Source organism: Enterococcus spodopteracolus, assembly GCF_030441955.1.
In the GTDB taxonomy this organism is placed as follows: Bacteria; Bacillota; Bacilli; order Lactobacillales; family Enterococcaceae; genus Enterococcus_B; species Enterococcus_B spodopteracolus.
This window is the reverse complement of sequence record NZ_JARJHD010000004.1, coordinates 173014-261644: the sequence shown is the minus strand read 5'-3', so window position 1 is coordinate 261644 and position 88631 is coordinate 173014. Positions and strand designations below refer to the sequence as shown.

Annotated in this window: 83 protein-coding genes, 4 tRNA genes, 1 rRNA gene, 2 pseudogenes and 2 other annotated features; of the genes and pseudogenes, 72 read left to right on the top strand and 18 right to left on the bottom strand. The window is 38.9% G+C overall.

All coding sequences use genetic code 11. The features are described 5' to 3' along the window. The first annotated feature begins 11 nt into the window (after positions 1–11). Both rrf and P3R27_RS07945 read left to right on the top strand, forming a co-directional pair. Positions 12–127, top strand: a 5S ribosomal RNA gene (rrf, locus tag P3R27_RS07950). Between the two features lie 12 nt (positions 128–139). Then, positions 140–213: transfer RNA gene (locus tag P3R27_RS07945), tRNA-Asn, on the top strand. 40 nt (positions 214–253) lie between these two features. Here the strand turns inward: P3R27_RS07945 and P3R27_RS07940 are convergent. Both P3R27_RS07940 and P3R27_RS07935 read right to left on the bottom strand, forming a co-directional pair. Next, positions 254–1301 (bottom strand): annotated as a pseudogene (locus tag P3R27_RS07940) (ISL3 family transposase); the annotation flags it as partial. A 161-nt stretch (positions 1302–1462) separates the two neighbouring features. Further along, a tRNA-Thr gene (locus P3R27_RS07935) sits at positions 1463–1535 on the bottom strand. A 199-nt stretch (positions 1536–1734) separates the two neighbouring features. On the opposite strand from P3R27_RS07935, the gene P3R27_RS07930 reads away from it, so the two are divergent. From P3R27_RS07930 to P3R27_RS07915, 4 genes are all read left to right on the top strand, one after another. Further along, positions 1735–1808 (top strand) — tRNA-Asn (locus tag P3R27_RS07930). Positions 1809–1972: 164 nt separating this feature from the next. Further along, positions 1973–3301: a C1 family peptidase gene (locus P3R27_RS07925; protein WP_023519252.1), complete on the top strand. Its 1329-nt coding sequence runs from the start codon at positions 1973–1975 to the stop codon at positions 3299–3301. A gap of 181 nt (positions 3302–3482) precedes the next feature. Beyond that, positions 3483–4316 carry a fructosamine kinase family protein gene (locus P3R27_RS07920; protein WP_034689123.1) on the top strand — a complete coding sequence of 278 codons (834 nt, stop codon included), beginning with the start codon at positions 3483–3485 and terminating at the stop codon, positions 4314–4316. A 14-nt stretch (positions 4317–4330) separates the two neighbouring features. Further along, positions 4331–5080, top strand: coding sequence for an acyl-ACP thioesterase domain-containing protein (locus P3R27_RS07915; RefSeq protein ID WP_010736089.1), 750 nt, complete (start codon positions 4331–4333; stop codon positions 5078–5080). Between the two features lie 202 nt (positions 5081–5282). Here the strand turns inward: P3R27_RS07915 and P3R27_RS07910 are convergent, their stop codons facing one another. Next, complete coding sequence (locus P3R27_RS07910) at positions 5283–6251, bottom strand: asparaginase (protein WP_010736088.1); 969 nt, start codon at positions 6249–6251, stop codon at positions 5283–5285. A gap of 143 nt (positions 6252–6394) precedes the next feature. Between P3R27_RS07910 and P3R27_RS07905 the strand changes: the two genes are divergently transcribed. The 12 genes from P3R27_RS07905 to P3R27_RS07850 all read left to right on the top strand — a co-directional run bounded on the left by P3R27_RS07905 (position 6395) and on the right by P3R27_RS07850 (position 20378). Continuing rightward, entirely contained in the window at positions 6395–7228 is an 834-nt protein-coding gene (locus P3R27_RS07905; protein WP_301357062.1) for a DUF72 domain-containing protein, read from the top strand. 120 nt (positions 7229–7348) lie between these two features. Next, positions 7349–8188 (top strand): Cof-type HAD-IIB family hydrolase, encoded by an 840-nt coding sequence (locus tag P3R27_RS07900; RefSeq protein ID WP_034689119.1) that lies wholly within the window; start codon positions 7349–7351, stop codon positions 8186–8188. 31 nt (positions 8189–8219) lie between these two features. Further along, a complete protein-coding gene (locus tag P3R27_RS07895) occupies positions 8220–8774 on the top strand; it encodes a pyrophosphohydrolase domain-containing protein (RefSeq protein WP_126133963.1) in 555 nt (184 codons plus the stop codon). Positions 8775–8977: 203 nt separating this feature from the next. Beyond that, the gene (locus tag P3R27_RS07890) at positions 8978–10699 is read left to right on the top strand and encodes a septation ring formation regulator EzrA (protein WP_034689117.1); all 1722 of its coding nucleotides are present in this window, start codon (positions 8978–8980) and stop codon (positions 10697–10699) included. A 199-nt stretch (positions 10700–10898) separates the two neighbouring features. Beyond that, the gene (locus P3R27_RS07885) at positions 10899–12041 is read left to right on the top strand and encodes a cysteine desulfurase family protein (RefSeq protein WP_301357063.1); all 1143 of its coding nucleotides are present in this window, start codon (positions 10899–10901) and stop codon (positions 12039–12041) included. Between the two features lie 19 nt (positions 12042–12060). Next, a complete protein-coding gene (thiI, locus tag P3R27_RS07880) occupies positions 12061–13272 on the top strand; it encodes a tRNA uracil 4-sulfurtransferase ThiI (protein WP_301357064.1) in 1212 nt (403 codons plus the stop codon). A 259-nt stretch (positions 13273–13531) separates the two neighbouring features. Beyond that, positions 13532–14185: a redox-sensing transcriptional repressor Rex gene (locus P3R27_RS07875; protein WP_010736081.1), complete on the top strand. Its 654-nt coding sequence runs from the start codon at positions 13532–13534 to the stop codon at positions 14183–14185. Between the two features lie 103 nt (positions 14186–14288). Next, positions 14289–14501, top strand: a binding site (T-box leader). 47 nt (positions 14502–14548) lie between these two features. Next, positions 14549–17194, top strand: coding sequence for a valine--tRNA ligase (locus P3R27_RS07870; RefSeq protein ID WP_301357065.1), 2646 nt, complete (start codon positions 14549–14551; stop codon positions 17192–17194). 121 nt (positions 17195–17315) lie between these two features. Then, the gene (locus P3R27_RS07865) at positions 17316–18629 is read left to right on the top strand and encodes a bifunctional folylpolyglutamate synthase/dihydrofolate synthase (RefSeq protein ID WP_301357066.1); all 1314 of its coding nucleotides are present in this window, start codon (positions 17316–17318) and stop codon (positions 18627–18629) included. Beyond that, the gene (locus tag P3R27_RS07860; protein ID WP_034689107.1) at positions 18619–19272 is read left to right on the top strand and encodes an HAD family hydrolase; all 654 of its coding nucleotides are present in this window, start codon (positions 18619–18621) and stop codon (positions 19270–19272) included. Before P3R27_RS07865 ends, P3R27_RS07860 begins: the two co-directional genes overlap by 11 nt. A gap of 63 nt (positions 19273–19335) precedes the next feature. Further along, a complete protein-coding gene (radC, locus tag P3R27_RS07855; protein ID WP_010736077.1) occupies positions 19336–20028 on the top strand; it encodes a RadC family protein in 693 nt (230 codons plus the stop codon). Between the two features lie 149 nt (positions 20029–20177). Beyond that, on the top strand, positions 20178–20378 hold the full coding sequence (locus P3R27_RS07850; protein ID WP_010736076.1) for a cold-shock protein: 201 nt from the start codon (positions 20178–20180) through the stop codon (positions 20376–20378). Between the two features lie 329 nt (positions 20379–20707). Here P3R27_RS07850 and rnjA read toward each other — a convergent pair whose 3' ends face one another. Continuing rightward, positions 20708–22387 carry a ribonuclease J1 gene (rnjA, locus tag P3R27_RS07845; protein WP_010736075.1) on the bottom strand — a complete coding sequence of 560 codons (1680 nt, stop codon included), beginning with the start codon at positions 22385–22387 and terminating at the stop codon, positions 20708–20710. A 1-nt stretch (position 22388) separates the two neighbouring features. Further along, a complete protein-coding gene (locus tag P3R27_RS07840) occupies positions 22389–22601 on the bottom strand; it encodes a DNA-directed RNA polymerase subunit epsilon (protein ID WP_010736074.1) in 213 nt (70 codons plus the stop codon). Positions 22602–22985: 384 nt separating this feature from the next. Here P3R27_RS07840 and efrA point away from each other — a divergent pair, with 384 nt between their 5' ends. The 3 genes from efrA to P3R27_RS07825 all read left to right on the top strand — a co-directional run bounded on the left by efrA (position 22986) and on the right by P3R27_RS07825 (position 27035). Beyond that, complete coding sequence (efrA, locus tag P3R27_RS07835) at positions 22986–24716, top strand: multidrug efflux ABC transporter subunit EfrA (protein ID WP_034689105.1); 1731 nt, start codon at positions 22986–22988, stop codon at positions 24714–24716. Next, entirely contained in the window at positions 24713–26473 is a 1761-nt protein-coding gene (gene efrB / locus P3R27_RS07830) for a multidrug efflux ABC transporter subunit EfrB (protein ID WP_301356580.1), read from the top strand. The genes efrA and efrB overlap by 4 nt, the downstream gene beginning before the upstream one ends. 73 nt (positions 26474–26546) lie before the next feature. Beyond that, on the top strand, positions 26547–27035 hold the full coding sequence (locus P3R27_RS07825; protein WP_301356578.1) for a gamma carbonic anhydrase family protein: 489 nt from the start codon (positions 26547–26549) through the stop codon (positions 27033–27035). A gap of 81 nt (positions 27036–27116) precedes the next feature. Here the strand turns inward: P3R27_RS07825 and clpP are convergent, their stop codons facing one another. After that, entirely contained in the window at positions 27117–27710 is a 594-nt protein-coding gene (clpP, locus tag P3R27_RS07820; RefSeq protein WP_010736070.1) for an ATP-dependent Clp endopeptidase proteolytic subunit ClpP, read from the bottom strand. 243 nt (positions 27711–27953) lie between these two features. Between clpP and P3R27_RS07815 the strand changes: the two genes are divergently transcribed. The 11 genes from P3R27_RS07815 to P3R27_RS07765 all read left to right on the top strand — a co-directional run bounded on the left by P3R27_RS07815 (position 27954) and on the right by P3R27_RS07765 (position 39892). Continuing rightward, a complete protein-coding gene (locus P3R27_RS07815) occupies positions 27954–28418 on the top strand; it encodes a hypothetical protein (RefSeq protein WP_404830921.1) in 465 nt (154 codons plus the stop codon). A 134-nt stretch (positions 28419–28552) separates the two neighbouring features. Then, positions 28553–29287, top strand: coding sequence for a glycerophosphodiester phosphodiesterase (locus P3R27_RS07810; protein ID WP_034689101.1), 735 nt, complete (start codon positions 28553–28555; stop codon positions 29285–29287). Between the two features lie 7 nt (positions 29288–29294). Further along, the gene (miaA, locus tag P3R27_RS07805; RefSeq protein WP_301356577.1) at positions 29295–30218 is read left to right on the top strand and encodes a tRNA (adenosine(37)-N6)-dimethylallyltransferase MiaA; all 924 of its coding nucleotides are present in this window, start codon (positions 29295–29297) and stop codon (positions 30216–30218) included. Further along, complete coding sequence (hflX, locus tag P3R27_RS07800; RefSeq protein ID WP_284592285.1) at positions 30215–31459, top strand: GTPase HflX; 1245 nt, start codon at positions 30215–30217, stop codon at positions 31457–31459. The genes miaA and hflX overlap by 4 nt, the downstream gene beginning before the upstream one ends. 169 nt (positions 31460–31628) lie before the next feature. Continuing rightward, complete coding sequence (locus tag P3R27_RS07795) at positions 31629–32024, top strand: MerR family transcriptional regulator (protein ID WP_010736065.1); 396 nt, start codon at positions 31629–31631, stop codon at positions 32022–32024. 29 nt (positions 32025–32053) lie between these two features. Then, the gene (glnA, locus tag P3R27_RS07790; RefSeq protein WP_010736064.1) at positions 32054–33394 is read left to right on the top strand and encodes a type I glutamate--ammonia ligase; all 1341 of its coding nucleotides are present in this window, start codon (positions 32054–32056) and stop codon (positions 33392–33394) included. Positions 33395–34051: 657 nt separating this feature from the next. Next, complete coding sequence (gene pyrG, locus P3R27_RS07785) at positions 34052–35662, top strand: CTP synthase (protein ID WP_301356574.1); 1611 nt, start codon at positions 34052–34054, stop codon at positions 35660–35662. A 263-nt stretch (positions 35663–35925) separates the two neighbouring features. After that, positions 35926–36795 carry a class II fructose-bisphosphate aldolase gene (locus tag P3R27_RS07780; protein ID WP_034689093.1) on the top strand — a complete coding sequence of 290 codons (870 nt, stop codon included), beginning with the start codon at positions 35926–35928 and terminating at the stop codon, positions 36793–36795. Between the two features lie 173 nt (positions 36796–36968). After that, positions 36969–38240 (top strand): UDP-N-acetylglucosamine 1-carboxyvinyltransferase, encoded by a 1272-nt coding sequence (gene murA / locus P3R27_RS07775; RefSeq protein ID WP_034689092.1) that lies wholly within the window; start codon positions 36969–36971, stop codon positions 38238–38240. Further along, a complete protein-coding gene (rho, locus tag P3R27_RS07770; protein WP_034689091.1) occupies positions 38237–39532 on the top strand; it encodes a transcription termination factor Rho in 1296 nt (431 codons plus the stop codon). Before murA ends, rho begins: the two co-directional genes overlap by 4 nt. A 96-nt stretch (positions 39533–39628) precedes the next feature. Then, positions 39629–39892, top strand: coding sequence for a type B 50S ribosomal protein L31 (locus P3R27_RS07765; RefSeq protein WP_034689088.1), 264 nt, complete (start codon positions 39629–39631; stop codon positions 39890–39892). Between the two features lie 505 nt (positions 39893–40397). On the opposite strand, the gene P3R27_RS07760 is transcribed toward P3R27_RS07765, so the two are convergent. The 5 genes from P3R27_RS07760 to P3R27_RS07740 all read right to left on the bottom strand — a co-directional run bounded on the left by P3R27_RS07760 (position 40398) and on the right by P3R27_RS07740 (position 45540). Next, positions 40398–41720: a PTS sugar transporter subunit IIC gene (locus tag P3R27_RS07760; RefSeq protein WP_284592286.1), complete on the bottom strand. Its 1323-nt coding sequence runs from the start codon at positions 41718–41720 to the stop codon at positions 40398–40400. A gap of 27 nt (positions 41721–41747) precedes the next feature. Next, positions 41748–42053 carry a hypothetical protein gene (locus P3R27_RS07755; protein ID WP_034689086.1) on the bottom strand — a complete coding sequence of 102 codons (306 nt, stop codon included), beginning with the start codon at positions 42051–42053 and terminating at the stop codon, positions 41748–41750. A gap of 225 nt (positions 42054–42278) precedes the next feature. After that, positions 42279–43085, bottom strand: coding sequence for a TPM domain-containing protein (locus P3R27_RS07750; protein ID WP_034689085.1), 807 nt, complete (start codon positions 43083–43085; stop codon positions 42279–42281). Beyond that, entirely contained in the window at positions 43082–44275 is a 1194-nt protein-coding gene (locus P3R27_RS07745; RefSeq protein WP_034689083.1) for a TFIIB-type zinc ribbon-containing protein, read from the bottom strand. The genes P3R27_RS07750 and P3R27_RS07745 overlap by 4 nt, the downstream gene beginning before the upstream one ends. Positions 44276–44292: 17 nt before the next feature. Continuing rightward, positions 44293–45540: an SPFH domain-containing protein gene (locus tag P3R27_RS07740; protein ID WP_034689082.1), complete on the bottom strand. Its 1248-nt coding sequence runs from the start codon at positions 45538–45540 to the stop codon at positions 44293–44295. 464 nt (positions 45541–46004) lie between these two features. Here P3R27_RS07740 and dnaX point away from each other — a divergent pair, with 464 nt between their 5' ends. The 10 genes from dnaX to dinB all read left to right on the top strand — a co-directional run bounded on the left by dnaX (position 46005) and on the right by dinB (position 54224). Next, on the top strand, positions 46005–47741 hold the full coding sequence (dnaX, locus tag P3R27_RS07735; RefSeq protein WP_034689081.1) for a DNA polymerase III subunit gamma/tau: 1737 nt from the start codon (positions 46005–46007) through the stop codon (positions 47739–47741). Positions 47742–47759: 18 nt separating this feature from the next. After that, the gene (locus tag P3R27_RS07730) at positions 47760–48071 is read left to right on the top strand and encodes a YbaB/EbfC family nucleoid-associated protein (RefSeq protein ID WP_034689080.1); all 312 of its coding nucleotides are present in this window, start codon (positions 47760–47762) and stop codon (positions 48069–48071) included. Between the two features lie 23 nt (positions 48072–48094). Continuing rightward, positions 48095–48691, top strand: a complete 597-nt coding sequence (gene recR, locus P3R27_RS07725) for a recombination mediator RecR (RefSeq protein ID WP_019722633.1) — start codon at positions 48095–48097, stop codon at positions 48689–48691. Between the two features lie 89 nt (positions 48692–48780). After that, a complete protein-coding gene (tmk, locus tag P3R27_RS07720) occupies positions 48781–49443 on the top strand; it encodes a dTMP kinase (protein ID WP_034689079.1) in 663 nt (220 codons plus the stop codon). Further along, entirely contained in the window at positions 49440–49769 is a 330-nt protein-coding gene (darA, locus tag P3R27_RS07715) for a cyclic di-AMP receptor DarA (protein WP_010736048.1), read from the top strand. The genes tmk and darA overlap by 4 nt, the downstream gene beginning before the upstream one ends. An 8-nt stretch (positions 49770–49777) precedes the next feature. Further along, complete coding sequence (holB, locus tag P3R27_RS07710; RefSeq protein ID WP_034689078.1) at positions 49778–50716, top strand: DNA polymerase III subunit delta'; 939 nt, start codon at positions 49778–49780, stop codon at positions 50714–50716. A gap of 39 nt (positions 50717–50755) precedes the next feature. Then, a complete protein-coding gene (locus tag P3R27_RS07705) occupies positions 50756–51580 on the top strand; it encodes a PSP1 domain-containing protein (protein ID WP_034689076.1) in 825 nt (274 codons plus the stop codon). Then, positions 51573–51920 (top strand): DNA replication initiation control protein YabA, encoded by a 348-nt coding sequence (locus P3R27_RS07700; RefSeq protein WP_010736045.1) that lies wholly within the window; start codon positions 51573–51575, stop codon positions 51918–51920. Before P3R27_RS07705 ends, P3R27_RS07700 begins: the two co-directional genes overlap by 8 nt. A 139-nt stretch (positions 51921–52059) precedes the next feature. Continuing rightward, positions 52060–52929, top strand: a complete 870-nt coding sequence (gene rsmI, locus P3R27_RS07695) for a 16S rRNA (cytidine(1402)-2'-O)-methyltransferase (protein ID WP_034689075.1) — start codon at positions 52060–52062, stop codon at positions 52927–52929. A 158-nt stretch (positions 52930–53087) separates the two neighbouring features. Then, positions 53088–54224 (top strand): DNA polymerase IV, encoded by a 1137-nt coding sequence (gene dinB, locus P3R27_RS07690; protein ID WP_200868965.1) that lies wholly within the window; start codon positions 53088–53090, stop codon positions 54222–54224. 102 nt (positions 54225–54326) lie between these two features. On the opposite strand, the gene nrdG is transcribed toward dinB, so the two are convergent. Both nrdG and nrdD read right to left on the bottom strand, forming a co-directional pair. Continuing rightward, positions 54327–54929 carry an anaerobic ribonucleoside-triphosphate reductase activating protein gene (gene nrdG, locus P3R27_RS07685; protein ID WP_034689073.1) on the bottom strand — a complete coding sequence of 201 codons (603 nt, stop codon included), beginning with the start codon at positions 54927–54929 and terminating at the stop codon, positions 54327–54329. Positions 54930–55179: 250 nt separating this feature from the next. Continuing rightward, complete coding sequence (gene nrdD, locus P3R27_RS07680) at positions 55180–57369, bottom strand: anaerobic ribonucleoside-triphosphate reductase (protein ID WP_034689072.1); 2190 nt, start codon at positions 57367–57369, stop codon at positions 55180–55182. Between the two features lie 321 nt (positions 57370–57690). On the opposite strand from nrdD, the gene P3R27_RS07675 reads away from it, so the two are divergent. The 11 genes from P3R27_RS07675 (at position 57691) to lplA (ending at position 69084) form a co-directional block, all read left to right on the top strand. Continuing rightward, positions 57691–58458 (top strand): ABC transporter ATP-binding protein, encoded by a 768-nt coding sequence (locus tag P3R27_RS07675; RefSeq protein ID WP_019723768.1) that lies wholly within the window; start codon positions 57691–57693, stop codon positions 58456–58458. Then, a complete protein-coding gene (locus P3R27_RS07670) occupies positions 58448–60562 on the top strand; it encodes an ABC transporter permease (RefSeq protein ID WP_034689071.1) in 2115 nt (704 codons plus the stop codon). Before P3R27_RS07675 ends, P3R27_RS07670 begins: the two co-directional genes overlap by 11 nt. Before the next feature lie 210 nt (positions 60563–60772). Beyond that, the gene (locus P3R27_RS07665; RefSeq protein ID WP_010736035.1) at positions 60773–60922 is read left to right on the top strand and encodes a teichoic acid D-Ala incorporation-associated protein DltX; all 150 of its coding nucleotides are present in this window, start codon (positions 60773–60775) and stop codon (positions 60920–60922) included. Between the two features lie 10 nt (positions 60923–60932). After that, positions 60933–62432, top strand: coding sequence for a D-alanine--poly(phosphoribitol) ligase subunit DltA (gene dltA / locus P3R27_RS07660; protein WP_301356567.1), 1500 nt, complete (start codon positions 60933–60935; stop codon positions 62430–62432). Continuing rightward, on the top strand, positions 62432–63637 hold the full coding sequence (gene dltB, locus P3R27_RS07655) for a D-alanyl-lipoteichoic acid biosynthesis protein DltB (RefSeq protein ID WP_284592288.1): 1206 nt from the start codon (positions 62432–62434) through the stop codon (positions 63635–63637). Before dltA ends, dltB begins: the two co-directional genes overlap by 1 nt. Positions 63638–63664: 27 nt before the next feature. Next, on the top strand, positions 63665–63898 hold the full coding sequence (gene dltC / locus P3R27_RS07650) for a D-alanine--poly(phosphoribitol) ligase subunit DltC (protein WP_034689068.1): 234 nt from the start codon (positions 63665–63667) through the stop codon (positions 63896–63898). Positions 63899–63900: 2 nt separating this feature from the next. After that, positions 63901–65166: a D-alanyl-lipoteichoic acid biosynthesis protein DltD gene (dltD, locus tag P3R27_RS07645; RefSeq protein ID WP_284592289.1), complete on the top strand. Its 1266-nt coding sequence runs from the start codon at positions 63901–63903 to the stop codon at positions 65164–65166. 221 nt (positions 65167–65387) lie between these two features. Further along, positions 65388–66470, top strand: a complete 1083-nt coding sequence (locus tag P3R27_RS07640; protein WP_034689064.1) for a M42 family metallopeptidase — start codon at positions 65388–65390, stop codon at positions 66468–66470. Further along, positions 66470–67264 carry a DUF975 family protein gene (locus tag P3R27_RS07635; RefSeq protein ID WP_034689063.1) on the top strand — a complete coding sequence of 265 codons (795 nt, stop codon included), beginning with the start codon at positions 66470–66472 and terminating at the stop codon, positions 67262–67264. Before P3R27_RS07640 ends, P3R27_RS07635 begins: the two co-directional genes overlap by 1 nt. 61 nt (positions 67265–67325) lie before the next feature. After that, on the top strand, positions 67326–68066 hold the full coding sequence (locus tag P3R27_RS07630) for an MBL fold metallo-hydrolase (protein ID WP_034689062.1): 741 nt from the start codon (positions 67326–67328) through the stop codon (positions 68064–68066). 13 nt (positions 68067–68079) lie between these two features. Next, entirely contained in the window at positions 68080–69084 is a 1005-nt protein-coding gene (gene lplA, locus P3R27_RS07625) for a lipoate--protein ligase (RefSeq protein ID WP_034689061.1), read from the top strand. 303 nt (positions 69085–69387) lie between these two features. Here lplA and P3R27_RS07620 read toward each other — a convergent pair whose 3' ends face one another. Together P3R27_RS07620 and P3R27_RS07615 are read right to left on the bottom strand one after the other, a co-directional pair. Beyond that, on the bottom strand, positions 69388–69534 hold the full coding sequence (locus tag P3R27_RS07620) for a hypothetical protein (RefSeq protein WP_161633740.1): 147 nt from the start codon (positions 69532–69534) through the stop codon (positions 69388–69390). 406 nt (positions 69535–69940) lie between these two features. Beyond that, on the bottom strand, positions 69941–70366 hold the full coding sequence (locus P3R27_RS07615) for a hypothetical protein (protein WP_051536203.1): 426 nt from the start codon (positions 70364–70366) through the stop codon (positions 69941–69943). Positions 70367–70793: 427 nt separating this feature from the next. On the opposite strand from P3R27_RS07615, the pseudogene P3R27_RS07610 reads away from it, so the two are divergent. From P3R27_RS07610 to P3R27_RS07600, 3 genes and pseudogenes are all read left to right on the top strand, one after another. Next, a pseudogene (locus P3R27_RS07610) lies at positions 70794–71323 on the top strand (S24/S26 family peptidase). Between the two features lie 79 nt (positions 71324–71402). Further along, positions 71403–72086: an O-methyltransferase gene (locus tag P3R27_RS07605; protein WP_034689058.1), complete on the top strand. Its 684-nt coding sequence runs from the start codon at positions 71403–71405 to the stop codon at positions 72084–72086. Positions 72087–72414: 328 nt separating this feature from the next. After that, positions 72415–72488 (top strand) — tRNA-Arg (locus tag P3R27_RS07600). Between the two features lie 114 nt (positions 72489–72602). Here the strand turns inward: P3R27_RS07600 and P3R27_RS15195 are convergent. Continuing rightward, positions 72603–72893 (bottom strand): CPBP family glutamic-type intramembrane protease, encoded by a 291-nt coding sequence (locus P3R27_RS15195; protein ID WP_126133978.1) that lies wholly within the window; start codon positions 72891–72893, stop codon positions 72603–72605. 211 nt (positions 72894–73104) lie between these two features. Here P3R27_RS15195 and P3R27_RS07595 point away from each other — a divergent pair, with 211 nt between their 5' ends. Further along, on the top strand, positions 73105–73455 hold the full coding sequence (locus tag P3R27_RS07595) for a hypothetical protein (RefSeq protein ID WP_034690675.1): 351 nt from the start codon (positions 73105–73107) through the stop codon (positions 73453–73455). Between the two features lie 70 nt (positions 73456–73525). On the opposite strand, the gene P3R27_RS07590 is transcribed toward P3R27_RS07595, so the two are convergent. Further along, positions 73526–74062, bottom strand: coding sequence for a TetR/AcrR family transcriptional regulator (locus P3R27_RS07590; RefSeq protein WP_034690678.1), 537 nt, complete (start codon positions 74060–74062; stop codon positions 73526–73528). A gap of 146 nt (positions 74063–74208) precedes the next feature. On the opposite strand from P3R27_RS07590, the gene P3R27_RS07585 reads away from it, so the two are divergent. The 4 genes from P3R27_RS07585 to P3R27_RS07570 all read left to right on the top strand — a co-directional run bounded on the left by P3R27_RS07585 (position 74209) and on the right by P3R27_RS07570 (position 77609). Then, positions 74209–74814, top strand: coding sequence for a GNAT family N-acetyltransferase (locus P3R27_RS07585; protein ID WP_034690680.1), 606 nt, complete (start codon positions 74209–74211; stop codon positions 74812–74814). Positions 74815–75033: 219 nt separating this feature from the next. Then, a complete protein-coding gene (locus tag P3R27_RS07580) occupies positions 75034–75393 on the top strand; it encodes a DUF1304 domain-containing protein (RefSeq protein WP_034690682.1) in 360 nt (119 codons plus the stop codon). 123 nt (positions 75394–75516) lie between these two features. Next, positions 75517–77151, top strand: a complete 1635-nt coding sequence (locus P3R27_RS07575) for a SulP family inorganic anion transporter (RefSeq protein ID WP_034690683.1) — start codon at positions 75517–75519, stop codon at positions 77149–77151. 83 nt (positions 77152–77234) lie between these two features. Continuing rightward, positions 77235–77609 (top strand): MerR family transcriptional regulator, encoded by a 375-nt coding sequence (locus tag P3R27_RS07570; RefSeq protein WP_010736015.1) that lies wholly within the window; start codon positions 77235–77237, stop codon positions 77607–77609. A gap of 74 nt (positions 77610–77683) precedes the next feature. On the opposite strand, the gene P3R27_RS07565 is transcribed toward P3R27_RS07570, so the two are convergent. Continuing rightward, positions 77684–78328 (bottom strand): uracil-DNA glycosylase, encoded by a 645-nt coding sequence (locus P3R27_RS07565; protein ID WP_034690686.1) that lies wholly within the window; start codon positions 78326–78328, stop codon positions 77684–77686. Positions 78329–78455: 127 nt separating this feature from the next. Further along, positions 78456–78535 (top strand) — a sequence feature (ribosomal protein L21 leader region). 20 nt (positions 78536–78555) lie between these two features. On the opposite strand from P3R27_RS07565, the gene rplU reads away from it, so the two are divergent. The 11 genes from rplU (at position 78556) to P3R27_RS07510 (ending at position 88500) form a co-directional block, all read left to right on the top strand. After that, a complete protein-coding gene (gene rplU / locus P3R27_RS07560) occupies positions 78556–78864 on the top strand; it encodes a 50S ribosomal protein L21 (protein WP_019723824.1) in 309 nt (102 codons plus the stop codon). Positions 78865–78892: 28 nt separating this feature from the next. Next, a complete protein-coding gene (locus P3R27_RS07555; protein WP_010736012.1) occupies positions 78893–79237 on the top strand; it encodes a ribosomal-processing cysteine protease Prp in 345 nt (114 codons plus the stop codon). Positions 79238–79249: 12 nt separating this feature from the next. Then, positions 79250–79543 (top strand): 50S ribosomal protein L27, encoded by a 294-nt coding sequence (gene rpmA / locus P3R27_RS07550; RefSeq protein ID WP_010736011.1) that lies wholly within the window; start codon positions 79250–79252, stop codon positions 79541–79543. A gap of 380 nt (positions 79544–79923) precedes the next feature. Then, entirely contained in the window at positions 79924–82779 is a 2856-nt protein-coding gene (locus tag P3R27_RS07545; RefSeq protein WP_301356554.1) for a sigma-54-dependent transcriptional regulator, read from the top strand. A gap of 163 nt (positions 82780–82942) precedes the next feature. Then, a complete protein-coding gene (locus P3R27_RS07540; protein WP_034689886.1) occupies positions 82943–83434 on the top strand; it encodes a mannose/fructose/sorbose PTS transporter subunit IIB in 492 nt (163 codons plus the stop codon). A gap of 100 nt (positions 83435–83534) precedes the next feature. Beyond that, positions 83535–84506 carry a mannose/fructose/sorbose PTS transporter subunit IIA gene (locus tag P3R27_RS07535; RefSeq protein ID WP_010736008.1) on the top strand — a complete coding sequence of 324 codons (972 nt, stop codon included), beginning with the start codon at positions 83535–83537 and terminating at the stop codon, positions 84504–84506. Positions 84507–84538: 32 nt separating this feature from the next. Then, entirely contained in the window at positions 84539–85345 is an 807-nt protein-coding gene (locus P3R27_RS07530) for a PTS mannose/fructose/sorbose transporter subunit IIC (RefSeq protein WP_034689884.1), read from the top strand. Positions 85346–85361: 16 nt separating this feature from the next. Beyond that, the gene (locus tag P3R27_RS07525) at positions 85362–86276 is read left to right on the top strand and encodes a PTS system mannose/fructose/sorbose family transporter subunit IID (protein WP_019724014.1); all 915 of its coding nucleotides are present in this window, start codon (positions 85362–85364) and stop codon (positions 86274–86276) included. 310 nt (positions 86277–86586) lie between these two features. Next, a complete protein-coding gene (locus tag P3R27_RS07520) occupies positions 86587–86961 on the top strand; it encodes a DUF956 family protein (RefSeq protein WP_034689882.1) in 375 nt (124 codons plus the stop codon). 77 nt (positions 86962–87038) lie between these two features. Continuing rightward, a complete protein-coding gene (locus P3R27_RS07515; protein WP_010736004.1) occupies positions 87039–87284 on the top strand; it encodes a GlsB/YeaQ/YmgE family stress response membrane protein in 246 nt (81 codons plus the stop codon). A 151-nt stretch (positions 87285–87435) separates the two neighbouring features. Continuing rightward, positions 87436–88500 (top strand): M24 family metallopeptidase, encoded by a 1065-nt coding sequence (locus tag P3R27_RS07510; protein WP_126133981.1) that lies wholly within the window; start codon positions 87436–87438, stop codon positions 88498–88500. Positions 88501–88631 lie beyond the last annotated feature (131 nt).

The following is an 88631-nucleotide window of genomic DNA, read 5'->3' as shown; positions in this document are numbered from 1 at the left end:
ATAACACCAAGTGTGGTGGCGATGGCGAGAAGGATACACCTGTAACCATGCCGAACACAGAAGTTAAGCTTCTTAGCGCCGATTGTAGTGAGGGGTTGCCCCTTGTGAGAGTAGGACGCCGCCACGCTGGTATTATTATTCCGGCATAGCTCAGTTGGTAGTAGCGCATGACTGTTAATCATGATGTCGTAGGTTCGAGTCCTACTGCCGGAGTTCTTGAAACACAACAGATCCTGTTGTGTTTTTTTGTTGTTTTTGAAAGAAATGGTTCTTTGTTAATATGGAAAACGGGATATGCCTCCTTTAGGGGCGTGGAAAAGCTAAGCAATCGATCAATCATCATTGCTTCAGTAAGAAATGGGTATTTAGGTGCTCGGAAACTTTTCCATTTTTTATATCCATAGTGGTTAATGTTTGTACGATTTTTTTTAGCAGAAAGCGCCAGTTCTTTTTCAGTTTTCTGCATGGCTTTACTGTCCTGCTTTACGCAGTTCATTCATTTCACGGATACGCAACTCATTGAAAGCTTGATTCACGTGTTTGCTAATATGAAACCGATCAATCACTACTTTCGCATTTGGCAGAACGCGTTTAGTGAGCTGGAAGTAGGCGGCGTTCCTGTCTGTGACTAAGAATTTTACTTCTTTTGGATTGGTGCAGCCTAAGAAATAGTTTGTTAATCGAGGTAATTTACGCGTAGGTAAGATATCAATTAAGTTACCTGTTTCTCCATCCGCGCAAATAAAGATCATTTTATCTTTTATGGAAGTGTGGGAACGAAATTCATCAACCAATCAACCATCCATACTTTGGGGAGAATCCTCTTAGTGGGCTTTGGTAAATAGCTTTTAAACTCTTTCAATATACGAATAACGACAGTCAAAGATGCCTGACAACTTTTCACATTAAAAGATAAAGAGACTTTTTCAGTCAGTAAAGAAGCAATTTTATATCTACAGGATCCGCAATTGAATGTCTTGGGCGGACAAAATAGCTTTGAGCAGTCCAATGGGGACGACAGTTTTACAGGTATAGCGTTGCTTTTTTAAGCGTATAATCATTGGCATAGGATCGTATTGTTCAAAGCGGACAATGATTTCCTTCTTTCCATTTTTCAACACAATTGCTTTCCCATTTCCATCTACCACAGTAGAACCACAACTTCTACAGGCACGAGGATCAGGTGAGAGAATAGCATGAATGATCAATGTCTTTTCTTTATGAAAAATCTCGTAAGAGAACTCAGTAATCATCAAATTTTTATCTATTAATCTCAGCATTTTTTTGATAGAATCATTCATATAGCATATCGTCCTCTCAGTTGTTTATTTTGTGGTGATTTAATCATACTAGAGAACGATATGCTTTTTTAACATAAATTGTAGAGCCAAAGAAATCAATAAGCTCAAACATCCTGGAGAAATAAAAAAAGACAACGTTGAAGTAACGCTGTCTTACAAAAAGCCACTTGACGGGCTTGAACCGTCGACCTCTTCCTTACCATGGAAGCGCTCTACCAGCTGAGCTAAAGCGGCATTTTTACTACCTAAATAGGATAACTAATTTATGGTCATTTGTCAATAACTTTTCTCTTTGAATAGACAACATTTAAAAGAAATTGAGTTGTTTTTCACAAATATAAAATAACGATGGTTAATTAGTAATTATTTAAAAATTCGAAAAAAAGTATTGCGTTATATGATGAAAATTGATATTATATTTATGTAATTTGATTCCGGCATAGCTCAGTTGGTAGTAGCGCATGACTGTTAATCATGATGTCGTAGGTTCGAGTCCTACTGCCGGAGTAATACAAAAAGTCTAGGAGAGTTCTCTTAGACTTTTTTTGTTTTCCAACGGAAATACGCAAATTGAATCGCATGATTGTTCTGAATTTTCAGAATAGAACGTTGTAATTCAAAGGGTTAAAGAGTAAAATGGAGATATATTTTCAATCGGGAAGGATGATTAAATGAACGCGATTACACCAGATATGACAAAAAAATTTGCCGATCAATTTCAAACGAATAAAAAGCAACAAGCCTTACAAAATGCTGTTGTAAAAAATGGGATCACAGCTTCAGCAGAAAATATTGCTTCACATACAAAAAACACACCGGTATTTTCTGTAGATCTAGCGACTGGGAAAGTCTCAAACCAAAAACAATCTGGCCGTTGCTGGATGTTTGCGGCGTTGAATACATTCCGTCACAAATTGTTGAATCAATTCCACTTGAAAGAATTTGAATTATCCCAAAATTATACTTTCTTTTGGGATAAATACGAGAAAGCAAACTATTTTTATGAAAATATTCTTGCAACTGGTAATGAAGCATTAGACAGTCGTAAAGTCGCTTTTTTACTAGCTGTTCCCCAACAAGATGGTGGACAATGGGATATGATCGTATCATTATTCCAAAAATATGGTGTCGTACCAAAATCAGTGATGCCAGAAAGCGCGAATAGCTCAAATTCTCGTGATTTGAATAACTATTTAAACAAATTATTGCGTAAAGACGCCGTTAAACTACGTCAATTAGTGGCAGAAGGAAAAACAAATGAAGAGATCCAAGTAGAAAAAGAAAAGATGTTAGCTGGGATCTATCAATTTCTAACAACTTCTTTAGGTACTCCACCAACTGAATTTGATTTTGAGTATCGAGACGAAGAAAAAAATTACCATATCGATCAACAATTGACTCCGCAAATGTTTTACGATAAATATATTGGTGTAAATTTGGATGATTATGTAAGTATCATCAATGCACCGACGGCAGACAAGCCTTACGATCGCTCTTATACGGTTGAAATGTTAGGGAATGTTGTGGGAGGAAAAGAAGTCAAATATCTTAATGTCGATATGACAACGTTCAAAAATTTAGCGATTGCTCAATTGGAACAAGGAGAATCTGTGTGGTTTGGGTGTGATGTTGGTCAATCTTCTACAAGAGATAGTGGCATCATGGCAACAGACGTTTATGAGATGGATGAATTATTTGATTTAGATTTTTCTATGACGAAAGCGGAGCGTTTGGATCATGGAGAAAGCTTGATGACTCACGCGATGGTCTTGACTGGTGTCGATTTAGTTGATGGAAAATCAACGAAATGGAAAGTCGAAAACAGCTGGGGAGAAAAAGTCGGAGATAAAGGGTTTTTTGTGATGAGTGACGAGTGGATGGATGAATATACGTATCAAATCGTTGTCCGCAAAGATTTATTGACGGAAGAACAGCTAGCCGCATTTAATGCTGAACCAATTTTATTAGCTCCTTGGGACCCAATGGGGGCATTAGCTTAATTTCAATATCAATCAAAACAGATACAGAGACTTGATAGTTTTCTGTATCTGTTTTTTGTTAATTTCTTGATTTCAGGATTTTATAAATACCTGTGTTATACTTTAAAATGATATAGGAGTTGTTGCGGGCGTGCTTGATCGATGAATCATCGATCTTGTGAAATAGCAAGGAGGAGTGAAAATGGATATCCAAGAAGTGTTAACAGAGATTCGTTTGAGTGGTAAGGTGATACCGATTACTGGGGGAGATGTGAATCAAAACTATCGAATTGAAGAACAGCAAAAATCCTATTTTCTAAAAATCCATCCTCATGTGACCAAACGTTTTTTTGAAGCAGAAGTGGATGGTCTGAAAGAGCTTGCACCACATGTACGAGTACCTGAAACTTATATGTTAGGCGAAACAAATGAAGGTGCCTATCTATTGATGGAATGGATTGAACCAGGGAAAGGTGATCCTCGAGAACTGGCAAAAGACTTAGTAAAAATCCATCGTTCAACTGCACCACAGTTTGGTTTTCGCAAGGACAATTATCTAGGGAGTTTACCACAGCTCAATACATTTGAAGAAGATTGGTGGACCTTCTTTTTCAAAAATCGCTTGGAGGCTCAAATCGACATAGCGGAGAAAAACAATCGATGGAATGAAACACGTGAAAAAGAGTATCAGCGGTTAAAAAAAGAACTACTAAATCGTGGCGATCATCGGAAGATTACGCCTAGCCTCTTGCATGGAGATTTATGGAGTGGTAATGTTTTCTATGACAGGCAAGGAAGACCAGTGTTTATCGATCCAGCAGTTTCTTATGGGAATCGCGAACAAGATATTGCGATGAGTCAGTTGTTCGGTGGCTTTCGTCCTGAATTCCTGGAAGCTTACCAAGAAAGCTGGCCATTGGAAGAGGGCTGGGAGAGTCGTTTACCACTCTATCAACTCTATTACTTGTTGGCGCATCTCAATATGTTTGGAGAGAGTTATGGGACACAGGTTGATCATATATTAATGAAGAAGTAATTGGAGGTTTTCTTTTGGCACAAAAATATACAAAAAAACATGAAGTATCTTATTATGAATGTGATATCAACAAAACAATGACTTTTCCGTCCATGCTGGGTGTGGTCATCAAGACTTCGGAAGAACAAAGTGATCATTTAGGCCGAGGAACAGACTTTGTCAGTAGCTTTGGCTTGACTTGGGTAATCACGAACTATTCGATGAACATCAATCGTTTGCCTCATGTCGGTGAAAAAATCGATGTTACCACACAAGCGATGCAGTATAATAAATTCTTTTGTTATCGTAATTTTTGGATTCATGATGAGGAAGGAAATGAATTAGTTGAAATCGAATCAGTATTTGTTTTGATGGATCTAGTGAACCGTAAGATGAGTAGTGTGAATGAAGAAATCATTGCACCTTTTGAAAGTGAAAAAATCAAGAAAATCAAACGACAAGAAAAAATCGAGCCAATCGAATCGGGCTTGATGTTGCCATATCGTGTGCGATTTTATGATATTGACAGCAATCAACATGTGAACAATGCGATGTACTTCAACTGGATCATTGATGTTTTAGGTTACGATTTTTTGACAACACATACACCTAAACATGTGTTGATCCGTTTTGATAAAGAAGTTGAATATGGCAATGAGATCGAGAGTCATTATGAACAAACGGTATCTGGAACAGAGGTAAAAACGAGACATGAGATCAGAATGCAAGAGCAACTTTATTGTGCAGCAAATATCTTATGGGAGAAAAATGAAGAAACAAAATAAATCGAGTGAGATAAGATTGTAAGGTATTTACTTCGATAAATAAGCGCGAAAAACCGAAAATTGTTCTTCCAATTTTTGGTTTTTCGCGCTTATTTCTGAAGGAGTTTCATTTGGAACTCCGTTTAACAATGATGTGTTTGTAGCTTCTATTGAGTTTTCAATATGATGAGACGTACAAGCTCTGTATTACTCAATTTGATTTCTATTGTGTCATAAATTTGATCAACTGTTCTTCTGACAAGCCACCGTTAATGGCAATCAAAAGTTTTATTCTAGCTTTTTGGCTATTGATACTATTACAAAAAATAACGCCCATACTTGCGAGTTCTTTTCCGCCACCCTCGTAATCATAGACGGGTTCAGCGATTCCGTTGAAACAACGAGAAACCAAGACTACTGGTATTTTTTGGATCAAGAGTTTCTTTAATGCTGTTAATGCCTGCGGAGGCAGGTTCCCAGCGCCTAAAGCTTCAATGACCAGACCGTCGACTTTCGAATGGGCAAGTGCTTCTAATAAATCACCTTGCATACCCGCATAGGCTTTGACGATTGGGATCGTTCCTTTGACTGATGCGATATCTAGTCTTTGCGCTTCAAGTAATTCTTGCATAAACAATATACGATTTTTAGTGATCAAACCGATTGGTCCTAACGTAGGAGTACGAAAAGTAGCAACATTAGTCGTGTGGGTTTTAGTGACATAGCGTGCTGAGTGGATCTCATCGTTCATCACCACCAAAACACCTTTGTCTTTTGCTTCATCACAACTTGCTACCCGGATCGCACTTTCAAAATTATATAGACCATCGCTACCTAACTCATTACTTGAACGCATCGCTCCTGTTAAGACGATCGGTAATTTATCACCAATCGTTGAGTCTAGAAAAAATGCTGTTTCTTCCAACGTATCTGTCCCATGGGTGATCACGACACCTTGGATGTCAGAAAGAACGGCTTGATTGATTCTTTCTTTAAGTTGTAACATATGTTTAGGCATGATGTGCGGGGAAGGAAGATTAAAGATATCTTCCATGATCAAATCAACATTTTCTGGAATCGTTACTTCTGCATCTAATAGTGGGTTAGCCACATCTGGACTTACGCCACCTGTTAAAGAATTTTCTTTCATGGCAATCGTGCCGCCTGTGTGTAAGATAAGAATTTTTTTCATTTTCAGAACTTCCTCACGAATAATTTTGCATAGGGTTTCTAGCTTATTGTATACTATATAAAAGAGTTTTGCTATGAATGAATCAAACGGAACAACTTGGGAACAAAGATAAAATGAATTTAAACGAATGGAAGTGATTCGTCGTGATCAAAATTGGCTTGACTTCATTTAAAGAACATGACAAATTAACAGGAAAAAAAAATAATACTCTTTACGATTATGCGAGTGTCCTTTCATTCGTCGAATTAGATACCGCCTATTATGGTATCCCAAGAAAGTCCTCTGTGGAGAAGTGGGTGAGTGAAGTACCAGCATCTTTTCGCTTCGTGATGAAAGCTTACCAAGGAATCAGTGGTCAAGGCGACTGGCAGAAGTATTATCAATCCGAAGAAGAGATGATTGAACGCTTTTTAGATGTGATGGCACCGATGAGCGAGTCAGGAAAACTCTTTTGTTTTTTAGTTCAATTCCCTGCTTCATTTAAATGCACCAAAGAAAATGTTGCCTATTTAAGAAAACTAAGAAAATGGTTCAATGGCTATTCGGTAGCTATTGAGTTACGTGACTATTCTTGGTACAGCGACCAATTTCTGTCACGCACGAGACAGTTTATGACTCGTGCGATGTTTTCCTTAGCAATCATTGATGAGCCACAATTACTGAATACGACGATTCCTTTCGATCCTTATGTGACAAATACGGATTTTACCCTTTTCCGTTTTCATGGAAGAAATGAGCAAGGTTGGCAAGCAAATGATCAGGATTGGCGAAAAAAAAGAACGTTGTATCGCTATTCTGAAGAAGAATTACAGGAATTAGCAGCAGCCATCAAAAAAGTAGACGGTGTAACAAAACATGTTGGGGTGATCTTCAATAATAACTCTGGTGGAGATGCGGCTGAAAATGCTTTGGCATTACAAAAAATCTTAGGGATCGAACCAGATGAGCTTAACCCAAAACAAATCGATTTGTTTTGAAGATCTGGCTTTTGTAACCACTCTATATAAAAAGTAGCAAGCACGCCTTACCAATAAGAAATGAAACTGTTCAACTAGGAATTTTTACTAAATAATAATCGGAAGAGGTGATGGAACGACATGATCAAAGCAGTTTTTTTTGATATCGATGGCACATTAGTCAACAACCAGGCAAAAGCGTTGGCTTCAACTAAATATGCGATTGATCAACTACAAAAAAAAGGCATATTATGCGGTGTTGCCACTGGGCGCAGCCCTGTAAGAATGAAAGAAGTGATCGATGAACTTGAACTAGACATGTTCGTCGTCTACAATGGTCAATTAGTCTTTGACCGTAATCAAACGATCGTCGACCATCCTTTTGATAAAACAGTATTAGCGGATATCGTTCACTTTTCGGATGCCCATCACCGACAAATCATTTTTGGTGGGCGAGATCAACTAGATGGTTCAACGACAATGATGCTAGGACAATCGATCATCATCAAAAAAATCGTCAATCACTTACCCAAAAAATTCCCTGTACGTCTGTTAAAAAAAATCTTGCAAGTGTTCAGTCCTCATCGACAACGAAAACGATATGAAACATTAGCGATCTTGAACGAGCCAATTTATCAATGTATTTTATTGAGCCAAACATCTGAGCAAGAAAAGCTTGACCAACGATTCCCAGAGTGTTCGTTCCAACGTTCCAATCCTTATACGGTCGATATTATTCCTAAAGGGGGGTCAAAATTGTTAGGAATCCAACAATTTGCGACAAATAAAGGAATTGCATTGTCCGAAATCATGGCGTTTGGCGATCATTACAATGATGTTGAAATGCTAAAAGGAGTTGGAATTGGTGTTGCAATGGGCAATGCGCCAACTGGTGTGAAGCAGCAAGCTGATTTTGTCACGGCTTCGAATGAAGAGGATGGTATTTATAAAGGTTTGAAGCATTTTGGGATAGTTGATTGAATGTGTGTCAGTTAGGAGGACTAGAATCATTATGGAGCCAGAAACACCTTATCAAAAAGTAGAACGATTCCATCGGACGTTCGATCCAAGAATACCAGAGCAACCCACTGCATTTACAAAAAAACATGCCGATGACCGAGCAGGATTCAAAATCGAAGAGTTAGTAGAATTTGTGGCAGCAGCAAGTGACGGTGATGCGAAAAAATTGCATGATTCCGTCCAATACTTGCATGATGCACTTGATCAAGCAGAAAAAAAGATTCTCAAAAAACAGGCATGGGGAGAGGAAAGTCTCGTCGAGCAAGTAGATGCACTGACCGATTTGCTTTATTTTACGTATGGCTCTTTTTCTTTGCTGGGCGTTGATCCTACGAGGATTTTTGATATTGTCCATCAAGCGAATATGGGAAAACTGTTTCCAGATGGAAAACCTCACTACGATCCTGTTACAAACAAAGTATTGAAGCCAGACAATTGGCAAAAGGATTATGCCCCTGAAGAAAGGATCGCAAAGGAAATCAAGGAACAAATGAAGAAGGCAGAGCGAGTAAAATTTGCCGAAGAAAATTCTTCAACGAGTCTTTGATAAGGTCTTCTCATTTTAGTTGGTAGAAAGAGAGCAAAAAAGATTTTTTATGTAGGTAGTGTATGACTGAACATAGTATGTTATAATATAAAATAGATGTCTTTTTGCACGAAAGACGTATTTACAATGTTATGCAAATCAGATTCGTCTGATCATAAACAAATAGAGACAGTAGATGCATATTGAAAACGGAGGAACCTTAAATGGGAAATAATGTTATCATCGGGATCGTCATTGCAATCATTATAGTCGCCATTCTGGCTTTTTTGGTTAGTTACGTAATGAAGAAAAAAAACCAAGATCGATTGGACGTCTTAGAAAAACGCAAGGAAGAATTATTCGACTTGCCTGTGATTGAAGAAGTTGACGATGTCAAAAAAATGCATCTAGTGGGGCAAAGCCAAAATACCTTTCGTGAATGGAGTCAAAAATGGAATGACATCTCTACCTCATCATTTGCCGAGTTAGAAAGTCAGATCTTTGAAGTTGAAAATCTCAACGAGAGCTTTAGATTCTTAAAAGGGAAAAAAGCAGTGGAAGAAGCCGAAGCAACCATGAACCAAATGGAAAAAGAAGTGGCGGAGATTCGTGACGGCTTAAAAGAATTGCGTGAAACAGAAGAACGTAATTCCTTAGCTGTTCAACAAGCTTTAGACGTTTATGAGGAGCTAAAAGCAACGATCCGAGAAGAAGAACAGCAATACGGTCCAGCTTTACCTGAGTTACAAAAGCAAGTGAAAACGATTGAAAATGAGTTTACACAATTTGTTACGTTAAATACTTCAGGTGATCCAGTTGAAGCCCGTGAAGTGCTGGATAAAGCGGAAAAACACACGTATGAAGTGGATGCGTTAATGAAAAAAATCCCGCCATTATTTGAAGATTTGAATACGACTTTCCCGGCGCAAGTGGAAGAGATCCAAGAGACCTATGACCGCTTAATCAAAGAGGAGTATGTTTTTCCAGAAGAAAACCTGTCTGGCGATATCGAAACGATCAATCGTCGAATCGAACGTTCGTTGATCAATATTGAGAAAACGGAAGTTGAAACTGTTGAATTTGAAAATCGTGAAACGGCTAATCTGATTGATGCATTATACGATATTTTAGAACGTGAGATGGAAGCACAAGTATTTGTGACTAAAAATCAAGTAACGATCGAACAATATATCAAACATGCGACGAAAAACAATCGTCAATTGTTGATCGAATTAGATCATACCGCTCAAAGTTATACATTGAACCATAACGAAATCGGGCGTGTACGTGGTTTCCAAACAGAAGTGGAAGAAATCGAACGTCAAAACGAACAAATCAAACCACAGTTACAACAACATGAAGTGCCTTACTCAGAAGTAAGAACGTTCTATAAGAAAGTCTTCAAAGTATTAGAAGATATTGAAAACCAACAGGTTGAAATCAGCGATTCTTTACACGAACTAAGAAAAGGTGAAAAAGAAGCGCAAGAAAAAATCGATACATTCGAATTTAAATTGCGCAGTCTTAAACGGTTTGTTGAAAAACAACGATTACCAGGTTTGCCAAATGATTATCTAGAGTTTTTCTTTGTGGCAACAGAACGTATCGAAGAATTGAGTACTGTGTTGAATAAAATCAGAGTCAACATGGATGAGGTCGAACGTCTGGTAGCATTATGTGAAGAAGATCTAGAGTTACTTGATAAGAAAACCCACGACCTAGTGGATGCAGCAGCATTAACCGAGCAAATGTTGCAATATGCGAACCGTTACCGTCACACACATGAAGAAGTGAAAGAAGCCATTGAAAAGAGTTATTACTTATTCAATAAAGAATATCACTATCAAGAGGCTTTGGATGAGATCGGCACAGCATTAGAGCGTACAGAACCAGGTGCATTCAAACGAATCGAAGATTTTTACTTCAATCATCCTGATTTAGTATAATCCTGCGATCAAAAAAGACAACACAGGCAAGTGCCAAGTGTTGTCTTTTTTTGGAAGTCATTGATGAGTAACTGTTGGGCAGGGAATACATTGATTCGATCGATTTTTTTATAGAGTCCAACTCGGAGAAAACGCCACTTGAAAGCACAAGGGACAACCGTTATAATAGGTAAGAATTTCAAAAAAAGAAGGTTTAAATATGATATATTTCGATAATAGTGCGACAACACCGATCTATCCGCAAAGTTTGGATGCGTATGTCAAAACAAGTCAACGGATCATCGGGAATCCATCAAGTCTACACGATTTAGGCAATCAGGCGAACCGTCTGCTACAACAAGCGAGAAAACAAATCGCTGAACTGATTGCTGTGTCTCCTGAAGAAGTGTATTTCACGTCAGGTGGAACAGAAGGAAATAACTGGGTGCTTAAAGGAACGATGCTTGAAAAACTAGGTTACGGTAACCACATGATCATATCAGGCGTTGAACATCCTGCTGTCAGTGAAACAGCTGAGCAATTAAAAAAACTAGGTATCGAAGTGAGTATTGCTCCTGTCGATAAAAGAGGGATCGTCCGCGTAGCTGAGTTGAAAAAATTAGTGCGTAAAGAAACGATTTTGGTTTCCGTTATGGCAGTAAATAATGAAGTAGGTGCGATTCAACCAATCAAAGAAATCAGTAGTTTTTTAAATGATTTTCCTAAAATCCATTTCCATGTGGATGCGGTACAAGCGATTGGTAAAGTTCCTTTAGAGGAATGGTTGACTGAACGTGTGGATTTTGCCACTTTTTCTGCCCATAAATTTCACGGGCCACGTGGTGTTGGTTTTGTTTATTGGAAAAAAGGCCGACGGTTAGCACCGCTGTTCACTGGAGGCGGACAAGAGAAAAATCAACGGAGTGGAACAGAGAATGTGCCGGGGATCGTCGCGATGGCAAAAGCTCTGCGTTTAGCTCTAGATATCAAAGCACAAAAATCAAACCAAACTGCCTATCTTAAACAAGCATTGATTGAAGCTTTACATACGTATGATAAAGTAACGATTTTTTCTGAAGGTGAAGATTACGCACCACATATTTTGTGTTTTTCATTAAAAGGTATTCGTGGTGAGGTATTGGTCCATGCATTAGAAGAAAAACAAATATTTGTCTCTACGACAAGCGCTTGTTCTTCTAGAAAGCACCTAGCAAGTAGTACGCTGCATGCGATGCAAGTGCCCAATGATTTAGCTACTTCAGCGATTCGTGTCAGCTTAGATGAAAGCAATACGATGGCAGAAGTCGAACAATTCATGATCATCTTTAAACAGTTGTACAAGAAATTTTCAGTCATCAATTAAGAAACAGAGGAGTGTTTTTGTGAAGTACAGTGAAATCATGGTTCGCTATGGTGAACTTTCAACAAAAGGAAAAAATCGTCGAAGTTTTATTATGCAGTTGGCACAAAATGTCAGACAGGCATTGAGCAATTTTCCTGAAATCAAGATCCACGCAGAGCGTGATCGGATGCATCTTTTGTTGAATGGTGTAGACGGAGACTTAGTTATCCCTAAATTAGCGAAGATATTTGGGATCCAAAATTTTTCACCTAGCGTGCGAGTAGAAAAAGAAGTACAAAGTTTAAAACAAGCGGTTCAGGAAATCATGCAAGAAATCTATACAGGAAAAGAAACATTCAAGATCATTGCAAAACGTAGTGATCATAGCTTTGAATTGGACAGCAATGAACTAAACCAAGCATTAGGAAATGCAGTCATCGATGTTTTTCCGGATATCCAAGTACAAATGAGAAAGCCAGATATTGCGTTGCGTGTGGAAATCCGCCGAGATGGTGCTTATCTTTCCTATGAAACGATCAAAGGAGCTGGCGGTCTGCCTGTCGGTACAAGTGGAAAAGGTATGTTGATGCTTTCTGGAGGGATCGATTCTCCAGTTGCCGGTTATTATGCCATGAAACGTGGGGTAGAAATTGAAGCTGTCCACTTTGCTAGTCCACCTTACACGAGTGAACAAGCCTTGCAAAAAGCGAAAGACTTAACAATGAAGCTGACACCCTATGTTGGTAAAATCGAATTTATCGAAGTACCGTTTACAGAAGTGCAAGAAGAGATCAAACGAGTGGTGCCCCAAGGCTACTGGATGACGATCACACGTCGGATGATGCTTCGTTTAACAGATGAGATCCGCCGTATTCGTCATGGACTAGTAATTTTAAATGGTGAATCATTAGGGCAGGTGGCTTCCCAAACACTCCAAAGTATGGTGGCAATCAATGAGGTCACGAATACACCGATCATTCGTCCTGTAGCGACGATGGATAAATTAGAGATTATCGAAGTGGCTGAACAAATCAATACGTTTGATTTGTCCATTCAACCATTTGAAGATTGCTGCACGATTTTTGCACCGCCACAGCCCAAAACTCGTCCACGACTAGAAAAAGTACATCAATACGAAGAACGTTTGGATATCGATGGGATGATCGAACGTGCATTGGCAGGATTAAAGATCGAAACGATCCACACAGAAACAGCAAAAGAACAAGTAAAAGAATTTTCTGATTTACTTTAAAAGAAGGAACTTGTACTTCTTGTACGAGTCGATCATTCGTAATAAAAGATCCAGTCTCAAGAAGTAGACAAGTGAAAGAGGACGAGACAATTGTTGAGCCTCGAGAAATCAGGCGCCATCCACGAAAATTGTATGTCAAATTTTGTGGATGGTGCCTGATTTTTCTTGTTTTTCACGGAGTTAAGCTTCCTCCTATTGCGAGGTTCTTTGTTCCATGCTAAACTAAAATTATGTGAAATGATTAACAAGGAGAAACGATATGCGAGAAAAATCAGAAACGTTACCCAAAGCAACAGCGAAACGGTTGCCTTTATATTTGCGCTATTTAAATATGTTGAATGATTCTGGTGTTCAAAGAATCAAATCAAATGAATTTAGTGAGATCACACAAGTACCTTCTGCCACGATTCGTAGAGATTTTTCTCATTTAGGAGAATTAGGACGAAGCGGCTATGGGTACGATGTTCCGTATTTGATTGAAGTATTTGATCGAATTTTGAACACAGAGGAAGAAAAAAGAATCGCTTTAGTTGGTTTTGGGAATTTAGGAAAAGCATTGAAACACAACAATTTTAGAAGAAATGCAAATTTGAATATTGTTTGTGTATTTGACAATGATCCAGCCATCGTCGGAAAAGAAATCGAAGGTGTGATGGTTTATCCTATGGATCGCTTTAGTGAAATCGTTGAAAAAGAAGGAATCAAAGTGGCGATATCAACTGTGCCAAGTAAGTATTCACAAGCAGCCATCGACGAAATCGTCAAAGGAGGCATTACTGCGATCTTGAACTTTGCGCCAGATCGGGTCAATGTTCCGCCACATGTTCATATGCAATACATCGATCTGACAACTGAGCTACAGACATTGATTTATTTTGATGAAAATTATTCGCAAGTCTTTCCTTCCAAGTAAAAACTAAGTGGGAAGATCATACCCAAGTGGAGTCTTTATATGAATCGAACAGCGATTCATTAAGAGCTTTTATTGACTTTGGCTACTAACCATTGTAAAATGAGTCAAGATGTTGATCAAGAGGAGTAACTAGTCCGACGTTTAGAGAGAGAGAACGAATGGTGGAACGTTCTTAACGAAAGCTAGTGAAGGTAGCTTGGGAGTTTTTGTCTTGAATCGAGTAGAGATGAACGAGTAGTGATCGTTAACTCACTTTGAGAGGTAATAGGCAACTATTACAAATTAGGTGGTACCGCGTAATTTATACGTCCTAAATACGAAAGTATTTAGGACGTTTTTTTTATTTCAAAGGAGGAAGACAGTATGACGGAAGAAAAGAATCTATCGACAAAGTATAATCCGCAAGAAGTTGAAGCGGGGCGTTATCAAAACTGGTTAGACGAAGATTTGTTCAAACCTAGTGGCGACAAAAAAGCAAAACCTTATTCAATCGTTATCCCACCTCCCAATGTGACTGGTAAACTCCATTTAGGTCATGCTTGGGATACAACATTGCAAGATATGTTGATTCGTCAAAAAAGAATGCAAGGCTATGATACGTTATGGTTACCAGGGATGGATCATGCAGGGATCGCAACACAAGCAAAAGTAGAAGAAAAATTACGTGAGCAAGGTGTTTCTCGTTATGATCTAGGTCGCGAAAAATTTATTGATCAAGTATGGGAATGGAAAGAAGAATATGCCGGTCATATCCGTGAACAATGGGCAAAAATGGGTTTATCTTTGGATTATAGCCGTGAACGCTTCACTTTAGACGATGGCTTGTCCGAAGCTGTTCGTAAAGTATTTGTCAGCCTATACGAAAAAGAGTTGATCTATCGTGGCGAATACATCATCAATTGGGACCCACAAGCACGCACAGCTCTTTCTGATATCGAAGTGATCCACAAAGAGATCGAAGGTGCTTTTTATCATATGAGCTATGAATTGGCTGATGGTTCAGGTGTGGTGGAAATTGCAACGACTCGTCCAGAAACGATGCTTGGTGATACGGCGATCGCTGTTCATCCAGAAGATGAGCGTTACCAATCATTGATTGGTAAAAAAGTCATTTTACCACTAGTGAATAAAGAAATCCCGATCATAGCAGATGAATATGTCGACATGGAATTTGGAACAGGGGTTGTAAAAATCACGCCCGCACATGACCCAAATGACTTTGAAGTCGGTAACCGCCATGACCTACCACGAGTGAATGTCATGAATGAAGATGGCACGATGAATGAATTAGCAGGTAGATATCAAGGGATGGACCGATTTGCAGCACGTAAAGCGATTGTTGCGGATCTAAAAGAACTTGGTCGTCTGATCAAGATCGAAACGATGATCCACAATGTAGGACATTCTGAGCGTACAGGGGTAGTCGTTGAACCTCGTTTATCAACACAATGGTTTGTAAAAATGGCACCTTTAGCTGAAAAGGCGATCCAAAATCAAGAAACTGATGATGCAGTTGACTTTTTCCCACCACGCTTCAACCAAACCTTCTTACGCTGGATGGAAAATGTTCATGACTGGGTAATCTCACGTCAATTATGGTGGGGACATCAGATCCCTGCTTGGTATCATAAGGAAACTGGTGAAATGTACGTGGGCATGGAAGCACCAGCAGACAGTGAAAACTGGTTACAAGATCCCGATGTGCTGGATACTTGGTTCAGTTCAGCGTTATGGCCTTTTTCAACAATGGGCTGGCCTGACGAAGACAATGAAGATTACCAACGTTACTTCCCAACAAGTACATTAGTAACGGGCTATGATATCATCTTTTTCTGGGTAAGCCGAATGATTTTCCAAAGCTTGGAATTTACAGAACGTCGTCCATTTGAGAATGTACTGATCCATGGATTGATTCGTGATGAACAAGGACGCAAGATGAGTAAATCTCTTGGAAATGGGATCGACCCAATGGAAGTCATTGAAAAATACGGTGCTGATGCGTTACGCTGGTTCTTATCTAATGGTTCAGCACCGGGACAAGACGTACGTTTTAGTTACGAAAAAATGGATGCTTCTTGGAACTTCATCAATAAAATCTGGAATGCTTCTCGTTTCGTTATCATGAATGTTGAAGGGATGACTGTAGAAGATATTGATCTTTCGGGTGAGAAAACTGTAGCCGATCGTTGGATTTTGACACGTTTGAATGAAACAATCGCTAAAGTGACTGACTTGTTTGAACAATTTGAATTTGGTGAGGCTGGTCGTCAATTGTATAACTTTATCTGGGATGATTTCTGTGACTGGTACATTGAGATGAGTAAAGAAACACTTTATGGTGAGGACGAAGTAGCGAAACAAACGAACCGTAGTATTCTTGTCCATACGTTGGATCAGATCTTACGCTTATTACATCCGATCATGCCATTTGTTACAGAAGAAATCTGGCAACATATCCCTCATAAAGGTACTTCTTTAGTAGTGGCTGACTATCCAGTCGTGCAACCCGAATACGATGATGAAGCAGCATCAAAAGGGATGGAAGTACTGAAAGAATTGATTCGTTCTGTACGTAATATCCGTTCTGAAGTGAATACACCATTATCAAAACCAATCACGTTATTGATCAAAACAAATGATCCGAAGATCGATCAATTCTTAAATGAAAATACTAGCTATATCGAGCGCTTCTGTAATCCAGAAGAGTTGACGATCTCAAGTGACGTAACTGCACCAGATCTAGCAATGTCAGCGGTCTTGACTGGCGCGGAAATCTTCTTACCTTTAGCAGGGCTGATCAACATTGAAGAAGAAATTCAGCGTCTAGAAAAAGAACTAGCAAAATGGACAGGCGAAGTGAAACGTGTACAAGGAAAACTAAGTAATGAGCGTTTTGTATCGAATGCACCGGATGAGGTAGTTGCAGCAGAGCGTGCAAAAGAAAAAGATTATTTAGAAAAACAAGCAGCTGTCAATGAACGTATTGCGCAATTAAAATTAATCAAGTAAGACGAAAGAGAGAGGTGACGGATGTTGCCTCTCTTTTTTAAGTCAAAAGAGCTCTTCTGGATTTCATTGTTTCTTACGTAAGCTTTTTTGTTATAATGAAGAGGAATGGGGGGATATTAACGTGAAAATCGAAGAAGCAATCAATTGGATCCATAGCCGATTACCATTTGGCTCACGTCCTGGATTAGACAGAGTAGAGGCCTTATTAGAGGTAGTCGGACACCCAGAAGAAAAAGTCAAAACGATCCATATTGCAGGGACGAATGGCAAAGGTTCAACAGTGACTTATTTAAGATATTTATTAGAAGAAGCCGGCTTGACAGTCGGAACATTTACATCCCCATATATCGAATCTTTCAATGAGCGCATTTCGATCAATGGACAAGGTATTCCTGATGAATCATTGATTCGACTAGTAAAGAAATATCAACCGCTAGTTGAGCAGATGGATCAATTTGAAGCAGTAGCTGGCATTACCGAATTTGAAACGTTGACTGCTATGGCATTTGATTATTTCTTGGAAGAACAAGTGGACGTCGCGATCATTGAAGTGGGATTGGGTGGTTTACTCGATTCAACAAACGTAGCGAAACCTTTGTTGACGGGTATCACAACGATTGGTATGGATCATACAGATATTTTGGGCGGCACGATCGAAGAAATCGCTGCTCAAAAAGCAGGGATTATCAAGCAAAATGTGCAGCTGGTCACTGGAAATATCGTACCTGAAGCCTTGACAGTGATCGAAAAACAAGCAAAATTAAAAAATGCTACACAACACGCATGGGGAGAGGCTTACACAGTCAGTTACAAACATCCGGCAGAAGAGTGGGGCGAAATTTTTTCATTCCAAAATGAGTTTGGTAAAATCCCTAAGTTGACTATCCATATGATTGGGAGACATCAAGTTGAAAATGCTGGTATGGCGATTGAAATGTATCAAATCTATTGTGGACGGATGAATCTTCCATTCCGCGAAAAAGACGTGACCAATGGCTTGAAAAAGGCGCAATGGCCAGGACGTATGGAACGATTAAGTGAAGAACCCTTAGTGATTTTAGATGGGGCGCATAATACCCATGCGATGGCACGTTTAGTCCAAAATCTTAAACAAGAATTCAAAGGCTATCATATCCATCTTTTGTTCTCTGCTTTACGAACAAAAGAGGTTGATAAAATGTTACACCAATTACAAGAAGTACCAGACGCGACAATTTACGTCACTACTTTTGATTATCCTAAAGCCATTGAGCTGTCGGATATCCAAGCAACGACTGATGAGAAAGTTACGATTGTTTCAATGTGGCAATTTGGACTTGCAGAGATCTTGGAGAAGATGACGGCTGAGGATATTCTTGTAGTGACAGGTTCACTCTATTTTATTTCGGAAGTGCGACGTTTGCTTGTACAGTTGGGAGGAAAAAATGAAAGTTAATGCAGTGATTTTTGATATGGATGGCTTATTATTTGATACAGAGATCGTTTATTATGAGGCATCCCAAACAGTAGCCGATCGGATGGGGTTTCCCTATGACAAAGATCTTTACTTACGATTTTTAGGCGTTTCTGATGAAGAAGTTTGGGCGAACTACCATACTATTTTTGCAAGCTTTGGTCGAGAAACTGTCCAAAAATTTATCGACGATTCCTATCAAGAAACGCTTGATCGTTTTGCTTTAGGTCAAGTTGAATTAAAACCAGGTGTTTTAGAATTCTTGAAATTTTTGGAAGAAAAAGATATCCCAAAAGTAGTCGCATCAAGTAATCAGCGACATGTCATTGAACTGTTACTAGAAAAAAATAATCTACGTCATCGTTTTGATACGATCGTCTCAGCTGAAAATGTCAAACGTGCAAAACCAGATCCAGAAATCTTTTTACATGCCCATGCGTTTTTAGGTACTGAAAAAGCGGAGACATTGATATTAGAAGATTCACAAAATGGGGTACTAGCAGCGTATGGTGCAGGAATCCCAGTAATCATGGTGCCAGATTTATTAGCACCTTCTGATGAATTAGCCGCTAAGACAACGGCGATTGTTTCTTCACTTCATGAAGTTCCGGCATTGATCAAATAAAAATAAAATTAATATCCTCCTTTTCCGTATCTTATTTTGAGCGCACGGGAAAGGAGGTTTTTTATGGAAAAAAATTTGCTTCAAACAGTACCCGCCACGTCTCTACCAAGGGAGAGGATGGAGACTTATGGAGAGGATGCGTTATCAGATCAAGAGCTTTTAGCCATTTTGCTTCGGACTGGTCAACATCCGTATAACGTATTAGAAGTTGCGGGTACGTTATTGAAGAAATTTGGTGGTTTAGCGCTCTTGAGACAAGCAACACTAGCAGAATTAGAAGCGGTTCGTGGGATTGGTCGGGTCAAAGCCTTAGAGATCAAAGCATTGATTGAGCTGGGTCGACGGATACAAGTCGATCAGTTGCGTCAAACAACGACTGTCCATGCGAGTTATGAATTGGCAAAAGAATTGATCCTAGAACTAAAAGATCAAAAACAAGAACATTTAGTTTGTATCTATCTTGATACAAAAAATCAAATCTTACTAAAGAAAACCTTGTTCATCGGGTCATTGGATCAGACGATCGCGCATCCACGTGAAGTATTTCATTACGCAGTCCGCTATTCGGCAGCACGGCTAGTACTTGCTCATAATCATCCCAGCGGCAACGTTCTTCCATCCAAGCAAGACATGCGATTGACACGACGCATCCAGGAATGTGGAGAGATGATGGGGATTGAAGTTCTTGACCATCTGATTATTGGCAGCAAACAATACTTTAGTTTGCGTGAAGAAGGATTAATGGAAAAAGAATGATGTAGCTTTCTTGCAAAAAAAAACAACGAAGTGTACAATTATAATGTAATTTTGTTTGGGAATAGAAGTTGAAACATCTGTTGCACCTCTATCGTACACGAGCAATGTTACAATCAAATAAGTGCTTTGGCACGAGGAGGGTATTATTAATGGAAAACGGAACAGTTAAATGGTTCAACGCTGAAAAAGGATTTGGTTTTATCTCACGTGAAGATGGAAGCGACGTATTCGTACATTTTTCAGCAATCCAAGGTGACGGATTCAAAACATTAGAAGAAGGTCAAGCAGTTACTTTTGACGTAGAAGATTCAGATCGTGGCCCACAAGCTACAAACGTTGAAAAAGCGTAATCTATACGAAAATATACTGTTATGAGGCTTGCTTTGTCATGGAGCGAACCAAATAATTGATGTCAGAGGGTGAAACCAACGTGTTTCCCTCTAAAAATAAGACGAGACCCACATAAATTGTTCTTTTACATTTTTGTGGGTCTCGCTTTTTTTTTATAAAAAATCGGGAGTAGGACATTAATTCTCACCACCAAAAACCGAATAAACGGCAGAACAGAAGAACCTCTTCGATAAACAAGGCGCCATCCACAAAAATTTGAAGAACAATTTTTGTGGATGGCACCTTATTTATCGAGGCTGAACACTGATGTTCCAACCGCGGTTTTAAGTTAGTTTTGATCCGGGGTCATCACCATAGGGATGATCATTGGATGTCTTTCTGTTCGATCGAACAAGTAAGGTTGTAATGCACCGACCATCGCTTCTTTTAATTTATGCTCTGAACAGTCGGGGGCATTTAGCACATCACGCAATGCGTGGAACAAAATACGTTGTGCTTCATTGATCATATCCCCTGATTCTCGCATATAGACGAAGCCACGAGAAAGGATATCTGGTCCAGCTAGAATCTCTTTTTTCTTAATATCGACAGTTGTCACTGCAAGAACGAGTCCTTCTTCTGAAAGTAAATGACGATCTCGTAAAACAACATTACCGATATCACCGATTCCACTGCCATCGATATACACATCGCCAGCGACGAATTTTCCAGCTAAACGAGCAGAATCACTTGTTAATGCTAATACATCACCATTTTCCATGATAAAACAATTCTCAGCTGGTACACCTGTGTCTTGTGCAAGAGAGGCATGGATCTTCAACATCCGAAACTCCCCATGCACCGGTACAAAATATTTTGGCTTCATCAAACGAAGCATCAATTTTTGTTCTTCTTGACCACCGTGACCAGATGTGTGGATATTATTGATTTTTCCATGGATCACTTCAGCGCCAGCTTCAGACAACAAGTTGATCAAATGGTTCACACTTGTTGTATTACCTGGGATCGGTGAGCTAGAAAAAATCACTGTATCATCTGGCTGGATTTGGATTTGACGATGGGTACCATTCGCAATGCGGCTCAATGCAGCCATTGGTTCACCTTGCGAACCTGTACATAGGATCATTGTTTCATTTGCAGGCAAACGATTGATTTCATGCGCATCGACAAAGGTACCGTCAGGCACTTTGATGTAGCCGAGACGTTGTCCGTTGACGATCGCATTTTCCATACTACGCCCGAAAACAGCAATTTTTCTACCCGTTGCTACAGCGGCTTCCGCTGCTTGTTGTAGACGGAAGATATTAGAAGCAAAGCTAGCAAAAATGATCCGACCTTCGATTTTCTCAAATATTTTCAAAATAGAAAGGCCAATCGTCTTCTCTGATTTCGTAAACGTTGGAATCTCTGCATTGGTACTATCTGAAAGGAGGCAAAGAACGCCTTCTTCTCCGATACGAGCCATTTTATGCAAATTTGCTGGTTCTCCTACAGGTGTAAAATCGAACTTGAAATCTCCAGTAGCAACGATGTTACCGGAAGGTGTTTTGACAACCACACCTAGAGCATCCGGAATACTATGGGTCGTTCGGAAAAAGCTGACAGATGTTTTTCTAAAACGGATCACAGTGTCTTCATTGATTTCATTTAGCACAGCATCACGAAGTAAGCCATGTTCGTCCAGTTTATTTGTGATCAAAGCTAAAGCTAGAGGGCCAGCGTAGATCGGGATATTTGCTTGCTTTAATAAGTAAGGTATCCCACCAATATGGTCTTCGTGTCCATGAGTGATCACTAATGCTTTGATTTTGTGTATGTTTTGTACGATATAGTTGTAATCAGGAATGACGTAGTCAATGCCAAGCAGTTCATCTTCTGGAAACTTGATTCCAGCGTCGATGATAATGATTTCATCTTGGAATTGTACCCCATACGTATTTTTCCCGATTTCACCTAATCCACCAATCGCAAAGACGCCTGTCTCATTATTTTTGATGGAAAGTTTCATCTTAAAACTCCACTAATGTGAATGCTGGGTTTTCTTTTTCGTATTCTAGATGGTTACCTTCTAGAAGTTGTACGAATTCAATATTGTATGGGGTATTTTCTTCCACTCGTTGGCGTGCTTCAACATCGCTGTTTGCTTCGATGTATAGCGATTGTGTTTCTTCACGTTTTGGGTTACGGATTTTTGACTCTTGATAATAAACTTTGTAAATCATGGTTTATGTCTCCTTTATCTGCTTAAAGCAGTAATTTAGCGTATTTTTTGGACAACACAAAACGAGGGGACAAGCCACCTGTGTTTTTTTATACTTTAAGAAAAATACTTGATTCTCCTTAAAGAGACAAGCCTCGCATTTGCTTATCCAATTGGAATATTTTTTACTCGGATCCTCTGTATGAAACATACAATAGTTAATTGCTATTCTAGCATAAATCAAGAGATAAGTATAGAAAACGGTCACTGTAAAATGAAAAAACGTACGAAGAGAAAATATTTTTCAGAAAAATTTCTTTTTGAAAAATGTAGTGTTCTATAAAGTAGTAGATTGTGCTACTATTGAAAGTAATGGCAAGATAGAATATTTAAAGGAGATGATAAAGTGAAGTTAATGTGGCATTACACCATGCGCTATAAAAAATATTTGGTGTTGAATTTTATTTGTGTGTTCGGTTTTATTCTGATCGAACTAGGTCTACCAACTATTTTAGCACGCATGATCGATGTTGGAATCCTCAACGATGATTTTGACTATGTGAAACAACAAGGACTATTGATGATCGTGATCACTGTGATCGGGATCATAATGAATATATTTTTAGGTTATTTTGGGTCAAGGATCACGACGAATATCGTTGCAGACATTCGTGATGATCTGTTCAAACATATCCAAACGTATTCACATCAAGAATATGAAACACTAGGTGTATCATCATTGATCACTCGTACGACCAATGATGCGTATCAAATCATGTTGTTTCTACAAAATATTCTAAGAATCGGTTTTATGGCACCGATGATGTTTGTTGTTAGTTTGTATATGGTTATGCGTACAAGTCCATCTCTTGGTTTATACGTGATTGGTGCATTGCCATTCTTATTGTTGGCTGTTGTTGGGATTGCTAAATTTTCTGAACCTTTATCAAAAATCCAACAAAAGAATTTAGACAGGATCAATAGTATTTTACGTGAAAACCTATCAGGTCTACGCGTTATCCGCGCGTTTGTAAATGAAAAATTCGAAGAAAAAAGATTTGAAAAAGTCAACGAGAATTATGCTTCAAGTTCTAAAAGTCTCTTTCGCTTAATGGCAGTTGCTCAACCTGGCTTTTTCTTCCTCTTCAATATTGTGATGATTTTGATTATTTGGAGTGGTACGCTACAAATTGCAGATGGACAGTTGCAAGTAGGAAATCTAATTGCTTTTATTGAATATATTTTCCACGCGTTGTTTTCATTTATGTTGTTTGCCAGTGTGTTTATGATGTATCCGCGAGCAGCAGTCTCTGCTAGTCGTATCCAAGAAGCTTTAAATGCTACTCCTGCTATTGTTGAAGATCCAAATGGCATATCGGAAACAAAAACGAAAGGCTACATTGAATTTAAAAATGTGACCTTCGCTTACCCTGGACATTCGCAAGAACCAGTGATCCGCAACGTCAGCTTTACTGCTTCACCTGGGGAAACAGTCGCATTTATTGGTAGTACAGGTAGTGGGAAGTCTACATTGATCCAATTGATTCCACGTTTTTATGATGTTACTCATGGTGAGATCCTGATTGATGGTGTAGATGTGCGTGAGTACAAGTTGAGTAAACTAAGACAAAAAATTGGGTTTATTCCACAGAAAGCACTATTGTTTACTGGAACGATCGCTGAAAACTTGAGATACGGAAAAGAAGATGCAACGCAAGAGGAAATGGAACGTGCGGCTGATATTGCGCAGGCAACCGACTTTATTTCTAAAAAAGCGGACGGTTATGATGAACATCTTTCTGAAGGTGGAGCAAACTTCTCAGGTGGGCAGAAGCAACGGTTAGCCATTGCACGAGCAATCATCCGTCGACCAGAAATCTATATTTTCGATGATAGTTTTTCAGCACTTGATTATCAAACGGATGCAAAACTTCGTGCAAGATTGAAAAAAGAAACAACTGAATCAACCGTATTGATTGTTGCACAACGTGTGGGTACGATCATGCACGCCGATAAGATCATCGTATTGAATGAAGGGGAAGTAGTAGGTATGGGCACACATCGTGAACTACTAGAAAATTGTCCGATTTATTATGACATTGCCGCTTCTCAATTATCGAAGGAGGAATTAGCATGAAAAAAACCTTCGCTTCTTTTAAACGTTTAGCTCGCTATATCCGTCCTTACCGATTGATGTTTATCTTAGTGCTACTATTTACATTTTTAACAGTGGCTTTCAATGCGGCATTGCCTTATGTCGTCGGGCTTCCAACAACAGAAATCAGTAAAAATCTAGTGAATAATGAGGCAATCAATTTTTCTTATATCATCAACTGTTTGATTTGGATCGCGGTGGTTGGTACAGGTTATAGTATTTCTCAATTGCTTTCTGGGGTTTTGATGACAAATGTTGTTCAGAGTGCCATGAAAGACTTGCGTAGAGATATTGAAGAAAAAATCAATCGTTTGCCGGTTTCTTATTTCGATAAAAATCAACAAGGAAATATTTTATCTCGTGTAACGAATGATGTTGACGCAGTTAGTGGTGCCTTGCAACAAGCCTTTATCGGTATTGTCAATGCTATTTTGGGCATCACGATGGCAGCAGCGATGATGTTTTATATCCAACCGGTCATGGCGTTGATTTCAATGATCATGATTCCAGCGTCAATTTGGATATCTAAACGAGTGATCAATGCTTCTCAAAAATATTTCCAAGAAATGCAAAATTCTTTAGGTGAATTAAATGGCTATGTTCAGGAAAACATGACTGGATTCAGTGTGTTAAAAGTATACGGTCGTGAGAAAGAAACATTTGAAGGATTTCATAAGGTCAACCATAGCTTGAAACATTTTGGGTTTCGAGCAGCCTTTATTTCTGGATTGATGATGCCGTTAGTACAATTAACTGCCTACGCTACGTATATCGGTATGGCAGTTTTGGGCAGCTTTTATGTAATTTCTGGAGTTATTGTGGTTGGGCAATTACAAGCCTTTATCCAATATATTTGGCAAATCAGCCAACCAATGGGTAATGTGACGCAATTATCTTCCGTATTGCAAAGTGCATCCGCAGCCACGAAACGGGTATTTGAGATTTTAGATGAACCTGAGGAAAAAGAAAACAAGACCGATGTTCCTTTGCCAGAAACGATCTATGGAAATGTTTCGTTTGAACATGTCGATTTTGCTTATGATCCGAAGAAACCTTTGATCCAAGACTTGAACTTTGAGGTGAAAGCTGGACAAATGGTAGCAGTTGTCGGACCGACGGGCGCTGGGAAGACAACATTGATCAACTTATTGATGCGTTTTTATGATGTGACGCATGGCGGGATCAAAATTGATGGGATTGATACGAAAGCGATGAGCCGAAGTGATGTTCGTTCCATGTTTGGGATGGTACTGCAAGATGCTTGGTTGTACGAGGGCACGATTGCCGACAACATTCGTTTTGGTAAATTAGATGCAACGGATTATGAGATCGTTGATGCAGCGAAAACAGCGAATGTCGATCATTTTATCCGGACGATGCCTGATGGTTATGAAATGGAGATCAATTCAGAAGGAGATAATGTCTCGTTGGGACAAAAACAATTGCTGACGATTGCTCGTGCGGTTGTTTCCGATCCGAAGATATTGATTCTGGATGAGGCGACTAGTTCTGTTGATACGAGACTTGAAGCGTTGATCCAAAAAGCAATGGATAAAGTGATGGAAGGACGAACGAGTTTTGTGATCGCTCACCGTCTATCGACGATACGTGAAGCCGATCTGATCTTAGTGATGGATCAAGGTCAAATCATTGAAAAAGGAACACATGAAAGTTTATTAGCAAAAGGCGGTTTCTATGAGAAACTTTATAACAGCCAATTTGCTGAAGCAGCGGAATAATGAAAAGAGGTTTCTAGGGACGAATAGTCTTCTAGGACCTTTTTTCTTCAATAAAATGAAAAGAGGGAAAAAGATGGCAAGGTTTATAGCAGATAATGCGACGGTTATCGGTGATGTAGAATTAGGAGAAGATGTTACGGTTTGGTACCAAGCAGTGGTTCGTGGCGACAGCAATTGGATCAAAATCGGCAAAGGAACCAATATCCAAGATGGGACGGTCATCCATGTCGATCATGATGCCTCAGTTGAGATTGCTGAAAATGTCACAGTCGGACATCAATGTATGCTTCATGGATGTAAAATCGAAAAAGGCGCATTGATCGGCATGGGAACGACTGTATTGAACCATGCAGTTATTGGTGAGAATAGTTTGATCGGAGCAGGCTCACTTGTGACAGAAGGAAAAATTATCCCACCGAATGTTTTAGCTTTTGGTCGACCAGCCAAGGTAATCCGTCCGTTAACAGAAGAAGAAATCCAAAAAAATAAACAGAATATTGTGCATTATATCGAGATGGGACAAAAACATGCAGATGGATTCTTCAAAGAATGGCAAAAATAAGCTGATCACTTATTTTACAGTAGAAAAAGAAGGTCTGTCATCTTTGAATGACGGACCTTCTTTTATAGTCGTGCGGATTAATTAGCTTAATGAAGCACTGTTTTCCATGACTTCATCGATCAAGCCATATGCTTTGGCTTGTTCAGCAGTCATATAGTTGTCACGATCTGTGTCTTTTTCAATCACTTCGATTGGTTGACCAGTACGTTCCGCTAAGATTTTATTCAAACGTTCGCGGGTTTGTAAGATATGACGTGCAGCGATTTCGATTTCTGTTGCTTGTCCTTGTGCGCCACCAAGTGGTTGGTGAATCATGATTTCAGCATTTGGCAAAGCAAATCGTTTCCCTTTTGTTCCGGCAGTCAATAAGAAACTTCCCATTGAAGCAGCCATCCCCATAACAATTGTTTGGACATCTGCTTTGACAAAATTCATTGTGTCATAGATGGCCATTCCAGCGGTCACAGAACCACCAGGTGAGTTGATATAGATGTAAATGTCTTTTTCAGAATCTTGTGCATCTAGAAATAGCAATTGTGCGATGATTGAGTTTGCTAGATCATCTGTTACTTGTCCACTCAACATGATGATGCGGTCTTTCAATAAACGTGAGTAAATATCGTAGGCTCTTTCCCCACGTGAGGATTGTTCAATAACTGTAGGAATTAAATTCATAATAAGGTTCCTCCTTGATTTGTTTAGAAATAGTGTAACATAAATTGATTTTGATTACCTACAAAGTAGTATACATTTTTGGTCAATAAAGGTCAAATGAAAAAACTTTCCGAGAGCTAGTCTCATAAAGTGAGTTTATGTTATGATAAAAAAGAAATCAATAAGAAGGAGGAACCGTAATTGGTAATTGCTATCACAGGTTTTATCGGTGTATTAGTAGGAGCAATCTTAGTCTACTTAGGGATGGCGATCCAAATGCGTCATCTTGAGAATAAAGAGCAACGTAGACGCGAATTGGAACTGAAAGTCAAAGAAATCGAAACATTGAATCAATTAAATAAAAAAATCAATGAGATTCTCCAAAAGCGTGCGAGCTTGTTGGACGAATATGTCAGCTTTGATGCTTTTGACGATTGTTATATCACAATCGATGACTTTGCGTATTTGCAATCATTTTCGGCACAAAATAATTTTTATTTGCCAAATTATATTTTAGATGAATTATTCCAGAATATCGCTCATCGAAAAGTGATTCTTTCACCGGATGAAACGATGAAGATTGGCGGCTATGCTTACAAAGGTGGGCGTGTCATTTTGGAAAACTTCACAGATAATTTGACCGCAATGATCAATGAGAAAAAATCCCAGTTGAAAAATACGACGAGACAACCAATCGGCTTTTTCTCAAAAGATGATGTGTGGAGCTAAACAAAACATATTTTTTATTCAATGATAAGAGAAACTAAACATTTTGATAAAGTAAAAGTTTGGGCACTTACAATTAGCCCAAGCTTTTTCTTTTTTGTTCCTGTGGTAAAATAGGGATGATCGGAGTGAGGACTATGGTACAGATTTATGCACATCGAGGAAGTAAAGGAACCCATCCGGAAAATACATTGCCCGCTTTTTCTGAAGCAGTAAGAGTGGGGGCGGATGGGATCGAGCTAGATGTCCATCTTAGTAAGGACGGTCAACTGATCGTTATTCATGATGAAACCGTTGATCGAACAACCAATGGCAAAGGCCTTGTTCGAGAAAAGACTCTCGAAGAGCTGAAAAAATTGAATGCTGGTAGTTGGTTTAGTAAAGATTTCCCAGCAGCGAAAATCCCTGCGCTAAAAGAAGTACTCTCGCTACTTCTCCAAAAAAATTATCGAGGAACATTGATGATCGAAATCAAAACGGACAAGTATGAGTATGAAGGAATCGAAGCACAAGTATCTGAACTTATGACAAAAAATGAGTGGCCGTTTCGTCATGCTTATTGTAGTTTCAACCTTCGTTCATTAGAACGTTTATCTGTCATCGAACCAGACGCACAACTGGATCTTTTAATGAGTGATTCAATGAAAAAATTAGATCTAGCTAAGACCTTACCTTTTATTGAAGGTCTTCACCCTAAAGCAACTTGGGCATTTGCGCATCCTCAGGAAATACAGGAGTTTCCAAAGCGTATTCGTCTTTGGACAGTCAATACGACAGAAGAGCTTGAAAGAGGATTAAAGGAACCTGTGGATGCACTCATCACAGACTTTCCTGAACGTGCTTGGTATGTTAAACAATTAATGAAAAAGTAGGAGCCATATGGAAAAAGTATTAGTGATCGTAGGACCCACAGCAGTTGGTAAAACAGCGTTAAGTGTGACACTTGCCCAAAAATTCAACGGCGAGATCATCAGTGGAGATTCCTTACAAATTTATAAACATTTGGATATCGGTACGGCAAAAATCAACCCAACTGAAATGATGGGGATCCCTCATCATTTGATTGATGTGATCGAGCCAGACCAGCAGTATTCGGCAGCGGATTTTCAACAGGCAGGTCGCAAGTTGATCAAGGAGATCACCGAAAGAGGACATTTGCCGATCATCGTTGGTGGTACCGGTTTATATATTCAATCGTTATTGTACGATTTTCAATTAGGAGCAAATGAAGAAACGGATGCTGCTGTTCGAGAGAAATATGAAAAAATGGCTGAAGAACTAGGAAAAGAAAAACTTTGGACTTATTTGAATGAACGCGATCCGCTTGCGGCGGGGAAAATCCATTGGAATAATCAGCGAAAAGTGATTCGCGCATTAGAAGTATTTGAGACAACAGGCTATAGTATCATGGCGCCGAAAGATAGACCTGAGTGCTTGTATGATTATTATATGATCGGTCTGGATACGGAGCGTAAGTTCCTTTATAGTAGAATCAACCAACGAGTGGATCAAATGCTCACAGAGGGATTGATTGCAGAAGCAAGAAAGGTCTATGAATTAGGGGGGGTTCAAGCCAGTCAAGGGATCGGCTATAAAGAATTTTTTCCTTATTTTGAAGAAAACATCACTCTAGATGAGGCAGTCGAACAAATCAAATTGAACTCTCGGCGCTATGCCAAACGACAACTGACTTGGTTTCGTAATCGTTTGACGGCGCATTGGTTCGATCTCTTGAAAAAACCGACAGATCTAGCAGAGATCGAAAATGCCATCGAAGGTTGGCTGGAAGAGGTGAGAACATGAGAGAAGCAAAAGAAAAAGTAATCATTGTTGGTGTAGAAACGGAAGAAAATCAGCGATATTTTGCTGAATCAATGAAAGAATTGGAACAATTGATTGATACAGCAGCTGGTGAAGTCGTATATAGACTCACGCAAAAACGACCGCAAGTGGATCGTCAAACGTTGATCGGTAAAGGAAAGCTTCAAGAATTGACCCAATTAGCAGATGCTTATGAGGCAGATCTTGTCATATTCAACCATGAATTGACTCCACGTCAAAGTCAGCTGATTACCGATGCGGTAGGGGCGCCGGTCATTGATCGAGTCCAATTGATCTTGGATATCTTTGCGATGCGTGCGCGATCTAAAGAAGGAAAACTGCAAGTCGAATTGGCGCAATTGCAATACCTACTACCTCGTCTCGCTGGACAAGGTGAGTCGCTTTCTCGTCTTGGTGGTGGGATCGGTACAAGGGGACCAGGAGAAACAAAACTGGAAACGGATCGTCGGCATATCCGCAACAAGATCTTAGGCGTAAAAAGAGAGCTAAAAGCAGTGGAGGCTCATCGAGAACGTAATCGGCAAAAAAGACAAAGTAGCGAAGTGTTTCAAATTGGTTTGATCGGTTACACGAATGCGGGTAAATCAACAATTCTTAATTTATTGACGCAAGCCGAATCATATGCGAAAGATCAACTATTTGCCACCCTTGATCCGTTGACGAAAAAATGGCGTTTTGCGGAAGGATTCGAATTGACTGTAACGGATACAGTTGGTTTTATCCAAGATCTGCCCACCCAGTTGATTGATGCGTTCCATTCAACCCTTGAAGAAAGTCAAGGGATGGATCTCCTGCTCCATGTGGTCGATGCAAGTTCTTCTGATCGAATCTTGCAAGAACAAACAGTTTTAAAGTTGATGGACGAGTTAGATATGAAAGAAATGCCTGTATTGACTGTCTATAATAAATCAGACCAAATCGACACAGCAGGATTTATACCGACTTTATTTCCGAATGTCTTGATTTCTGCTCAGACACAAGAGGGCAAAGAACGCTTGATTGAGGCCATCAAACGGCAATTGATGGAGTTGATGCTTCCTTATACGAAAATTGTGCCAAGTGATCAAGGACAAACATTAAGTGAGTTGAGACGGCAGACACTTGTATTAGATGAACGCTTCATTGAAGAACAAAATAGCTATGAAGTACGTGGTTTTGCGAATAAAAATTCAAAATGGCTAAAAAAAGATGAGTTATTTTAAAAAATAAAGAATAAGAAAAAACGAGCTTGATCGACTTTATATAGAAGTGGATCAAGTTTTTTTATAAAAAAAACCGCCTCTCATGTAAGGAAACCTGACATGAGAGGTTGACAGTCTTTTTTGTGATTGGTATACTTTATTCAATTGATAGGACGAAAGGAGACGTCAGATGGGAGAAAAGGAATTACGTCGTTCAATGTCGGTATTTCCAATTGGTACAGTTATGAAACTAACAGACTTGACTGCTCGACAAATCAGGTATTATGAAGAACAGGAATTTGTTCATCCTGAGCGCAGTGAAGGAAATCGCCGCATGTATTCATTGAATGATATCGATATTCTATTAGAAATCAAGGATTATCTTTCAGAAGGATTGAATATGGCTGGCATCAAACGGGTCTATGAAATGGCACAGGCGAAAAAACAAGAAGAAAAAAGTAAAAAACCGCTGACCGATCACGACGTTCGTCAAATTTTTCGTGATGAGATATTAGCTCAAGGTGGGTTAGCCAAAACAGGACATTATCAGTCACAAGGCTTGCAACAACGTCAATACTTTGACTGAATGAAATAAAAAAAAGAAAGAGGGATACCATGGTAAAGAAACAAATCACAGGCGAAGAAATTAAACGAATCATTGAGGATGAGAACGTACGCTTTTTACGTTTGATGTTTACAGATATATTAGGAACAATCAAAAATGTTGAAGTTCCAGTGAGTCAAATCGACAAAGTACTTGAGAATAAAATGATGTTTGATGGTTCTTCGATTGAAGGATTTGTCAGAATCGAAGAAAGTGATATGTACTTGTATCCTGATCTTTCTACTTGGATGATTTTCCCATGGGAAAGCGACCACGGCAAAGTGGCGCGCCTGATTTGTGATATTTATAATCCAGATGGTACTCCATTTGCTGGTGACCCTCGTGGCAATCTGAAACGTTCATTAAATGACATGAAAAAACTTGGCTTTACCTCATTCAATTTAGGGCCTGAACCAGAATTCTTCTTGTTCAAATTAGATGAAGATGGTGGCATCACAACGACGTTGAATGACAAAGGTGGTTACTTCGATTTTGCACCAACGGATCTAGGCGAAAATTGCCGTCGAGATATCGTATTGGAATTAGAAAGCTTAGGCTTTGAAGTGGAAGCTTCTCATCATGAAGTGGCTCCTGGACAGCATGAGATCGACTTTAAATATGCAGATGTCGTTGATGCTTGTGACAATATCCAAACGTTTAAATTAGTCGTGAAAACCATCGCTCGTAAACATGGCTTGCATGCGACTTTCATGCCAAAACCATTATTCGGGATCAATGGTTCTGGAATGCACTGCAATATGTCTTTATTCAATGAAGATGGAAATGCCTTTTATGATAAAGACGGAGATTTAGAATTAAGTCAAACTGCGTATCATTTCTTAGGTGGCTTATTGAAACATGCCCGCGCGTATACGGCAGTCTGCAATCCAACGGTCAACTCTTATAAACGTTTAGTTCCAGGCTACGAAGCCCCTGTTTACGTAGCATGGAGTGGACGTAATCGTTCGCCGTTGGTACGTGTACCGGAATCTCGTGGTTTATCCACTCGTTTAGAATTACGTTCTGTCGATCCAGCAGCGAATCCATACCTAGCAATGGCTGTTTTATTACAAGCAGGTTTAGATGGTATCCGTAATGAATTGACACCACCACCGGCTGTTGATCGTAACATCTACGTGATGAACGAAGAAGAACGTGAAGAAGCGCAAATCCAAGATCTTCCATCAACAATCCACAATGCCATCAAAGAATTGCGCAAAGACAAAGTGATGATCGATGCGTTAGGCAATCATATCTTTGCAAACTTTGTGGAGGCAAAACGTCTGGAATGGGCTGCCTTTAGACAAACCGTTTCTGAATGGGAAAGAGAACAATATTTAGAGCTTTACTAATAAAATCCCGTTAAATCAATGAAAAGTATAGAAGAGGTCGGGACAGAAGTGTTCAGCCTCGAGAAATAAGGCGTCATCCGCGAAAATTGTTTTTCAAATTTTTGTGGATGGCGCCTTATTTCTGAAGAGGTTACTTCTGTTCCCGCCGTTTATTCGGTTTTAAGTGGTACAAGAGGACTAATGTCCTAGACAATTTTTTCTTCATCACTGGAGTGTGAATTTTTTGGTCTTGTGACTCGCTTGTAGTGGATATGGAAAAAACTTTCCCATTACTTGCTTTGATATGGTATGGGAAGGAGAAAAAAGCGGCCCATCCGAACGAAATTTTTTTCTATAAATCGATTATTTGATCGCTTATGAGATTTTTTGTTCCAACGATTTCGATATATAGTAATATTTTCTTCCACTATTTTTATTGCGTTTCATACGACTTAATGTATTGACGTCAGTGAAAGTACTTTTATCCATCCAGTAGATATAAACGTAATTGAATACTTGACTTTCGTTTAGATAGCTTGTAATATACACCTTGGGCACCCTTTTAGAGGGTCAGAAGTTTACAGAAATCAACGCTCCCTATTCTTTAGAAGGATAGGGAGCCTTATTTATTTTCTTAGACTTTTCCTGCAGATAAAACAAGAAGGAGTTTTTGAACATATGACAAAATACATTTTTGTGACAGGCGGCGTGGTTTCATCGATTGGTAAAGGGATCGTAGCAGCATCTTTAGGCCGTTTGTTGAAAAATCGTGGATTGAAAGTAACGATCCAAAAATTTGATCCATACATCAACGTGGACCCCGGAACAATGAGTCCATACCAACACGGAGAAGTTTTCGTTACAGATGATGGAGCAGAAACGGATTTGGACTTAGGCCACTACGAACGTTTTATTGACATCAACTTGAACAAATACTCCAATGTGACGACAGGAAAAATTTATTCAGAAGTCTTACGTAAAGAACGTAAAGGGGAGTACTTAGGCGCAACTGTCCAAGTAATTCCGCATATTACGAATGAAATCAAAGAAAAAATCATGCGTGCAGCTAAAATGACTGACTCAGATATCATTATCACAGAGGTCGGCGGCACAGTTGGAGATATCGAATCACTGCCATTCTTAGAAGCGTTGCGTCAAATGAAAGCTGATGTTGGTTCTGACAACGTGATGTATATCCATACAACGTTGATTCCTTATCTAAAAGCGGCTGGTGAAATGAAAACTAAACCAACACAACATAGCGTGAAAGAGTTACGTGGATTAGGTATCCAACCAAATATCTTAGTCGTGCGCACAGAGCAACCTGTATCTCAAGATGTCAAAAATAAATTGGCACAATTTTGTGACGTTGAACCAGAAGCAGTGATTGAATCACCAGACGTAGATACACTATATTCAATCCCGTTATTATTGCAATCACAAGGAATGGATCGGATCGTTTGTGATCATTTGAAGCTTTCAACACCAGAAGCAGATATGACAGAATGGAAAGCATTAGAAAATCGTGTCTTGAACTTGAAGAAAAAAGTTCGTATTGCTTTAGTAGGGAAATATGTTGAATTACCTGATGCGTATATCTCAGTTGTGGAAGCATTGAAACATTCAGGTTTTGCATTTGATGCGGATATCGAATTGGATTGGGTCAAAGCACATGAATTGACGAGTGAAAATGTGGACGAACGATTGAAAGAGGCAGATGGGATCTTAGTACCAGGTGGTTTTGGTGATCGAGGAATCGAAGGAAAAATCGAAGCCATTCGTTATGCTCGTGAAAATGATGTCCCATTCTTAGGGATTTGTTTAGGGATGCAAATGGCTTGTGTTGAATTTGCACGGAATGTCGTAGGGTTAGAAGATGCTGCTTCAGCGGAAACAATCCCAGAAACAACAAACAACATCATCGACTTGATGGCAGATCAAGAGAACGTGGAAAATCTTGGTGGAACATTACGTTTAGGGCTTTACCCATGTAAAGTCAAAAAAGGCACAACTACTGCTACAGCTTATGATGGGGCAGAAGTTGTTCAAGAACGTCACCGTCATCGCTATGAATTCAACAACAAATACCGTCAACAATTTGAAGCGCATGGTTTAGTCTTTTCAGGTGTATCTCCAGACAATCGTTTAGTTGAGATTGTTGAGATTACCGAGAAGAAATTCTTTGTTGGATGTCAATTCCATCCAGAATTGATTTCACGTCCGAACCGTCCACAGAAATTGATCAAAGCATTTGTTGGTGCTTCGTTAACGGAATGCGAATCAAAATAAAAAATACTAGGAAATTGATCCGTCAAAATCAGCGGATGTCAAATTATTAGAATTGTTATTAATAAATATTTTAAATGTTTATAGAGAGCCTTTTACCTAAGATATTTCGGTGGATTTTATTTATTTAATGAAAAAAGCGTCTTGAAAATTTTCATTTTTATTGATTTTAGTAGAAAACTAGTGAAATGTTTGGTAAAATAGGTTCGTTGGTTAAGGATCATCTTAACAAATTTAGTTTTCACAAAATTTAGGAGGAATTTATTATGCCAGTAGTATCAGGAGCTGAATTTCTACAAGCTGCTCGTAAAGGCGGTTATGCTGTCGGCGGGTTCAACACAAACAACTTAGAATGGACTCAAGCGATCTTAGAAGCAGCTGAAGCTAAAAAAGCACCAGTACTTATCCAAACTTCAATGGGTGCAGCTAAATACATGGGTGGTTACAAAGTATGTAAAGATATGATCACTAATTTAGTTGAATCAATGAACATCACTGTTCCAGTGGCAATCCATTTAGACCACGGTGACTACGATGCTGCATTAGAATGTATCGAAGTTGGCTATACTTCAGTTATGTTCGATGGTTCTCATTTACCATTCGAAGAAAACTTGAAATTAGCTAGAGACGTTGTTGAAAAAGCTCACGCTAAAGGAATCTCAGTTGAGTGTGAAGTTGGTTCAATTGGTGGAGAAGAAGATGGAATCATCGGATCAGGCGAATTAGCAGACATCGAAGAATGTAAACAAATGGTAGCAACAGGTATTGACTACTTAGCATGTGGTATTGGTAACATCCACGGTCAATATCCAGAAAACTGGAGCGGATTAGCATTTGATCACTTACAAGCAATTGCTGATGCTGTAGGTTCAGATGTACCTTTAGTATTACACGGCGGATCTGGTATTCCTCAAGATCAAATCGAAAAAGCTATCTCAATGGGTATTTCTAAAGTAAATGTGAACACTGAATTCCAATTATCATTTGCTGCAGCAACTCGTGAATATATCGAAGCTGGTAAAGACCGCGAAGGTAAAGGATTTGACCCTCGTAAATTATTAGCACCAGGTAAAGCAGCAATCGTTAAAGATGCTGAGTCTCATATCGACTGGTTCGGTTCTGCTAACAAAGCATAATCGATAAAAGTTAGATCGAACGAGATAACTGATAGAAGAGAACAATGTGCCAATCCGGCGATTGTTCTCTTTTTTTATTTAAATAAAAGGAACGATACTCGTTTCTTCGTTTCATCTATGATAAAATACAAGCATATGTATAAAATTTGAGGAATAAACAAGGTGGGGAACAAATGAAAAAAATAATCATTGAAGGAAATCGTCCATTGACTGGTGAAGTAACGATCAGTGGTGCTAAAAATAGTGCAGTTGCCTTGATACCAGCAGCGATTTTAGCAGATTCTCCTGTGATCTTGGAAGGTGTACCTGATATTCAAGATGTTCATTCATTGATAGAAATTTTAGAAATCATGGGCGCAACTGTCCGTTTTGAAAACAATGTATTAGAAATCGATCCACGTGGTGTCGTTTCAGTACCGATGCCAAGTGGGAAGATCAATAGCTTGCGTGCTTCTTACTATTTTATGGGCACCTTATTAGCTAAATTTGGCGAAGCAGTTGTTGGTCTACCAGGCGGCTGTTACCTTGGTCCGCGTCCAATCGACCTTCATATCAAAGGATTTGAAGCGCTAGGAGCAAAGGTCACAAATGAACATGGTGCGATGTACCTACGAACAGAAAACAAAACGCTGAATGGAAATCGTGTGTTTATGGATGTGATTTCTGTTGGTGCAACAATCAATATCATGTTAGCAGCAGTGAAAGCAAAAGGACAGACGACGATCGAAAATGCGGCGCGTGAACCTGAAATCATTGATGTTGCGACATTATTGAACAATATGGGTGCCAAGATCCGTGGGGCAGGTACTGATGTTATCCGTATTGAAGGAGTAGAAGCACTTCATGGCTGCCGTCATTTCATGATTCCTGATCGTATCGAAGCAGGGACTTATTTAGCTGTAGCTGCTGCCGCAGGAAATGGCGTAAAAATCAAGAATGTGATCTATGAGCATCTTGAAAGTTTTATTGCTAAACTTCAAGAAATCGGTGTGAGCATGAAAATCAGTGAAGACGAGATCGAAGTCTATCCTTCAAAGAATTTAAAAGCCGCGAATGTGATGACTTATCCGTATCCAGGTTTTGCCACAGACTTACAACAACCGTTGACACCGTTATTATTGATGACTACAGGAACAGCTGAGATCGTGGACACGATCTATTCGAAGCGAGTAAATCATGTTCCTGAATTAGCACGAATGGGTGCTGATATTTCGGTAGAAGGGAATATGATCATCCTGAATGGTCCGAATAAACTCCATGGTGCTGAAGTTGTTGCTTCAGATCTACGCGCAGGGGCTTGTTTAGTGATTGCAGGATTAATGGCAGAAGGCACGACCACGATTTATAATGTCGAATATATATTGCGTGGCTATGATCATATCATCGAGAAATTAACAGCAATCGGAGCAGGTATCAAAATGGTGGAGGAAGTGGAAGCCGAATGAGCGATTATTTGACAATGGCCGAACTGGAAAACAAAACACTAAAAGATGTTTACAGTTATGCAAAAGAATTTAAGATTCCTTATTACAGTAAGATGAACAAAAAGGAATTATCCCTAGCTGTTATTCGAGCTCAAGCTGAAAAACAAGGCTTTTACTATATGGAGGGGATTTTAGATATCGTTGGACAAGACGGCTATGGTTTTTTGCGTCCGATCAACTATGGTCCAAGTGTCGAAGATATTTATATCTCTGCCTCCCAAATTCGTCGCTTCAGTTTAAGAAACGGTGACAAAGTAGCTGGTAAAGCAAGACCGCCTAAAGAATCAGAACGTTATTACGGATTGATGCACGTTGAAAGTGTCAATGGGAGAGATCCGGAAGATGCGAAAGAGCGCCCGCATTTCCCAGCATTGACGCCACTCTATCCGGAGAAGCAACTTCGTTTAGAAACGACACCTCAACAAATCGCAACACGTATGATCGATATTTTCGCGCCGATTGGCTTTGGCCAACGTGGTTTGATCGTTGCACCGCCAAAAGCAGGAAAAACATCCATCTTAAAAGAAATCGCTAATGGGATCACTGAAAATCATCCAGAAGTGGAGTTGATCGTTCTATTGATCGACGAAAGACCTGAAGAAGTAACCGATCTTGAACGTAGTGTCAAAGGCGATGTGGTTTCTTCCACATTTGATCTGCAACCACAAAACCACACGCGGGTTTCTGAATTGGTTTTAGAGCGTGCTATGCGTTTAGTTGAAGATAAACGGGATGTCGTCATCTTGATGGACAGTATCACTCGCTTAGCTCGTGCTTATAATCTAGTGGTACCACCAAGTGGTCGTACATTGAGCGGAGGGATCGATCCTGCTGCATTGTACAAACCGAAAAAATTCTTTGGCGCTGCCAGAAATATTGAAGAAGGCGGTAGCTTAACGATTTTGGCTACGGCATTAGTTGATACAGGGAGTCGGATGGATGATGTCATCTACGAAGAATTCAAAGGAACGGGGAACTTAGAATTACAACTATCTCGTGAACTATCAGAGCGACGTATTTTCCCTGCCATCGACATCAAAAAATCAGGTACTCGTAAAGAAGAGTTATTGATGGATAGTGATCAGCTCGAAGAAATCTGGAAACTCCGTAAGCATATGATTGGCGACTCATTAGAATATACGGAACAATTGATTCGTTTCTTGCGAAAAACTAAAAATAACCAACAATTTTTTAAAGATTTCCAAGATGTTTCTTTTGGCAAAAAAAATCCCACAAGAAATTTAAAAAGATAATTGCAAGCTTATAGGAAACATGGTAAGATGTAAATGTTGTAAATCGACAAATCAACTCTGGTTCAGCAAATGAAGCAGGGCAAAGGAGCGAATAGCATGAAAGAAAATATCCATCCAGATTACCATCCAGTCGTATTTTTGGATTCTACAACTGGTTTCACATTCTTGTCAGGTTCAACAAAAACTTCACAAGAAACAGTTGAATGGGAAGACGGTAATACATACCCAGTCATCCGTGTCGAAGTAACTTCTGACTCACATCCATTCTACACTGGACGTCAAAAATTCACACAAGCAGACGGACGTGTGGACCGTTTCAACAAAAAATACGGTCTCAAAGACGAAAACGCTGCGGAATAATCAAACCATTGAGCAATCAAAGGTGTACAGACTACACACTATGTGTAGTCTGTTTTTTTGTCTAAAGGATTACACTGGGAAACTTTGACCTATTGTTAATTATGAACGCTTCCTGTAAGATTTTATTTGAAATAATTGTTTGCACCGAATGTTAAAAATGGTAGGAAAAACAATGACGAAAAAACATTCAAAGAATATTTAAAAAGAAATACTGTATGAGTTCTAAAGCAAGATCCTGCGCTTTATCAAATCATCCTGACAGTGTCTAAAATACCTATATCAGAACTTGTATGTGGGTGCGGGATGTATTGTGCAATCCGTTTGAAATCGGCTGTATGATCAAGCAGTGTCTGGGTATTGAAATAATAAGTTACAATAAGTCAGTTATACTAGAATGAAAAAACAGTAATAAAAAACAGCACCTACTTCTTTCTTTAAGGTAAGTAGGTGCTGTTTTTATGAAATAAAAGAAGTAGACTCAAACTTACTTTAAGTATCTCTCAAATTAGTTAGATAGTGGTGTCTCTCTTGGTGTTTCAGTTTCTAAAGCCTGTTCTTTTGCTAATTCATTTTTATCATAAATCTTAACAAATGGATAGTACATGAAAACGGAAAGAATGATCAATAAAATGTTCAATACAGCTGCACGCCAGTCACCACCTGTAGCTAAGTAAGCGCCAATAGGACCAGGGAGCGTCCATGGTGCGGTGATGGTAACCGCACTGACTAAGCCTAGTTTAGTCGCAAACCAAGTGATGGTTGCGCAAACCATTGGAACAAAGATAAACGGAATGATCAGTGTTGGATTCAATACGATCGGTACGCCAAAGATAACTGGCTCGTTGATATTGAAAATAGAAGGAGTAATGATTGCCTTACCTAATTTTGAAGCATATTTTGATTTGGCTGTGAAGGCAAGCAGAATGGCTAAACCGATCGTACAACCTGCGCCACCAATCCAAACAAACCACTGATAAAAAGGTTCAGCTGCAATACTGGGTAAAGCCTGACCAGCTGCTGCTGCAGTTGTATTGGATTCTAAGATCTGCAACCATAAGGGGCGGGCAAGTGAACCAATGATGGATACGCCATGGATACCAAATGCCCAGAAAAAAGTGATTAGAAAAATCAGCAACAATACACTCGGCAACGTATCGGTTGCGCTGATCAAAGGGCTGACAATTTTTGAAACGGCAGTGTGCCAATCAAAGCCGATGTAATAGCTGATCGATGCCATGACTAAAATCACGATCAAGGTTGGAGTTAACGCTTCGAAAGAACGAGCAACCGCAGGAGGTACTTGCTCAGGCATTGTGATTTTAAATTTCGATTTATCCGTCAAACGATACACTTCGACTGCAAAAATTGAAGTAATGATTCCGACAAACATCCCACCACCGCCAAGATTGGCCATAGGCAAAACAAAACCAGAAGTGCCAGCAGCTTCCGCAGCCTCAAGGGGAATATTGACAGGGATAAAGGTCAATAAAAAAGCAATCGTAGCGAGTAAACCACCAGAAACAACATCTAGTTTATAGGTTTTGGCTAAACTGGCACCGATGCCAAATGTCGCATATAGAGACATGATATACATAGTCATGCGATAGGGTAATAAAATAGTTGCTGCATTTTCGGACAAGAACTGATAGATCCCCCAACTGGGTGGTAAGGGAGGAAACGCAATGATCAAGAAAAACGAACCGACGATAATTAGTGGCAATGTAGCGATGATCCCATCACGAATGGCACGTAAATGTCTTTGGTTGGCAATTGTAGCCATTGGACCTGCTAAATAACGCTCAATGATTTCTGTAAACTTTGTTAACATTTTGACACTCCTTTTTATCGATAGAATTTAGAAGATGATGCCTTGATACAACCATAAATAAGCGACAAACATGAGACAGACTGTAGCAATAAGAAATGTTCGGATATATCCTTTAGTAAAACCTGTATTAGTTGAAATAAAATAATGATTGCCAGTGATGACAGCAGCTACAGAGGGAGGAAGAAAGAGAAAGACCCCTAGTCGAACTTCCCAGTGTAACAAATAGAATAAATAGGGAATGAAGATACCACTTACGATACAAGCAAGAAGCAAGTAACAAGCCGATTTCAACCCAAAATGAATGATTGATGGAACTGTTTCTTTATTATTCATGGTGAGACCTCCTGATGTTTTTTTGAAACGCTTTCATAAATCAAGTATACATTTATGAAATTAAAAATCAATATATTTATCTATATTAAGTAATTTTATTTCTATACCTAATAAGTATGGATACGTGTGTAAGTATTTGATGAAAGAATCAAAAAACATGGATCAGATAAAGGGATTCCCTCATAGTCTGATCCATGTTTTGGTTTGTGTTCTGTTTTCGTTTAATTAAAAACTTCGGCCACCGCCGCCAAAGGTACCGCCACCACTCGAATGAGTCGTGCTGCCGCCACCACCGCTTCCTGGTGGTGGCGCTTTAGGGATATGACGAGTCGTGACAAAGGAGTTTGTTAAACGATCTGTTTTGTTCGTCAATTTGATACTTGCCTTTTCACGAAATGGGTATTTGTATGTCCCAGATTTCAATTGGTATCGTGAGGCGGTGATCATATAAAAAGCGATGCTTAAGATAGCTGCCAAAGCCACCGCAATCACTATTTCGACGGTAGTCAAAACTTTATACCGAGTGATTTTACCTGTGGCTTCATCTATACGATAATGACCGCCAGGCACTCCTTCATCTACATAAGTAGAAGCTTTGGTCAAATAGGCTTGGGCTGCTGCATAATAGTTTGCATTCGTCATCTGATCATAGACATCATCTAAAATCGAATCGATCCGGCGATCCGTCAAATAGTCGATCATATTTCCAGAAGTAGAGATATAAATTTCTCGTTGGCCCATATCTAATAGTAAAACAGAGCCATTTTGATCGTTTCCGATTGCGTTTCTCAAATAGTTATCAGCAAAGTCTCTAGGCTCTTCAGAGTTAGACTCAGTAGTCACGATAAAAACTTGCCCTTTGATCTTTTCGTTGATTTCTTGTGCCTGTTGGTTCAATGTTACGATTTGGTCGCTTGTAAATAGACCCGCTTCATCATTGACCGTTGGGGTAGCAGCATCTACGAACGGTGCCCAAAGTAAACTAACAGCGAATAAAAAGAAAAGATACAGGTTATGTTTCTGCTTGGTCATATCAAGTACCCTCCAATCATAAAGAGGATGGCTAAAACGGCGAATATGCTAAAAGAGGTCAAAGCTAGTTTTTTATGGCTGATTGGTAACACACCGCTGACCTTACCCGTTTGTCCATTCATAGCATAGTAGTAGACTTTTTTATTGGAGTCATTACTACGGTAAGTTACAAGCCAAACAGGCAATAAGACATATTCATTTTTTTGACCGGTGATTTCAGTAGAAGTTCGTACCCCGGTTAAAGTAGTGTAGCCATTTGCAGTGTCACGCAACAATTTTTCCGAATAGTCACGTAGCTCATTTTGGATATCTGCTTTGAGCGCTTGGTACTCAATATCACGTTTTTCTGCTTGGAATCCAGCAAGATATTGACTTTTGAATCCGATAGCTTTAGCTAAAGGAAATGGCTGGACAGCTTCTACCATCTTTTGTTGGGTGTTTTTTGACAAGGCATTTTTAACTAATTCTTTAAATGAAAGTTTCCCTTCCCGCTGTACAGCATATTGTTTTGTTTCGGTATATTCGATATCGCCGACTCGCCAGATTCTGATAACTGTTCCATTGGCTTGCAAGGAACCGTCCAGTTCGGCATCGGTCGCCCAATAAGGAAAATAAACGCCAGTTAATTTGTCGATTTGCTCCTGATTGAAAAATGCTTTTGGTACAAACCATTTTTTCTTCGTCCATGCGAGAAACTGTTTAATTGCTTCTTCTTTTTCTACAGCAAAAGGCAGGACTTTATTTGGTAAGAAGTCACCACTTAGTCGTCCGGATAGCACGACTGGATTATGACAGTAGTAACAATAGGTAGCAGCTGTAGTGGCTTCTGTGACGATTTCTGCACCGCAGTTTGGACATAAAAATAATTCGATGTTGCTTTGTTCGGCGGTAGACGTCTGTTCAGCTGTTGCCTCTGTGTCAGTCATTCCACCAGCATCAGCAAATGCTTGACGTTCTGTTTCATCCATTTGTTCGAGCTGTTCTTCTGCTGTAAAGGTGAAATCATCCGTTGCAACTGGTTGATCTTGAGTCCCATTGATGTCGCGGGCCGCTTTTTGTTCCTCTTCATATTGACTGACTTCTGCTTCTGTATAAACATTTAGGCAATAGTCACAATGAAATTTTTGATCTTTTGGATCGAAGGTCAATGGTCCGCCACAATTGGGGCATTTATGTGTTAAAGCATCCATTCAGGCACCCCTTTCAACTAGTCAAGTGGGATACCTTTGAATGGTTTTCCACAATTTGGACAAAATTTAGGAATTCCATTTGAAAGATCCACTACTTCATGACATTCGCTACATTTCATTTCAAGCTTTGGTTGGCTATTCGCCACTGGTTTTGCAGCACCACAGTTTGAACAGAATTTCCCGGTGTTTTCGGTACCACAGACAGGACAAGTCCATGTATCGTTAGTACCTTGAGCTGTTTGTTGATTTTGTTTTTCTTGTTGTTGCTTGATTTGTTCTTGATTATTTTGTGAGGACTGAGCTAAGTAGGAGCCATTGGCATTCATTCCCATTCCCATGCCCATAAAGCCAGTCATCGCACCGGCATCATTTTTACCTGCAGCTTCCATCCCACGAGCAATCGAACCTTGCACATAGCCCTCACGGACACTAGGATCACCTAACATGGCACCTTCATTACGCATGTTGATGAGTTTGACCGAATCATCTGTGTAAGAGATGCTAGCAACTGCGACAGAAACAATCTCCATCCCACGAAGCTCGCGCCAGGAATCGTCTAACGCTGTGCCCATATATTTGCTTAGTTCTAAACTTTTTGATGGGACATAGGAAATGCGTTGCCCATCAGCGGACATTTGGTTGATCGCTGATTGAAGAGCAGTCAAGAATTCTGCTAAATATTGTTCATTGATATCTGCAATTTCAACATGCGTCTTATTTTTAGGAATTGCATTTGTATAGAATAAGATTGGATCAGTGATGTGGATAGAGTACGTTCCATGCGCACGTAAGAATAATTCTGCATTATAGAAATTATCAAAGTAATTTAATGGCGCGCTTGTGCCAAATTTGATTCCTTTGATCTCTTGTAGATTGATATAGAATACTTGTTGTTTTTGTGGGGTTACGCCACCAAATTTAAAGCGGTCAAAGGTTTCAGCGATTGCACCTTTCAATGAACCATTGAACATGGAAGGGGCAGCATCGTTTTTGATCGTATAATAGCCTTCTTCCGCTGTGTAATCGATGATTTTTCCACCATCTACCAAAAGCATCATCATGTTCGGATAGACATGAACGACTGTGCCATCTGTCAATACATCTTCTGTACCTTTTCGATTGGATCCTCGTTTATCGTCTTTACGCACCTTGACACCTTTTGTCATGACTGTGGTGTCGCTCATATTGTCTGGTTCAATGATTTCGATCCATTGATCTGCTAATCCGCCGCCGATCATGCTAGTTGCTGCTTTAATAAGTCCCATAAAAATTCCTCCCTGTGAGCAAGTATTTTTTTACTACGTATATGTTTGTATTATACCATAGGAGACTGAAAATGCTCTCAGTCGAAAGATGTAGAATACCAGAGCGACTATTTTCCACGTTCAGCCATACGTTTTAGAACTGAACTTTTTTAGAATCTGGATAAATACTGTTCAAGGCGCAACTCTTTGAACACAGCTAAAAAAAAATCAACTATGAAATAGCTATTTTGGATGTTTCTGTCTAATCGTCTAGAGTTAATGGCTTCTTTCACAACTTAGATAAACGATGTTCGAAATTGGTATTTAGCCGAAACATCCCAAAATATGAGCAGCTTTTTTGAATGGTAAGGCTTATTTCTGAGTATTGTTCACTTCTGTTATAACCGAATAAAGTATAGTAGTTTTTTTTTGCTAAATCACGTATAATAAAAGTTAGTGAATTTTTCAAAAGAAGGGGGATCCTTATGGCATATCAAGCACTTTATCGTGTGTGGCGTTCACAGAGATTTGAGGATATCGTTGGACAAAAAGCTGTGACACAAACATTAAAAAATGCGATTGTTTCCCATAAAACCTCACATGCCTATTTGTTTACAGGACCAAGGGGGACAGGGAAAACAAGTGCGGCAAAAATATTTGCCAAGGCGATCAATTGCCCAAACAGCAAAGATGGTGAACCTTGTAATCATTGTGAGATGTGTCAGTCGATTACGACTGGGACACAAGAAGATGTCATTGAAATCGATGCGGCAAGTAACAATGGTGTTGAGGAGATCCGTTTTATCAGAGATCGAGCAAATTATGCACCAACAAAAGCCGCTTACAAAATTTATATCATTGATGAAGTCCACATGCTTTCGACTGGAGCGTTCAACGCTTTACTGAAAACACTGGAAGAACCAAAAGAAAGTGTTATTTTTATTTTAGCAACCACTGAACCGCACAAAATCCCTGCAACGATCATCTCGCGAACACAACGTTTTGATTTCAAACGGATCAATGCAGCAGATATTACCGAACATTTAGAATATATCTTGGATCAAACAGAGATTGCTTACGAAGCGCCTGCGTTGACTGTCATCGCACGAGCAGCAGAAGGTGGGATGCGGGATGCGTTAAGTATTCTTGACCAAGCGATTTCTTTCAGTGATGGTACGATCACGTTGGATGATGCAATGCAAGTCACGGGGAGTTTGACGAATGAGATGATGGATGCTTATCTATCCGCTTGTTTTAGCAAAGAGATCCCACAAGCCTTACAAGAATTGAATCAAATTTTAGCGGCAGGAAAAGAATCACGGCGCTTTTTAGAAGATCTGTTGTCTTATTGCCGTGATCTATTGATGTTTCAGCAAGCACCAAATCTATTACAGGAAACCTCACATGTCAAAACAGAAACATTCACGACATTGGCGAAAGAAATCCCGGCACAACGCTTGTTTCAAATGATCCAAATTTTGAGCGATACACAAAATGAAGTGCGTTTTACAAATAATGCGACCATTTATTTAGAGGTTGCGACAGTGAAACTAGCTCAATCTTCAGCAAATGAAAGTCAGCAAGGGCCTAGTGAGATCGATCAGCAACAAGTAAGACAGTTGCAACAAGAGATCCAAGAGCTGAAAAAGGAAATCAAAGAAATCAAAAATGGCACGGTGAAAGTCATTGCGAATCAGCAAACGACGCAATCACCTGTTCAGAAAAAACAGCCAAGTACATACCGTATTCCCACGGAACGGGTGTATAATGTACTAAAAGAGGCGACAAGGAAACACTTGAATGAAGTAAAAGAAGTCTGGGATGATCTTTTGATGAGTTTGTCAGTGACCCAGCGAGCGATGCTCAAAGCAAGTGAACCAGTTGCGGCAGGACCTAAGGGACTAGTGATTGCTTTTGATTATGAAATCGTCTGTCAGCGCGCAGCTAATGACGAAGAGCTTCAATTAGCGATCCACAACCAACTTAGCCGCATGATCAAAGATTATGCGCCAGAGCCTGTCTATATCACACGGGAAAGTTGGCCCGGTCTAAGGAAAAATTATCTCGTCCAAGCAAAGGATGGAGAAGCCGAAGAATCGTTTGCGTCTGATAATGAATCAGACGAGATTGAATTGCTTCCTCAAGAACAAACAAACCAAAAAAATGTAGTGACGAAAGCTGAAGAACTTTTCGGTTCAGCAGTCACAGTCATCGATGATTAGAAAAGGAGAGCGATACTAATGATGCGCGGAATGGGAAATATGCAAGGGATGATGAAACAAGTCCAAAAAATGCAAAAAGAAATGGGCGAAGCCCAAGAAAAACTAAATGAAACAGAATTTACTGGTAGTTCTACGAATGATCTAGTCAAAGTCGTCTTTACTGGCAATCGTCGAATGAAAGATATCCAGATCAATGATGAAGTAGTTGATCCAGAAGATACCGAAATGCTACAAGATTTGATCGTGATGGCTGTCAATGACGTATTAGAAAAAATCGATAAAGAATCCGAAAAAACAATGGGAAAATACACTAAGGGCTTACCCTTTTAAATTTTCCTGAAGGGGAAATGAACATGCAATATCCAGAACCAATTGCCAAACTGATCGACAGTTATATGAGACTTCCAGGTATTGGTCAAAAAACAGCGACAAGGCTGGCTTTTTATACGATCGATATGAAGGATGAAGTGGTCAATGAATTTGCCAAAGCTTTATTGAGCGTCAAACGCGATCTACATTTTTGTAGTATTTGCGGAAATATCACAGAAGAAGATCCTTGTGAGATTTGTAAAGATCCCTCGAGAGATCGTGGCATCATTTTAGTTGTTGAAGAACCAAAAGATGTCATGGCGATGGAGAAGATGCGTGAGTATCGTGGCTTGTACCATGTGCTACATGGTGTATTGTCACCAATGGAAGGTACGGGTCCAGAAGATATCAATATCCCTCCTCTCTTACAACGTTTACATGATGCAGAGGTCCAAGAAGTGATCATCGCAACAAATGCGACCACTGAAGGAGAAGCAACAGCAATCTACCTTTCACGATTGATCAAGCCTGCTGGTATCAAAGTCACTCGGTTAGCTCATGGCTTATCTGTGGGTTCCGATATCGAATATGCAGACGAAGTGACTTTAATGAAAGCGGTCGAAGGCAGACGTGAACTATGATTTTTTGCTACGAGTCAAATCGCGGTAGTTTGATCAACAAAGATTTTCAGATACAATAGAAAAGCAAGAGAAGAGATGGAGGAACAAGTGTGAACGGCTTATTTATTACGATCGAGGGACCTGATGGTGCAGGTAAAACGAGTATCATCAAAGAACTATATCCTCTTTTACAACAAGTAGCAAAAACAGAGATTATTCAAACTCGGGAACCAGGTGGGATACCAATTGCTGAACAGATTCGTGCAGTGATTCTTGATCCCCAAAATGATCGCATGGACGAGCGAACAGAAAGTTTATTATACGCAGCTGCTCGAAGACAACACTTAGTCGAAAAAGTTTTACCTGCACTTTCGAGTGGGAAAATCGTTTTGTGTGATCGTTTTGTCGATAGTTCGTTGGCCTATCAAGGTGCAGGTCGTCGGATCGGCGTAAACGAGATTGCTAAACTGAATGAATTTGCTACAGAAGGAACGACTCCTGATTTTACTCTTTATCTTGATGTGGATTCTGACACAGGATTACGTCGAATCGCTAAAAATCGCCAGAATCAAATCGATCGCTTAGATTCAGAAGGATTAGAGTTCCACCAGCGTGTCCGTCATGCCTATTTGAAATTGGTAGAGGAGCATCCAGACCGCATCCATAAGATCGATGCAAGAAATAGTTTTGAAGAAGTGTTACAATTGAGTTACCACGCAATTATCAACCAATTTCCACAATATTTTGAAAGTCAGGAAGGTGAACGTAAATGAAAATCATTTTAGCAATCATTCAAGATAAAGATAGCAACCGTTTGTCCAATGAATTGATCGATGCAAACATTCGTGCTACTAAATTATCTTCTACTGGTGGTTTCCTTAAAGCGGGAAACAGCACATTTATCGTTGGTATTGAGGACGATCGTGTCGAAGAAGCATTAGAGATCATCAAAAAAACATGTGAGTCAAGAAAACAATTTGTTTCTACTCCAGTAACTTTAGATATTTCAATGGACGGTGGCGTTCCTTATCCTGTAGAAGTAGAAGTGGGCGGAGCAACAGTCTTTGTCTTACCAGTTGAAGGATTCCACCATTTCTAGGAGGAACTATGGCTCAAGAAAACATACTTGCGCAAATGCAACCTCTCGTGTATCAACAACTTCAACGAAGTTTTGAGCATGGGCGTCTCGCTCATGCTTATCTTTTTGAAGGTGAAAAAGGTACAGGAAAGCATGAGGTAGGCATTTGGTTAGCACAACATTTATATTGTACGAATATGAACAACCAACAACCTTGTGGCAGATGCAATAATTGTCAACGGATCCAGAATCAAGAACATCCAGATGTACTCGTTCTTGCACCCGATGGTCAGTCGATCAAGGTCGATCAGATCCGGCGCTTACAAACAGAGTTTAGTCGTAGCGGATATGAATCAAGGAAAAAAGTATTCTTGATACAGGAAGCAGAAAAAATGAATGCGAGTGCGGCCAATAGTTTATTAAAATTTTTAGAAGAACCACCTGGGGATTTTCTAGCGATTTTAGAAACGGAAGCCATTGGTCGAATCTTACCTACGATCCAATCTCGTTGTCAAACCTTGCATTTTCAAGAATTGTCAAAGGATTCATTGATCCAAAAATTACAAGATCAGCAAATTTCTACGGAAAAAGCAAAACTTTTGTCATTCTTGACAAACAGTTTAGGAAAAGCAGTTGAAATCTCAGAAGATGAATGGTTTAATGAGGCTAAGAACTTGATTTATCAATGGTTTGTCTACTTGGATAAAAGAGATACACAAGCCTTTATCTATGTACAAAAACGATTGATGAAAGTATTTAAAGAAAAAAATCAACAATTTACTGGTTTTTCAATTTTAATGTATTATTATCAGGAAGCTCAAAAACAGGCGATAACATCTGGGGAGTATGGTAAAGTCAAACGGCTGAATCAAACGATTGAACGTATTTTGTTAGCAGAACAAAAACTGCGTAGCAATGTGAGTTTTCAAGCCGTCGCTGAGCAATTTGTATTACAAACGATTTTTTGATTTGTCAATTTATATTTTGCGTAATCAAGGAGGCCACAAATGGTAGAAGTAGTAGGTGTCCGTTATAGAGATGCTGGTCATGTCTATTATTTTACACCCGGAGATTCAGAATATGCATACAATGATAAAGTGTTAGTCGAGTCTCAGCAAACTTTACATATCGCAACGGTTGCTATTCCCAAAAGAGATATTGATCTGGAAGATTTACCTGAAACCATCAATCCTATTTTGCATAAAGCAACAACTGCTGAGCTTAAAAAAAGCAACAAAAATGAAGAAGATGCAAAAAAAGCTTTTTTGATTGCGAAAGAAAAAATTAGAGAGAGAAAACTAGAAATGAAGATCGTCCAAGTTGAATATACTTTTGATCGAAGCAAATTGACTTTTTATTTTGCGGCAGATGGACGTATTGATTTTCGTGAATTAGTGAAAGATTTGGCTGCCGTTTTTCGTACAAGGATCGAATTGAAACAAATCGGTGTTCGGGATGAGGCGAAGATGATCGGAAGTATCGGACCTTGTGGGCGACCACTCTGCTGTTCTTCTTTCTTAGGAGATTTTGTCCCTGTTTCAATCAAAATGGCAAAAGAACAAGAATTATCACTGAACCCAACTAAAATTTCTGGCTTGTGTGGTCGCTTGATGTGCTGTCTACAGTATGAAAGTGAAGCATATGAAGCCGCAAAAAAAGAACTCCCTGACTTTGGGAAAACACTTGAAACTCCTGATGGTAAAGGGAAAGTCGTAGGATTGAACCTGCTTAGTCGCTTAGTTAGTGTGCGACTGAACGGACGGGAAAATCCTGTTGAATATGAATGGGATGAACTAAAAAATTTCATCCAAGTAGGTGAGATGAATGGATAAGAGATCATTATATGATGGGTTGAACCAATTGGAGTCAGAGTTACGAAATACATTGACTGAATTAGTAGAGATGAAACATGCACTGCATGAGATCGTTGAGAAAAATACCACCTTAGAGATGGAAAATCAACGATTACGTGAACATCTTCGTGAATTGAACCAAGTGGCGCAAGCTCCAGCTGAAAATGCCAAGCAAGAACTATCGAAATCCCGAATGAATCTAGAAAAGATTTATGAAGAAGGATTCCATGTTTGCTATGATTTGTATGGTTCAAGACGTGAAAATGATGAACCTTGTGCGTTCTGTTTAGAAGTGATCTATCGAGAAAGTGGTCGCTAAATCAAAGGATCTAGTGGCTTCTATCACGGTCAACGAATACCGCAAAGCACTCTTGTTTTGCGGTATTCGTCGTTGAACTACCAGGATAAATTTTTTAATTAGAGTAGCTTCCTTTACTCTGTTTGATAAGGAGAATCATATGTATAACCAAAAGAGCTTTAAAGGAAATCACGTGTTTGGTACACTTTACCTCGTTCCAACACCGATCGGAAACTTGGAGGATATGACTGTTCGCAGTGTGCGGACATTACAAGAAGCGGATTTGATCGCAAGTGAGGATACACGCAATACACAAAAGCTATTGAATCATTTCGAGATCCAAACTCCCCAAAAAAGTTTGCACGAGCATAATTATAAAGAACGTATTCCTCAATTGATCGACTGGCTAAAAGAAGGAAAAATGATAGCACAAGTAAGCGATGCGGGCATGCCATCTATCAGTGATCCTGGGCATGAGCTTGTTGTTGCTTGTATCAAGCAAGATATTCCAGTCGTAGCATTGCCAGGACCTACCGCCGGAATGACTGCATTAATTGCTTCAGGTCTAGTTCCGCAGCCATTTTTATTTTATGGGTTTTTACCTAGAAAGAAAAAAGAACAAAAAACGATGTTGGAATCGCTGCGCAATCAAACAGCAACATTGATTTTTTATGAGTCACCTTATCGCGTAGTCGCAACGCTGACCAATATGTTGGAAGTGTTTGGTAATCGTCAAGTTGTGCTTTGTCGAGAATTGACGAAGATTCATGAAGAATATTTACGCGGAGACATTGAAGAATTACTTGGTTATTTAGAAAAACAGCCGATCAAGGGAGAATGCTGTTTACTTGTTGAGGGGAGTAACGAAGAGATCGTACCAAGTGAACAACTTCAAGGTACGTTAAAAGAACAGGTACAACAATTAATTGAGCAAGGAGAAAAAACTAACGTGGCAATCAAAACGATTGCAGTCAAAAATGGAATAAAAAAACAAGAAGTTTATCGTCAGTTCCATGAATTGGATGATTAACTTTTTATAAAAAATCGTTCAGAGGCTTGCTGTGGTGAACAGTCTTTTGAACGACTTTTTTCTTATAATCAATTAAGCACGAGGTACAGCTTCTTTGAAAAACGAACCTCCTAACTTGAAAGGGAACAAAAGTTCGTGTATAATGAAATGGGGTGAGTCTGATGGAATTACAGTTTCCTTTACATAATAATACATCTAGAAAAATCATTCATATCGATATGGATGCTTTTTTCGCGTCCGTTGAAGAACGAGATCACTCTGAGCTTCGTGGAAAACCCTTAGTGATTGCCAGACATCCCAGTGATACTGGCGGGCGTGGGGTAGTGACGACGGCTAACTATGAAGCACGTAAGTTCGGCATCCATTCCGCAATGAGTGCCCAAAAAGCCTATGAACTTTGTCCAGAAGCGATTTTCAAACCTGGAGACCACCAAAAATACAGTGCGATATCAAAAGAAGTCAAGGAGATTTTTTATCGCTATACAGACTTAGTCGAACCAGTTAGTATTGATGAAGCTTATTTAGATGTCACGAATAATAAAATCAATTGTAAATCAGCGATTAAAATCGCCCGAATGATCCAACTTGATATTTGGCAAACGGTGCATCTGACTTGTTCGGCTGGTGTCAGCTATAATAAATTTTTAGCGAAACTCGCATCAGATTTTCAAAAACCTAAAGGAATGACAGTCGTCACCCCCGAAGAAGCTGTCGATTTCTTAAAAGCATTACCAATCGAAAAATTTCATGGTGTTGGTAAGAAAACTGTTCCTAAAATGCATGAATTAGGTATTTTTACAGGAGAAGATCTTTATCAATGTACTGAAATGATGTTGATCCAACAGTTTGGTAAAATGGGGTATTCGTTATATCGAAAAGTAAGAGGTATTCATGATTCGCCGGTCAATGTCACCCGCGAGCGTAAGTCAGTCGGTAAAGAACATACGTATGGACAACCACTAAGAACAGAAGAAGAAGTTCTTGGTCAGTTGCGTCAGCTGGCTGAGAAAGTGGAAGATTCTCTCCGACGTGTCCAAAAACATGGAAAAACAGTTGTCTTGAAGGTCCGTTATACCGATTATTCTACAGTAACGAAGCGAGTGACATTACCAGAATATGTCTATAAAAAAGAAGCGCTGTTTTATCAAGCCAGTCTGATCTGGGAAGAGATTTTAGGGATAGAGAAGGGGATTCGTTTATTAGGTATCACACTGACGAATTTAGATCCGATGACTTATGAGAATATTGTGTTACCTTTGTGGGAAACGCAAACGATAGAATCAGAAATAGAATAAAGAATGCTCCATCTTAGACTTTGAGACAAAAGCGAAATTCACTTCTGTCTTGGCCTTTTAGATGGAGCATTCTTTATTGTGTTCAATCAAAACTGAGTATAGTTAAATCAATTCTTGTTTTTTTATTTGTTCATATGTTTGCGTAGCATCTGTACATTTTTCCCAGATGACGACTTGTTTTTCAGCAAGCGATCGTTGCACGTCAATGATACGCTGATTGCTACTTCCACGAAATTGTAATTTGAAATCTCTTTTTGACCATTCAAAACGGCCATCAACAAGAATATCGATTTTCGAGAGCAGTTCTAATTTATCTTCCGAATCTTGTAATAATTCATCGAAGGTATAACCGGTCCAAGACCAGATGTCTTTGCTGTGACCAAATTCTTGGCGGATTCGCTCGACTAAACGTAGGCAAACATTCGTATTCAAAAAAGGTTCACCGCCTAAAAGTGTCAATCCTTGGACGTAATCATTGCGTAGATCAGCCATGATCTGTTCTTCCAGTTCTGGAGTGAATGGTTTGCCGTAACGGAAATTCTGAGCGGCTTTGTTAAAACAACCTTCACAGGCAAATAAACAGCCACTTACATATAAGCTATTACGAACACCTTCGCCATCTACAAAGTTGAACGGTTTATAATCGGCAATATAGTCATGACTATAATCTTGAGCCAGCCATTCTTTAGGTTTAGGATTTCTCATAGTAAAACTTCTTTCATTATAAAATGGTATCCGTTATAAAAAATTCTTGAAGGTCGTAGGAGACATAAGAAAATAGCCAGAGAAAGGGTGCTATCTCTCATATGATATGGAGTTGGATGTTTTTTTCACAACCTTATCTACGGTGTTCAAGAAGCAATACTTCGGTAATAAGTCAAAAAAATCTAAAATGAAACAGCCATTTTTGATTTTTCTGTCTTATTACTCAGTACTAAACGCTTCTTTCACAACCTTACTTCATATGTTTCACGCGTGATGAGATTTCTTTGTGTCTGCCGTGGACCATTGGGCGGGCTTGTGGGTTTCCTAGATAGCCGCATGTTCGTTTGACTACGTCACATGTTTTTGGATCGTGATTGCCGCATTCTGGGCATTCAAAGCCACGTTCAGTTGGTTGGAAATCTCCTTCAAAACCACATTGGTAGCAATGATCGATCGGCGTATTGGTTCCTAAATAGCCTACTTTATCATAGGCAAAGTCCCAAACAGCTTCTAATGCTTTAGGATTTTGTTGCAACACTGGATATTCACAGTAATGGATAAAGCCACCAGAACAGTATTTTGGATAGTCTTTTTCAAATTCAAGCTTTTCAAATGGCGTTGGATTTTTACGCACATCATAGTGGAAACTATTAGTATAATATTCTTTATCTGTGATATTTTCAACGATACCGAATTTTTCTGTATCTAAACGACAAAAACGATCCGTCAAGCTTTCGCTTGGTGTGGAGTATACACTGAAGTGATAGCCATATTCATTTCCCCAAGCGTCTGCATTAGCTTTTAGTTTTTTCACGATATCTAGAGTGAAGTCTTTGGCTTCTGCATTATTTTCCCACGCACCGCCAAAGAAAGAAGCAGCGACTTCATAAAGTCCGATGTAGCCTAATGAAACAGTTGCTCGACGATTTTTAAATAATTCATCTACAGCATCGGTACGAGATAGTCGTTTACCGAATGCACCATACATGTAAAGGATCGGTGCATTTGCAGGAATCGCTTCTTTACAACGTTCGACTCGATAAACTAAGGCATCTTTCATGATTGACAAGCGATCTGAAAGTAATTGCCAGAATTTTTCTTGGTCACCGTCTGCTTCTAAGGCGATCCGCGGCAAGTTCAACGTAACCACACCTAGATTCATTCTTCCGACATTCACTTCTTCACCGTTCTCGTCTTTCCAACCTTGTAAGAAGGAGCGACAGCCCATTGGTACTTTGAAACTTCCTGTCAATTCAACGATCTTGTCATAATTTAGAATATCTGGGTACATTCTTTTTGTGGCACATTCTAAGGCTAATTGTTTGATGTCATAGTTTGGATCAGTTGGTTTCAGATTGATTCCGTCTTTTAGTGTAAATATCAATTTGGGGAAGATCGCTGTCCGTTTCTCACTTCCTAATCCATTGATTCGGATTTGTAAAATCGCTTTTTGGATTTCTCGTTCAAACCAATTTTTACCTAGACCGAAGCCGAGTGAAGTAAAAGGCGTTTGTCCGTTGGAAGTGAAAAGTGTATTGATCTCATATTCCAAACTTTGCATAGCATCAAAAATATCTTTTTTGGTTTTTGCTTTTGCATAGGCTTCTTGCCGTTCGGGTGTGTCGATCCATTCTTTGGCATCAATTAAATGCTTTTTGTAATTTAATTGTGCAAAAGGAGCAAGCAATTCATCTGTACGATCGGCAGAACATCCGCCATATTGGCTAGATGCAACATTGGCAATGATCTGTGAGATCTGTGCCGTTGCTGTTTGGATCGATTTTGGTGATTCGACTTCTGCATTTCCGATTTTAAACCCGTTATTCAGCATACCTTTGAAGTCGATCAAACAGCAATTTGTCATTGGTGTATACGGATGGTAATCGAGATCATGATAATGGATATCGCCTTTTTGATGTGCGTTGGCAATATGCGGTGGAAGTAATTTCAATCCGATCGATTTCCCAACGATGCCAGCAGTCAAGTCACGCTGTGTATTGAATACATTACTATCCTTGTTCGCATTTTCGTTGACAACACTTTGGTCTTTATTGATCAGTTTCTCGATTGAAAAGTTGATATCTGTTGCTTTACTACGAGCAAAATCACGTTTTGTTCGATAATGGATATATTCTTCTGCTAAGGCATATTCGTTTTTTTCTAACAAAATATGTTCAACGATGTTTTGGATCTCATAGATTTTTACGTTATTTGCGAAGCGATTTTTGATTTCTTTGATCACAAGTTCTGCGATTGATTGGATCTTTTCGTACGTAATAGGAGATAAGGAACCGTGAATTTTCTTTTCTGCTTTGATCAGTGCGGCATTTATTTTCTGTTCATCAAATGGTACCTCGCGTCCATCGCGTTTGATGACAGTCATTTTTTTGGTTTCAGGCTGTTTTTCTAGCACAGCCATTTCTTGATCTGTTCGTTTCATTTTCTTCAGCTCCTACAAAAATTGTTCTTGTCTATCATAAAACAAATTGAAGAAAGGAGCAACTAATTATCTGCTACATATAGTGTTTTATCCCTGTATAATTGAATGAGTATACTATATATGGTGTATATTATCTTGTGAAAAAAAGTGAAAACGTGCAGTATCAGCTTTTGAAAAATACGTATTATTTTTTTTTGAATAAAAAAATTGAATAAAAAAAATTCAGGATAATTTTCTTGAGTGACCAGGTGACAAAATCAAAAGGGAAAAAAATGAAAGGATGTGCTACTATTCAATTAAGGATAAAGGTGGAGGACTAGCATGAGTAAAATAATCGAAGTAAAACATTTAAGTAAAAGTTATGGAAGTAGTAAATCACCGGTTAAGGTGTTAGACAATGTTTCTTTTTCAGTTGAAGAAGGAGAGTTTATTGGCATCATGGGACCAAGTGGAGCGGGAAAGACGACTCTGATGAATATCTTATCAACGATCAATCTACCAACGATGGGCAGTGTGATGATCCAAGGAAATGAAATCACAAAAATGAAAAAACATGAATTGAGTGATTTCAGACGAAAAAAAATTGGCTTTATCTTTCAAACGTTCAATCTTATAGATACATTGAATGGTAAAGATAATATTTTACTTCCTTTAGCTGTTGAAAATATGGCGAAAGATGAAATGGACCGAAGAGTTTTACATGTGGCCCAGCTTTTGGGGATCGAAGAATTACTAAAACGTTATCCTGATGAAATGTCAGTTGGACAAAGACAACGGATTGCGGCAGCTAGAGCTTTAGTAGTAGAACCAGAGGTGATTTTCGCGGACGAACCAACCGGATCATTGGATTCAAAATCAGCAACAGAATTGTTGAATTATTTAAAAACAGTGAACGAAGTTGAAAAATCAACGATCTTATTAGTGACACATGATCCTTATACAGCTAGTTATTGCAACCGTATTTTATTTATCAAAGATGGGGTGATTTTTTCAGAAGTGATCCGCCGTGGGACAAGAAAAGAATTCTTTGAAAAAGTCATCGATATGCAGGCGACGATTGGAGGAGGCGGTAAAATCAATGCTTTATAAATTAGCCGCAAAAAGTTTTTTAAAACAATCAAGGGGCTATCTTGTCTATTTCTTCAGTTTGACCTTATCGACGATGATCTATTACTCTTTTAGCGCGATGACCTATGACCAATCACTGATTCGAAGGGCAAGTCAAGATGTTTCGATAGATAATATTTTAAAGCTTGGTAGTTGGATCATTACTGTTGTTTTACTCTTTTTCGTGCTCAGTGCTAATCGCTTTTTTCTCAATCGGAGACAAAAAGAGATTGGGATCTATCAATTATTCGGAATCAGCAAATTCCAGATTTCATCAATCTATGTGTTGGAAACGATGACCATTGGTTTTTTTGCTTGTATGTTAGGGATTTTATTGGGAAGTATTTTCTCAAAATTGTTTCAAATGATTTTAGTGCGAATGATGAAGATGGACATTACTAGTCGTTTTTTTATTCCTATCCCGTCCATTTTTGAAACCGTTGTGGTATTTTTTGTTATTCTTTCGGCAGTTTCTCTTTATTCACTATGGAAGATTTGGAGTTATCCCATGAATCGTAGTTTTGGGGAAAGAGAACAAGTGGAAAGTTCAATGTTGCGTATTCGCACAAGGCATCGTTTATTGGGCGTGATCGGAGTATTGATGATTTCTAGCAGCTATTTCGCTGCATTGAATTTCAAAGAAACAATTAGCCAACTCTTGGAAAAAAAAGTAAATCTAGGATTGATGATCGCTTTTCCGTTTTCAATATTGTTTTTCTGCATATTAGGGACCTACCTGTTCTTTCGTTATTCTTTTCGTTTACTGCTCCATTTGTTGAGCGAATCGAGATTTAAGTACCGAGGAACCAATTTTTTGTTAATTGGGAATACACAAATCCATCTGTTAAAAGGCTGGCGAATGAATTCGTTGATCACATTAGTTATTGGCCTATCTTTGGCAATGATCGGCGGAATGATTGGAAGGACGACGCTCGTTGCTCATCGTGAGGAAATTCATGCGCCTGTTTCATATCAATTAGATACTCAAACGGCAGATAAACTGCGACCGATCTTAACAGAAGAGAATCAGAAAATCAGCGACGAATTAGTCTTTCATTACAAAGTAGTAGGGAGCTATTATAATCTGAGTATTGGTTCGGTATCTGGTGGCAATGAAATCAAGCCAGTCAATTTGATTTCTGAAGAAGAATACCGCACCTTTCGCAAAATCAAACCTAGTTTGCCAAACATCAAACTTACAGAGAAAGACCATGCAATTATGTTAGATTCAGTAAAAACGATGTTTCGTGATTTTTCCAGTTATGGGAAAAAGATCTATTTGCCGGATAAACAAGAACTTTTGATCCAACAGGTTCTTCCTGGATATTTAGGAGATGAGAGCATGACCTATTATGGACCGTCCGCGATCTTTGTTCAAGGAATCTTTGGCCATGTAACTGGAGTATATGGAACAACGTTGGTCGTTACTCAAGAAATCTTTGACCGTGTCACTGGATTAGAATATCAGATCATCAATTGGAATGTGACTGGCGGTAATCAAGAAAAAATGACCGAACGATTAAATAAAGAAGTACCTACTAATTGGACACACACGATTTATTATAGTTATGAGATTACTGACCAAGGAATAGTTGGGACGATCCATACGGATGCTTCTAAAGAAGAGGAGAGCGAATATTCAGAAAATAAATTGACAGGACAAACATCACGTTTGAATTATAATGCGCGCTATCCTAGGTTGCGTGCCATTGACCGCCAAATTGGGATCAATATCTTTGTTGCCCTTTTTGTTGGAATGATCGTGATCATTGCAACCGGTAGTATCTTGATGGTGCGACAATTATCCGAAGCTGAAATTGAACGAACCAATTATCAATTGCTGACAAAATTAGGGATTGCTCAACGCAAAACAAATCGGATGATCTATAAACAAAATGCGTTGATGTTTTTTCCACCGATGATTTTGGGCATCACTCATGCAGTATTTGCCATCAATGTGTTTTCTCAATATGTAGAAGGAGCAGACTATTGGTTGGCATACTTTGTTTGTGGCTTATTGATCGTCATTTACCTACTCTTTTACTTTATGACTAGCCGTTTGTATTGTCGGATCATTGAGGAATAAGAAAAATAGAGCAAAAAGGGTATCTTATTCTAGCTGAACGAAAGACAGAATCGAGTTGTACGCATTTATTTTCGTACGGCTCTTTTTTTGTTCTCTTTAGTTAGTGACAAAACTGTTAGCTGTAAAGCGCATTCTGTTAGTAAAACAAATGTTTTTTTGTGGATAGAATGAGTAGAATTTGACTAAGGATCTAAATAGGAGGTAAAAGAGATGAAACAATGGTGGCAGCAACCACAGGTTCGATATTGGCGAACTTTTATGCTTCGAACCCTTGTTTATTCGACGATACTATTATTACTCATTTATTTGTATCATTACAAAAATATTCAAGGTGGAACATTTATATATAACGAATTCTAGGAGGGAAACGATGAAGAAAAAAGGAATCGTGGCTGCGATCGATTTTTGGGGAATAGCAGACCCAGAGAGGATCGCCTATCAGACAGCAGAGGAGCGACACACATATCAAGAACTGAAGCACTCCTCAGATGCATTAGGCTATTACTTAGAGAAGCGTTTGACTACGAAGGGACCAATCATCGTGTTCGGCAATCTAGAGTTTGAGATGGTGGTAGCATTCTTAGGCGCAGTGAAAGCAGGACATGCGTATCTACCGATTGATGCCCAAACACCGAAGGAACGGATCGAAGCGATTTTACGTGTCGCACAACCTAGTATGATCATTAGTTTAAGTGACTGGGAGATTGAGACAGATATACCAATCATCCAAAAAGATTGTTTACGCTCGATTATCGCCTCGATAGTTGGTTATCCATTTGAGCATACAGTGAAAGGTGATGAAAATTTTTATCTTATTTTTACTTCAGGTACTACAGGAGAACCCAAAGGCGTGCAAATTAGTCATGATAACTTGGTGAGCTTTGTCGATTGGGTCTTGCGCGACTTTCCAATCAAAGAGGGACAAGCTTTTTTAGCACAAGCACCTTTCTCTTTTGATTTATCTGTGTTCACTTTGTATCCAGCGTTAGTTTCCGGGGGGATCATCAAGCCTTTATTCAAGGAAAACATCCAAGATTTTCAAAAATTATTTACTATTTTACCACAATTAAAACTGGACATCTGGGTATCGACTCCTTCGTTTGTTGATATTTGCTTGATGGACATATCTTTTGCCGAGGGACATTTACCAGAGCTGGCTACATTCATTTTCTGTGGCGAGGAATTGACGAAGAAAACGGCGCAAGCGTTACTCGAACGGTTTCCTTCAGCCAAAATTTACAACACGTATGGGCCGACAGAAGCGACAGTAGCCATCTCCAGTATATTGATCACAAGAGAAGTATTGACTACGTATGAACGTTTACCAATTGGCTATGTCAAGTCCGATACGACCGTATCCATTTTGAAAAATGGTGAAAGTGATCGCGGCGAGATTTTGATTACTGGTCCTAGCGTGTCAAAAGGCTATTTGAACAATCCTGAAAAAACGAAGGAAGTGTTCTTTCAAGTAACTGGGCATCAAAACTATCGAACAGGAGATGCAGGATATTTAGCAGAGGATGGTTTGCTTTTTATTGAGGGAAGAATCGATCAACAGGTGAAATTACATGGCTACCGCATTGAATTAGGTGATATTGAACATGCCTTGCTTAAAGATGAACGAATCAATCAAGCAATCGTTGTTCCCAAATATCAAGGGTCGAAAGTCCAACAATTAGTGGCGTTTGTTGTATTGAATCAAGCGATTCCGGATACTAATTATCAGTTGATACGTTCGATCAAACAAAGGTTGACCGATTTTCTGATGGACTATATGATCCCACAAAAAGTGGCGTTTATTGACCAATTGCCACAAACGAACAATGGGAAAATTGATCGAAAAGCATTGACAGCTGAGGTGAATAGGTGATGAGTCTCCCACATATGATTCCTTATGCGGAGCCGTATTATTTTCTATTACTGAGTTTCGCGTTAGCGCCAATCATTTTTTCCCTACTATTTTTTCAGAAACGTTTAGGAACTTATCAAGTTCTTGTAACTTTCTTTTTCTTGTTCATCAGCTTTGGAGGAACGTATTGGCAACAAGGACTTGCTTTGATTGGCTATGTGATTTGGCAAAGTATACTTGTTTGGTGTTATTTCACTTATCGAAAAAAAAGCAACCAGAGTGTATGGTTTTATCTAGCGGTAGTTCTAGCAATTCTACCTTTAGCGATTACGAAAGTCACACCATTTCTAACATCTGGTAAGGAATCACTGTTTAGTTTTCTGGGAATTTCTTATTTAACATTCAAATCGGTACAAATGATCATGGAAATGAGAGACGGTATGATCAAAACCTATCATCCTTACCGTTATATTCAGTTCTTGTTGTTTTTTCCAACCATTTCTTCAGGACCAATCGATCGTTATCGAAGATTTGAAAAAGATCAGCTCCAACCACCAACAAAGGAACAATATCTGGAAATGTTGGAAAAAGGGGTCCATCATCTGTTTATGGGTTTTTTATACAAATTCATCATCGGTCATTATCTCGGACAGGTACTTTTACCCATCGTATCAAAGGGTGCCTTGGCTCATGGGGGAATCTCGTGGTGGCTATTGGGTTACATGTATGTCTATAGTTTGTATCTCTTTTTCGATTTTGCTGGCTATAGTTTGTTTGCAGTTGGTACGAGCTATTTGATGGGCTATGATACCCCGATCAATTTCAACAAACCATTTTTAGCTTGGAATATTAAAGAATTCTGGAATCGTTGGCATATGTCTTTGTCCTTCTGGTTCAGAGATTACGTATATATGCGGTTGTTGTTCTTCTTGATGAAGAAAAAATGGTTCAAGAGCAAGATCGTGACTTCAAATATCGGATACTTTGCATTGTTTCTATTGATGGGTATCTGGCACGGTTTGACATGGTTCTACATTTTGTATGGTATCTATCATGCAACGCTGATTTGTGTGACAGATGCATGGATTCGCTACAAGAAAAAACGGAAGAAAAAACTTCCTTCCAATCGCTTGACCCACGCCTTTTCTGTTTTTATGACGTTTCAAGCAGTGTGTGCTAGCTTATTGATTTTTTCAGGATTTTTAGATCAACTATTTTTTAAATAAATGACGAGTTTAAAGGAGAGAATAGAAATGGAAGAACAAGTTTTAACGATTTTAGCAGAGATTACAGGTACAGATGAAGTGAAAGAAAATAAAGAAATCGATTTGTTTGGTGAAGGTTTATTGGATTCACTAGGCTCTGTTCAATTATTAGTTGAGTTGGATGGACAGCTTGATGTACAAGTTCCTGTATCAGAATTTGATCGAGAAGAATGGGCTACACCAAATAAAATCATTGATCAAGTCAACGAATTGAAGGAATAACCATGAAGAAAAAGCTGTTTGCGATTTTTGGTCCAGTGATACTTGCGTTTATACTGATTGCGATTTTTTTCACTTCATCTTATCGCGTGAATGTAGCTGACCCAGAAATCATTCATAGAGCAGCCAGTTCGATGTCAGACAACGTCTTACGAGGGGATGTAATCAAAAATACAGCTTTTACTGAAAAAAAGTATGTGCCTTTTCTTGGCTCGAGTGAATTGAGTAGGATCAGTCCTTTTCATCCTTCTGTTTTAGCCCAGAAATATCAACGGAGCTACGAACCATTTTTATTAGGTGCGCCTGGGACCCAATCGCTAAGCCAGTTCATGATGATGCGCTCAGCTAGTAAGGATCTCAGAAATAAAAAAGTAGTGGTCATCGTGTCACCTCAGTGGTTCGTAAAAGACGGGGTGAAGGAAGACTATTTCAGTACCCACTATTCAGAGTTACAGACATTGGATTGGCTGTTTTCAATAAAAAAAGTGACCGCTTCAGATCGCTATTTCGCGCGACGTTTATTAAGTTTTTCAATCGTTTCGAAAGATGAGGACATCACGCGGATTTTAAGTACAGTACAAAAAGGAATCAAACCCAATGATAAAGAATTAGCGGGCTTGGAAGATAAATGGAACATCTTGAAGCGTGAGGATGAATTATTTAGTGGGATTGGTTTGACGGATAAACAAAAACAGATCGATCAAGCGACCAAACCATTACCAACTAGTTATGAAAAAGAACAACTAAATAAGCTCGCTACGCAGATTGGTGCTAGTAAAACTAAGAATAATCCTTTTGCACTAAAAGATGATTTCTACAATACCCGAATCAAACACCATTTAGCTGAGTTGAAAGACTCACAGAAAGACTGGGATTATCGTTTTTCAAAGGAATATTCTGATTTTCAATTATTATTGCAGCAACTAGCAAATGAACATACTGAAGCATTATTCATTCTTCCGCCAGTGAATGAAAAGTGGAGTGATTATACCGGTTTGTCTCAAGAAATGTTGCAAGGATTTGCCAAAAAAATCAAGTATCAATTAAAGAAACAAGGATTTCAACACATCGCAGATTTAACCAAAATGGCTAGTGTGCCCTATTTTATGGAAGATACAATCCATCTTGGTTGGCAAGGCTGGTTGACTGCAGATCAGTATATCCAACCTTTCCTAGAAGAGAAGCAACCAGTGTCTCATTATCAGATAGATGATGCTTTCTATAGTAAGGAGTGGCAATTGCAAACCCCAGATACCCTACCAGAAAAATAAACGATGCATTGGAATCAAAATACAAGACGAATGAAGAAATTCGTGGAATGACCTGTAATGTCCCAATAGAGGGGATGTTATGGGTTATTTTTTAGATGGTAGCAGGTTCAAAAGAAGATGGGCGTTATAATATGACTGCATAAATCAAACAAATATGCTGCCCCAAAATCAGTGAACAATGATATAATTCTACTATTAAGTATGGAAAAGAGGGAAAGCGTTTGAATAAAAATGAAGAACAATTATTGATTGATTTAACAACTGCGCGTGGCGTACCGGGAAATGAAGAAGAGGTGCGAAAAGTCTATAAAAAATATGCAGAGCAGTTCACAGATGATATTTTTTACGATGGTTTAGGTAGTATCATCGCAAAACATGATTCTGGCAAGGGCCCTAAAGTATTTATCTCCGGACATATGGATGAAGTGGGCTTTATGGTTACAAAGATCACAGATAAAGGATTTATTGAATTTCAAACACTTGGTGGTTGGTGGGGCCAAGTCATGTTGGCGCAACAAGTAGAAATCAAGACTCAAGAGGGAAAAATCATCCATGGCGTGATTGGTTCAAAACCACCACATGTCTTGACTGCTGAAGTTCGTAACAAACCTTATGATATCAAAGATATGTTTATTGACATCGGGGCGACAAGCAAAGAAGAAGCGACGGAATGGGGCATTCGTCCTGGTGATATGGTCACTCCTTATATTGAATATCGTCGAATGAATGATGGAAAATTCTTGTTAGCAAAAGCATGGGACAATCGTATTGGGACAGCTGTTTCTTTACGTGTACTTGAAAATCTAGCAAAAGAAGGACATCCGAATGTCTTATTTGCTGGAAGTGATGTACAAGAAGAAGTTGGTTTAAGAGGTGCGCGCACAAGTACTCATTTGGTTGACCCTGACATTGCGATTGCTTTAGATACAGGTACTGCTGGTGATACACCAGGGATGACACCGAAAGAGGCAGATTCAATTTTAGGTAAAGGACCACAAATCTTGATTTTCGATGCTTCGATGATCCCACATAAAAAATTATTGAATTTTGTGATTCAAGTGGCAGAAGAAATGGCTATTCCATTCCAGTATACTGTCATCACCGGTGGGGGAACAGATGCGGGCCAAATGCATGTGTCACGTAATGGTGTGCCATCTATTGCAATCACTGTACCCGTTCGTTATCTGCATTCACATACATCGATCATCCATGAGGAAGATTACTTCAATACAGTGAAGTTAGTTACTGAAGTAGTCAAACGTTTGGATAGTGAAAAAGTAGCAGAAATTAGGAGTTATGAGTAATGAAGAATGTTTCTGAATATCGAAAAAAAGCCCGGGCATCTTTAGAAGGACAGTGGGGGATCAATGCTTGGATCATTTTCCTTTCAGTCTTTATTGGGTTGATTATCCAGCAGCTTTTTGTAGGCATCTTCCCAATAGATAGCACACAGGCAAACGTACTCAATTTTTTGCTTCAACACGTATTGATCTTTGCGTTTACTTATGGGGTCTATTATATCTCGTTAGTTGTGGTCAGAGGTGGGCGAGCAAAATCCAATCTATTGTTTGCTGTTTTTCAAAAAGAATATTTTGTACCGATTCTGCTTATCAATCTTTTAAATACCGTATTCAATTGGCTGATCAATGGTATTATACTTTTGCCTAGTTTTTTGATTGGCGGATTCAATACGTATATCAATCTACTTTTTAATGGAAATGCATCACCACAAGGGGTGATGAATGATTTTACGATTGATCTGAGCTTTGCAGTCTTTACAACTTTACTATTCTTCGTGTCGTTATTTGTGATGACGATCGTTGCAGGATTGTTCCAATTTGCTGCTTGGACAAAGTTTGACTATCCGAAACTGACAGTTATCCAAAGTTTGAAATATGCCTGGTTTTTATTGAAAGATCGTATTGGGACCTATCTTCTTCTGCAACTTTCATTTATTGGTTGGTATATTCTCGGATTTATTGCGCTGTTCTTTGGTTTACTTTGGGTAATTGCTTATGTCAATGTGTCGATTGCACAATTTTACGAACAAGCTCGTATTGAAAAAGGCAGCCCAATGGAATACTTTCACTTCGAATAAGCAGTTTTTCTTATGAAAATAAGAAATTGTGGTAGCATAAGTTTTTGAGGGGGAATCAGTCATGAAATTAACCGTTTTAGGTTGCTTAGGTGCATATCCTTATAAAAAACAAGGAACGACGAGTTATCTGTTGCAAGCTGATCAATTTAATTTGTTGATTGATGCAGGGAGCGCAACGCTTGTGAAATTGGAAGACCATCTCGATCCGCTTGCTTTAGATGCTGTGATCATCAGCCATTATCATCATGACCATATCGCAGATCTAGGTGTTTTGCAATATGAGTGGCAATTGCATCCAAACAGAGATCAGGAAAAGATATTACCAATCTATGGACATACGAAAGATGCCAGTCATTTTGAACAATTGACGATGCCGGGAGTGTCCCAAGGAGTGGCATATGATCCAACCCAAGAACTTGAAGTCGGACCATTTTCGATCACTTTCTTGGAAACAATTCATCCAGTGGTTTGTTATGCCATGCGTATTGTCGAAAGAGCCACCGGAAAAGTACTTGTTTTTACAGGAGATTCTGGCTATTTAGAGAGTTTTATCCCCTTTGCTAAAGAGGCGGATCTCTTTTTGGCAGACACGTATCTTTTTGCAGGAAATGAGCGACATAAAGCGCATTTCACTTCAAAAGAATCCGGAGAGATCGCAAAAGCGGCAAAAGTCAAAAAACTAGTTTTGACACACTTGCCACAATTCGGTAACCTAACACAATTAGAGAATGAAGCAAAAGAAGCGGCTGGAGAAGAAATCGAAGTTGCCTTAGCCGAAGTCGATAAAGTGTTTGATATATAGGAGGACGAGCAGAATGATTTTTGTACCAAATGAAAACCACGATCCAAGAGTAAATTTAGCAATCGAGACCTTTTTACTGCAAGAGATGCCATTAGAAGAACCAATTTTGCTTTTTTACATCAATGAACCGTCAATTATTATTGGTCGAAATCAAAACACGATCGAAGAAATCAATCGTGAATATGTTGAAGAACATGGCATCCATGTGGTCCGTCGTTTAAGCGGTGGTGGGGCAGTATATCATGATTTTGGTAATTTGAATTTCAGTTTCATCATGCCAGATGATGGGGATTCGTTCCGTGACTTTGCGAAGGTGACTAAACCAATTATCCAAGCATTACACGAATTAGGTATTTCAGGTGCCGAATTAAAAGGACGTAATGACCTGGTAATCGATGGCTTGAAGTTTTCAGGGAATGCCATGTATGCTACAAATGGTCGAATGTTTGCTCATGGAACGATCATGTTCGATTCAGACATTAATGAGGTAGTCAATGCGCTTAAAGTAAAAAAAGAAAAAATCGAATCCAAAGGAATCAAATCAATTCGTTCGCGAGTTACTAATATCAAACCATTCTTACCTGAGGAAAAACAAGGGATGACAACCGAAGAATTTCGTGAAGACATTCTTTTGAAAATTTTCGGCGTATCTTCAGTAGAAGACGTAAAGACCTATGAATTGACAGAAAAAGATTGGGAAAAAATCAATCAAATTTCTGAGCAGTATTATCGAAATTGGGATTGGAACTATGGAAAATCACCAGATTTCAACTTTTCACGTCAAAAACGCTTTTCGATTGGATCGATCGAGGTACATCTGAATGTCTCAGAAGGGATCATCGAGGATGTAAAAATCTTTGGCGATTTCTTTGGTCTAGGAGATATCAAAGATGTTGAACAAGTGTTGACGGGTATAAAGTATGACAAAGCTACCTTACAAGAAGTAGTGGAAACGATCGATATCAAGAAGTATTTTGGTGCAATCGAAGCACAAGATTTATTGGAGTTATTGTACTAGATAAAATTGTGACAGAAGCGTTTTGACCTAGGAAGTAAGATAGAAAGTTGAAAAATAGTTTTTCGTATTTTACAATTTTTTAGTTTAATGTTGAATATCCGCTTCTGGAACATCATTTATTCGGATGTAGGGTGATAAGCTGACGGATAGCCAATATCCCAGACCCGACAAATCTAAAATAGAATCGATCATAAGACCTTCAAAAACAGCCTGTTGACTGCTTTTGAAGGTCTTTTTTAACTAGATGGTATATTGATTTTTAGGCGATCGACTCACTTATCTTTTTCTTGGACCAAGGTGCTGCTATCTAGCCAAAATCAATTTTGTTAGTTGGTGACCTGTCGGAAAAAGAGACAAATCCAATTGTCTTGTTTCGTCTACGATCCGTTTTAAGTAAGTTTTCACTTCGGCTTGTTCATTTGTATCAATCAATTGACTCAGTTCTTCCATTTGTACAACAAAGTCATTTTTTGCTTGATCGATTTGTTGGATCTGTTCTTGGATTTTTATATAATATGTTTCAATCAGATCTGTTTGGTTTGTAAGAAAAGACGTTCTTTATGGTAACTATCGATTTTCATGATATTCTCCATGATATTGTATCCGACAAATAACAATCAGGAGAATCGCAAATAAGAGCGTGGGCCATTTGATGATCGAATGCCCAATCGAATATAAGAAGATAGCGATCAAACCGATCCAAAGACTACATACAATGAAAAAAAGTGCTTACAACACTAACAACACTAGCAAAGGGCATTAATTCAGATAATTCAAAATATGAAAATAATGCATAAAGTAAGATGTTGGCAAAAACAAATGTTTGGAAATAGCAGAAATAACCATACCATTTCTGTTAGTTTGTCATTTTGGACTGATAGTAAAAAATAATCAGTATAGAAGTCAAGATTGCAAATAAGTGTGAAAAAATCGAATGTACGATTGGTTCAAAAAGAACACTGCTCAAGATATATTCCGAAATCGATTCAAATCCAAGCACGAAAGAAAATAAGGTCAAAATCAATAATGAATGATCTGATCTATTATGTCTGTAGAGAATATAGCTAGTCCAGATCAACAATCCGATGGCAATAACAAAAGCCAAGATCATCGCGATGACTTGTGGGATTGATTGTGAGAAAATGAAGCTGATCATTGGAATGGTAGTTCCCAAATCAACTTTAGATGTTAGACCAGTATAATTTTGATAAGGCGAGGAAACAACGATTTTCAACGTCTTGCCTACATAGGGTTCTAGTAGATCGATGATCGATACAGACAATCCATGATTGTTTCGTGCGCTTTCTTTAGGGCGACTGTAGAGTAGTGTGTCATCTAATGAGACACAGCCATTGATGGTTGCCTTTGATTAAGAGATTGGCATGAAGGGGTAATGAAAAAAATAAGCGATACTTATTATAAATAACGATATAGATATAATAAGTACGCTTCATTTAATTTTCATAGAGAATGGTATAATTTTATTACATCAGTTATTTAAAATAACCATAGACAAATCTCCTTTAATAAATTATCTAATTACAGAGTAAAATTTTTTCATTTAACAGTCAATTTTTAGCTATTTTTATAGTTTTTTGTTCGCTTGTTTATTTTTTTATAGAGAATATTCAAACTGAGTATTAATATTGTCAAAAAAAATTCGTTATTATATTATAGATTTAATAAAATGTTTATTAAGGAGGTTCAATGTGCCTATCTATAAAAAAATAACTTTTTTAGTTCGATTTCGTTAGTGGTTCTTCTAGCAATCATTTTGTGTGTCGTGCGGCTCCCTCGAGTATTTGGACTGACACCGCATATCATTGATGATCAAGCGATGGCATCGTCTTATGCAGAAGGAAGTCTGATCTATGTACAAAAAAGAAAGACAGATACGATTTTAGTTGGAGATTTGATCACCTACTATGAAAATTCAGGTAAACATATCGTGACAAGAAGAGTCGTTGCTATTGAAGATCAACACCAGTATTTTTACACGAAAGCTGATGGAAAAACGCAAATCGAAGTTGAAGCAGTACGAGATCGTAATATTATTGGCACGCCTGTATTCAAGATCCCGTACATAGGGTTATTGTTCTCACGGCATGCGTTCAATTGGATGAAAGGGGTATTCTTAGGAATCGCTGTGTGCTTGTCCTCCATTACAGCTTGGCATACCTACCTTGAACTGAAACAACGTCGAGAGAAAGAAACTGATTTTTTTTCTGACATGCAATAATCATATTTTTATTTACCAGCTTCTCCCTCTTGTCGAAAGATAGGTTTCTTCGTATAATGTTTGGAAGAGGAGGGGAAGTATGCGTAATGAAATGATGCATCGTCCCGTTGTAAAAGAAGAGTTATTGGATTTTATGCGGACAAAACAAAAACAGTTAACTGGAGAATTGGGGAAAGTTGAAGAGGAAGCACATGCGGCGGAAGTGCCGATCATCCCTCATGAGACGGTCGTCTTTTTGCAATTTTTATTGGGACAGATCAAACCAAAAGAAGTACTTGAAATTGGAGCTGCGATTGGTTTTTCATCTAGTTTGATGGCACAAGTCATTGGAAAAGAAGGTCATGTGACGACGATCGATCGCTTTGATGTGATGATCAGAAAAGCGAAAGCAACGTATGAGCGTTTAGAGATGACGGATCGAGTGACATTATTAGAAGGCCAAGCGGCTGATATTTTACCAACATTGACAGGTCCTTATGACTTTATATTTATGGATAGTGCAAAATCAAAATATATCGAATTCTTGCCTGAATGCCTTCGTGTATTGAAAAAAGGCGGCGTCTTGATGGTTGATGATATTTTTCAAGGAGGGACGATTCTTCTGTCAGATGAAGAGATCCCAAGAGGGAAACGAGCGATCCATCGTAAATTGAATGAATTTCTGCGCGTGGTCATGGAACATCCGGATTTGACCTCTACGTTGTTACCTTTGGGTGATGGTGTGATTTTGATCACGAAAGAGGCAGAAACGATCAACTTATAATTGCCAGATTTTCTTAGTAAAGATGCAAAAGAATGCTAGCTAAGCGAGTAGCTAAGTCGATCTCATTGATAGCAAGGCAGAAGTTGAAAGTAGGGAATCCATCCAGTCAAGTTCTGCCTTACTATGTTGAACGAAACAGACTTTCATGTTCCATGTTAAAATGACAAGTCGATCGTAGAAAAAAATACAAGATGAAAATCGTGCCTGTATTTTGATAGTACATTCTGTAAGAAAAAAGTACGATAAAAATTTTTGTTTCATAAAATAACTATTTTGTATTGACATAAGCTTTTAATTTATCTATAATTATTTTTGTTCCGCTAAAGTTGTCATAGTAGCTCAGCTGGATAGAGCATCCGCCTTCTAAGCGGACGGTCGGGGGTTCGAATCCCTCCTGTGACGTAAAAAGCCGTTAGAAACTTTTGTTTCTAGCGGCTTTTTTATATTAGGATAAATAAGAGCTATTCGTCAATAAGTTTTGAAGGTACAGGTTTGATCGTATAAAAAATCGATGGTTCAAATTCCAAAAAATAAGATCAAATCATATAAGAGATGCGCAAGCATAAGGATCAATAAGTTTTGTGTTTTTAACCAGGCATAGAGAGAAGTGGCATGAGCCAAACCAATAATAAAAATACATTGATGGAGATTTCCATCGTATACGGCATAATGGCTGAGACCAAAAACCAATAGAGAAATCGTACTAGCGCCCCAAATAGAAAATTTAGTACGCATAAATGTAAAAAGTAAAAGAAAGACCAGAACGAAGATCGCAACAATATAAATTTCTTCTTCAACCAGACTCAAGCTAAGCTGTGATAAATGTAGGATTATTCTATCAACAATTTAGTATCACCTGTTTTTTTTCTGGGAGTTTTTCATTTTGATCAATGTAGGTAAATCGAACATCTATGGTAAAATAGAGCATCAACATCAACTGGACGATCAAAAAGGACCGATGTTCATTCGGTCGAAAATCGAAAGGGCTTATTTCAGGAGAGGATAAAGGGAAACGTTTATGTTAATCACAAAAAAATGGATGGATCGTTTAACAGGTCCGTATAGATCAGCAGGAATGTTTCGCTGTTTTGCGGAATCTCAGAGTTTGGACAGTATCAGTAGTAAAGTGATTTTATTGATCGATGAGACCAAAGTGACGATTTTATTTTTAAACTTTTTTCAAACAAAGGTTATTGATCATCTCACGTATGAACGCACAGCGATCGAAGAGGAACAAGTTGCATTAGGTGGCGGTTTATCAGTTATCTGGCGTTTTTCCGCGGGCAATAAGCATTGGCGGTTTCGAATCATCAAAAAAATCATTCCTTTAGGGGATGAACAAAGAGAATTTTTGATGCAACTCGAGTAAAGACATAATTCACGAAAAAGAAGAACGGTTATACAACTAGGATATCATTGCTAGTGTTCTTCTTTTTTGATTAAAACCGTGTGATGATGTCATCTAAAATAGCAATCAATTCTTCTTTCTCCACGTTTAGATTCCCATTGATCCACTCAGTTAAAACACTAGTAGTGCCGGAAATAGAAAAAAGAACCTCTACTTTATTTTTGATATCTTTCCTATCTAATTGTTCTTCGTCTATGACTCTTTTTATCAGGATCTGTGTAAGTTGGACAGAGAGTTCATCATCCATGAAATCATTGAAGAAAAAGTGAAAAACAGCTTTGTTCTCATCTACATGATTGACTAAAGCATGGACGAATCGGCGAAAGTCATATTGCTCTTTGTTGGGGTAAGTTTGATCGAAGATATCTATCAGTGTACAAATCGATTCTTCAATGATTTTTGAACGCAAATCATAGATATCCTCATAATGAGTATAAAACGTCCCTCTCCCGATATCTGCTTGTTGTGAAAGCTCCGCAATCGTGATTTTATTGATGGGTTTTTCTTTCGTTAAATCTAAAAAGGCTTGTTTGATTGCGTGCTTCGTTCTTTTGCTTCGACGATCCATTTGTTTCTCCTTTTTTTGACAGTATCTTCCTAAGTGTTCATTATTGGACAGATGTTGAATCATTGCCTATAGGAAGTCACTTTTTAAGTAATTATAATAAAGTTACGTAAAGAAAGAAAGTTTTGTTTCAAAAGGAGTAGATGAATATGGAAAAATTAACGATTCGTTCAATTGATAGAAAAGACTTAAACAAAGCAAGTGAATTTGCAGCGCAAGGAATGAATTACTCCAGCTATACAGAAAATCCTATCGTACTTTATCTCTATCGCCAGTATGCATTGTCATCATTGTTGATAAAATCAACAGTCACATTAGGTGCATATCTAGACGGTCAATTTGTCGGCTTTCTTTTTGCTCGCTTTGATGGGGAACCAAAAGTATCTGTTTCATGGGGAAGACGCTTGTTTGTTACTGTAGCAGAAAAACTGATTGGCTTGACCGGATATCAAGGTGCGATAGGAGCTTATGATCGAGCAAATCAAGAAATGTACCAGGAGTTTGCAACGAATCGCCCAGAAGGCGAAGTGACTTATTTTGCCGTCGATCCAGCTTTGAAAGGTAAAAGGATCGGCTCTCGCCTGTTAGAAGAAATCAAGAAAAGCTATAAAAATAAACGAGTGTATCTCTATACAGATTCTAATTGTAACTATCAATTTTATTTGAAAAAAGGATTCGATATTTTTGGACGCCGACCAGTTGATTTTGGGGGAGAAGATTCGCTGACTTGTTTTTTACTAAGTGCAATCCTCTGATTGAATAAATGACGCTAGCGGCTATGCTATTCTTAACGTTGACTCATTGGTGAGTCGGCGTTTATTTTTCTTTTAGCAACTATGAGTTATAAGTAGAAGTTGAAGAAAAAAAACAAAAGTTCCTTTATAATCAAAATGGAGATTTTTTTAGTTGATGTAGTCACGGTGTTCTAACTAGAAAAATGCACTCTATTACTGATTTAGAAAGGAAGAAAACAGATGACATTATTATCTCAAATTTTAGTTACACTTGTTGCCTTGGAATTTCTTTATATCATGTATATTGAAACCTTTGCGACGGAATCTGCAACAACTAGTCGAGTATTCAACATGCCGAAGGAAGAATTAAGACGGCAGTCCGTACAGACTTTGTTTAAGAATCAGGGGATCTATAATGGGTTACTTGGTGTGGCATTGGTGTACGGCGCTTATTTTTCAAATGCACCAAAAGAAATCACGGGGCTATTATTGATCTATATTTTGCTGGTGGCGGCTTATGGTAGCTTTACTAGTGATCGCTTGATCATCGTCAAACAAGGTGGGTTAGCAGCAATTGCACTCATTACGTTATTCTTTTAGGATATAAAAGAAAAATAGCTGAAAAAATTATGAAAGTTTGTGAGAAAACTTACTTTAGTCAACAAAATATGCTATCCTATAACGTGCATTTTATCAATTTTTTATGAAAATGGGGTAGTAGTGTTGTTAAAGAATTATATTGGTTTATTGAAAAAAGAATTTTCTGGTTATAATCTTTCAGTATTACAAAAAGACTTATTGGCAGGTATTACAGTCGCGGCGGTTGCTTTACCACTCGCTTTAGCTTTCGGTGTTTCAAGTGGTGCAGACGCAGCTGCTGGTCTGATCACTGCTGTAATTGCTGGTCTAGTCATTGGTGGTTTATCTGGTGGGTTCTATCAGATTTCTGGTCCTACTGGTGCGATGGCAGCAATCTTGATGTCGATTGCCGCAAAACAAGGGATGCAAGGTGTCTTATTGGCTACTTTTTTGGCTGGAGTTCTTTTATTTGCTGCGGGTGTCTTACGATTAGGAACGCTGACTTCATTTATCCCTGCACCTGTCATCACAGGGTTTACCTCTGGTATTGCGATCATTATTGCTTTAGGTCAGATCGATAATTTATTCGGTGTTCATTCAGAAGGGGCCAATGTGATGGAAAAATTGGCTAGTTATCAAAATTTAGGCTTTGAAATTTCTTTGCCAACGATTTTAATGGGAAGTTTGGTCATTATTGGGATGTTGGTCTATCCTAAAAAATGGGGGCAAAAGATACCAAGCTCATTATTGGCAATCGTCCTCACAACTGCGTTGATGATGATCGTTGATTGGCCAATTGCGACCGTAGGGGAAATTCCCCAAACGTTGATCAGTAGTAACCGTTTGGTACTTGGTGATTTTAGTTTGTCAGCGATCCAAACAGTGATCGTACCAGCAATCAGCATTGCACTGTTAGGTATGATCGAAAGTTTGTTGTGTGGTGCTTCGGCAGGCCGAATGGCGAATCGTCAGTTAGATAGTAATCAGGAGTTGGTCGCACAAGGAATTGGTAATCTACTGTTACCATTTTTTGGTGGGATTCCAGCTACAGCAGCGATTGCTCGAACGAGTGTCGCAATCAAATCCGGTGCTCAAACCAGAGTAGCTGGAATGATCCATGCAATCGTATTGTTTCTATCCATGCTTATTTTTGCACCAATCATGTCGAACATTCCGATGCCAGCATTAGCAGGTGTATTGATCGTCACTGCTTGGCGTATGAATGAATGGGAAACGATCAGAGAACTATTTGCTAAAAGATACTGGTCAGCGCTTCTTCTGTTTTTCTTGACGATGGGGTGTACAGTGATTTTTGATCTAAGTATTGCAATCGTTATAGGAATTATTAGTGGGTGTGTCTTTTTTATTGTTAAGAGTGCAGCCATCACGATCTCAGTGGAGGAAATCGATTGGCAGCGAATGAGCTTACCGGAAACGAAAAAGTTGGATAATTGGGCAGTTGTTTATATCAGTGGTCCTTTATTCTTCATGTCCGCTGAACGATTGAAAGCGACATTAACAGAATTAGCAGATAAAGAAGGAATCATTTTTTCAATGCGCGGGGTGCCAAGTATTGATTTGACGGCGCAAAGTTTATTTGAAGAATTTCAAGAAAAAGCTGCTATAAAAGAACAAACGATTATTTACACCTCGTTACAACCAGAAGTGGAAAAGCAATTGCAACATCTTTGGGAAAAACAAAAGACAGAACAACATCTTACGGTGGCTCATGCGCTGACCTCTTTACACAAACAATATATGTTAGACAGTGAAATATAGTCAGTGGGTTCGCTAAAAAAATTTGTGGCTGCCGCCTGTTCTAAGGTAAAATAAGTGTATAGACGTTCGGGAGGTAGGAATGGATGAACATCAAACAAGTGAGTGAAGAAAAAGGAATCTCTGCGGATACGTTACGCTACTATGAACGGATCGGTTTGATCCCACCGGTGAACCGAACAAACGGAGGTATCCGAGACTATACTGAAGAAGATTTACGTTGGGTCGATTTTACCTTATGTATGCGTAGTGCGGGTTTATCGATTGAATCTTTGACTGAATATATTCGTTTATATAGCGCTGGGGATGAAACAATCCTTGCTCGTAGGGATCTTCTTATGGAAGAAAGTGAACAATTGGCAAAAAAAATTGCAGAGATGCAAGCTTGTCAGGAACGTCTCCAAAAGAAAATCGCGCGTTATAATCAAGATTTGGTCAAAGGAGATCCAATCTTAGCTTGATTTAGTCGCTAAAACCAAGAACCAACCAATCAATCAATCATGATTTGTGAGACTGGTTGGTTCTTTTGTTGCCTTTACTTTTTTTCAGCAAGTATTTTTCCAAGTTTTTGCCAATCTTCTAAAATCATTTCTGTCAGTGTTCGATTATAAAAAATGGCCGCCGGGTGGAAGAGTGGAAGAATACGATACTGTTTAGTAGAAAATTGATAAGCATCATGCTGTGGATTCAACTCTAAGACTGGTCCGGTATACAGTTTTCCATGATTTTTTGAAATCGTGTAGCCGTTACCTAATAAACGTTGTAGCCCAATATTGCCTAGCGTGGCAATCAAAAAGGGCTGTACATGTTGTAGTTCGTAATCTAAGATTGGTGCATGAGCAAAAATTTCCGTTTTACTGGGCGTTCGATTCGGATAAATGGTCTCTGATTTTTTTGTCCGTCCATTAATGCGTTGGACGATTCGATAAGGACGGCTTCTGACAGCGCTAGTAATATACACTTCATCTCGAGATAAACCTACTGATTTTAGTGCGTTCATCAACTCTTTGCCAGCTTGGCCGCTAAATGGAATGTGATTCTCAATCTCTGTTTTACCAGGGGCTTCGCCAACTAACATCAATTTGGGTCGGATAGGACCTTGCCCGGCGACAAATCCTTCCACACGGTGTCCTTGAATACGCCGAGTTGCTTCGTCCATCAAATGTTTTGGGTAATCCATAATATCAACTCCTATTCTTGTCCATTATAGAAAGAAATCGTTCAATTGACGAATGATTGGCAAAATAAAAAAGTTGTTGACTATTATAGTATGATTTGTTATTCTAGTAATGTTGTAATTGTGGTCTCCACAGCTACAACCGCACAGAATGAGTTTGATGAAGTACAGGACACCCTGTCACTCTGGATGGCGAGTCTAAGTATGAAAATAAGGAGGTGCTTTAAAGCATGTACGCAATTATTAAAACAGGTGGTAAACAAGTAAAAGTTGAAGTTGGACAAACAATCTACATCGAAAAACTTGACGTTGAAGCAGGCGAAAAGGTTGTATTTGACGAAGTTATTTTAGTAGGTGGCGAAACTACGAAAGTAGGCGCTCCAACCGTTTCTGGTGCAACAGTTGAAGGTACAGTTGAAAAACACGGCAAACAAAAGAAAGTCGTTACTTTCAAATACAAACCTAAAAAACACTCACACCGTAAACAAGGTCACCGTCAACCATACACAAAAGTGGTTATCGACGCGATCAACGCTTAATCTGCGTTTGAGAAAGAAGGCCTAAACAATGATCAAAGGGACATTTAAACGAAATGACGCTGGTCAAATCGTTTCATTTACTTTGACTGGGCATGCTGATGCCGGTCCTTACGGAAGTGATATCGTTTGTGCAGGTGTTTCTGCCTTAGCGATCAGCACTGTCAATGGGATTTCATCATTAGCTGGTTTTGAACCGATTGTTGACATGAATGAAGAAGAAGGCGGCTATTTGTACGTTGAAGTAATTTCACGATTGACACAAGAGCAAAACAATATTGCAGAAATCTTATTGGAGAATCTCCTATTAGGTTTACAATCGATCGAAGCTGAAAACCCAGAATATATCCAAACAAAAACAATTAATGATAAATAGGAGGTGCAGACCATGTTATTAACAATGAATCTACAATTATTCGCCCACAAAAAAGGTGGCGGTTCTACATCTAACGGCCGTGACTCAGAATCAAAACGTCTAGGTGCAAAACGTGCTGACGGACAAACAGTTACAGGTGGATCAATTCTTTACCGCCAACGCGGAACAAAAATTTATCCAGGTGTGAACGTAGGTATTGGTGGAGATGACACTTTATTTGCTAAAGTTGACGGTGTTGTTCGTTTTGAACGTAAAGGCCGCGACAAAAAACAAGTGTCTGTTTATCCAGTAGCTCAAGAAGCTTAATGAACAGTTGGCTCTATTCCTTGCCTAGCGAGGGATAGAGTTTTTTCATTCTTTCTGAATCAATAATGATTTCCGGCTCAAACAGAGTCAGGCTTTTTTTGCATTGGGAGAATGATTGGCTGTAAAAATAGTTGGTTTACTATTTTCGCTAGTTCTAACTGCAAAAAGGTATCGTGCAAAGTAAAAAAGAGATAATCGTTTTCTGTTATCTGAAAAAATAGTACACGTTTAGACTTGTCTCAATTGCTTAATAAATAAACAACAAATGTTCTTTTTTTGTTTTGAGCGTGTCTTATTTTCTTTTTGATATAAATAGTTGACGAATAGTGATTAAATCAATAGTATTAGGTTTTAAGGACAAGAGAAGAGGGGCGAAAATATTGGCAAAACGAATTGACCGAATTTATACGTATGTCAAAGAAAAGACCGCTCATTTATCTATAGATGAAAACGATCAAGGTGTAACGACTCAAGAGATCGCGGAAGTTTTGGGTATTCAACGTACCAATAGTAGTAAAGATCTCAACAAATTAGTACGTGAAGGAAAACTAAAGAAAACGGATGGCCGTCCAGTTCGGTATGTCTATCAAGAAAGACCGACCATTGAGAAACCATTAGCCAAATATGTACCTAGTTATAAAGAAGAATTGACTCACGTAAAAAAACCGAGTCTTCAAGTAGATACGAAAGATATTTTTGCCAAAATCATTGGCGCCAATGGTAGTATGAAAAACTCAGTGGAACAAGCAAAAGCTGCCATTTTGTATCCTCCCAGAGGGTTGAACTGTTTGATCACTGGACCGACTGGTTCTGGAAAGACTTATTTCGCTCATGCGATGTTTCATTTTGCTAAAACCAATCATGTGGTGGAAGAAGACACAGAGTTGATCGTCTTTAACTGTGCCGACTATGCTAATAACCCTGAATTACTGATGAGTCATCTTTTCGGGTATGTCAAAGGTGCGTTTACAGGTGCGGAAGAAGAAAAAATGGGAATCATTGATCAAGCGGACGGCGGGATGCTTTTCTTGGATGAAATTCATCGACTCCCACCTGAAGGACAAGAAATGATTTTTTATTTTATGGACCATGGTACCTATAGCCGATTGGGCGAAACAACGAAATCTCATGAAGCGAATGTTCGGATCGTCGGTGCAACGACTGAAGATCCAGGTTCGGCATTACTTGAGACATTTGTACGCCGTATCCCGATCAATATCAAGTTGCCTGCTTTTGATCGACGTCCAGCGAATGAAAAAATCGATTTAGTCAAAATCATGATCGCTCATGAAGCGAATCGTACGCAAAGAAAAATTTCTTTGACAGAAGATGTTGTGAAAGCGCTAATAGGCAGTGTTACTTATGGAAACATTGGACAGTTGAAGTCGAATATCCAATTGGTATGTGCGCGAGGATTTCTAAACCACATGAACAAACCTGAAATATCGATCACGATCGATGATTTAACTGAAGGGATTCGTAGTGGTTTGATCCAACTAGCAAGTAATCGAAAAGAAATGGCAGAGTTATCCAAGATACTTGATCCTAAAATCACCGTTTTTCCGAACGATGATGTGATGCAGTTACAGGCAGACTCCTATGAGTTGCCTTATAATCTTTACGACATTATTGGTGATAAAGCTGCTTTGCTCAAGTCAGATGGCTTGGATCAAGAAGCAATCAATCATTTTATCTCAACAGATATCAATATCCATTTAAAGTCATTCTATAAAGATCACGGTTTTTCATTTAATGCAGATAATAAGTTGGCGGAATTTGTTGACTCTAAAATTATTGAAGTAACGAATCAGATTTATCTCATGGTGAAGCAATCTTTACCATATGAGTTTCAACAAAATTTTATTTATGCGATGAGTCTGCATATCAGCTCTTTTCTGAAACGAATCCATTTAGGAGAAGAGCGGCATACAAATGACAATATCCGAGAAATGGCTATTGATTTTCCTGAGGAATACGCACTGGCGAAAGAAGTACGGAAACATATCGAAATGTACTTCCAAGTGGAGATCCCAGAAAGTGAAGATTACTATTTGACTGTATTACTTGTTTCATTACGAGCTAATCAAGCAAGTGGTCGGATCGGGGTCGTTGTGGCTGCACATGGCAATAGTACCGCAAGCAGTATGGTGCAAGTGGTTCAACAGTTGCTAGATGCGGATAACGTCCGGGCGGTTGATATGCCACTAGACATGGACCCGAAAACTGCTTTAAGTCGGATTGAGCGTAGTGTGCAAGAAGTAGATGAGGGGAGTGGAACGATTCTTCTGGTGGATATGGGTTCACTTGCGTCCTTCAATGCTCAGATACAGCAAGATACGGGTATCCCTGTTCGAACAGTCGATATGGTCACGACTTCTTTAGTTTTAGAAACAGTACGTAAAGTGTCGGTGCTGGGAACAGATCTTGACTTGCTTTATGAATCTTTGAAGAATTTCCGAGGGTATGCTGAAGTCTCAAGTGGAAATGTTGCGGAAGCGGACGACAAACAACGAAAGACCGTAGTGGCCATCTGTGCCTCAGGAGAGGGAACAGCACAAAGAATCAAATCGTTGATCGAGCGTGCAGTCAGTAAAAGGCAAGAAGCTCAATTGGAAGTAATTGCTTTGTCCATCGTTGATTTGAAAACTAAACTACCAAAGATCCAAAAAAATTATCAAATCATTGCGACGACTGGGATCACGGACCCGCATATCGATGCACCATTCATTCCATTGGAAAGATTTATTGATCAAAACATTGAGGTGATTTTAGATCAATTACTGTTAGAGTCAGAGTTAGATAAAACCGAAGATGTTTTATTAAATGAAGAAACAGCCAAAAGTACATGTGTGTCATTTATCGCAGATAATTTTACATTTATCAATGGAGAAAAGTTAATCGATCCTCTTTGGAAATTTGCAGATGGGTTAATGGATTCAGCAAGCATTGATGTAAAAGAATACGGATTTATGATCAACCTTGTTCTACATGCGGCGGGCATGATTGAGCGTGTCATCTTAAATGAACCGCTCTCTGTAGAAAATCAAGATAATCGTTCGATTAAAAACGATCCGCTCTATGTTAAAATTGTTGAGCCACTAAATGAGTTAGAAGGAAAGATCAAAGTCAAGTTTCCGTTAGAAGAAGTGTATTATCTATTGAAAATGATCACTAACCATTTAGAGAAAAAAGAATACACTAATGAAGATATACACAAAAAAGATACACTATTTTAGTGTATCTTTTTTGTGTATTGTATAAGAAACCATTAAATCAAGCAGTGTATCTTTTAAAAGTTGGCACGTTTCTTGCTTTTATTAAAGTGTGCTTAACGGAAATGCTTCCGACAGAAGTGGGGAGATGTTTTGAGTAGTGATTTAATAAAAAGGAGATTTACGAATGGATATTCGATTAGCACGTATAGACGATCGTTTGATCCATGGGCAAGTTGCAACTGCCTGGTCTAAATTGACTGGCGTTGAACGTATCATCGTCATAAGTGACGTAGTAGCGAAAGACAAGTTAAGGAAGTTTCTTTTAAAAGAAGCTGCTCCACCAGGGATTATGGCAAATGTCATCACTGTTGAAAAGATGATCCAGATCTTTGAGAGTGGACTCTTAGCGCGAACGAAAGTGATGCTTTTATTTACTAATCCTAAAGACGTTGAGAAAATTGTCCGAAGTGGTATCCGAATTGATTCTCTAAATATCGGGGGAATGAGTTTTTCTGAAGGAAAGACCATGATCACAAATTTTGTGTCCGTCGATCAACGAGATATCGAAGCCTTTCATTTTTTGGATGGTCAAGGTGTGGAGTTGGAGATTCGGAAGGTGCCCGCTGATCGGAAAATCTTTTTAATGGAATTACTGACCAAAGCCAAGAAAGCATAAAATTGTTGTTGCGTAACGGTCAAATGTATCTGTTGTAAAAGGTAAGCACTTATTTTTATTTTTGATTTTGTTACAACAAAAAGAAGTAGGAGGTATAAATATGGTAGGGATTATCCTAGCAAGTCATGGGCAATTTGCTGAAGGAATCTTACAATCGGGTTCAATGATCTTTGGCGAACAAGAAAACGTCAAAGCTGTTGTTTTACAACCGAGTGAAGGTCCAGATGACTTGAGAGCCAAATTAGAAGAAGCAGTCGCTTCCTTCGATAACCAAGACGAAGTCTTATTCTTAGTTGATTTATGGGGCGGAACACCGTTCAATCAATCAAACACATTATTTGAAGAACACAAAGATAAGTGGGCAATCGTAAGTGGTTTGAACTTGCCTATGCTGATCGAAGCATATGCTTCACGTTTTTCAATGGAATCAGCACATGAAATTGCTGCTCATATCATTGAAACAGCAAAAGAAGGCGTGAAAGTCAAACCGGAAGAATTAGAACCAGTAGTAGAAACAAAAGCTGCGGCACAAGAAGCTGCGCCTTCAGGAACACCTGGTAAGTTTACTTATGTTTTAGCACGTATTGATTCACGTTTGTTGCATGGACAAGTAGCAACTGCTTGGACAAAAACAACAAATCCAACACGGATCATCGTTGTATCTGATGCTGTAGCAAAAGATGAGTTACGTAAAAAATTGATCCAACAAGCTGCACCTCCTGGTGTAAAAGCACACGTTGTACCAGTTGAACAAATGATCAAACTTGCAAAAGATGATCAACACTTTGGCGGTCAACGCGCATTGCTATTGTTTGAAAATCCTCAAGATGTCGTGCGTGCAGTTGAAGGTGGCGTACCATTAGAAACAGTGAACGTCGGATCAATGGCACATTCTCCAGGTAAAGTACAACCGAACAAAGTACTTGCTTTCAGTCAAGACGATATTGATTCATTCAATAAATTGAAAGAATCTGGCGTGAAATTCGATGTACGTAAAGTACCGAATGACTCTAAAGGAAACATGGATGAAATTTTGAAAAAAGCGCAAGAAGAACTAAAAAATCGTGCTTAATTAATTATCAGAAAAAATGGAGGATTACTATCATGGATTTAAATATTATTCAAGTGATCTTAGTCATCATCGTTGCATTTTTAGCTGGTATGGAAGGAATTCTTGATGAATTTCAATTCCATCAACCAGTTGTTGCATGTACGTTGATCGGCTTAGTAACTGGAAATCTAGTTCCTTGTCTTATCTTAGGTGGTACATTACAAATGATCGCTTTAGGTTGGGCAAATATCGGTGCCGCTGTCGCTCCCGATGCTGCATTAGCATCTGTTGCATCTGCAATTATTTTAGTTTTAGGTGGTCAAGGTTCAGCCGGCGTTTCTTCAGCAATCGCGATTGCTGTGCCACTTGCTGTTGCTGGTTTATTATTAACAATCATTTGTCGTACGATTGCGACAGCGTTTGTTCATTTGATGGATGCTGCTGCAAAAGATGGTAACTTTAGAAAAGTTGAATTATGGCATGTTGTTGCTATCTGTATGCAAGGTGTTCGTATTGCAATCCCTGCTGGTTTGATCTTAGCTATTGGTGAAGGTCCAGTAAGAAGCTTACTTGAATCTATGCCTGTTTGGTTGACAGACGGTTTAGCTATCGGTGGTGGAATGGTCGTTGCCGTAGGTTACGCAATGGTTATCAACATGATGGCTACAAAAGAAGTATGGCCATTCTTTGCAATCGGTTTTGTATTGGCAACTGTATCAGAAATCACTCTTATCGGTCTAGGCGCAATCGGTGTTGCTTTAGCTCTTATTTACTTGGCACTTTCTAAACAAGGTGGTTCAGGTAACGGCGGAAGCTCAAATACTGGTGACCCACTAGGCGATATCATCGATAACTATTAAAGGAGGCGTTCACGAAATGGCAGAAGAAAGAATTCAATTATCTAAAAAAGATCGTATTTCTGTTTGGTTGCGTTCGACTTTCCTTCAAGGATCATGGAACTACGAACGTATGCAAAATGGTGGTTGGGCATTCTCAATGATCCCAGCGATCAAAAAATTATATAAAACAAAAGAAGACCGTGCGGCTGCGTTGACTCGTCATTTAGAGTTCTTCAACACTCATCCATATGTTGCTTCACCAATTCTAGGGGTAACTCTTGCACTGGAAGAAGAACGTGCAAATGGCGCACCTGTTGATGATGTTGCGATTCAAGGGGTTAAGGTTGGTATGATGGGACCTCTAGCTGGTATCGGTGATCCAGTCTTCTGGTTTACAGTAAGACCAATCCTTGGAGCGCTAGCTGCTTCTCTAGCGATGGCTGGAAATATCTTAGGCCCAATCATTTATTTCGTCGCTTGGAATATCATCCGTATGGCATTTATGTGGTATACACAAGAATTCGGCTATAAAGCAGGTTCTAAAATCACAGAAGATTTATCTGGTGGTTTGTTGCAAGACATCACTAAAGGTGCTTCGATCTTAGGTATGTTCATCTTAGGTTCATTAGTTAACCGTTGGGTATCAATCGGCTTTGCGCCAGTAGTATCAAGCGTTAAACTTGACGAAGGTGCTTACATTGATTGGAGTAGTTTACCTGCAGGTGCAGAAGGTATCAAGAGTGCGTTGGAACAACAAGCAGCTGGCCTTTCTCTATCTGACTACAAAGTAACAACATTACAAGACAACTTAGACAGCTTGATCCCTGGATTAGCTGCATTGTTACTAACATTGTTCTGTATGTGGTTATTGAAGAAAAAAGTTTCACCAATCGTTATCATTCTTGGATTATTCGTAGTGGGTATTGTTTTCCACTTAATCGGATTAATGTAATCTAAGTCAATAAAAGACAAGCTGTGACAGAAATCAATCATTGATTTTTGTTGCAGCTTTTTTCTTAGAATGCGACGAGACTTTACTTCAGCTTTCTTCCGATCGAATGGTGGATGATTGTGGAAAACTGTTTATTAGAGATAGTATCTATGCTCGAAAAGGCATACTATTTATGATAAGATGTCTTTGATATAGAAGTAAAAAACGTGAAATTAAAAGTATGGCTAAGCTGAACGAATGGCCAAATCATTGAAACAGTAATACTTCTGAGTACTGTAACTTTAGATTGATTAGAAATGGAGTGCTTGAAATGGTACAATCCCTAAATACAAAAGTTGACTTAACGATGAATGCGACATCTTATCTAGGTGTGGCAGAATATGGGAAGATCATGATTGGTGACAATGGTTTTGAATTTTACAATGATCGTGATGCACGGAAATTCGTCCAGATCCCATGGGAAGAGGTAGATGTCGTGATTGCCTCGGTGATGTTCAAAGGAAAATGGATTCCACGTTTTGCGATTCGCACAAAGAAAAACGGAACCTATTCATTTTCTGCAAAACATCCCAAGGAAGTTTTGCGCGCAGTCCGTAAGTATGTTGACCCAAGTCACATGGTTCGCTCTTTAAGTTTGATCGACGTTGTCAAGCGAGGCGTGATCGGTATTTTCAAGCGTAAATGATTTGTAGCTAGCCCTCATCGTTTGCCTGCTATTTATTTCTTATGATAAAATTAAAGAGTAAAGAGGGAGGTTATACGATGAGTTGGTTATGGACATTGATTGTTGGTGCAATCATTGGAGCGATTGCTGGAGCAATCACAAGTAAAGGAAATTCAATGGGATGCATCACAAATATTATTGCTGGTTTGATTGGTTCAACGATCGGTCAAGCGATTTTTGGCAACTGGGGACCAAGCGCTGCTGGTATGGCACTTATTCCATCTATTTTAGGGGCAGTGATCTTAGTTGCAGTTGTCTCATTTTTCTTTGGTAAAAGATCTTAGAAATGAAAGTCTAAAGCGTTTTGACTTGAGGGAAAGCTCAAGCCAAAACGCTTTGTTCGTTTCTATTGAAGGAATTTATCTTTCCTATGCCTTTAAAAAAGAAAGTTTGCTATAATGATAAAAAGAGTGCAAAGAAAGAAGGAATTTACACATGATGTTACGAGTAGAAAAGTTACGCAAAAAAATGCGAGAAGCGAATCTAGATTCATTTTTGGTGACAAGTCCTTACAATCTCCGCTATTTGACTAATTTTACAGGAACGACTGGGTTAGCGGTCATCACATTAGAGAAAGCCTTCTTTATTACGGACTTCCGTTATACAGAACAAGCAGCTGCGCAAGCGCAAGGTTTTGAGATCCTCAAAAATGTCGCACCAATTTTTGAGGAAGTCGCTGATTTGACTCGAAAAGAAGGATTGAAGAATCTAGCATTTGAAGAACGTACAGTTTCATTTTTAGAGTATTCAGTATTGGAAGAATTACTGGATGCAGAGTTGATCCCAGTTTCTGACATGATCGAAGAATTACGGGAAGTAAAAGATGAAGATGAATTAGTGATCATTGAAAAAGCTTGTAGCATCGCTGATATGGCTTATGATCATATCCTTAAAATGATCCAACCAGGGATGACAGAGATCGAGGTCGCGAATCAATTAGATTTCTATATGCGTTCACTAGGTGCATCAGGTGTGTCTTTTGAAACCATCGTGGCAAGTGGTGTTCGTTCAGCAATGCCACACGGAGTGGCTAGCCAAAAGATCATTGAACAAGGTGATTTGATCACGATCGATTTTGGTTGCTACTATGAAGGATACGTTTCTGACATGACACGTACGTTTGCAATCGGCGATCCTGGAGAACAACTGAAAGAAATCTATCAAATCGTTTTAGATGCCCAATTGGCAGTTCTAGAAGCAGCAAAACCTGGAGTGACAGGTATCCAACTTGATGCAGTAGCAAGAGACTACATCAGCAAATACGGCTATGGGGAAGCATTTGGCCACTCCACTGGCCATGGTATCGGCTTAGAGATCCATGAAGGTCCTAATGTATCTGCGCGAGCAGAGAAACCATTTGTTGTGGGCAATGTCATTACAGATGAACCAGGAATCTACTTACCAGGAATCGGTGGCGTCCGGATCGAAGATGACTTATTGATCACTGCTGAAGGAAACCGGGTATTGACTCACTCACCAAAAGAATTGATTATTTTGTGATAATCAGCATTTTTCAATAAATGTAAATGTCAAAACTCAGACTTTGTTATAGAAAATGGGCTCATTTAATGATACACTATAAGAGAAATCAAGCGATTGTAAACGGCGCGTTTTTTCACGCATGACTGATT

What these genes read in the sequence shown, in the direction of transcription:
- clpP (WP_010736070.1), bottom strand. Translation starts at nt 27,710, where the DNA reads ATGAATTTAATTCCTACAGTTATTGAACAATCCTCACGTGGGGAAAGA.
- holB (WP_034689078.1), top strand. Translation starts at nt 49,778, where the DNA reads ATGGCTCAAGAAAACATACTTGCGCAAATGCAACCTCTCGTGTATCAA.
- hflX (WP_284592285.1), top strand. Translation starts at nt 30,215, where the DNA reads ATGAGAGAAGCAAAAGAAAAAGTAATCATTGTTGGTGTAGAAACGGAA.
- rplU (WP_019723824.1), top strand. Translation starts at nt 78,556, where the DNA reads ATGTACGCAATTATTAAAACAGGTGGTAAACAAGTAAAAGTTGAAGTT.
- dltA (WP_301356567.1), top strand. Translation starts at nt 60,933, where the DNA reads ATGAAGAAAAAAGGAATCGTGGCTGCGATCGATTTTTGGGGAATAGCA.
- rho (WP_034689091.1), top strand. Translation starts at nt 38,237, where the DNA reads ATGAGCGATTATTTGACAATGGCCGAACTGGAAAACAAAACACTAAAA.
- nrdD (WP_034689072.1), bottom strand. Translation starts at nt 57,369, where the DNA reads ATGAAACGAACAGATCAAGAAATGGCTGTGCTAGAAAAACAGCCTGAA.
- P3R27_RS07555 (WP_010736012.1), top strand. Translation starts at nt 78,893, where the DNA reads ATGATCAAAGGGACATTTAAACGAAATGACGCTGGTCAAATCGTTTCA.
- P3R27_RS07760 (WP_284592286.1), bottom strand. Translation starts at nt 41,720, where the DNA reads ATGTTAACAAAGTTTACAGAAATCATTGAGCGTTATTTAGCAGGTCCA.
- P3R27_RS07780 (WP_034689093.1), top strand. Translation starts at nt 35,926, where the DNA reads ATGCCAGTAGTATCAGGAGCTGAATTTCTACAAGCTGCTCGTAAAGGC.
- P3R27_RS07815 (WP_404830921.1), top strand. Translation starts at nt 27,954, where the DNA reads ATGGCGATCCAAATGCGTCATCTTGAGAATAAAGAGCAACGTAGACGC.
- P3R27_RS07750 (WP_034689085.1), bottom strand. Translation starts at nt 43,085, where the DNA reads ATGACCAAGCAGAAACATAACCTGTATCTTTTCTTTTTATTCGCTGTT.
- dltB (WP_284592288.1), top strand. Translation starts at nt 62,432, where the DNA reads ATGAGTCTCCCACATATGATTCCTTATGCGGAGCCGTATTATTTTCTA.
- P3R27_RS07920 (WP_034689123.1), top strand. Translation starts at nt 3,483, where the DNA reads ATGGATATCCAAGAAGTGTTAACAGAGATTCGTTTGAGTGGTAAGGTG.
- P3R27_RS07595 (WP_034690675.1), top strand. Translation starts at nt 73,105, where the DNA reads ATGTTAATCACAAAAAAATGGATGGATCGTTTAACAGGTCCGTATAGA.
- P3R27_RS07740 (WP_034689082.1), bottom strand. Translation starts at nt 45,540, where the DNA reads ATGGGACTTATTAAAGCAGCAACTAGCATGATCGGCGGCGGATTAGCA.
- P3R27_RS07605 (WP_034689058.1), top strand. Translation starts at nt 71,403, where the DNA reads ATGCGTAATGAAATGATGCATCGTCCCGTTGTAAAAGAAGAGTTATTG.
- glnA (WP_010736064.1), top strand. Translation starts at nt 32,054, where the DNA reads ATGGTAAAGAAACAAATCACAGGCGAAGAAATTAAACGAATCATTGAG.
- P3R27_RS07730 (WP_034689080.1), top strand. Translation starts at nt 47,760, where the DNA reads ATGATGCGCGGAATGGGAAATATGCAAGGGATGATGAAACAAGTCCAA.
- darA (WP_010736048.1), top strand. Translation starts at nt 49,440, where the DNA reads ATGAAAATCATTTTAGCAATCATTCAAGATAAAGATAGCAACCGTTTG.
- P3R27_RS07515 (WP_010736004.1), top strand. Translation starts at nt 87,039, where the DNA reads ATGAGTTGGTTATGGACATTGATTGTTGGTGCAATCATTGGAGCGATT.
- pyrG (WP_301356574.1), top strand. Translation starts at nt 34,052, where the DNA reads ATGACAAAATACATTTTTGTGACAGGCGGCGTGGTTTCATCGATTGGT.
- P3R27_RS07665 (WP_010736035.1), top strand. Translation starts at nt 60,773, where the DNA reads ATGAAACAATGGTGGCAGCAACCACAGGTTCGATATTGGCGAACTTTT.
- P3R27_RS07570 (WP_010736015.1), top strand. Translation starts at nt 77,235, where the DNA reads ATGAACATCAAACAAGTGAGTGAAGAAAAAGGAATCTCTGCGGATACG.
- miaA (WP_301356577.1), top strand. Translation starts at nt 29,295, where the DNA reads ATGGAAAAAGTATTAGTGATCGTAGGACCCACAGCAGTTGGTAAAACA.
- P3R27_RS07870 (WP_301357065.1), top strand. Translation starts at nt 14,549, where the DNA reads ATGACGGAAGAAAAGAATCTATCGACAAAGTATAATCCGCAAGAAGTT.
- P3R27_RS07630 (WP_034689062.1), top strand. Translation starts at nt 67,326, where the DNA reads ATGAAATTAACCGTTTTAGGTTGCTTAGGTGCATATCCTTATAAAAAA.
- dltD (WP_284592289.1), top strand. Translation starts at nt 63,901, where the DNA reads ATGAAGAAAAAGCTGTTTGCGATTTTTGGTCCAGTGATACTTGCGTTT.
- P3R27_RS07635 (WP_034689063.1), top strand. Translation starts at nt 66,470, where the DNA reads ATGAAGAATGTTTCTGAATATCGAAAAAAAGCCCGGGCATCTTTAGAA.
- P3R27_RS07520 (WP_034689882.1), top strand. Translation starts at nt 86,587, where the DNA reads ATGGTACAATCCCTAAATACAAAAGTTGACTTAACGATGAATGCGACA.
- P3R27_RS07810 (WP_034689101.1), top strand. Translation starts at nt 28,553, where the DNA reads ATGGTACAGATTTATGCACATCGAGGAAGTAAAGGAACCCATCCGGAA.
- P3R27_RS07910 (WP_010736088.1), bottom strand. Translation starts at nt 6,251, where the DNA reads ATGAAAAAAATTCTTATCTTACACACAGGCGGCACGATTGCCATGAAA.
- P3R27_RS07510 (WP_126133981.1), top strand. Translation starts at nt 87,436, where the DNA reads ATGATGTTACGAGTAGAAAAGTTACGCAAAAAAATGCGAGAAGCGAAT.
- P3R27_RS07580 (WP_034690682.1), top strand. Translation starts at nt 75,034, where the DNA reads ATGACATTATTATCTCAAATTTTAGTTACACTTGTTGCCTTGGAATTT.
- P3R27_RS07620 (WP_161633740.1), bottom strand. Translation starts at nt 69,534, where the DNA reads ATGGAAGAACTGAGTCAATTGATTGATACAAATGAACAAGCCGAAGTG.
- radC (WP_010736077.1), top strand. Translation starts at nt 19,336, where the DNA reads ATGGAAAAAAATTTGCTTCAAACAGTACCCGCCACGTCTCTACCAAGG.
- dnaX (WP_034689081.1), top strand. Translation starts at nt 46,005, where the DNA reads ATGGCATATCAAGCACTTTATCGTGTGTGGCGTTCACAGAGATTTGAG.
- rnjA (WP_010736075.1), bottom strand. Translation starts at nt 22,387, where the DNA reads ATGAAACTTTCCATCAAAAATAATGAGACAGGCGTCTTTGCGATTGGT.
- P3R27_RS07860 (WP_034689107.1), top strand. Translation starts at nt 18,619, where the DNA reads ATGAAAGTTAATGCAGTGATTTTTGATATGGATGGCTTATTATTTGAT.
- rsmI (WP_034689075.1), top strand. Translation starts at nt 52,060, where the DNA reads ATGTATAACCAAAAGAGCTTTAAAGGAAATCACGTGTTTGGTACACTT.
- murA (WP_034689092.1), top strand. Translation starts at nt 36,969, where the DNA reads ATGAAAAAAATAATCATTGAAGGAAATCGTCCATTGACTGGTGAAGTA.
- P3R27_RS07795 (WP_010736065.1), top strand. Translation starts at nt 31,629, where the DNA reads ATGGGAGAAAAGGAATTACGTCGTTCAATGTCGGTATTTCCAATTGGT.
- P3R27_RS07535 (WP_010736008.1), top strand. Translation starts at nt 83,535, where the DNA reads ATGGTAGGGATTATCCTAGCAAGTCATGGGCAATTTGCTGAAGGAATC.
- recR (WP_019722633.1), top strand. Translation starts at nt 48,095, where the DNA reads ATGCAATATCCAGAACCAATTGCCAAACTGATCGACAGTTATATGAGA.
- dltC (WP_034689068.1), top strand. Translation starts at nt 63,665, where the DNA reads ATGGAAGAACAAGTTTTAACGATTTTAGCAGAGATTACAGGTACAGAT.
- P3R27_RS07585 (WP_034690680.1), top strand. Translation starts at nt 74,209, where the DNA reads ATGGAAAAATTAACGATTCGTTCAATTGATAGAAAAGACTTAAACAAA.
- P3R27_RS07525 (WP_019724014.1), top strand. Translation starts at nt 85,362, where the DNA reads ATGGCAGAAGAAAGAATTCAATTATCTAAAAAAGATCGTATTTCTGTT.
- P3R27_RS07890 (WP_034689117.1), top strand. Translation starts at nt 8,978, where the DNA reads ATGGGAAATAATGTTATCATCGGGATCGTCATTGCAATCATTATAGTC.
- nrdG (WP_034689073.1), bottom strand. Translation starts at nt 54,929, where the DNA reads ATGAGAAATCCTAAACCTAAAGAATGGCTGGCTCAAGATTATAGTCAT.
- P3R27_RS07875 (WP_010736081.1), top strand. Translation starts at nt 13,532, where the DNA reads ATGCGAGAAAAATCAGAAACGTTACCCAAAGCAACAGCGAAACGGTTG.
- P3R27_RS07590 (WP_034690678.1), bottom strand. Translation starts at nt 74,062, where the DNA reads ATGGATCGTCGAAGCAAAAGAACGAAGCACGCAATCAAACAAGCCTTT.
- P3R27_RS07895 (WP_126133963.1), top strand. Translation starts at nt 8,220, where the DNA reads ATGGAGCCAGAAACACCTTATCAAAAAGTAGAACGATTCCATCGGACG.
- P3R27_RS07565 (WP_034690686.1), bottom strand. Translation starts at nt 78,328, where the DNA reads ATGGATTACCCAAAACATTTGATGGACGAAGCAACTCGGCGTATTCAA.
- P3R27_RS07670 (WP_034689071.1), top strand. Translation starts at nt 58,448, where the DNA reads ATGCTTTATAAATTAGCCGCAAAAAGTTTTTTAAAACAATCAAGGGGC.
- P3R27_RS07675 (WP_019723768.1), top strand. Translation starts at nt 57,691, where the DNA reads ATGAGTAAAATAATCGAAGTAAAACATTTAAGTAAAAGTTATGGAAGT.
- P3R27_RS07900 (WP_034689119.1), top strand. Translation starts at nt 7,349, where the DNA reads ATGATCAAAGCAGTTTTTTTTGATATCGATGGCACATTAGTCAACAAC.
- P3R27_RS07705 (WP_034689076.1), top strand. Translation starts at nt 50,756, where the DNA reads ATGGTAGAAGTAGTAGGTGTCCGTTATAGAGATGCTGGTCATGTCTAT.
- P3R27_RS07755 (WP_034689086.1), bottom strand. Translation starts at nt 42,053, where the DNA reads ATGAATAATAAAGAAACAGTTCCATCAATCATTCATTTTGGGTTGAAA.
- rpmA (WP_010736011.1), top strand. Translation starts at nt 79,250, where the DNA reads ATGTTATTAACAATGAATCTACAATTATTCGCCCACAAAAAAGGTGGC.
- P3R27_RS07885 (WP_301357063.1), top strand. Translation starts at nt 10,899, where the DNA reads ATGATATATTTCGATAATAGTGCGACAACACCGATCTATCCGCAAAGT.
- P3R27_RS07540 (WP_034689886.1), top strand. Translation starts at nt 82,943, where the DNA reads ATGGATATTCGATTAGCACGTATAGACGATCGTTTGATCCATGGGCAA.
- P3R27_RS07530 (WP_034689884.1), top strand. Translation starts at nt 84,539, where the DNA reads ATGGATTTAAATATTATTCAAGTGATCTTAGTCATCATCGTTGCATTT.
- P3R27_RS07825 (WP_301356578.1), top strand. Translation starts at nt 26,547, where the DNA reads ATGGCAAGGTTTATAGCAGATAATGCGACGGTTATCGGTGATGTAGAA.
- P3R27_RS07925 (WP_023519252.1), top strand. Translation starts at nt 1,973, where the DNA reads ATGAACGCGATTACACCAGATATGACAAAAAAATTTGCCGATCAATTT.
- P3R27_RS07840 (WP_010736074.1), bottom strand. Translation starts at nt 22,601, where the DNA reads ATGATTTACAAAGTTTATTATCAAGAGTCAAAAATCCGTAACCCAAAA.
- P3R27_RS07700 (WP_010736045.1), top strand. Translation starts at nt 51,573, where the DNA reads ATGGATAAGAGATCATTATATGATGGGTTGAACCAATTGGAGTCAGAG.
- efrB (WP_301356580.1), top strand. Translation starts at nt 24,713, where the DNA reads ATGAAAAAAACCTTCGCTTCTTTTAAACGTTTAGCTCGCTATATCCGT.
- P3R27_RS07850 (WP_010736076.1), top strand. Translation starts at nt 20,178, where the DNA reads ATGGAAAACGGAACAGTTAAATGGTTCAACGCTGAAAAAGGATTTGGT.
- lplA (WP_034689061.1), top strand. Translation starts at nt 68,080, where the DNA reads ATGATTTTTGTACCAAATGAAAACCACGATCCAAGAGTAAATTTAGCA.
- P3R27_RS07745 (WP_034689083.1), bottom strand. Translation starts at nt 44,275, where the DNA reads ATGGATGCTTTAACACATAAATGCCCCAATTGTGGCGGACCATTGACC.
- P3R27_RS07765 (WP_034689088.1), top strand. Translation starts at nt 39,629, where the DNA reads ATGAAAGAAAATATCCATCCAGATTACCATCCAGTCGTATTTTTGGAT.